This window comes from Acidovorax temperans (genome assembly GCF_028596105.1).
Classification (GTDB): Bacteria; Pseudomonadota; Gammaproteobacteria; order Burkholderiales; family Burkholderiaceae_C; genus Acidovorax; species Acidovorax temperans.
The window spans coordinates 4,065,429-4,173,914 of the sequence record NZ_CP117193.1 but is presented as its reverse complement, the minus strand read 5'-3'; the positions used below and the strand labels follow the sequence as shown (position 1 = coordinate 4,173,914).

General features: G+C 63.6%; 118 protein-coding genes and 6 pseudogenes (2 of these 124 running past the window's edge). 70 read left to right on the top strand and 54 right to left on the bottom strand.

What is annotated here, in order from left to right:
- Positions 1-58, bottom strand: a pseudogene (locus PQV96_RS19625) (integrase core domain-containing protein); its annotated part reaches 434 nt to the left of the window's first position; the annotation flags it as partial.
- A 15-nt stretch (positions 59-73) separates the two neighbouring features.
- On the opposite strand from PQV96_RS19625, the gene PQV96_RS19620 reads away from it, so the two are divergent.
- On the top strand, positions 74-1,072 hold the full coding sequence (locus PQV96_RS19620; protein WP_273623941.1) for a glycosyltransferase family 32 protein: 999 nt from the start codon (positions 74-76) through the stop codon (positions 1,070-1,072).
- On the opposite strand, the gene PQV96_RS19615 is transcribed toward PQV96_RS19620, so the two are convergent.
- Positions 1,054-2,199, bottom strand: coding sequence for an NAD(P)H-dependent flavin oxidoreductase (locus PQV96_RS19615; protein ID WP_082758678.1), 1,146 nt, complete (start codon positions 2,197-2,199; stop codon positions 1,054-1,056). The genes PQV96_RS19620 and PQV96_RS19615 overlap by 19 nt on opposite strands.
- Positions 2,200-2,228: 29 nt before the next feature.
- Complete coding sequence (locus PQV96_RS19610) at positions 2,229-3,119, bottom strand: LysR family transcriptional regulator (RefSeq protein ID WP_273623940.1); 891 nt, start codon at positions 3,117-3,119, stop codon at positions 2,229-2,231.
- 102 nt (positions 3,120-3,221) lie between these two features.
- On the opposite strand from PQV96_RS19610, the gene PQV96_RS19605 reads away from it, so the two are divergent.
- On the top strand, positions 3,222-4,466 hold the full coding sequence (locus tag PQV96_RS19605) for a YbfB/YjiJ family MFS transporter (protein WP_273623939.1): 1,245 nt from the start codon (positions 3,222-3,224) through the stop codon (positions 4,464-4,466).
- Positions 4,467-4,482: 16 nt separating this feature from the next.
- Here PQV96_RS19605 and PQV96_RS19600 read toward each other — a convergent pair whose 3' ends face one another.
- The 3 genes from PQV96_RS19600 to PQV96_RS19590 form a co-directional block, all read right to left on the bottom strand.
- Positions 4,483-5,769: an ATP-binding protein gene (locus PQV96_RS19600; RefSeq protein ID WP_273623938.1), complete on the bottom strand. Its 1,287-nt coding sequence runs from the start codon at positions 5,767-5,769 to the stop codon at positions 4,483-4,485.
- Positions 5,770-5,772: 3 nt separating this feature from the next.
- On the bottom strand, positions 5,773-6,492 hold the full coding sequence (locus PQV96_RS19595) for a response regulator transcription factor (protein ID WP_066692541.1): 720 nt from the start codon (positions 6,490-6,492) through the stop codon (positions 5,773-5,775).
- 155 nt (positions 6,493-6,647) lie between these two features.
- Positions 6,648-8,021: an AmpG family muropeptide MFS transporter gene (locus tag PQV96_RS19590; RefSeq protein ID WP_273623937.1), complete on the bottom strand. Its 1,374-nt coding sequence runs from the start codon at positions 8,019-8,021 to the stop codon at positions 6,648-6,650.
- A 32-nt stretch (positions 8,022-8,053) separates the two neighbouring features.
- On the opposite strand from PQV96_RS19590, the gene PQV96_RS19585 reads away from it, so the two are divergent.
- Positions 8,054-8,905 (top strand): M48 family metallopeptidase, encoded by an 852-nt coding sequence (locus tag PQV96_RS19585; protein WP_273623936.1) that lies wholly within the window; start codon positions 8,054-8,056, stop codon positions 8,903-8,905.
- A gap of 19 nt (positions 8,906-8,924) precedes the next feature.
- Here PQV96_RS19585 and PQV96_RS19580 read toward each other — a convergent pair whose 3' ends face one another.
- Together PQV96_RS19580 and PQV96_RS19575 are read right to left on the bottom strand one after the other, a co-directional pair.
- On the bottom strand, positions 8,925-10,019 hold the full coding sequence (locus tag PQV96_RS19580; protein ID WP_273623935.1) for a GGDEF domain-containing protein: 1,095 nt from the start codon (positions 10,017-10,019) through the stop codon (positions 8,925-8,927).
- Positions 10,020-10,296: 277 nt separating this feature from the next.
- Entirely contained in the window at positions 10,297-10,935 is a 639-nt protein-coding gene (locus tag PQV96_RS19575; RefSeq protein ID WP_066698166.1) for an MBL fold metallo-hydrolase, read from the bottom strand.
- A gap of 385 nt (positions 10,936-11,320) precedes the next feature.
- Between PQV96_RS19575 and PQV96_RS19570 the strand changes: the two genes are divergently transcribed.
- Positions 11,321-11,656, top strand: coding sequence for an SMR family transporter (locus PQV96_RS19570; RefSeq protein ID WP_067512681.1), 336 nt, complete (start codon positions 11,321-11,323; stop codon positions 11,654-11,656).
- A gap of 465 nt (positions 11,657-12,121) precedes the next feature.
- Here the strand turns inward: PQV96_RS19570 and PQV96_RS19565 are convergent, their stop codons facing one another.
- The 4 genes from PQV96_RS19565 to phnC are packed head-to-tail and all read right to left on the bottom strand — an operon-like array spanning position 12,122 to position 15,625.
- Positions 12,122-13,093, bottom strand: a complete 972-nt coding sequence (locus PQV96_RS19565) for a phosphonate dehydrogenase (protein ID WP_273623934.1) — start codon at positions 13,091-13,093, stop codon at positions 12,122-12,124.
- A gap of 17 nt (positions 13,094-13,110) precedes the next feature.
- Positions 13,111-13,911, bottom strand: a complete 801-nt coding sequence (gene phnE, locus PQV96_RS19560) for a phosphonate ABC transporter, permease protein PhnE (protein WP_066698153.1) — start codon at positions 13,909-13,911, stop codon at positions 13,111-13,113.
- Positions 13,908-14,783, bottom strand: coding sequence for a phosphate/phosphite/phosphonate ABC transporter substrate-binding protein (gene phnD / locus PQV96_RS19555; RefSeq protein WP_015913023.1), 876 nt, complete (start codon positions 14,781-14,783; stop codon positions 13,908-13,910). The genes phnE and phnD overlap by 4 nt, the downstream gene beginning before the upstream one ends.
- Positions 14,784-14,839: 56 nt before the next feature.
- Positions 14,840-15,625 carry a phosphonate ABC transporter ATP-binding protein gene (phnC, locus tag PQV96_RS19550; RefSeq protein WP_273623933.1) on the bottom strand — a complete coding sequence of 262 codons (786 nt, stop codon included), beginning with the start codon at positions 15,623-15,625 and terminating at the stop codon, positions 14,840-14,842.
- Between the two features lie 189 nt (positions 15,626-15,814).
- Between phnC and PQV96_RS19545 the strand changes: the two genes are divergently transcribed.
- Positions 15,815-16,702 (top strand): LysR substrate-binding domain-containing protein, encoded by an 888-nt coding sequence (locus tag PQV96_RS19545; protein ID WP_015913025.1) that lies wholly within the window; start codon positions 15,815-15,817, stop codon positions 16,700-16,702.
- A 51-nt stretch (positions 16,703-16,753) separates the two neighbouring features.
- Positions 16,754-17,728, top strand: a complete 975-nt coding sequence (locus tag PQV96_RS19540) for an IS5 family transposase (protein ID WP_273623932.1) — start codon at positions 16,754-16,756, stop codon at positions 17,726-17,728.
- Positions 17,729-18,012: 284 nt separating this feature from the next.
- Here the strand turns inward: PQV96_RS19540 and PQV96_RS19535 are convergent.
- Positions 18,013-18,122: pseudogene (locus PQV96_RS19535) on the bottom strand (transposase domain-containing protein); the annotation flags it as partial.
- Between the two features lie 383 nt (positions 18,123-18,505).
- Between PQV96_RS19535 and PQV96_RS19530 the strand changes: the two are divergent.
- Entirely contained in the window at positions 18,506-18,805 is a 300-nt protein-coding gene (locus PQV96_RS19530; RefSeq protein WP_066788990.1) for an antibiotic biosynthesis monooxygenase family protein, read from the top strand.
- 132 nt (positions 18,806-18,937) lie between these two features.
- On the opposite strand, the gene PQV96_RS19525 is transcribed toward PQV96_RS19530, so the two are convergent.
- From PQV96_RS19525 to lhpI, 3 genes are all read right to left on the bottom strand, one after another.
- Positions 18,938-20,062: a branched-chain amino acid ABC transporter substrate-binding protein gene (locus PQV96_RS19525; RefSeq protein WP_156445297.1), complete on the bottom strand. Its 1,125-nt coding sequence runs from the start codon at positions 20,060-20,062 to the stop codon at positions 18,938-18,940.
- Between the two features lie 88 nt (positions 20,063-20,150).
- Positions 20,151-21,158 (bottom strand): trans-3-hydroxy-L-proline dehydratase, encoded by a 1,008-nt coding sequence (lhpH, locus tag PQV96_RS19520; RefSeq protein ID WP_273623931.1) that lies wholly within the window; start codon positions 21,156-21,158, stop codon positions 20,151-20,153.
- 29 nt (positions 21,159-21,187) lie between these two features.
- Positions 21,188-22,129 (bottom strand): bifunctional Delta(1)-pyrroline-2-carboxylate/Delta(1)-piperideine-2-carboxylate reductase, encoded by a 942-nt coding sequence (gene lhpI, locus PQV96_RS19515; protein ID WP_142085384.1) that lies wholly within the window; start codon positions 22,127-22,129, stop codon positions 21,188-21,190.
- Between the two features lie 348 nt (positions 22,130-22,477).
- Here lhpI and PQV96_RS19510 point away from each other — a divergent pair, with 348 nt between their 5' ends.
- Positions 22,478-23,200, top strand: a complete 723-nt coding sequence (locus tag PQV96_RS19510) for a FadR/GntR family transcriptional regulator (protein WP_273623930.1) — start codon at positions 22,478-22,480, stop codon at positions 23,198-23,200.
- Positions 23,201-23,206: 6 nt separating this feature from the next.
- Here PQV96_RS19510 and PQV96_RS19505 read toward each other — a convergent pair whose 3' ends face one another.
- The 3 genes and pseudogenes from PQV96_RS19505 to PQV96_RS19495 form a co-directional block, all read right to left on the bottom strand.
- Complete coding sequence (locus tag PQV96_RS19505; protein ID WP_273623929.1) at positions 23,207-25,162, bottom strand: GspE/PulE family protein; 1,956 nt, start codon at positions 25,160-25,162, stop codon at positions 23,207-23,209.
- Between the two features lie 9 nt (positions 25,163-25,171).
- Positions 25,172-25,294: pseudogene (locus PQV96_RS19500) on the bottom strand (exodeoxyribonuclease III); the annotation flags it as partial.
- A 118-nt stretch (positions 25,295-25,412) separates the two neighbouring features.
- On the bottom strand, positions 25,413-26,360 hold the full coding sequence (locus tag PQV96_RS19495) for a LysR family transcriptional regulator (RefSeq protein ID WP_024813719.1): 948 nt from the start codon (positions 26,358-26,360) through the stop codon (positions 25,413-25,415).
- A 120-nt stretch (positions 26,361-26,480) separates the two neighbouring features.
- Between PQV96_RS19495 and PQV96_RS19490 the strand changes: the two genes are divergently transcribed.
- Positions 26,481-27,596 carry a YeiH family protein gene (locus PQV96_RS19490; RefSeq protein ID WP_024813720.1) on the top strand — a complete coding sequence of 372 codons (1,116 nt, stop codon included), beginning with the start codon at positions 26,481-26,483 and terminating at the stop codon, positions 27,594-27,596.
- Positions 27,597-27,662: 66 nt separating this feature from the next.
- Complete coding sequence (locus tag PQV96_RS19485) at positions 27,663-28,715, top strand: YncE family protein (RefSeq protein ID WP_024813721.1); 1,053 nt, start codon at positions 27,663-27,665, stop codon at positions 28,713-28,715.
- A gap of 104 nt (positions 28,716-28,819) precedes the next feature.
- Here PQV96_RS19485 and PQV96_RS19480 read toward each other — a convergent pair whose 3' ends face one another.
- Entirely contained in the window at positions 28,820-29,989 is a 1,170-nt protein-coding gene (locus tag PQV96_RS19480; protein WP_114657074.1) for an IS4 family transposase, read from the bottom strand.
- A 173-nt stretch (positions 29,990-30,162) separates the two neighbouring features.
- On the opposite strand from PQV96_RS19480, the gene sorA reads away from it, so the two are divergent.
- The 6 genes from sorA to PQV96_RS19450 all read left to right on the top strand — a co-directional run bounded on the left by sorA (position 30,163) and on the right by PQV96_RS19450 (position 34,935).
- Positions 30,163-31,434 carry a SorA family sulfite dehydrogenase catalytic subunit gene (sorA, locus tag PQV96_RS19475; protein WP_024813722.1) on the top strand — a complete coding sequence of 424 codons (1,272 nt, stop codon included), beginning with the start codon at positions 30,163-30,165 and terminating at the stop codon, positions 31,432-31,434.
- Positions 31,435-31,443: 9 nt separating this feature from the next.
- Positions 31,444-32,124, top strand: coding sequence for a c-type cytochrome (locus tag PQV96_RS19470; RefSeq protein ID WP_273623928.1), 681 nt, complete (start codon positions 31,444-31,446; stop codon positions 32,122-32,124).
- A gap of 64 nt (positions 32,125-32,188) precedes the next feature.
- Complete coding sequence (locus PQV96_RS19465) at positions 32,189-32,509, top strand: high-potential iron-sulfur protein (RefSeq protein WP_114655810.1); 321 nt, start codon at positions 32,189-32,191, stop codon at positions 32,507-32,509.
- Positions 32,488-32,910: a DUF305 domain-containing protein gene (locus tag PQV96_RS19460; protein WP_081739325.1), complete on the top strand. Its 423-nt coding sequence runs from the start codon at positions 32,488-32,490 to the stop codon at positions 32,908-32,910. The genes PQV96_RS19465 and PQV96_RS19460 overlap by 22 nt, the downstream gene beginning before the upstream one ends.
- Positions 32,911-32,941: 31 nt before the next feature.
- Entirely contained in the window at positions 32,942-34,336 is a 1,395-nt protein-coding gene (locus PQV96_RS19455; RefSeq protein ID WP_024813726.1) for a YncE family protein, read from the top strand.
- On the top strand, positions 34,333-34,935 hold the full coding sequence (locus PQV96_RS19450) for an Nmad2 family putative nucleotide modification protein (RefSeq protein WP_024813727.1): 603 nt from the start codon (positions 34,333-34,335) through the stop codon (positions 34,933-34,935). Before PQV96_RS19455 ends, PQV96_RS19450 begins: the two co-directional genes overlap by 4 nt.
- On the opposite strand, the gene PQV96_RS19445 is transcribed toward PQV96_RS19450, so the two are convergent.
- The 5 genes from PQV96_RS19445 to PQV96_RS19425 form a co-directional block, all read right to left on the bottom strand.
- On the bottom strand, positions 34,908-35,744 hold the full coding sequence (locus PQV96_RS19445) for an anti-sigma factor family protein (protein ID WP_024813728.1): 837 nt from the start codon (positions 35,742-35,744) through the stop codon (positions 34,908-34,910). The genes PQV96_RS19450 and PQV96_RS19445 overlap by 28 nt on opposite strands.
- A gap of 1 nt (position 35,745) precedes the next feature.
- Positions 35,746-36,270: a sigma-70 family RNA polymerase sigma factor gene (locus PQV96_RS19440; protein WP_024813729.1), complete on the bottom strand. Its 525-nt coding sequence runs from the start codon at positions 36,268-36,270 to the stop codon at positions 35,746-35,748.
- 36 nt (positions 36,271-36,306) lie between these two features.
- Positions 36,307-36,684, bottom strand: coding sequence for a COG4315 family predicted lipoprotein (locus PQV96_RS19435; protein ID WP_024813730.1), 378 nt, complete (start codon positions 36,682-36,684; stop codon positions 36,307-36,309).
- Between the two features lie 103 nt (positions 36,685-36,787).
- The gene (locus PQV96_RS19430; RefSeq protein ID WP_420482165.1) at positions 36,788-36,925 is read right to left on the bottom strand and encodes a hypothetical protein; all 138 of its coding nucleotides are present in this window, start codon (positions 36,923-36,925) and stop codon (positions 36,788-36,790) included.
- Between the two features lie 13 nt (positions 36,926-36,938).
- Complete coding sequence (locus PQV96_RS19425) at positions 36,939-37,742, bottom strand: exodeoxyribonuclease III (protein ID WP_273623927.1); 804 nt, start codon at positions 37,740-37,742, stop codon at positions 36,939-36,941.
- A 10-nt stretch (positions 37,743-37,752) separates the two neighbouring features.
- Between PQV96_RS19425 and pyrE the strand changes: the two genes are divergently transcribed.
- Both pyrE and PQV96_RS19415 read left to right on the top strand, forming a co-directional pair.
- A complete protein-coding gene (pyrE, locus tag PQV96_RS19420) occupies positions 37,753-38,451 on the top strand; it encodes an orotate phosphoribosyltransferase (protein WP_273623926.1) in 699 nt (232 codons plus the stop codon).
- Positions 38,452-38,456: 5 nt separating this feature from the next.
- Complete coding sequence (locus PQV96_RS19415) at positions 38,457-39,155, top strand: DUF4124 domain-containing protein (RefSeq protein ID WP_420482164.1); 699 nt, start codon at positions 38,457-38,459, stop codon at positions 39,153-39,155.
- A gap of 106 nt (positions 39,156-39,261) precedes the next feature.
- Here the strand turns inward: PQV96_RS19415 and gatB are convergent, their stop codons facing one another.
- From gatB to gatC, 3 genes are all read right to left on the bottom strand, one after another.
- Complete coding sequence (gene gatB, locus PQV96_RS19410) at positions 39,262-40,710, bottom strand: Asp-tRNA(Asn)/Glu-tRNA(Gln) amidotransferase subunit GatB (protein ID WP_273623925.1); 1,449 nt, start codon at positions 40,708-40,710, stop codon at positions 39,262-39,264.
- Between the two features lie 109 nt (positions 40,711-40,819).
- On the bottom strand, positions 40,820-42,313 hold the full coding sequence (gene gatA, locus PQV96_RS19405; RefSeq protein WP_273623924.1) for an Asp-tRNA(Asn)/Glu-tRNA(Gln) amidotransferase subunit GatA: 1,494 nt from the start codon (positions 42,311-42,313) through the stop codon (positions 40,820-40,822).
- Positions 42,314-42,321: 8 nt separating this feature from the next.
- Positions 42,322-42,621 carry an Asp-tRNA(Asn)/Glu-tRNA(Gln) amidotransferase subunit GatC gene (gene gatC / locus PQV96_RS19400; protein WP_044395341.1) on the bottom strand — a complete coding sequence of 100 codons (300 nt, stop codon included), beginning with the start codon at positions 42,619-42,621 and terminating at the stop codon, positions 42,322-42,324.
- Between the two features lie 216 nt (positions 42,622-42,837).
- Here gatC and PQV96_RS19395 point away from each other — a divergent pair, with 216 nt between their 5' ends.
- The 4 genes from PQV96_RS19395 to mrdA all read left to right on the top strand — a co-directional run bounded on the left by PQV96_RS19395 (position 42,838) and on the right by mrdA (position 47,546).
- The gene (locus tag PQV96_RS19395) at positions 42,838-43,881 is read left to right on the top strand and encodes a rod shape-determining protein (protein WP_066694837.1); all 1,044 of its coding nucleotides are present in this window, start codon (positions 42,838-42,840) and stop codon (positions 43,879-43,881) included.
- 129 nt (positions 43,882-44,010) lie between these two features.
- Positions 44,011-44,928, top strand: a complete 918-nt coding sequence (gene mreC, locus PQV96_RS19390; RefSeq protein ID WP_273623923.1) for a rod shape-determining protein MreC — start codon at positions 44,011-44,013, stop codon at positions 44,926-44,928.
- 55 nt (positions 44,929-44,983) lie between these two features.
- A complete protein-coding gene (gene mreD / locus PQV96_RS19385) occupies positions 44,984-45,502 on the top strand; it encodes a rod shape-determining protein MreD (protein WP_066694833.1) in 519 nt (172 codons plus the stop codon).
- A gap of 103 nt (positions 45,503-45,605) precedes the next feature.
- Positions 45,606-47,546 (top strand): penicillin-binding protein 2, encoded by a 1,941-nt coding sequence (mrdA, locus tag PQV96_RS19380; protein ID WP_273623922.1) that lies wholly within the window; start codon positions 45,606-45,608, stop codon positions 47,544-47,546.
- Between the two features lie 180 nt (positions 47,547-47,726).
- Here the strand turns inward: mrdA and PQV96_RS19375 are convergent, their stop codons facing one another.
- From PQV96_RS19375 to PQV96_RS19355, 5 genes are all read right to left on the bottom strand, one after another.
- On the bottom strand, positions 47,727-48,635 hold the full coding sequence (locus PQV96_RS19375) for a DMT family transporter (protein WP_273623921.1): 909 nt from the start codon (positions 48,633-48,635) through the stop codon (positions 47,727-47,729).
- Positions 48,636-48,717: 82 nt separating this feature from the next.
- Positions 48,718-49,470, bottom strand: a complete 753-nt coding sequence (locus PQV96_RS19370; protein WP_207373615.1) for an amino acid ABC transporter ATP-binding protein — start codon at positions 49,468-49,470, stop codon at positions 48,718-48,720.
- Positions 49,467-50,249, bottom strand: coding sequence for an amino acid ABC transporter permease (locus PQV96_RS19365; RefSeq protein ID WP_273623920.1), 783 nt, complete (start codon positions 50,247-50,249; stop codon positions 49,467-49,469). Before PQV96_RS19365 ends, PQV96_RS19370 begins: the two co-directional genes overlap by 4 nt.
- A gap of 195 nt (positions 50,250-50,444) precedes the next feature.
- Positions 50,445-51,206, bottom strand: coding sequence for an ABC transporter substrate-binding protein (locus PQV96_RS19360; RefSeq protein ID WP_273623919.1), 762 nt, complete (start codon positions 51,204-51,206; stop codon positions 50,445-50,447).
- Between the two features lie 216 nt (positions 51,207-51,422).
- Positions 51,423-52,181: a sulfite exporter TauE/SafE family protein gene (locus PQV96_RS19355; RefSeq protein WP_273623918.1), complete on the bottom strand. Its 759-nt coding sequence runs from the start codon at positions 52,179-52,181 to the stop codon at positions 51,423-51,425.
- 337 nt (positions 52,182-52,518) lie between these two features.
- On the opposite strand from PQV96_RS19355, the gene PQV96_RS19350 reads away from it, so the two are divergent.
- The gene (locus PQV96_RS19350; protein WP_207373617.1) at positions 52,519-52,863 is read left to right on the top strand and encodes a hypothetical protein; all 345 of its coding nucleotides are present in this window, start codon (positions 52,519-52,521) and stop codon (positions 52,861-52,863) included.
- A 97-nt stretch (positions 52,864-52,960) separates the two neighbouring features.
- Here PQV96_RS19350 and PQV96_RS19345 read toward each other — a convergent pair whose 3' ends face one another.
- Complete coding sequence (locus tag PQV96_RS19345) at positions 52,961-54,640, bottom strand: GMC family oxidoreductase (RefSeq protein ID WP_273623917.1); 1,680 nt, start codon at positions 54,638-54,640, stop codon at positions 52,961-52,963.
- A 251-nt stretch (positions 54,641-54,891) separates the two neighbouring features.
- On the opposite strand from PQV96_RS19345, the gene PQV96_RS19340 reads away from it, so the two are divergent.
- From PQV96_RS19340 to PQV96_RS19325, 4 genes are read left to right on the top strand one after another with little or no spacing between them, the layout of a single operon-like run.
- The gene (locus PQV96_RS19340; RefSeq protein WP_142085412.1) at positions 54,892-56,025 is read left to right on the top strand and encodes an MlaE family ABC transporter permease; all 1,134 of its coding nucleotides are present in this window, start codon (positions 54,892-54,894) and stop codon (positions 56,023-56,025) included.
- 3 nt (positions 56,026-56,028) lie between these two features.
- A complete protein-coding gene (locus PQV96_RS19335; protein ID WP_273623916.1) occupies positions 56,029-56,919 on the top strand; it encodes an ABC transporter ATP-binding protein in 891 nt (296 codons plus the stop codon).
- On the top strand, positions 56,919-57,896 hold the full coding sequence (locus PQV96_RS19330) for an MlaD family protein (protein ID WP_273623915.1): 978 nt from the start codon (positions 56,919-56,921) through the stop codon (positions 57,894-57,896). Before PQV96_RS19335 ends, PQV96_RS19330 begins: the two co-directional genes overlap by 1 nt.
- A gap of 45 nt (positions 57,897-57,941) precedes the next feature.
- Positions 57,942-58,619, top strand: a complete 678-nt coding sequence (locus tag PQV96_RS19325; protein WP_273623914.1) for an ABC-type transport auxiliary lipoprotein family protein — start codon at positions 57,942-57,944, stop codon at positions 58,617-58,619.
- Positions 58,620-58,655: 36 nt separating this feature from the next.
- Here the strand turns inward: PQV96_RS19325 and PQV96_RS19320 are convergent.
- Positions 58,656-58,988 (bottom strand): annotated as a pseudogene (locus tag PQV96_RS19320) (DUF1501 domain-containing protein); the annotation flags it as partial.
- A 523-nt stretch (positions 58,989-59,511) separates the two neighbouring features.
- Positions 59,512-60,417, bottom strand: coding sequence for a LysR family transcriptional regulator (locus tag PQV96_RS19315; RefSeq protein WP_207375717.1), 906 nt, complete (start codon positions 60,415-60,417; stop codon positions 59,512-59,514).
- Here PQV96_RS19315 and PQV96_RS19310 point away from each other — a divergent pair.
- Together PQV96_RS19310 and PQV96_RS19305 are read left to right on the top strand one after the other, a co-directional pair.
- Positions 60,388-60,618 (top strand): hypothetical protein, encoded by a 231-nt coding sequence (locus PQV96_RS19310; protein ID WP_207375718.1) that lies wholly within the window; start codon positions 60,388-60,390, stop codon positions 60,616-60,618. The two genes, PQV96_RS19315 and PQV96_RS19310, sit on opposite strands and share 30 nt — an antisense overlap.
- Positions 60,618-61,628, top strand: a complete 1,011-nt coding sequence (locus PQV96_RS19305; protein WP_207375719.1) for a zinc-binding alcohol dehydrogenase family protein — start codon at positions 60,618-60,620, stop codon at positions 61,626-61,628. Before PQV96_RS19310 ends, PQV96_RS19305 begins: the two co-directional genes overlap by 1 nt.
- A gap of 106 nt (positions 61,629-61,734) precedes the next feature.
- On the opposite strand, the gene PQV96_RS19300 is transcribed toward PQV96_RS19305, so the two are convergent.
- Positions 61,735-63,180, bottom strand: a complete 1,446-nt coding sequence (locus PQV96_RS19300; protein WP_273623913.1) for a DUF1501 domain-containing protein — start codon at positions 63,178-63,180, stop codon at positions 61,735-61,737.
- Positions 63,181-63,205: 25 nt separating this feature from the next.
- Positions 63,206-65,089, bottom strand: coding sequence for a DUF1800 domain-containing protein (locus PQV96_RS19295; protein ID WP_273623912.1), 1,884 nt, complete (start codon positions 65,087-65,089; stop codon positions 63,206-63,208).
- Positions 65,090-65,426: 337 nt separating this feature from the next.
- Here PQV96_RS19295 and PQV96_RS19290 point away from each other — a divergent pair, with 337 nt between their 5' ends.
- The 3 genes from PQV96_RS19290 to PQV96_RS19280 all read left to right on the top strand — a co-directional run bounded on the left by PQV96_RS19290 (position 65,427) and on the right by PQV96_RS19280 (position 66,974).
- The gene (locus PQV96_RS19290; RefSeq protein ID WP_044395415.1) at positions 65,427-65,645 is read left to right on the top strand and encodes a CsbD family protein; all 219 of its coding nucleotides are present in this window, start codon (positions 65,427-65,429) and stop codon (positions 65,643-65,645) included.
- A gap of 72 nt (positions 65,646-65,717) precedes the next feature.
- Entirely contained in the window at positions 65,718-66,299 is a 582-nt protein-coding gene (locus tag PQV96_RS19285) for a hypothetical protein (RefSeq protein ID WP_273623911.1), read from the top strand.
- Between the two features lie 168 nt (positions 66,300-66,467).
- The gene (locus PQV96_RS19280) at positions 66,468-66,974 is read left to right on the top strand and encodes a hemerythrin domain-containing protein (protein ID WP_066691996.1); all 507 of its coding nucleotides are present in this window, start codon (positions 66,468-66,470) and stop codon (positions 66,972-66,974) included.
- A gap of 196 nt (positions 66,975-67,170) precedes the next feature.
- Here PQV96_RS19280 and PQV96_RS19275 read toward each other — a convergent pair whose 3' ends face one another.
- Positions 67,171-67,425: a hypothetical protein gene (locus PQV96_RS19275; protein ID WP_273623910.1), complete on the bottom strand. Its 255-nt coding sequence runs from the start codon at positions 67,423-67,425 to the stop codon at positions 67,171-67,173.
- Positions 67,422-68,930: a cell envelope integrity protein CreD gene (creD, locus tag PQV96_RS19270; RefSeq protein ID WP_273623909.1), complete on the bottom strand. Its 1,509-nt coding sequence runs from the start codon at positions 68,928-68,930 to the stop codon at positions 67,422-67,424. The genes PQV96_RS19275 and creD overlap by 4 nt, the downstream gene beginning before the upstream one ends.
- 228 nt (positions 68,931-69,158) lie before the next feature.
- Here creD and PQV96_RS19265 point away from each other — a divergent pair, with 228 nt between their 5' ends.
- On the top strand, positions 69,159-69,308 hold the full coding sequence (locus PQV96_RS19265) for a hypothetical protein (RefSeq protein WP_273623908.1): 150 nt from the start codon (positions 69,159-69,161) through the stop codon (positions 69,306-69,308).
- A gap of 34 nt (positions 69,309-69,342) precedes the next feature.
- Here PQV96_RS19265 and creC read toward each other — a convergent pair whose 3' ends face one another.
- From creC to PQV96_RS19250, 3 genes are all read right to left on the bottom strand, one after another.
- The gene (creC, locus tag PQV96_RS19260; protein WP_273623907.1) at positions 69,343-70,788 is read right to left on the bottom strand and encodes a two-component system sensor histidine kinase CreC; all 1,446 of its coding nucleotides are present in this window, start codon (positions 70,786-70,788) and stop codon (positions 69,343-69,345) included.
- Positions 70,789-70,860: 72 nt separating this feature from the next.
- Entirely contained in the window at positions 70,861-71,562 is a 702-nt protein-coding gene (locus PQV96_RS19255; protein WP_273623906.1) for a winged helix-turn-helix domain-containing protein, read from the bottom strand.
- A gap of 6 nt (positions 71,563-71,568) precedes the next feature.
- Positions 71,569-72,204, bottom strand: coding sequence for a MarC family protein (locus PQV96_RS19250; RefSeq protein WP_142085426.1), 636 nt, complete (start codon positions 72,202-72,204; stop codon positions 71,569-71,571).
- Between the two features lie 168 nt (positions 72,205-72,372).
- On the opposite strand from PQV96_RS19250, the gene PQV96_RS19245 reads away from it, so the two are divergent.
- The 3 genes and pseudogenes from PQV96_RS19245 to PQV96_RS19235 all read left to right on the top strand — a co-directional run.
- Positions 72,373-73,062, top strand: a complete 690-nt coding sequence (locus PQV96_RS19245; RefSeq protein ID WP_273623905.1) for a dienelactone hydrolase family protein — start codon at positions 72,373-72,375, stop codon at positions 73,060-73,062.
- A 135-nt stretch (positions 73,063-73,197) separates the two neighbouring features.
- Positions 73,198-73,497 (top strand): annotated as a pseudogene (locus tag PQV96_RS19240) (amidohydrolase); the annotation flags it as partial.
- A 364-nt stretch (positions 73,498-73,861) separates the two neighbouring features.
- Positions 73,862-74,461 (top strand): annotated as a pseudogene (locus PQV96_RS19235) (amidohydrolase family protein); the annotation flags it as partial.
- Between the two features lie 22 nt (positions 74,462-74,483).
- Here the strand turns inward: PQV96_RS19235 and PQV96_RS19230 are convergent.
- The 3 genes from PQV96_RS19230 to hemB form a co-directional block, all read right to left on the bottom strand.
- Positions 74,484-76,085, bottom strand: a complete 1,602-nt coding sequence (locus PQV96_RS19230; protein WP_207373627.1) for a methyl-accepting chemotaxis protein — start codon at positions 76,083-76,085, stop codon at positions 74,484-74,486.
- Between the two features lie 573 nt (positions 76,086-76,658).
- Complete coding sequence (locus PQV96_RS19225) at positions 76,659-77,786, bottom strand: magnesium transporter CorA family protein (protein WP_207373648.1); 1,128 nt, start codon at positions 77,784-77,786, stop codon at positions 76,659-76,661.
- 70 nt (positions 77,787-77,856) lie between these two features.
- Complete coding sequence (gene hemB / locus PQV96_RS19220) at positions 77,857-78,864, bottom strand: porphobilinogen synthase (protein ID WP_207373628.1); 1,008 nt, start codon at positions 78,862-78,864, stop codon at positions 77,857-77,859.
- A gap of 322 nt (positions 78,865-79,186) precedes the next feature.
- On the opposite strand from hemB, the gene PQV96_RS19215 reads away from it, so the two are divergent.
- From PQV96_RS19215 to PQV96_RS19110, 22 genes are all read left to right on the top strand, one after another.
- Positions 79,187-79,618, top strand: a complete 432-nt coding sequence (locus tag PQV96_RS19215) for a CopD family protein (protein ID WP_142085430.1) — start codon at positions 79,187-79,189, stop codon at positions 79,616-79,618.
- Positions 79,619-79,639: 21 nt separating this feature from the next.
- Positions 79,640-80,737, top strand: coding sequence for a VanZ family protein (locus PQV96_RS19210; RefSeq protein ID WP_207373629.1), 1,098 nt, complete (start codon positions 79,640-79,642; stop codon positions 80,735-80,737).
- Between the two features lie 9 nt (positions 80,738-80,746).
- The gene (locus tag PQV96_RS19205; RefSeq protein ID WP_044397477.1) at positions 80,747-81,106 is read left to right on the top strand and encodes a (2Fe-2S) ferredoxin domain-containing protein; all 360 of its coding nucleotides are present in this window, start codon (positions 80,747-80,749) and stop codon (positions 81,104-81,106) included.
- A 186-nt stretch (positions 81,107-81,292) separates the two neighbouring features.
- Complete coding sequence (locus tag PQV96_RS19200) at positions 81,293-81,946, top strand: alpha/beta hydrolase (protein WP_207373630.1); 654 nt, start codon at positions 81,293-81,295, stop codon at positions 81,944-81,946.
- Between the two features lie 134 nt (positions 81,947-82,080).
- Complete coding sequence (locus PQV96_RS19195; protein WP_207373631.1) at positions 82,081-83,253, top strand: D-alanyl-D-alanine carboxypeptidase family protein; 1,173 nt, start codon at positions 82,081-82,083, stop codon at positions 83,251-83,253.
- A gap of 166 nt (positions 83,254-83,419) precedes the next feature.
- Positions 83,420-83,797, top strand: a complete 378-nt coding sequence (gene rpsL, locus PQV96_RS19190; protein WP_015012185.1) for a 30S ribosomal protein S12 — start codon at positions 83,420-83,422, stop codon at positions 83,795-83,797.
- A gap of 199 nt (positions 83,798-83,996) precedes the next feature.
- The gene (gene rpsG, locus PQV96_RS19185) at positions 83,997-84,470 is read left to right on the top strand and encodes a 30S ribosomal protein S7 (protein ID WP_005798541.1); all 474 of its coding nucleotides are present in this window, start codon (positions 83,997-83,999) and stop codon (positions 84,468-84,470) included.
- A 149-nt stretch (positions 84,471-84,619) separates the two neighbouring features.
- The gene (fusA, locus tag PQV96_RS19180) at positions 84,620-86,722 is read left to right on the top strand and encodes an elongation factor G (protein ID WP_207373632.1); all 2,103 of its coding nucleotides are present in this window, start codon (positions 84,620-84,622) and stop codon (positions 86,720-86,722) included.
- 176 nt (positions 86,723-86,898) lie between these two features.
- Positions 86,899-88,089, top strand: a complete 1,191-nt coding sequence (tuf, locus tag PQV96_RS19175) for an elongation factor Tu (RefSeq protein ID WP_207373633.1) — start codon at positions 86,899-86,901, stop codon at positions 88,087-88,089.
- Positions 88,090-88,114: 25 nt separating this feature from the next.
- The gene (gene rpsJ, locus PQV96_RS19170) at positions 88,115-88,426 is read left to right on the top strand and encodes a 30S ribosomal protein S10 (protein WP_044397456.1); all 312 of its coding nucleotides are present in this window, start codon (positions 88,115-88,117) and stop codon (positions 88,424-88,426) included.
- 201 nt (positions 88,427-88,627) lie between these two features.
- Complete coding sequence (gene rplC / locus PQV96_RS19165; protein WP_044397454.1) at positions 88,628-89,302, top strand: 50S ribosomal protein L3; 675 nt, start codon at positions 88,628-88,630, stop codon at positions 89,300-89,302.
- Positions 89,302-89,922 (top strand): 50S ribosomal protein L4, encoded by a 621-nt coding sequence (rplD, locus tag PQV96_RS19160; RefSeq protein WP_024813775.1) that lies wholly within the window; start codon positions 89,302-89,304, stop codon positions 89,920-89,922. Before rplC ends, rplD begins: the two co-directional genes overlap by 1 nt.
- Positions 89,919-90,233: a 50S ribosomal protein L23 gene (gene rplW, locus PQV96_RS19155; protein ID WP_044397448.1), complete on the top strand. Its 315-nt coding sequence runs from the start codon at positions 89,919-89,921 to the stop codon at positions 90,231-90,233. The genes rplD and rplW overlap by 4 nt, the downstream gene beginning before the upstream one ends.
- A 2-nt stretch (positions 90,234-90,235) precedes the next feature.
- Positions 90,236-91,060, top strand: coding sequence for a 50S ribosomal protein L2 (rplB, locus tag PQV96_RS19150; RefSeq protein WP_044397443.1), 825 nt, complete (start codon positions 90,236-90,238; stop codon positions 91,058-91,060).
- A 10-nt stretch (positions 91,061-91,070) separates the two neighbouring features.
- The gene (rpsS, locus tag PQV96_RS19145) at positions 91,071-91,346 is read left to right on the top strand and encodes a 30S ribosomal protein S19 (RefSeq protein WP_010467177.1); all 276 of its coding nucleotides are present in this window, start codon (positions 91,071-91,073) and stop codon (positions 91,344-91,346) included.
- A 9-nt stretch (positions 91,347-91,355) separates the two neighbouring features.
- The gene (gene rplV / locus PQV96_RS19140; protein WP_007847806.1) at positions 91,356-91,688 is read left to right on the top strand and encodes a 50S ribosomal protein L22; all 333 of its coding nucleotides are present in this window, start codon (positions 91,356-91,358) and stop codon (positions 91,686-91,688) included.
- Positions 91,689-91,702: 14 nt separating this feature from the next.
- Complete coding sequence (rpsC, locus tag PQV96_RS19135) at positions 91,703-92,584, top strand: 30S ribosomal protein S3 (RefSeq protein ID WP_207373634.1); 882 nt, start codon at positions 91,703-91,705, stop codon at positions 92,582-92,584.
- Between the two features lie 2 nt (positions 92,585-92,586).
- Positions 92,587-93,003 (top strand): 50S ribosomal protein L16, encoded by a 417-nt coding sequence (gene rplP, locus PQV96_RS19130; RefSeq protein ID WP_007847799.1) that lies wholly within the window; start codon positions 92,587-92,589, stop codon positions 93,001-93,003.
- Positions 93,004-93,019: 16 nt separating this feature from the next.
- A complete protein-coding gene (gene rpmC / locus PQV96_RS19125; protein ID WP_044397427.1) occupies positions 93,020-93,214 on the top strand; it encodes a 50S ribosomal protein L29 in 195 nt (64 codons plus the stop codon).
- Between the two features lie 9 nt (positions 93,215-93,223).
- Positions 93,224-93,493 carry a 30S ribosomal protein S17 gene (gene rpsQ, locus PQV96_RS19120; protein ID WP_066698693.1) on the top strand — a complete coding sequence of 90 codons (270 nt, stop codon included), beginning with the start codon at positions 93,224-93,226 and terminating at the stop codon, positions 93,491-93,493.
- A gap of 112 nt (positions 93,494-93,605) precedes the next feature.
- A complete protein-coding gene (locus tag PQV96_RS19115) occupies positions 93,606-94,112 on the top strand; it encodes a peroxiredoxin (protein WP_044397423.1) in 507 nt (168 codons plus the stop codon).
- A gap of 259 nt (positions 94,113-94,371) precedes the next feature.
- Positions 94,372-94,509: a hypothetical protein gene (locus tag PQV96_RS19110; protein WP_273623899.1), complete on the top strand. Its 138-nt coding sequence runs from the start codon at positions 94,372-94,374 to the stop codon at positions 94,507-94,509.
- A 33-nt stretch (positions 94,510-94,542) separates the two neighbouring features.
- On the opposite strand, the gene PQV96_RS19105 is transcribed toward PQV96_RS19110, so the two are convergent.
- Together PQV96_RS19105 and PQV96_RS19100 are read right to left on the bottom strand one after the other, a co-directional pair.
- Entirely contained in the window at positions 94,543-95,034 is a 492-nt protein-coding gene (locus PQV96_RS19105) for a GNAT family N-acetyltransferase (RefSeq protein ID WP_044397421.1), read from the bottom strand.
- 282 nt (positions 95,035-95,316) lie between these two features.
- Complete coding sequence (locus tag PQV96_RS19100; RefSeq protein WP_273623898.1) at positions 95,317-95,988, bottom strand: cytochrome b/b6 domain-containing protein; 672 nt, start codon at positions 95,986-95,988, stop codon at positions 95,317-95,319.
- Positions 95,989-96,178: 190 nt separating this feature from the next.
- Here PQV96_RS19100 and PQV96_RS19095 point away from each other — a divergent pair, with 190 nt between their 5' ends.
- A complete protein-coding gene (locus PQV96_RS19095) occupies positions 96,179-96,634 on the top strand; it encodes a c-type cytochrome (protein WP_142085448.1) in 456 nt (151 codons plus the stop codon).
- A 122-nt stretch (positions 96,635-96,756) separates the two neighbouring features.
- On the opposite strand, the gene PQV96_RS19090 is transcribed toward PQV96_RS19095, so the two are convergent.
- Positions 96,757-97,260, bottom strand: a complete 504-nt coding sequence (locus PQV96_RS19090) for a TlpA disulfide reductase family protein (protein ID WP_066698686.1) — start codon at positions 97,258-97,260, stop codon at positions 96,757-96,759.
- Positions 97,261-97,475: 215 nt separating this feature from the next.
- On the opposite strand from PQV96_RS19090, the gene PQV96_RS19085 reads away from it, so the two are divergent.
- The 4 genes from PQV96_RS19085 to ptsP all read left to right on the top strand — a co-directional run bounded on the left by PQV96_RS19085 (position 97,476) and on the right by ptsP (position 100,649).
- Positions 97,476-98,051 carry a hypothetical protein gene (locus PQV96_RS19085; RefSeq protein WP_273623897.1) on the top strand — a complete coding sequence of 192 codons (576 nt, stop codon included), beginning with the start codon at positions 97,476-97,478 and terminating at the stop codon, positions 98,049-98,051.
- Positions 98,052-98,166: 115 nt separating this feature from the next.
- Positions 98,167-98,616, top strand: a complete 450-nt coding sequence (locus PQV96_RS19080) for a PTS sugar transporter subunit IIA (RefSeq protein ID WP_273623895.1) — start codon at positions 98,167-98,169, stop codon at positions 98,614-98,616.
- Positions 98,585-98,854: an HPr family phosphocarrier protein gene (locus PQV96_RS19075; RefSeq protein ID WP_066698679.1), complete on the top strand. Its 270-nt coding sequence runs from the start codon at positions 98,585-98,587 to the stop codon at positions 98,852-98,854. The genes PQV96_RS19080 and PQV96_RS19075 overlap by 32 nt, the downstream gene beginning before the upstream one ends.
- 55 nt (positions 98,855-98,909) lie before the next feature.
- On the top strand, positions 98,910-100,649 hold the full coding sequence (gene ptsP, locus PQV96_RS19070; protein ID WP_207373638.1) for a phosphoenolpyruvate--protein phosphotransferase: 1,740 nt from the start codon (positions 98,910-98,912) through the stop codon (positions 100,647-100,649).
- 101 nt (positions 100,650-100,750) lie between these two features.
- On the opposite strand, the gene PQV96_RS19065 is transcribed toward ptsP, so the two are convergent.
- The 5 genes from PQV96_RS19065 to PQV96_RS19045 form a co-directional block, all read right to left on the bottom strand.
- The gene (locus tag PQV96_RS19065; RefSeq protein ID WP_207373649.1) at positions 100,751-101,584 is read right to left on the bottom strand and encodes a DMT family transporter; all 834 of its coding nucleotides are present in this window, start codon (positions 101,582-101,584) and stop codon (positions 100,751-100,753) included.
- A gap of 127 nt (positions 101,585-101,711) precedes the next feature.
- Positions 101,712-102,479 (bottom strand): AraC family transcriptional regulator, encoded by a 768-nt coding sequence (locus PQV96_RS19060; RefSeq protein ID WP_273623893.1) that lies wholly within the window; start codon positions 102,477-102,479, stop codon positions 101,712-101,714.
- Positions 102,480-102,506: 27 nt separating this feature from the next.
- Entirely contained in the window at positions 102,507-103,487 is a 981-nt protein-coding gene (gene lipA, locus PQV96_RS19055; RefSeq protein ID WP_207373640.1) for a lipoyl synthase, read from the bottom strand.
- Between the two features lie 25 nt (positions 103,488-103,512).
- Positions 103,513-104,208: a lipoyl(octanoyl) transferase LipB gene (lipB, locus tag PQV96_RS19050; RefSeq protein WP_207373641.1), complete on the bottom strand. Its 696-nt coding sequence runs from the start codon at positions 104,206-104,208 to the stop codon at positions 103,513-103,515.
- A gap of 3 nt (positions 104,209-104,211) precedes the next feature.
- The gene (locus tag PQV96_RS19045; protein WP_066787612.1) at positions 104,212-104,529 is read right to left on the bottom strand and encodes a YbeD family protein; all 318 of its coding nucleotides are present in this window, start codon (positions 104,527-104,529) and stop codon (positions 104,212-104,214) included.
- Between PQV96_RS19045 and PQV96_RS19040 the strand changes: the two genes are divergently transcribed.
- The 7 genes from PQV96_RS19040 to atpA form a co-directional block, all read left to right on the top strand.
- Complete coding sequence (locus PQV96_RS19040; protein ID WP_207373642.1) at positions 104,528-104,809, top strand: hypothetical protein; 282 nt, start codon at positions 104,528-104,530, stop codon at positions 104,807-104,809. The genes PQV96_RS19045 and PQV96_RS19040 overlap by 2 nt on opposite strands.
- Positions 104,806-105,279, top strand: a complete 474-nt coding sequence (locus tag PQV96_RS19035) for an ATP synthase subunit I (RefSeq protein ID WP_207373643.1) — start codon at positions 104,806-104,808, stop codon at positions 105,277-105,279. Before PQV96_RS19040 ends, PQV96_RS19035 begins: the two co-directional genes overlap by 4 nt.
- Positions 105,280-105,298: 19 nt before the next feature.
- On the top strand, positions 105,299-106,177 hold the full coding sequence (gene atpB, locus PQV96_RS19030; RefSeq protein WP_066698649.1) for a F0F1 ATP synthase subunit A: 879 nt from the start codon (positions 105,299-105,301) through the stop codon (positions 106,175-106,177).
- A gap of 61 nt (positions 106,178-106,238) precedes the next feature.
- Positions 106,239-106,508, top strand: a complete 270-nt coding sequence (atpE, locus tag PQV96_RS19025; protein WP_044397394.1) for a F0F1 ATP synthase subunit C — start codon at positions 106,239-106,241, stop codon at positions 106,506-106,508.
- Between the two features lie 35 nt (positions 106,509-106,543).
- Positions 106,544-107,014: a F0F1 ATP synthase subunit B gene (locus PQV96_RS19020; RefSeq protein WP_044397392.1), complete on the top strand. Its 471-nt coding sequence runs from the start codon at positions 106,544-106,546 to the stop codon at positions 107,012-107,014.
- A gap of 9 nt (positions 107,015-107,023) precedes the next feature.
- A complete protein-coding gene (locus PQV96_RS19015) occupies positions 107,024-107,566 on the top strand; it encodes a F0F1 ATP synthase subunit delta (protein WP_142085464.1) in 543 nt (180 codons plus the stop codon).
- A gap of 45 nt (positions 107,567-107,611) precedes the next feature.
- A protein-coding gene (atpA, locus tag PQV96_RS19010) for a F0F1 ATP synthase subunit alpha (RefSeq protein WP_044397386.1) crosses the window boundary here: on the top strand, positions 107,612-108,486 show its 5' portion. Its footprint extends 679 nt past the window's final position; only the first 875 of its 1,554 coding nucleotides appear in the window; its start codon is at positions 107,612-107,614; its stop codon lies off the right edge, out of view.

The following is a 108,486-nucleotide window of genomic DNA, read 5'->3' as shown; positions in this document are numbered from 1 at the left end:
CACTGGCTGCGGTGTTGTTGGACTTGAGCTGCACAAACACCCAACGCGTAGCCCTATCTGCCCACCGATTTGTATGAGTTCTGCAACCAGCGCTGTGCATTCCCTTTCCCTCAAGACCCGCGGCGAGCTCTGGCTCGCGCGTGGCCTACACTTGTTCTACTCCCTTTGGCCACGCCGACTCGAAGACTGCACTGCGCCCGCATTCGTGCTGTACGACATTCCTGCTGCCCAGGGCATTTCGCCACCAGCTCCCTTGGCCGAGCCCCCCGTGCCCATTCCGCCCATTGTCTGGGCCTACTGGAACGGTGCCGCGCCACCTGCGTTGATTCAACGTTGCTTCGACAACTGGCAGCGCACCAACCAGGGGTTCAGTCTTCGCATACTCAATGAAACCAGCGTGTTGGACTACATCCCAGAAATTCCGGCTGCTCTCGATAGTGCATCGCATGCGAAACGCGCCGACTGGATTCGTCTGGAATTGCTGCGCCGTTACGGAGGCATCTGGGTGGATGCCAGCAGCATCCTTACACGCTCCCTGGACTGGGTGTTGACGCAGTACATACGCACACCCGCTGAATTCATGGGCTTTTACCTGGAGCGCCATACCCGTGATGCTGCTTACCCGGTGGTGGAAAACTGGTTCATGGCAGCCCCGCCCGGCAGCAGACTGATCGTAGACTGGCAACATGAGTTCACGACCGAGGTCATCCACCGCAGCGGTCAAGAGTACATCGACCATTTGAAAGACAAGGGAGTATTTGAAACTGTGCGCCAGCACATCGACCCGCCTGACTACCTCAGCATGCACTTGGCACTGCAATACATCTTGCACAGCCGTGGTGGCTATCGGTTGGCCCTTGCTCGTGCAGAGGATGGGCCTTTTCGCCTGCATGTGCTGGGTCGCTGGGGACGCACGCCGCTTAAGTTGCGCTTGCTGTTTTCCCGAGTCACCGGCGATCTGCCCCCTCTGATCAAATTACGTGCGCCTGATCGCAAGCGCCTGGATCATTACCTGGATCGTGGTCTGTACGTTCGCGGCAGTGTCGCTGCGCGTTACTTGGTGGGCGAGTGAGCGCAAAGCAATTGCGGCACATCTGCATCAGAGCGAGAGCCAGCGAGCCCGCCTCTACAGATTGCTTTGGCTGCAACCGAGGCTGCAGCCAGCCGCCACTCTCGGGCCAGCAACGCCATCAGCCGCGCCGCTGGCACTGGCCTGGCAGCCCCCACCCCTTGCCCTGCCCACAGCGATAGGTGGCTGGTGCGCCCCTGCGCGGCCGCCGCGCGGCGCAGTGCGCCTGTCAGTGCGTTTTGCACGGGGTAGGCGGGCACGCGGTCTTCCTCGGCGGCGAGAGACTCCATCATCGCGTTGACAATGCCGCGCGCCGGGCGGCCCGAGAAAACGCGCGTGAGCCGCGTGTCGGTGTCTTGGGCCAGGGCCAGGGCCTGCCGGTACGCGGGACCGATGCCGGATTCAGGGCATGCCAGAAAGGCCGTGCCCATCTGCGCGGCCTGCGCGCCCAGCGCCTGCGCAGCAGCAATGCCCCGGCCGTCCATGATGCCGCCCGCGGCAATGACCGGGATGTCCACGGCATCCACGCACTGCGGCACCAGCGCCAGGGTGCCTACCTGGCTTGCCGTGAAATCACCCAGGAACGTGCCCCGGTGGCCCCCGGCTTCGGTGCCGCTGGCACACACTGCATCGGCCCCCACACCGGCCCAGGCGCGTGCCTCGGCCACGGTGGTGGCAGTGCCCACCACCAGGCAGCCGGCCACATGCAGGCGGGCCACCTGGGCGGCGTCCAGAATGCCGAAGGTGAAGCTTGCCACCGCCGGGCGCAGGGCCACCAGCACCTCGAACTGGGCGGCAAAGTCCTCGCACCATTGCGCGGGGCGCTGGGGCTGCAGGCCCAGCTCGGCGTACAGCGGCGCCAGGCGTTCCATCGCCGCTTGCACAGTGGCTTCGTCGGGGTTGGGCGTGGCTTGCACAAACAGGTTCATGCCAAAGGGCCGGTCGGTTTGCTGGCGCACTGCGGCAGCGGCTTCGGCCATGGCGGCGGGCGAGCGCATGCCGCAGCCCAGCATGCCCAGGCCGCCCGCTGACGAGACCGCTGCGGCCAGCGCGGGCGTGTCAGAACCTGTCATGGGGCCCTGGATGATGGGCAATGCAATGCCAAGGCGCTGGAGAAGTGAAGAATTCATGGGCAGGCTCTTTCGAAGGGCGGGCGGGGTCAGGGCGATGAAATCCAGGCGGCCGTTGGCTGCTGTGTGCCTTGCAATGAGGCCAGCAGCGCATCCAGCGCGGGCGACTGGTAGCCGCGCCGGCGCACCAGCACCGTGTCGCAGGTCTGCAGGGGTACCAGGCGCAGGGCCGGGGGTTCGCGCATCAAGTCCCATACAGCCTGGGGAACCACACCCGCGCAGCGCCCCGCCGCCACGCAGGCGATGATGGCGTGGTACGACGCCAGTTCCAGCACCAGGGGTGGCGTGCCGCGCGCGCTGAGCATCCATGCCTCGCCAATGTGGCGGTAGGTACAGCCGCGTGTGAAGGCGGCCAGTGTGTGCAGTTGCAAATCGGCGGGGCTTTGCACCGGTGGGTGGTGTGCGGGCAGGGCCAGCAGCAGCGATTCTTGAAACACCGTGGTGCGTTCCACCGGCGTATCGGTTTCCAGCCCAGGTGGTGGCCAGGCGACCAGGGCGGCATCGAGCGTGTGGGCGGCGACTTGCTCCACCAGTTGTCGGGAGGGTCCGGTGGACAAGTCCAGCACCACGTCGGGCCACCGGGCATGCAGTTGCGCCAGCGGCTGGGGCAGGCGCGCTGCGGCCGTGCTTTCCATGGCGCCCAGGCGCAGGCGCCCACCCGGCTGCTGCGGGCGCACGGCCTGGCGGGCCTCTTCGGCCAGGGCCAGCAGGCGGTCGGCGTAGCCGCGCAGGGATTCGCCAGCCGGTGTGAGCACCATGCGCCGCCCCTGGCGCAAGAACAGCGGCGTGCCCAACTGCTCTTCCAGCTGCTGAATCCGCGTGGTCACGTTGGACTGCACGCGGCCCAATTGCTCTGCCGCGCGGGTCACGCTGCCTTCGGCCGCCACGGCCTTGAAGATTTCGAGTGCGGTGAAATCCATCCAAACGTTCTTTTTAAAAGATGGTTTTCTAAAAATATATCTCTTTGGAGAATAATAAGCGAGACATCCCGCATTCCCTCTGCCTTCGTGGAGCTCTTTTTCATGCCGAACCCCTCCCCGCCTCCGGCCCCGCGCGCCCTGTCTGACCGCCCCTACGTGGTCGCCCTGGCGGGCATGGCCGCGTTGGCGGCGGCCATGGGTATTGGCCGGTTTGCCTTCACGCCGCTGCTGCCCATGATGCTGAGCGATGGCGTGATCACCTTGGTGGACGGCAGCTGGCTGGCCACGGCCAACTATGTGGGCTACCTGCTAGGGGCTCTGGCGTGCATGGCGCTGCCCTGGGTGGCGCCGAAAGCACGCCAGCGCTGGCACCCGGCACGCCTGGCCCGCTGGGGGCTGGCGGCCACGGTGCTGCTCACGCTGGCCATGGCGTTGCCCTTGCCATGGGCCTGGGCAGCATTGCGGTTCGGTGCGGGGGTGGCCAGTGCGGTGGTGCTGCTCAATATTGCCGCCTGGTGCATGTTGCGCCTGGTGGCGCTGGGACAACCCGCGCTGGGCGGGCTGATTTTCAGCGGGCCGGGCCTGGGCATTGCGCTCACGGGCTTGTCGGCCAGCGCCATGGTGGCGTGGCATTGGCCTGCTGCGGCGGGCTGGGCGGTGTTTGGCCTGCTGTGCGTGGGGTTGTGCGTGCTGGTGTGGCCGGTGGTACAGGGCCTGCCGCAGGCGGCTGCTACCGCCAGCTCCGCACCCGTAGCCAACCCCCCCGGCCTGGGGCCCGCAGCACGCGGCGCGCTCACGCTGGCCTATGGTTTGGCGGGGCTGGGCTACATCGTCACCGCCACGTTTTTGCCGGTGATTGCACGCGCAGCCTTGCCTGCTGGCTCGGTGTGGCCCGACTTGTTCTGGCCTCTGTTCGGCATGGGCGTGGCCATGGGGGCCGCCCTGTCCACGCGCGCGCCAGTGGCGTGGGACCGGCGCTGGCTGCTGCTGGTGGCTTATCTGCTGCAGGCGGCTGCGATTGGTCTGAGCCTGGTGTGGCCCGGCGTGGGCGGGTTTGCGCTGGGCAGCTGGTTGCTGGGCCTGCCGTTCACCGCCATCACGTTCTTTGGCTTGCAAGAGGCGCGCCGGGTGTGGCCTTCGGCGGGAGACAGCTTCACCGGGCTGCTCACCGCCGCTTACGGTCTGGGCCAGATCATCGGCCCGCCCATGGTGGCCTGGACGCTGCACCGCGCCGCCACGCCCAGCCAGGGCTTCACCCAGGGGCTGGTGGCGGCTGCGGCGGCCCTGGTGCTGGGCGCCGTGTTGTACGCGGTGATGGTGTGGCGCTGGCCTTTGCGGCCCCGTTGAGTTCGCGTGGCGGGCTTTATTTCGTCAGCGCCAGCGGCAGGCGCAGCACAAAACAGGCACCGCCACCGGCATGGTCTTCGCAGTGCACGCTGCCGCTGTGGCGCCCGGCGATGGACCGCACCAGCGCCAGCCCCAGGCCCACGCCGCCCGAGCGTTCGCTGGCGCCGGGCAGGCGGTAGAAGGGCTCGAAGATGCGTTCGCGCTGGTCCAGCGGCACGCCTGGGCCCCGGTCGCACACACGCACTTCGGCCAAGGTGCCGCTGCGCAGCACCTGCACGGTGATTTCGCCCGTGCTGTAGCGGCGCGCGTTTTCCAGCAGGTTGCGAATGGCGCGGCGCAGCAGTTTGGAGATGCCGCGCACTTCCAGCCCTTCTGGCACGGCGCTCACGTCCAGGTCCGCGTCCACGCGGGCGCATTCTTCGGCGGCCAGGCCGATCAGGTCCACGTCTTCCACGGTGCCCACATCGGCCTCGCGGGCGTCCAGGCGGCTGGCCAGCAGGATTTCATCCACCAGTTGGTCCAGCTCGGCAATGTTGCGCAGGATTTCAGCACGGAAGGTGGGCGAGGGCGTCTGCCCCCCCATCAGCTCCAGCCCCATGCGGATGCGGGTAAGCGGCGAACGCAGTTCGTGCGAGGCATTGGCCAGCAGGGACTTGTGTGACTTCACCAGCGTTTCGATCCGCTCGGCCGACGCGTTGAACTGGCGTGCCAGGTCGGCCACTTCGTCCTGCCCGGTGTCCGGCACGCGCACCGACAGGTCGCCTTCGCCAAACTTCTTCACGCTGCGCTGCAGGGCTTCCAGCCGCAGCGTCAGCCGCCGGATGACAGGGTACACACCCAGGGCGACCGCCACGCCCATGATGCCCAGCATCCACACAAAGCCAAAGGGCGGGCGCAGCCAGAAGGCCACTGTGCGGTCGGGCCCGCCACCGGGAGGGCCTCCGGGCGGTTGCATGCCGTGGGCCCGGCGTTCGCCACGGCGCTCTTCGCGACGGTCTTCGCGCGGGGGCTTGGGGCCCAGCTCCATGGTGTACTTTTCGCCCGTGTCGGTCTGGATGCGAAAGTTGATGCCTTCGCCCGGTGGCCCCGGTTCGCGCAGCGCATAGCCGCGCACCACTGCCTGGCCGTCGGGGCCGCGCAGCACCATCTCGCGCCCGGGCGCGGTGGGCTGGTTCAGGCTGTTTTCCTCCACCGCCACGCGCCACGCCCAGCCCACGGCCAGTGTCAGCACCGCCATGCCGACCACCACGGTCAGCCAGATGCGCAGGGACAGGCGCCGGGCGAAGGGGTTGGAGAGTTTCACGGCTCAGTCTTGCTGCTTGGCAAACACATAGCCCACACCGCGCACGGTGAGGATGCGGCGCGGGTTTTTGGCATCTGCCTCGATGGCGGCGCGAATGCGGCCCATGTGCACGTCGATGCTGCGGTCAAACGCCTCCAGCTCACGGCCGCGCACCGCCTCCATGATCTGGTCGCGCGTCAGCACGCGGCCCGCGCGCTCGGCCAGCGTGACCAGCAGGTCGAATTGGTACGAGGTGAGGTCGGCTACCTGCCCGCCCACGGTGACGGTGCGGGCGTCGCGGTCAATCTCCAGCGAGCCAAAGCGCAGCGCGGGCGTGGCGGCGGGGGTGCCGCCATCCGTGCGCCGGCGCAGGATGGCGCGGATGCGCGCCAGCAGCTCGCGCGGTTCAAACGGCTTGGGCAGGTAGTCGTCAGCGCCCAGCTCCAGGCCGATGATGCGATCCATGGGATCGCCCTTGGCGGTGAGCATCAGCACCGGCACCTGGGCGGCGGGGCCTTGCAGCGAGCGGATGCGGCGACAAACCTCCAGGCCGTCCATGTCGGGCAGCATCAGGTCCAGGATGACCAGGTCGGGCAGGGGGCCAGCCTCGGGGCCCTGCAATTGGGCCAGGCCGCTTTTGCCATCGGCCCGGTGGGTCACATGCAGACCCGACTGGCCCAGGTATTCACCCACCATCTCTGCGAGGCGGGTGTCGTCTTCGATCATCAGCAGTTGCGAGCTCATGGTGTGGTGTCTAGTGGGTGCGGTGGGGTGCCAGTTCGCCCGATCGTGCCCTGGGGGCGTGCAGTGCGCTTGTCGCTTGTGTAAAGCTGCCGTAAAAGCCGGGCTGTGTTGTTGCAGTAATTGCTATACAAAATATAGCTGCTTGCGCTTTTATATCAAGCGCTGGTGCCTGTTTTGACCTTGGATGCCAGCCACACCAGCAGCAGCACCGGCACGCCCAGCAAGGCGGTGGAGGTAAAGAACTGCGCGTAGCCAAAGGCATTCACGTAGTCGCCCGAAAAACCGGCCACAAACTTGGGCAGCAGCAGCATCATGGAGCTGAACAGCGCGTACTGCGTGGCCGAATAGCTCACGTTTGTCAGGCTGGAGAGGTAGGCAATGAACGCGGCCGACGCCACGCCCCCGGCCAGGTTGTCGGCCGACACCACGGCAATCAGCGCCGTCACGTCGTGCCCGTGCCCGGCCAGCCAGGCAAACAGCAGGTTGCTGCCCGCGCTCAGCAGCGCGCCCAGCATCAGGATGCGCATCACGCCAAAGCGCATCGACAGCACCCCGCCCACAAACGCGCCCAGCAGCGTCATCACCACGCCGTAGATCTTGGTGACGGTGGCGACTTCGGCCTTGGTGTAGCCCATGTCCACATAAAACGGGTTGGCCATGATGCCCATCACCACATCGCTGATGCGGTACACGGCAATCAGCGCCAGGATGAGTGCCGCGTGCCAGCCGTAGCGGCGCAGAAAGTCGGCAAACGGCTCCACCACCGCACCTTGCAGCCACACGGCCAGGTTTTTGGCGGGGGGCAGTTGCACGCGGGCGGGCTCGTTCGAGAACAGCACCGTCACCATGCCCACCACCATCGACACGGCCATCACCAGGTAGGCCATCATCCAGGCGGCGTTCTGGTAGGTGGCGGCCTGGCCCAGCGCGGGCAGCACTTCCGAGCGGTCGGCAATCCACAGCACCCCGGCACCCGCCCAGATCATCGCCAGCCGGTAACCCGTCTGGTACGACGCGGCCAGCGCTGCCTGGTGATTCGCGTCGGCTGATTCGATGCGAAACGCATCCAGCGCAATGTCTTGCGTGGCCGAGCCAAAGGCCACCGCCAGCGCGCACCACACGATGGGGCCCAGCGCGTCGCGCGGGTCGCTCACGGCCATGCCCACCAGCCCTGCCACCACCAGGCACTGCGACAGCAGCAGCCAGCTGCGTCTCCGCCCCAGCCAGCGCGTGAGCAGCGGAATCGGCAGCCGGTCCACCAGCGGCGCCCACACCCACTTGAAGCCATAGGCCAGGCCCACCCAGCTCAGGTAGCCAATAGTGCTGCGGTCAATACCCGCCTCGCGCAGCCGAAAGCTCAGCGTGCCCAGCACCAGCAACAGCGGCAGCCCGGCCGAGAACCCCAGCGCCAGCATGCGCAGGCTGGCAGGCTCCAGGTACACGCGCAGGGTTTGCAGCCAGCTGGGGCGGGGGGTGACAGGAGGCGGGGTGGAGGCCGAAGGGGAGGCTGGGTGGGACGCGTCTGACATGGTGAATGCGGGTTTTTGTCTATTATTCCTGCATGTGCTTTTTGTGCCCCCCTCCTTCTGTTGCGCCTTCATCGCCATGGTCCGCGCGCCGTGGCTTTTTGCTGGCGGCTGGCAGCGCCGCTGTAGCGCCCGCGCTGGCCCAGGTGGAGGTGGGTTCGGCCTCGCCCCTGCGCAAGCTGGTGCCTGCCGAGACACTGGAGCGCTCGGCCGCGCAGCAATACCAGCAGATGCTGGATCAGGCCCGCGCCAAGCGCGCCCTGGCGCCCCCCGAACACCCCCAGCTGCAGCGGCTGCACGCCATTGCCAAGCGGCTCATCCCGTTCACCGCCCCCTGGAACGAGCGCGCTGGCCAGTGGCGCTGGGAGGTGAACCTGATTGGTAGCCAGCAGATCAACGCCTTTTGCATGCCCGGCGGCAAGATCGCCTTCTACACCGGCATCCTCGACAAGCTGAAGCTCACCGACGACGAAGCCGCCATGATCATGGGCCACGAAATGGCCCACGCCCTGCGCGAGCATGCCCGCGAACGGCTGGCCAAAACGCAGGCCACCAACCTGGGTGTGCGCCTGGGCGCACAGCTGCTGGGTTTGGGCGACCTGGGCAACGCCGCAGCGGGCCTGGGCGCGCAGCTGCTCACGCTCAAGTTCAGCCGATCCGATGAAACCGATGCCGACCTGGTGGGGCTGGAACTGGCTGCACGTGCAGGCTACCTGCCCGATGCTTCGGTGAGCCTGTGGCAGAAGATGGGCAAGGCCTCGGGCAGCCAGCAGGCGGGGCTCGCGTTTTTGTCCACCCACCCCTCGGGGCCCGACCGCATCCGCGAGTTGCAGCAAAACGTGCCCAAGGTGCAGGGCCTGTACCAGGCGGCGCGCAAGGCGGGCTGAGGCGGTTTAGAACAGGTTCTTACTGGTCTTCTGCCAGCGTGACGCGGTTGCGCCCGTTGTCTTTGCTGGCGTACAGCGCCTGATCGGCACGGGCGGTGGCGGCTTGCAGGTCGTCCAGGCGCCGCACGCTGCTCACCCCGAATGACACAGTCACGCGCACCTGGGTGTTGGTGTCACTCACCCTCAGTGTGAACGCTTCTACGGCCTCGCGGATGCGCTCGGCCGCTTCCAGCGCGGCGGTGGGCGAGGTGCGCGGCAACAGTGCCAGAAACTCTTCGCCGCCCCAGCGGGCCAGCAGGTCGCCTGCGCGCATGTTCTGGGTCATGATCTTCGCCGTGGCCTGCAGCACCTGGTCGCCCACGGCGTGCCCGTGCGTGTCGTTCACCTGTTTGAAGTGGTCGATATCGCACAGCAGCAGGGCCACGGGTTCCTGGGTACGCTCGCACACTGCCAGCGCGTGCCGGGCCTGGCTCTGAAAATGGCTGCGGTTGTACAGGCCGGTCAGGCCGTCCAGCGTCGCCATCTTGAGTAGCTTGCGTTCGGCAATCACGATGGTGCGCCGGTAGTGGCCCGCCAGGGCTGCCGACAACGCAAACGCAATGCAGATGTGGATCCAGTTGACGATCTGCTGGCCCTTGCCGGTCAAGGGTTCCAGCGGGCCAAGGTGATTGCACAGCGCCCACAGCCCCAGGTAGTAGGCCAGCAGCGCCACCACAAACGGCACCGCATAGCGGCCCGCATTGGCCACCACAATGGCGGGCACAAACAACAGCAGGTAGTAGTGAAAGCCGCTTTCCCAGCCAATCAGCAGCGAACCCAGGGCCGTGTGCGCAGCCACCTCCAACCAGATCAGAGTGAGCCCCCAGGCATTTTTGCGGTGCCGGATGAGCGCGTAGGCTGTCAGATACAGCGCAATGCTGCCCACATTGACCAGCGTGAGCGGCCACGACCCCAGCCACATAAACAGCGCGATGTAGCCCACATCAATGCACGCTGCGGTGAGCACCAGCCGCCGCACCATGGCCCAGTAGGCTTTACCCGCCAGGCTGGAGCCGCGCGGCGTGGCGGGGCTGGACCATGCCAGGTCGGCAGACGGCAGTGCAGCAGAGTTCATGGGATCGGCCCTGTTAGCCCGGCGGGCGTCGGAAATCGTAATTATGCTTACAAATTGATACTTGGGGGTGCTATGCGCTCCAAAGAGTCCTGCGCGCGTTCGGTGCACATGCGGGCAACCCGCCAGGGGCTTGAGTGAACGGCGCAGGTTATTGGAGTTTTGCTATTAAAGTAATAGCTGCTGGCGCTTTTATATCAAGCGCTGGAGGCCATTTTCATTAAAACTCCCCCAGCCGCTGGCGCAACGCGGGGTTGCCCTTGAAGTGCGTCGCTACGAATCAGGTGTTGCCCACGTAGGGGTTGCTGCGGCGCTCGCGTCCGAAGGTGCTTTCGGGGCCATGGCCCGGAATGAACACGGTCTGGTCGCCCATGGGCCACAGGCGCTGGGTGATGCTGTCGATGAGCTGCTCATGGTTGCCCTGCGGGAAATCGGTGCGCCCAATGCTGCCGGCAAACAGCACATCGCCCACAAAGGCGCGGTCGATCTGCGGCGCATGGAACACCACATGGCCCGGCGTGTGGCCGGGGCAGTGGCGCACATTCAGCGTCTCGTTGCCCACTTGCACCGTGTCGCCATCGTGCAGCCAGCGCGTAGGCGTGAAGTGCTGCGCGGGCGGAAAGCCGAACATCGCGCTTTGCTGCGGCAGCCCGTCAATCCAGAACTGATCGCCCGGGTGTGGCCCCACGATGGGCAACTGCAAGCGCTGGGCCAACTCGCCCGTGCCGCCCGCATGGTCGATATGGGCGTGCGTGAGCCAGATCTGGCCCAGCGTGAGCCCCAGGCGATCCACCTCGCCCAGCAGCACATCGAGGTCGCCCCCCGGGTCAATCACGGCGGCCTGGCGCGTGGCATCGCACCACACGATGGAGGCGTTTTGCTGGAAGGGGGTAACGGGAACGGTGAGGTAGTGCAGCATGGTGGTGATTATTGGTGGTTGCCAAGCCTGTATGTCTCGTTGTCTGAGAACCTGTTCAATATCTTTTTGGAGATTGCATTGGAGTGCAATCGGGACGAGTGGATGCTTCGGGTGCGCCGCATGGGCTGGTGCCCATGCAAGCAGCCGAGGCGTCCAATCGCCCGATTTCACTCCAACCCTTCGGGCAAGTGTCTTGCCGCGCGGTCTGCGTTGTTGCACCGCTTGCCAATAGCACGGGCTATTGGCTGCGCGCTGCGCCTAGCAGCCCATCCCGGCAAGGCACTTGTGCAACTCCAAAAAGATATTGAACAGGTTCTGAAAACGAGTGCGGGCCCAAAGCCCCTATTTTTAAGCGGGAGTGGGCAGTGCTCTGGAGAATCCGACCATGTCTAAACCTTACCTTTTCCTGGCCGTGGCCATCCTCTGCGAGGTCATCGCCACCAGCGCCATGAAGTCGTCACACGGCTTCACCAGGCTGGTGCCCAGCATCTTCACCGTGCTCATGTATTGCGTGTCTTTCTATGCGCTGTCCCAAACGTTGGCTGTCATCCCCACCGGCATCGCCTACGCGATCTGGTCAGGGGTGGGCATTGTCCTGATCTCACTGGTTGGCTGGATCGTTTTTCAACAAACGCTGGATGCCCCGGCGCTGATCGGCATGGGTTTGATATGCGCGGGTGTCGTGGTCATCAATGTCTTCTCCAAGGCCACTGCGCACTGAGATTGAGGTGTGGGTTGTCGGCTTCAGGCTGATCTCCGACACTCGAACCTAACGCCTGAAAGTTCGCGTGTTGCGCAACTGGTCATTGGCCGAGCAGGGTCTCAAGCGACCGCTTTGTTGCTCAGACCGGTCACTCTATTGATGCGAGCCGGGCAAGGTAGCAGGAGCAACTGATCACACCAAGGATGAATTGGTTCTCCCGACCCGCTGCGGTCGGTGTTGATGTAGGCAACGATCCCAGAAAACCGTCCGAGAAACCGGGGGAATCCCACCCCGGATACTTGGCGGCACGGCTTATCGGAACCATTGCGAAGAGCATCCGCAGTTGGCCCGCGGGTCCGAAACACGTAGCCAAGGTCTTCTCAAAGAATTAGATCGGCCAGAACCATAGAACGTCCAAAAGCATTCTCTGGTGTGGTGACCTCATGGCTGCACCGAGCAGTGCGAAGCTGCCACATGAGCCGCTCAGTGCGATGCCTCGTAGTGTGCAAGCGGCTCATTACCATTTAACGCAACGAGCAAATTTTCAGCAGCGCGCAACTCGATAGCGAGACGGACCTTCTTCACAGCCGATCCGATGTGGGGAGTGAAGACGGTGGAGGGGTGTTGCAAGAGTTCCGGATGAATCTGGCGAGGGCGATCTGCAAGCAGCCAGTCCTCCATCTCATAGACATCGGCGGCGTATGCACCCAGGCGCTCGTCCTTGAGCGCCCGTGCCACGGCAGCCTCGTCCACAACCGAGCCTCGCCCAATGTTGACCAGGATCTGCCCCCGCCGAACACCTTCAAGCATGGTGTCATTGACGAGGTGACGCGTTACGTCCAGCAGCGGAACGGCCAGAATGACATAGTCGGATTGCGACAGGGCCTCACCCAGGCTCACCATGGTCAGGCGTTCGTCATCACCATGCGGGTCCACGCCCAGCAGTTGAGCGCACCCGAAGCCACAGAGACGGTCCACAATGGCCCGCCCAACGGCGCCAAGTCCGACGACCGCCACTATCGAGCCGTGCAACCCCATTCCGTACAGCTGGGGACGCCATCCTGCGTAGCTCTTGCGAACACTGAAGTCACCTGCCAGCACATGGCGCGCGGCGGCGATGGCCAGCCCAATGGCGAGTTCTGCCGTGGGTTCTGTGAGCAGGTCAGGAACGAAGCTCACGCTGACACCGGCTTGCGCACATGCCTTGAGGTCAAAGTTGTCATACCCCTTCAGGGCGCAAGCGATGGTCTTGAGCCTGGGAGCGTGCAACAGGGTTCGCTGATCTACCCGGTCAGGCATGAAAGCCATCATTGCGTCGGCATCCTTCAGATGACGGTGGAGCTCGGCCTCGCTCCACGGCTCAGGACCGGGATTCATCACCACTTCACCAACCTGCATAAGACGCGCCAGTACCTCTTCATGAATGGGCTGCGTCACCACAATTTTCGGCATCATTACCTTCCTCTCTCTTTCTATTTCAGATGTTTGCGAAGCGCCGACCCAATGCCGTCGACCACGAGCACGCATATGAGGATGGACAGCAAAATGGCGGAGACTTCGTCGTACTTGGTCAGGCGCAGAGCCGCCATGAGTTCAAAGCCAATGCCGCCCGCACCCACGATGCCCATCACTGCCGATGCGCGAAAGTGATATTCCCATCGGTAGATGGTGATGTCCGCCAACTGGGGCAAAACCTGCGGTAACACAGCATGGGTGATGACCTGAAACCGGCTTGCGCCCGCGGCCTTAGCGGCCTCCAGAGGTTTCGGGTCCACGTGCTCTATGGCTTCGGCGTAGAACTTGGCCACCATGCCCGTGGAATGCAGGGCCAACGCCAGCACACCAGGCAATGCCCCAAAGCCCACGGCCGCGACGAACAGAATGCCCAGGATGATTTCAGGCACAGACCGAAATGCAGCCAAGATGGTTCTGACGATTCGCCCAACCACCGCATTCGGCGCGGTGTTGGGCGCCGCCACCAGGGCCAGCGGCAACGACGCCAGAACGGTCAGCGCCGTGCCTGCGATCGACATGGCTAAGGTGTCACGCAATGGAATGACCCAGTGCTCCCAGCGCTCGAAATTCGGCGGCACCATCTCAGAGGCCAACTGCTGAATGGCAGGAGCCCCTTCGATGAAACGCTGCGCGTCAAAGAAACCGGTGACAAACAATGCCAGCGTGCAAACGAGCAGGACTACGCAGGCTGCGCCCAGCCGTCTGAGTCGCCGCTGTCCGTCAATGGCAATGATGGATTCCAAGGCTACCGATGTCATTTCATGCGTCCCAGATCAAGCTTGAGAATTTGTGCGGTGTCACGCAGAACGTCGTAGGCCTTGTCATCGGTCGCGGCAAAGGCCTGCACACGGAATAACTTGAGAATCTCGGCGTCCTTCATCTGAAGAAAGGCGGCTCGGATGGCTTCCTTGAGCTCCGGCGTGAGATTACCTTGCATCGCAATGGGATAGTTCGGAATGGGTGCCGACAGTTCAAGTTGCACAATCTTGTTGGCATCCACCATGCCCTTTGCGATGAGGTTGTCCAGAATGGTTTTTGACAGAGCGCCGGCGGGAACCTGCCCTGCCTGAACAGCTCGGGCCACGGCATCGTGCGTGCCCAGGTGAACGGGGCGGTAGTCAGTCTCGCCGTTCAGTTGGTGGTTTTTAAGCAAGTGCGCGCGCGGTACAAGGTGACCGGACGTCGAAGCCTGATCGCCAAAGCCAAAAGGCTTTCCACGAACGTCAGCCAGGGTCTTGACCGGGCCGCCCGCCGTGGCAATGAGAACCGACTGGTAGGTCGGAGAGCCGCGCTCCACGCCAACGGCAAAAGGCTCAATGTTGGGCGCCTTGGACTTGGCCAGCACGTAAGAGAACGGTCCAAAGTAGGCCACCTCGATGCGGCCAAAGCGCATGGCTTCAATCATCGACGAGTAGTCCGTAGTCACCGTAATCTCTATTTCCTTCTTCAGGGTCTGTTCCAGGTACCGCTTCAGAGGCTGTGCGTTCTGAATGATGGTGGCGGCGTTTTCGTCCGGCAACAGTGCAACGCGAAGCTTGGAAGGATTTTTGCCCTCGGCATGGGCGCCAAGTGGCAACAGGGCGGCCAAAGTGGCGGCAGCGATAAATTGGAAACGGCGGCGATTCAGCACGGTAAAAACTCCTTGGATTGAGAGGGGGAATCAAATTGACTGCCCATGTTGGCAGGTTAGGAAGAACGGGACGGTTCGACAGGTGACGACTTCGCGTACAGGGCAGACTGGGCTTCTTCCGTCAACTGCGCTGCTGTCCCGTCGAACACCACCTGGCCCTGGCGAAGGCCCACAATGCGGTCGGCGAACATGCGCGCGAGGTTGACTTGATGCAGACTCACGATGGCCGTGAGTCGGTCTTTCTTGCAGATGTCGTGAAGCAGGGTCAACACACTCTGCGCGGTCGCCGGGTCGAGGCTGGCCACCGGCTCATCGGCCAGCAGCAGGCGGGGCTTTTGCACCAAGGCACGCGCAATGCCAATGCGTTGTTGTTGCCCACCAGACAAGGTGTCTGCCCGTGCTAGGGCTTTCTCAAGCAGGCCTACGCGGTCAATGGCCGCCAGCGCCTCCAGCTTGTCAGCCTTGCTCCAAGGCCACAACGACGCCAGAGATCCGCGGGTGGCGAGCTTGCCCATCAACACATTGGCCAGCACGCTTTGCCGCCCGATCAGGTGGTGCTGCTGGAACACCATGCCGCAGTGGCGCCGATGCTCAAGAAGGTTGCGTTTTGAGACGGTGCCGCCCGGCAGATCGGCCACCGACACCTCTCCGTCTGTGGGGCTAACCAAGCCATTGATGCTGCGCAGCAGCGTTGACTTTCCCGCGCCCGACGCGCCCAGCAGCACAAGGAACCCGCCATGCTGTACCTCCAGCGAGGTGGGCGCAAGCGCTGTGTGACCATCGGCATAGGTCACCGTGATACCCCGCAAGCTCAGATGGCTCTCGCGAATTGCAGTTTTCATAGCTCGGTTTCATTTGTTGTGGTGCGCTAGACGCACACCAGGACTCAAGTGGTCAGAAGTATCTCTCGGGAAAGAGGAGGTTCTGGAAGAAACAGCTTCAGTGGAAGCACAGCTCAAGTCTGGGTGACCAAGATGTCATGAATATGAAACTTTCATCCCTAAAAATGAGGGCACCCATAGATCACATCAATGTCTGGACTCAGCCTCCTCGCAGCCTTGAAGGCCTTTGACGCAACGGCCCGAGCCGGCAGCATGACCGCTGCCGCGAGAGTGCTCGCTATTCAACAACCGACTGTTTCTTCACACATACAGCGCCTGGAGGTCGACTTCGGCGTGGAGCTTTTTCATCGGCGCGGGCGGCGGCTTGAACTCACGTCCTTTGGACGCACTCTGTTGGACTACACCCGGCGTACCTTCAGTGGCGAGGAAGATGCGCACGCACTGCTCGCTGCTGCGAAAAATCAATACGTAGGGCGACTGGTCATCCATGCCATCGGGCCGCACAACGTGCTGCCCGTGTTGAAGCTGTTCATGAAACAGTTCCCCCAGGTCAACGTGGCTGTTGGCGTAGGCGACTCGCGAACCATCACTGAAAAGATTCTTGACTACCAGGGAGACGTGGGCATGGTGCTCAATCACGTCGCTCACCCAGATCTATTTGGCGCGGCTTACCGTACCCAGCGATTGGTGATATTCGGCAACACCCAACACCCACTCGCGCAACGGGCCACTCTCAAACTGCGTGATCTGCAGGGTCAGAGGTTCGTCATCCGAGAGGAAGGATCGACGACCAGACGCGTGTTTGAACAAGAACTAAAGGAGCGAGGCGTCGAGGTGCAGGTGGCTCTGGAGATGGGCAGCCGCGAGTCCGTTCGAGAGGCGGTGGCGGAGGGGCTGGGCCTAGGCGTCGTGGCGGAAACAGCCTACAGGCCGGATCCTCGCCTTGTTAAGTTAACTATTTCAGACACCAGCATGGCGACACAGGTGCACTTCATCTGTAGAAAGGAGCGGCATCAAGCTCCTCTGATCTCGACCTTCCTGGGTTTGGCGCATAGCGTAAGTCAGAAAATTGCCTAGGGCAACGCTGATTAAGGTCCACCGTTGAGGGGGGTCAAACGTTATCCGCAGATGAAGCAGCAGACCCTGGCAATGGCCGCAGATCAAGACAACGGATTCGAGCATTCGCGCAAACCCACCCGACGCGAAGAGTTCTTGCGGACCATGCAGACAATAGTGCCTTGGGCCGCCCTGTGCCAGGTGATAGAGCCGCACTACCCCAAGGCCGGCAACGGCCGCCCGCCCATTGGCCTTGAGCGCATGCTGCGCATCCATTTTCTTCAGCACTGGTTCAACCTGGCCGATCTGGCGTGCGAGGAGGCTCTGTATGACAGTGCCAGTCTGCGCCGCTTTGTGGGCATTGACCTGGGCCGCGAGCGCGTGCCCGATGCCACCACGCTGCTGAAGTTTCGCAAACTGCTCCATGAGCACAAACTGGGCGAAGCCCTGTTTGCCAAGGTAGGCCAGCAATTGCAGGAGCGCGGCTTGAAGGTCAACACCGGCACCATCGTGGATGCCACGATCATCGCAGCGCCCAGCTCCACCAAGAACGCCGACAAGGCGCGCGACCCCGATATGCACCAGACACGCAAAGGCCAGCAATGGTATTTCGGCATGAAGCTGCACATTGGCGTGGACAGCCAAAGCGGGCTGGCGCACAGCGCCGTGGTGACGGCGGCCAACGTGCATGACAAACACCCTCTGCCCGATCTGCTGCATGGCAATGAGCGGCGCGTGTACGGCGACTCGGCCTATGCCAGCCAGAAAGCACTGATAGCGAGCAAGGCCCCCAAGGCCAAGGACTTCACCAACCAGCGCACCCGCCGTGCAGGCGAGGTGGACGAAGTTCAGCGGGCCAAGAACCGCAACAAATCGCGGGTGCGCGCTCGGGTCGAGCATGTCTTTGCGGTGGTAAAGCGCCTGTGGGGATTCACCAAGGTGCGCTATCGCGGGCTGCAAAAGAACGCCACGCGTGCGTTCACGGCCTTGGCGCTGGCCAACATCTACCTTGCCCGAGGGCGCCTGCAGGGACAGGTGCGCCCGTAAGGGTCCGAAGGGGGCTCAAAGGCTCCCGAAACAGGCCCTGTGGGGCAAAGCACAGTATCTTTGCGGGCCATTTGGCATTCAAATGGCTGTGCGATGGATATGACGTTACTTGTTCAGCATTGCCCTAGGTATGGAACTTGGATTCCATGCAGCCGTGGGGCATGGGACCGAGGGGCAACTGTTCGCCTGTAGGCCGACTTAAGTTAAGGGTTGTAGGACGCCCGTAATCGCGCGGCGATCCCATCTTGACTGCGGGGCGCGGTCGTGTATCTGAATATGCGCTGTCAGGCTGACTGCCAGCGGTATGGCAGCAGCTCGCCGATCTGGGTGGCGGGCTGCATGGGCAGGCGTGCCATGACATCGCGCAGGTAGGCGTAGGGTCGTGCCCGTTCATGGGGAGACGTGTGCTAGACCATGACTGCAGCTCCCTCGATACCGGTCATCGATGCTGCCGCGCTGCTGGGTGAGCCAATGACAGCTTTGTGCCAGGCACCGTGAACTCAGGTCACGGCCGCGACCGACAGCAACCGCTGCATGAGCGACCTTCAAGCTGCTTTAACCAATATCGTCTCCCGACCCATCGGGGTCACCCGCCAAATACCACGCCTTTTTGAGAGAGCTGCAACAGGCTGACGCGACCTGGTCGCAGTTGTGACGGCTCTCTTGTCAAATCGCACCGCCATGTCGCGTTGGCGCAGTGGATGTTTTGAATCTGTATTCCTGCAGAGCCGCTGCGTTGGAGCAAAATCACCCGCGATAACCAACCGAGCATGACCCATGATCACAGAAATCGCTGAATTCAAGATCCGCCCCGAGGACCGCACGGCTTTCCTGGAGGCCATCAACCGGGCTGCTGTGGCCTATCTGGCCAAGTCAGAGGGCTACCTGGGCCACTCGATCTACGCCAGCCAGGAAAGCCCCGGGCGCGTGGTGCTGCAGGTGCAATGGGCATCTTTGGAAGCCCACACGGTGGGCTTTCGCCAGTCGCCCGCGTTTGCCCAGTGGCGCGAAGTCATTGGCCCGTTTTTCCAGTCGCCGCCCAATGTTGAGCACTTCGACGACGTGACAGCTCCGTAAGCTGGCCTGTCAATCGTCGTTGTGTGAGTTCTGCCAGCCGCTGGCTTCAGGCTGCAGGGCATGCATGAAAAAAGCCCCTGCCGGTGCACACCGGCAGGGGCTTTGACGTTTGGGCCTTGAGCGCGTGGGCGATCAGAGGCTCTTGAGCGGCACGACGTCCTTGCCCTTGAAGGTGTAGACCGTGACCGCCGACGACTTCAGGTCGTGCTTGGCGTCGTACGAGAACTCGCCTGTCACGCCAGCGTACTTGCCGTTGGCGATGGCCTGCACAACCTTCTTGGTGTCGGTCGATTGGGTGGACTCGATGGCGGCAGCCAGCATGTGCATGCCGTCGTAGAAAGCGGCGGCGTAGGTCAGTGGGTCGCGCTTGTACTCGGCGCGGTAGCGCTGTGCAAACTTCTGGCCCTTGTCGCTGCGGTCCAGCATCGAGCCACCCTGCGTGCAGAAGGTGTTCAGGTCACCAGAGATTTGCGACAGGTTGGCTGTTTCGGAAGAGCAGATACCGTCACCGCCCAGCAGTGGGCCGGAGATGCCCAGTGCGCGCATTTGCTTGAGCAGCGGGCCGCCCTGGGGCGAGTAGCCACCGTAGAACACGGCATCGGCCTTCGATGCGCGGATGTTGGTCAGGATGGAGCTGAAGTCTGTGGCCTTGTCGGTGGTGAATTCAGAGGCCACCACTTTCACGCCCAGGCGCTTGGCTTGTTCGGTGAACTCGCGCGCCACGCCCTGGCCGTAGGCGGTGCGGTCATCGATCACGGCCACGGTCTTGATCTTCAGGTCCTGGGCGGCGTAGGTCGCCATCTTGGTGCCCAGCTGGTTGTCGCTGGCGCCGATGCGGAACAGGTTGTTGTAGCCCATCTCGGTGATCTTGGGGTTCGAGGCCACGGTCAGCACCACGATGTCCGAGTCGTTCAGCACGCGGGCTGCGGGCATGGTCACGCCCGAGTTGTAGGGGCCCATGACGAACTTGATCTTCTTGTCGGACAGAGACTGGGCAATCTGCACGCCTTGCTTGGGGTCTGCGCCGTCGTCGTTGATGTCCAGTTCAAACACCACGGGCTTGCCGTCAATCTTCACGCCCTTGGCGTTGATTTCCTTGATGGCCAGCAGAACGCCGTCGCGGTTGTCCACGCCGTTGGCGGCCTGGGGGCCGGTCACGGGGCTCATGAAGCCCACGCGGATACGTTCTTGTGCCTGGGCCGTCATGGCGGCCAGACCCAATGCCAGTGCGGTCAAGCTGAATGCAATTTTTTTCATGGTGATGTCCTAAAGAATGAGTAGAGATGGGGCGCGAAGATCACATGCACCTGGTGCCCCGTCAGGCGCTGGAGTTGGATGGCTGGCGTTAGCGCACAAGAAAACCGTTTCTCAGCGGGTCTCGGGCGTCCAGTACCCAGTTGCAAAACCCTGCAATGTAGGCGGTGCCAGAGATTTCAGGGATGACCGCATCAAAGTCGCCCACTTGGGTTTCGTGCATCACGCGGCCTTGGAACACGGTTCCGATCACGGATTCATTGACCAGCACATCGTCCTTACCCAGCAGGCCGCGCAGGTAAAGCTGTGCCACGCGCCCGCCCGTGCCCGAGCCGGTGGGGGAACGGTCTACCTCCCGGTCTGCAAACACGCAGCAGTTGGCCTGTGTGGAGCCTGGATGGCGCGGGGCTCCATCAATGATGGTGCCGTAGATGTGGTTGATTTCCGGGATGTGCGGGTGCACCACCGGGAAGGCGGCGTTGGCGGCGGCTTTCACCTCAGCGCCAAACTGCTTCAGGGTGTCGATGGAAGACTCGCGGATTTCGAGGCCGTGGGGCTGGGCGCTGGTGTAGAAGTAGAAGGCGCCACCGTAGGCAATGTCACCCGTCACCTCTCCAAAACTGGGCGTGGTGACTGTGACGTCGCGCCGGTAAATGAACGAGGGCACGTTGACGAAGCGCACGCCGTTGGCATGGGCTCCATCCCACTGCACAAAGGCTTCGATGAAGCCGCAGGGCGCATCGATGCCCACCCGTGTCTCGGGCTCGGTGCGTTGCACCCAGCCCAGCTCGACCGCCGCGGTGGCCAGGGCGATCACGCCATGCCCGCAGTGGTCGCTGTATCCCTCGTTGTGCAAAAAGATGACGCCAAAGTCTGCTGTGGGGGAGACGGGTGGCGTGAGGTAACCGCCGTACATGTCGGCGTGCCCACGGGGCTCGAACATCAGCGCCTGGCGGATGTCATCGGCATGCTCCAGCAGCCACGCGCGGCGTTCCACGATGGAGTGGCCGGGCAGCTTGGGCAGGCCCGAGGTGACGATGCGAAACGGCTCTCCGCCGGTGTGCACTTCCACAGTGCTGATGGTGCGTGTGATCTGCATGGTGAGTGTGGGGTAGTGCCGCAGTGATGTCAGGCGATGCCCAGCGACGCCAGGGCCGCGCGCGCGGCTGCCAAGTCCCATGCCGCGGTGCCTACGCTCTTGAAGACAAACGCCTGCGAGCGGTCGGGATCTTCGCGCACGAGCTGCGCCAGAGCGTGCACGCGGCTCCACTCCACGCCAGCGCGCAGCAAGTCGCCAGCCTCGTGGCGTGCGCCAGCCGGGTCGTCGGCGTACAGCACGCTACCGTCCAGCGTGGTTTTGCCGATCTCGGCCATTTCGGGTTTGAAAGCACCTACGCCCACCACGACCCGGCCGGCCTGTGGCGGCTCGTCGTACACCGGTTCAGTGGCTGTGGTCAGGGTGATGACGGCATCAACGCCTTCAGGGATTCCTGCAGGGCAAGCCCGTACCGTGGCGGACCCTGCAAACCCGGCGCACAGCGCCTGGGCGGTGGCGACCTGGCGGCTACGGACCCACACGGTGCAGTCGGGGTACAGGTCTTGCAGAGCTTGAATGTGGTGCCTGGCTTGCACGCCAGTGCCGATGAGCAGAACCTGCCGGGGTGCGTGGCCCAGCAGCCGATGGATGGCGACCATCGATACGGCCGCAGTGCGCCGCCCGGTGACCACGGGGCCGTCTAGCTGGCACAGCGGTTGGCCGGTGGCGGCTGCGCACACGGTCACGATGCCGTGGATGGTGGGCAGCTTCAATGCAGCGTTACCAGGGTGCACATTGACCAGCTTGTGGATGCCAATGTCGTGCGAGGTGGCTGGCATGCTCAGCATCACGCCGCCTTGGCCCATGGGCACCACCATGCGCTCGGGGCTCAGGATCTTGCCCTCGCGGTATTCCACGGCAGCTGCTTCAATCGCCTTCGCCAGCGCAGCAAAAGGCAGTGCCTGTGCGGTGGCCTTGGCATCGCACACGGGCAAACGGTGGGTGGGCGAAGCCGTGGAAGTCGAGGCGGTCATGGGTGGATCCGATCTTGGAGGGCGGCGGCAGCTTGAAGTCGTGCCGCGGTGAAGCGTCACAGGGGCGCTTCAGTGAATCAATGGCAAATTGGTTTTTTAGCACCCACTTGGGTCAGGTCAGCGTTTTACGGCTTGCTGCGCGTCAAAGTGGGTCAATTGCGGCAGGTTGTGGCGAAGTTCGCTTGAATTTTGGGCAAATTGTCATGATTCGGTGACGAAGCAATCCCTAGGGTTAGTCCCTAAATTAGCGGATGTTTCGCCACAGTGATGGCGCTACTGCAGAAAATACATTGGTCTGAATGGTGACTTCTTTCTACAATTTTTCAAAGCAGATCGGAAAAATTGGTAATGAGTATTGACCATTCAGCGGATGAATTTCGACCCAGGCAGATTTACGAGCAGGTGGCCGAGCGCATACGCAGTTCGATCCTGAGCGGGGCTTTCCCGGCAGGATCGCGGCTTCCGTCCGAGCGGGAACTGGCACAACGGCTGGGTGTGAGCCGCCCTGCGGTGCGGGAAGCCATTGGGGCGCTGCAAAACCTGGGTTTGGTGGTCACTCGCCATGGCTCGGGCACCTATGTCACGGCCCAGGGTGGGGATGCGGGAGACACGCAGACGCCAGGCGGGCCGTCAGACTTCAGCCCGCTGAGCATTCTGGACGTGCGTTTGCTGTTCGAACCGGCCTTGGCCCGACGTGCAGCCCGCGGCGGCAAGCGGGATGCAGCCGCCGAGGAATATCTGCGGCGCATGTCAGAGGTGCGGGACCTGAGCGACCCGCAGCAGCAAGCTTTGTGGTCGGAGTGCGACCGGCTGTTTCACCGGCAGATTGCCCTGATGGGTGGTGACGCCCTGTGGGTCAAAATGGCCGACGAAATCGCCCGCAGCATGGACCAGTCCCTGTGGCGCAGGCTGTGCGGCGACGGCATTTGCGACCCCGAGCGCATCCCTCTGTATGTGGCCGAGCACCGGCTGATCTATGAAGCCATCGTCACCGGCGACGAGGACGCCGCCGCTTTTCTGGTGGAGCGCCATCTGCAGCGCGTGCGCAAGGACATCTCCACGCGCGAATAGGTCGCGTCAGAGGTTGCTGGCTGCCAGCACCTCGGACATGTCGGTCAAGCCCTGCAGCACTTTTTCAATACCGTCCTGGCGCAGCGTAAGCATGCCGGCCGCCAAGGCGGTCTGGCGAATTTCTGCGGCCGAGGCGCGGCGGCGTATGTGCTGGCGGATGGCTTCGTCACTGAGCATCAATTCATGGATGCCCATGCGCCCGCGGTAGCCGTGGCCCTCGCACTCCTGGCAACCCACGCGGCGCCAGAGCTGCAATTCGCCAGAACCCGCACCGTAGTTCTTGCGCCAGCGCTGAACCAGCGCCGCACGGCCTTCGGGGCTGTTGCCCGAGCCGCTGGGCAGGTACTGCGATGCCATGTCCAGCAGCGTTTCGTCGTCTGCCACCACGGGTTCGCGGCAAGCCTTGCACAGGCGCCGCACCAGGCGCTGCGCAAGGATGGCGAGCAGCGAATCCGAGAAGTTGAACGGGTCCAGGCCGATCTCCAGCAGCCGCGCAATGCTCTCGGGTGCCGAATTGGTGTGCAGGGTAGAGAGCACCAGATGCCCTGTGAGCGATGCTTCAATCGCGATGCGCGAGGTCTCCTCGTCGCGCATTTCGCCGATCATGATGACGTCTGGGTCCGCGCGTAAAAACGTGCGCATGGCGGCCGCGAAGGTCCAGCCGATGCGCGGGTTGACCTGCACCTGGCGCAGACCACTCTGGGTGATTTCGATCGGGTCCTCGGCCGTCCAGATCTTGCGGCCAGCGGTGTTGATGTCGCTGATGACCGAGTGCAGCGTGGTGGTCTTGCCGCAGCCCGTAGGCCCCACCACCAGCACCAGGCCGTAAGGTTTGCGCACCATGTCACGCATGGCCTTCAGGTTGGCAGGTGTGAGCCCGATGGCATCCAGCGGCAAGGGCTTGGCGCCTGCCAGCAGCCGCAGCACCACATCCTCCAGACCGCGCGAAGTGGGCACCGTGACGACTCGCAGCTCTACTGGTGGGCCACCGAAGCGAGAGAAATCGATCTTGCCATCCTGGGGCTTGCGGTGCTCCGAGATGTCCATGTTGGCCATGATCTTGATGCGTGCCACCAAGGCATAGCGAAAGCGCGCGGGCAATTCCAGGTGGGGCACCAAATCGCCATCAATGCGCAAGCGAATGCGCACATTCAGGGGCGCGGGCTCGGTTTCGATATGGATGTCGGAGGCACGGTGGGCAATGGCTTCGTTGATGACCGAGTTGATCAGCCGCACCAGCGTGTTGTCCGATTCACTCACCACATCGGTATCGGCCGTCTGGCTGTCTGGGGCCGAGTCGTTCAGGTCCTGTGCCAGTTCTTGCGATGTGGCGCGTGCAGTGGGCGGTGGGCGCACGCCGTCTTTGGCTCCGCCAGCGACGATTTTTCCCCGTGGTGCATCAGAGGCATCGCCTGGGTGAACGCTGTAGGCTTTGGCGATGGCAGGAGCCAAGGTACCCGGCGCAGCTTTGATGGGAATCAGCCGCCGTTGGGTCAGAAAGCGCAGCTCGCTGAGCAGCATCCGGTCGTACGGGTCGGCCATGATTAGCGCCAAGGATTCATCGCGCACCAGCAGGGGCAGCACCGATTCGCGCTCAGCCACGGTGCGGGGCACCAAGGCCAGGGCGTCAGGCTCTGGCTGCAGGTGGGTGGGGTCGACCATGTACTCGCCCAGCCAGGTGGAAATCACTTGCCGCAATTGGTCCTGGCTCAGGTCATGCTGCTCCACCAGGATCTGGCCAATCGGGCGTGCGTTCCCTTTGTCCCGTTCCTCTTGCTGGGTCTGCAAGCTGCTGGCCAGCGCGGCCGGCGTGATCAGCCCGGCGTGCAGCAGCGCCTCCCCCAAATGGCGGGCCTTGCCGATAGCCGGGTGCGGCGTAGAAAGCAGCATCCACAAGGCATCGGTGCTTGGTGGCTGGATGCATTGGGGCAGTGAGTCCTCAGTGTCTTTGGGGTAGGGCATGGCAGAGGGTCAGAGCGCGAACTCGTATTCCACAGTGATGGGCGCGTGGTCTGAAAACTTCTCGCCCTTGTAAATGGACTCTGTGCGCGCCAGTGCCGCCATGGCGGGTGTGGCCAAGTGGTAGTCAGTGCGACATAAAACCTGCATTTCTGATTGTCTCGCTGCGACATCTGAATGCCGGCGCGACCCATGTTTTCGTTCCCGGTACGCGGTCGTTCAGCTCGACCTCAAGGCCGCACGGAGTACCGATTCAGTCGATGGGTGATTTGTCTGGGGCCATGGTGATTCCTTCCAGTCGCTCGCAGTGCGCCACGAAGCGTTGCAGGTTGCCCGAAAGGCGCTTTTTCTGATGGTGCACCAGATAGAAGCGGCGAGTCAGGCGAGGCAACGTGGTTCGCAGAACGACCAGTCTGCCGAGTGTCACCAGGTCCTGCACCGCGCACAGCGACAGGCAAGCCAGCCCGAGGCCTTCGGCGGCCGCCTGCTTGATGGCTTCGGTGCTGCCCGGCTGCATGTCGCCGTTCAGGTGGTGAAGGTGCGGCAGCAACACGTGCTCCACGGCCTCGCGCGTGCCGGAACCCGGCTCACGGAGCAACCAGCGTGCCTGCCGCAAGGCCTTCAACGGAACGCGTGCCTGCACGCCCTCCTGCACCAGCGCATGCGTCGGTGCAGCCACGATGACCAACTCGTCCTGAAGCCATGGCGTCACTCGAAGCTCAGCCTCGTGGCAGGGCCCTTCGATCAGACCGATGTCGACCTCCAGGCGGGTCACGGCCGCAGCGATGTCGCGCGTGTTGCCGATGACGACATCCACTGCGGCACCGGGCCACGTCCTGCTGTAGCCGGCGATCAGCGCCGGCAGCACGTAATTGCCGATCGTCGTGCTGGCACCAACGCGAAGGCGCGTGACCAGCGGCGCGGTTGCAGCTCCCGTGCTGCCGAGCCCGAACTGGCTTTCGATTTCCTGCGCGCCGTCGAGCAATGACCTGGCTTGCGGCAGCAGCGCACGGCCGTTGTCGTTCAGAAGCAAGCGTTTGCCAATGCGGTCGAACAGTTGGGCACCGAGAAGGTTCTCCAGTTCGTTCAGCGCGCCGCTGGTCGCCGACTGCGAGAGCGCGACGCGCTCACCGGCGGCGGTGGTGCTGCCGGTGTCGGCCACGGCCGTGAAGATCAGAAGTTGACGCAATGTCAGGCGCATCCAAACGCTTTCGTTACCTGTTCGATGGCTAGGTTATAGCGGAAGTATCCGTTTGCCGGATAGATCGAATCGGTTCAAAGTTCGTCTATGCCTTCAGAAAACGACGCGATGGAGAAAACGATGCACACCGCCACTTCCGCAGCCCACCTGACGCACACCCCTGCAGCGATGCACCGTGTACGCCTGTTGGTTCCTGGCCTCGCACTCACGGGCGCCCTGGCTTTCGCGTCGATCCAACTGGGCAGGATCGGCTGGCTGCAGTCCAACGGCATCAGCGCGCTGACCCTGGCCATCGTGCTGGGCATGGTGGTCGGCAATACCGTCTACCCCCGCATAGGCGCCGCGGCCGGCGCTGGCGTGACCTTTTCCAAGGCCAACCTGCTGCGCCTGGGCATCATCCTGTACGGCCTGCGCCTGACCTTCCAGGACATCGGCAACGTCGGCTGGACCGGTGTCGCGATCGACGCCACGGTGCTGTGCAGCACCTTCGGGCTCGCCTGCTTCCTCGGCACCCGGGTCTTCGGGCTTGATCGCAAGACGGCCATGCTGATCGGCGCCGGCAGTTCGATCTGCGGTGCGGCGGCGGTGATGGCGGCCGAACCCGTCGTGCGCGGTCGCGCCGAGCAGGTGATGGTCGCGGTGGCCACGGTGGTGGTGTTCGGCACGCTGGCGATCTTCCTGTATCCGGTGCTGTATCACCTGGTCGCGCAATTCCGGCTGTTCGACCTGTCGCCCACCGCTTACGGCGTGTTCGCCGGATCGACGATCCATGAGGTGGCACAGGTGGTCGCCGCCGGTCGCGCCGTCAGCGAGCAGGCTGCGAACACCGCCGTCATCGCCAAGATGGTCCGCGTGATGATGCTGGCGCCGTTCCTGATCATCCTGTCCGCCTACCTCTCCCGCTCCAGTGCCAAGGACGCCGATGCTGCCGATGGCACCGACGAAGCCAATGCCTCGCCACGCGGCGGCATCGTGATTCCCTGGTTCGCCCTCGGTTTCGTGGCGGTCGCCGGACTCAACTCGCTCGCATTGCTGCCCCATGCGGTGGTGACGCAGGTGATCGACATCGACACCGTGCTGCTGGCCATGGCCATGGCAGGTCTTGGCCTGACGACGCACGTGTCGGCCATCCGCAAGGCCGGCATCAAGCCGCTGGCGCTGGCGGCCGTGCTCTTCGTCTGGCTGGTGTGCGGCGGCTTCGCCATCAACGCGGGCATCACTGCACTCCTCAACTGACAGGGCGGACCTGGAATAAATCGCCCCCGCCATTCGTCCATCCATTCAGACAACCGAAAGAATCTCATGAAACTCCGTCCTCTCGCACTTTCGCTGTGCCTCGCCCTCTCGACACTCGCCTCGATTCCTTCGACGGTCACGGCACAACCTGCGCCTGTCGCAGCGTCCGCAAGTGCGACGCAGCGCTGGACCTTCGACGGTGCCATCCACAACAACTCGCTGGCGCTCAGCCCGGACGAGGGCACGGCCGTGGTGTCGTACAGCGAACGCCCGGACGTCGTCGTCTACAACCTGAAGACCGGCAAGGTGCGCAAGGTGCTGAATGGCTTCGTGACGCCACGCAACATCGTGTTCGCGCCGTCTGGCGAGTTCTTCTATGTTTCGGACAGCAGCCTGGGCACCGTGGCGAAGATCGCCACGTCCAGCCTGAAGACGGTCAGCAGCCTGCCGGCAGGCCCCGGTGCCTTCGGCACCGTGCTGAGCAAGGACGGCGCCACGATGTACGTGAACAACCAGGCCGCCAGCACGGTCACGCGTTTCGATCTCGCAAGCGGCGCACCGCGCGCCGTCATCACCGGCTTCGCGCAGCCGCGCCAGGGTGTGCGCCTGAGTCCCGACGGATCGGCCCTGTACGTCACCAACTTCATGGGCGACAAGATCACCATCGTGAACACGGCGACGAACAAGATCGACGGCGAGATCACCGGGTTCAACAAGCTGCGCGCGATCTCAGTCACCGCCGACGGCAAGACGCTCTTCGCGGCGAACAGCGGCAGCAACACCATCGCGGTCGTCGACCTGGACAAGCGCGCCATCGAGTCGACGATCGCTGTCGGCAAGGACCCGTACGGTGCCGCGCTGTCGCCCGACGGCAGGCGCGTCTACGCCGGCAACCTGGGCGACAACTCGCTGTCCGTCATCGATGTCGCGAGCAAGAGCGTGGTCGCCACCATCACCGGATTCAAGGAGCCGCGGCAAGCCATCGTCTTCACGCGCGACGGCAAGACGGCCTATGTGCTGAACGAAGACTTGGGAATCGCCAAAGTGGACTTGGCGAGCAACCTTGTGGAGGCGACGCTGGCTGCGCCTGCGGCAAAGATGCAGAAGGCCGCGCCGTGAAGAAGCGCTCGCGGACTACCTGAAATCGCCTGCAGGACAAGCAATCTTCGCCAAGTGGGGTTGGCAGACACCCTGAATAGCCACTGTATTTCAGTAGTGTCCGGTTAAAAGTTGAACAAATTCAACTGGTTAGCGATGGGTGTCTCAATGGATTGGGATCGGTCGGCCTGCAAGGCGCATGAAATCTGGGTTTTCTCAAAAACTGACACTGACAAGATCTGTAGACATGTGTAGAGCGAAGCATCGAGATGAAGCTCCTTCTTGACGATGGCAATGAGCACGTAGGTGGACACGGCGCACCAGATCTGTGTCTTGACGGCGTTCTCGCTAGTACCCAGGAACCGCTTGATACGCAGGTGCTGCTTGATCCATTTGAAGAACAGCTCGACCTGCCAGCGACTTTTGTAGAGCGCGGCAATCGACAAGGCTGGCAGCGTCGTGTTGTTGCTCAGAAAGACCAGCGTCTTCCCCGATTCGGGGTCTTTGAATCGGATGCGCCGCAGGTGCTCAGGGTACTTCTTGGCCGAGTAATGGCCGTTGAGCATTACGCGCTGGTCGCAGATGATGCCTGTGCTGCGATTGACGGGATCGGAGTACACGCGCCGAGCATCCATGCCCGCTTTGGCTCGGGTGACGAAGAATGCGCCAGCCTGATGCATGGCATACAGGCGAGCAAAGTCGACGTATCCACGATCCATCACGTAAAAAGCGCCCGCCTCGACAGGCAGGATGTCGAGTACGTTGACGTCGTGGAGTTTGCCGTCGCTGATGTGAATGAACGCGGGAATGGCACCGCGCAGGTCCAGCAGCGTGTGCAGCTTGATGGCGGCCTTGGTCGAACGAAACGGCGCCCAGTCGAACAAGCTCAGGCACAGGTCGATGGTGGTGGCGTCCAAGGCGTACACACTGGCATCGAGATCGAGCACCGTTGGCTCTTGGGCATACAGGGCTCTGGCCCGCACGATCAGCCGCTGCGCCAGCGCATGGTAAATCCGCCAGTCGCGCGAGTTCAGCGCATCGGCCAACGTCGAGCGTGCTGGGGGTGCCTTCAAACCCATGTGAAACAGCTTGCCACGATTGGCGGCCAGGCAGGCTTCGATGTCGCGCAGCGATTCGCGCCATGTGAGCTGGGAAAACGCCATGACGCGAAACAGGTCCGCGCATCCCAGGGTGCGAACACCTGCATCGCCATCGTGGCGGTCGATGATGCGCGAGAAGGTCTTCCAAGGCACGAACTCCATTACCTGTGCGAACAGCGTCTTGCCCACATTCATGCGCCACTCCGGGTTGTTGAAACCCGCGAGCATCGCAAATGAGCTAAACGAAATTCAAATCGTGGACACCCATGAATCCTCTGAAACCCGCTTCAATACTGGCGTTGCCGCCCTTCAGCATCAAATAAGCCGGACACTACTGACTGTATTTATCTAACAAACGGAGACAAACCATGAGATCAGGTCGCGAAGCCACACCCACCGCGCAGCACGACGCCAAGCGCGCTCCATCCCGTCGGCGCTTCGTCCAGGGCGCCGGTCTTCTCGCGCTGGGTGCGTCGCCGCTCGCCGCGCTGGCGGCTGGTCGCGATACTGGCGAAGGCGTGACCTTTGCCGACGGACCGCGCCCCATGGTGACGTACCCGCAAAAACGGCCGCTGATTCGCGTTCACACCCGGCCGCCGCATCTGGAAACGCCATTCTCAGTCTTCAACGAAGGGCCGATCACCGCCAACGACGCTTTCTTCGTGCGTTACCACCTGGCCAACATCCCGCTGGCGGTCGACCCTGCTACCTACCGGCTCACCGTCAAGGGAAAGGTCAACACGCCGTTGAACCTGTCGCTGGCCGAACTGAAGGCACTGGCCGAGCCGGTGGAGGTGGTGGCGGTCAACCAGTGCTCCGGCAACAGCCGCGGGTACTCGTCGCCGCGCGTCTTCGGCGCACAGCTCGCCAATGGCGCGATGGGCAATGCCCGATGGGTCGGCGTGCCGCTGCGCAAGGTGCTCGAGAAGGCGGGTGTGGCTGCAAGTGCCCGCCAGGTAACCTTCAACGGCCTCGACACGCCGGTGCTGCCCGCGACCTCGGACTTTCGCAAGGCGCTGGACATCGAACACGCGCTGCAGGACGAACCGATGCTCGCTTGGGGCATGAACGGCAAGGACCTTCCGTTCCTCAACGGCTACCCGGTCAAGCTCATCGTGCCGGGCTACTTCGGCACCTACTGGGTCAAGCACCTCTCGGAAATCGAGGTCATCGACCATGTGTTCGACGGCCACGACGCGCTGTTCATGACGACCGCCTACCGCGTGCCCGACAACGACTGCCAGTGCGTGGCACCGGGTTCCGCAGCGGCGAAGACGCGGCCCATCTCCACGCTGCCCGTGCGCAGCTTCATCACCAGCGTCCAAGCCGGTGGCATCCTGCCCGCCGCCCGCTCGATCGAACTCAAGGGAATCGCCTTCGATGCCGGTGCCGGCATCAAGACGGTGGAAGTCTCCATCGACGGCGGCCGGAGCTGGAAGGCGGCGACGCTCGGCAAGGATCTGGGGCGCTTCTCGTTTCGCGAATGGCGGGCGCCGGTGAGCTTCGCGAAGATGGGCCGAGCCGTGCTCATGGTCCGTGCGACCAACCAGAAGGGCGAAGGCCAGCCCGCCACGGTGGACTGGAATCCGGCGGGTTACCGCCGCCATGTGGTCGAGTCCACGCCGGTCACCATCGCCTGAGGACACGCCATGAAAACCCCCACTTTTTTGGTCCGTGCCGTTCTTGGCTGCTGCGTGTTGATCGCGTTCAACGCGTTGGCCGCGCCGCCCGACATCAAGCTGCAGCCCGACACGTCGAAGCTGCGCCCCTCGAAGCTGCCGGGCTACGCCATCGCGATGCAGAAATGCGCGATCTGCCATTCGGCGGACTACGTCAACTACCAGCCACCCGGCATGACGCAGACGCAGTGGACCGCCGAGATGGCCAAGATGCAGCACACCTACGGTGCGCCGATCAGTGACGACGAAGTCAAGCAGGTGGGTGCCTACCTGGCGGTCGCCTACGGGTCCGCGAAGGCCACAGACGCCAATGTGATCGCCGCCTCCACACCCGCGCCAGCGTCGCCCGCTCCGCCAACGTCACCGGGTGCTGCGGCCACGCCACCAGCCGGTGGCGCGAGTGTCAACGTCCAAGCGCTTCTTGCGAGCAACGCCTGCCTGAGTTGCCACGGCCTGACCCAGAAGATCGTCGGTCCGGGCTATCACGACGTCGCCGAGAAGTACAAGGCCGATCCGCAGGCGCAGTCAAAGCTGGAGGCCAGCATCCGTGGCGGCAGCGTCGGCAAATGGGGCAGCGTGCCGATGCCGCCTTTCGCCGCACTGAAACCCGAAGAGGTGAAAGCGCTGGCTGCGTTCGTCTTGAAGCAATAAGCACGCCCCCGATCGCTGCAGCGAAGACTCCGGCAACGACCAAAACCCCCACGAGATTAAAAAAATGACCCCCACGAATCGCCGCTTTTTCATCTTCCAAGTTGCCGGCGCGGCAACCGCGCTGTCCGTCTCCGCCGCCCACGCACAGTCCGGCGGCCCGAAGCTGGCCGAGACCGATCCTCAGGCCGTGGCGCTCGGCTACAAGGAAGACACCACCAAGGTCGACGCCAAGAAATTCCCCAATCACGCGGCCAGCCAGAACTGCGCGAACTGTCAGCTGTTTCAAGGCAAGCCCAAGGAAGCGACGGGCGGCTGCCCGCTGTTCGCCGGCAAGCAGGTCGCTGCCGCGGGCTGGTGCAGCGCATGGAACAAGAAAGCGGCATGAGCAGCGGCTTCGTTCGTGCGGGCATCCTCGGGTTGCTGGTCGCAGGGAGCACGTTGACGCAGGCGGCCGACATGCACGCGCACGGTATGAAAGCCGAGGGCGTCGTGCCTCCCAGCTTCATGGCCAGCACGGCCAAGCCCTTCGATGCGCTGATGGGTGATGCCATGGCCGTAATGGACCACGACATGCGCACCGCACCCATGAACGGCCAGCCCGCGCACGACTTCATGACCATGATGATTCCCCATCACCAGGGCGCCATCGACATGGCCAAGTCGATCCTGCTCAACACGCAAGACCCGGAAGTGCGCAACCTCGCGCAGGGAATCATCACCGAGCAGGCCAACGAGATCCGGCTGATGCAGGCTTGGCTCGCACGCCACGCATCACCCGCCAAGTAGTCGCTCCAGACACGTCGAAGAAGGACCTTTCATGAATTCACTCAAACCCCTTGTCCTTGCCACGGCGCTGGCCGTTGCATCTTTCGCGGCGTCGGCAGCTTCCAATCCCGGCGACCGCGTCTACACCGCAGACCAGAACACCAACACGGTGTCGGTGATCGACCCGAACACCAACGCATTGCTCGGCCAGATCAAGCTGGGCAACCAGCGCCCCGACGTGCTGTCGCCGATCTACAAGGGCGAGATCAACGTTCACGGCCTCGGTTTCTCGCCCGACCACCGCACGCTGGTCGTCATTGCCAACGGCTCGAACTCGGTGACCTTCATCGACACGGCGACCAACAAGGTCAAGGGCGTGACTTACGTCGGCCGCTCGCCGCACGAGGCCTTCTTCACGCGCGACGGCAGGGAGGTCTGGGCCGTGGTGCGCGGAGAGAACTACATCTCGGTGATCGACGCGAAGACCTTCAAGGAAAAACGCCGGATCGAGACCGCGCCGGGCCCCGGCATGGTGCTGTTCACGCCGGACGGTGGGCGCGCCTTTGTGGTGTCGAGCTTCACGGCCGAAGTGGCCGTGGTCGACACGCGCGCGTACAAGATCGTGAAGCGTATTCCGGTCGTGAGCCCGTTCTCGCCGTTCCTGCAGTTCACGCCGGACGGCAAGGAAGTCTGGATGGGTCACAAGGACGTCGGCAAGGTCACGCGCATCGACGTGAAGTCGATGGCGGTGACCGGCGTGATCGACACCGGCTTCATCACCAACCATCTTGGCTTCGCCAAAACCGCGCGCGGCACGCTGGCGTACGTCGCCGTGGGTGGCGAGAACGTCGTGAAGGTCTACACGACCGATGGCGAGGCGAAGCTGCTCAACACGATCGCGACCGGCGCGCTGCCGCATGGCGTCTGGCCATCGGACGACGGCACGCGCATGTACGTCGGACTGGAGAACGGCGATGCGGTCCAGGTGATCGACACCGCCAGCGACAAAGTCATCGCGGCGGTGCCGATTGGACAGGCTCCGCAGGCGTTGGTCTACGTTTCGAACGCCGTACCGTCGGGCGCCGGCACGGACAACCTGAAGCCGCTGGCGAACGCGGCGCCGGTCAACATTCCGCTCATGCCCGATTCCGGCGACGCCAAGGGCTTCGTGGTGGCACGCAATTTCGGTGTGGTCGATGCGCTGGAACTGTTCCTCTACAAGCTCAAGCCGGAGACGGTCTACAGCATCTATGTGGGCGATCAGAAAGTGCCCGTCGCCAGCTTCAAGACCAATCCGATGGGAATGGCCGACGGCACGGCGATCGGCGAAATCCGCGAGGTCACTCGTCTGCAGTCGGAAGCCAATCCAAAAACCGCATCGATCGTGGTCATCGAAGGCGATGGGCCGATGGATCCAGCCAAGGTGGTTCTGCGCAGCCCGATGTGATCGAAGGCCCTCGCATCTTTCGTTATGTCGTGCGGCAAGACCGCGGCGGGTCGCCGAATCCTTTTCACGGCTGGTGCTCCCTCGCGGTGTGCAAGCCGCAGATTCGTCGCTCGGCACGTGTCGGCGACTGGATCGTCGGCCTGCGCAGCCGCCACAACGACCAGCTCATCTACGCGATGCGCATCGATGAAGTCATGGCGCTGGGCGACTACTGGGCGGACCCGCGCTTTGTCGCCAAGCGACCTGGCGGCGACGGCCCCCCGGACAACTTCTATCGGGCGATGGCGAACGGCTCGATGAAGCAGGTGGCCAACACGTTGCATGACGACAGCGAGGCCGCGCGAGACATTGCGGGCCTCAACGCACTGGTGTCATGGCATTTCTGGTACTTCGGCGACCAGAGCCCACCGCTGTCGACCGAACTGGTGCACTTGGTGCATTCGGGCCAGGGGTACGCGCTGCACCGGCGGCGTCGAGCGGATGACGTCGCCGTGCTGCAGCACTGGCTGGACCACTGGCCGATGGGCCGCAACGGAAATCCCGTCGATGCCTGGCCCCTCGGGCGCCAAGACTACTTGCGCACTTCGAGCTGGCTGTAGACCGCCTCCGCGACCCGCAGCATTTCGGACTTGCTGTCGCCTGAAGAGATGGCGTAGCCGAATTCCTTGTCGACCCAGTAGAAGACATTCACCGGGCCATCCTGGCCGAACTTGAAGGCCGTCTCGCGTCCGGCGTCCTCGCGAGTGACGTACAGCGTCAGACGCTCGCCCTTTGCGCCGCCGAACATGAACTGCGCCACCGGCCCCTTGTCGCCCGGCAGCAGCCGCCCGCCGATGAGCTCGTAGCCCAGGGCGCGCAGGTCGGGCGGCTTCACTTCGGTGCCCATGCGCTTGGTCAGCCAGGTGACGAGCGCCTGCTCCTGGTCGGCGCCGACCTCCACCGGACGACGCACGTCCGGGCTGTAGACCACGTGGGCCACGGCCGCGCGGTGGGCAAAACCATTGAGCGTGCCCGCCCGCGCCGCGGCCAGCGTGGCACTGCGCTGCAGTTGCCCGTCGTAGGCGCCACGGCCCCACCAGGCCGACCCGGTGCTGACGACCGCGATCGCCACGCCGGCTGCCAGGGAGCGCCACGGCCATTCCTGCCAGCCCGCCCCCGGCGCCGGCTTCAGCGGCAGGCGCAATGGCAAGGGCTCGGACAGGACCGGGTCGAGCATCTGCTTGAGCGCCAGGTTCTGGGCGCGCCAGTCGTCCACGCGCTGGCGTTCGGCCGGGTGGGCATCCAGGAAGGCATCGATCTCTACATGCCGCGCAGGGTCCAGAAGCTGATCCGCAAAAGCGTGCAGATCGGCTTCGGTCACCGGCTTGATGCCGTCGGTGGAAATGGGTTTGAGTGGGGGAGAGTCCATGTCACTTGATCCTGCGCAGGGGCGCGGCAACTTGGGCTGATGGCGCGCGGCCTTGCAGTTCCTGTCGCAGCTTGTCACGGCCGCGCGCCAGGCGGGACATCACCGTGCCGATGGGCACGCCGAGCACTGCGGCGGCTTCTGCGTAGCTTAGTTCTTCGACTGCGATGAGCAGCATCACCTCGCGTTGCTCCACAGGCAACCGCTGCAGGACACGGTCCAGATCGCGGACCTCGATGCCGTCGGACTGGCTGGCTCGTTGTGGGATTTCGGGCAGGTCGTCGCCCGCGCTGTCCTCGGGTCGGCTGCTCCTGGCGCGTACACCGTCGATGAAGTGGTTGTGCATGATGCCGAACATCCAGGCGCGGATGTCGCCGCGTTTCTGCCAAAGCGAGAACCGGCTCCACGCTCGCTCCAGCGTGTCCTGCACTAGGTCGTCGGCCCGAGCGGTATCTGCCACCAGCCCTCGCGCGTAACGGCGCAGGCTGGGAATGCAGGCGACGATCGAGGCTTCGTCCTGTGTGCGCATGGGATGAAGCGTCGTGCTCTCTGCGGTTCTGGTCGATCAGGGCTTGATGACGTGCCAGACGTTCTTGAAGTTGTCGCCGGTCATGTCGCCGGCCTTCATGTCGGACTTGTACAGGTACACCGGCTTGCCCTTGTAGGCCCATTGCTTGGTGCCGTCGTCGCGCGCGACGATGGTCATGTCGCCTTCAGGCTTCGCGTCCGCTTCTGCCATCAACGGCGGCCACAGTCCGGCGCACGGGCCGTTGCAGGCACTCTTGCCGCTGCCCGCCGTGTCGTTGTCGAAGGTGTAGAGCGTCATTCCGCTGGTGTTGACCAGCATGCCGCCGGCCGTCTTCACGGGAGCGGCCGCCTGGGCGAGGCCGGCGGATGCGGCGGCGATGGCGAGAACGAGGGTCGAGACGAGGTGCTTGTTCATGGGAGTCCTTTGAAGGAAGAGTGGAGAAGACACTGCATAGACGCACGGCGGTGGCTGTCTATTCCACTGAGTTTCAAAGTTTTTCGGTGAGTCGAGCGACCTGTCAGAGATCGAAGTCGTAGTCCACCGTGATCGGCGCGTGATCCGAAAACCTCACCGTCTTGTAGATGGAGACTTCGCGCGCCAGCGCCGCCATGCCGGCTGTCGCCAAGTGATAGATGCTGGTGCAAAAAACCCACATCCTTTGATTCATCTTACAGGGCGAAGTCGTACTCAACGGTCAAAGGCGCATGATCTGAAAACTTTTGGTCCTTGTAGATGGCGGCAGTCCGAGCTAGTGCTGCGATTCGCTCCGTCGCCAAGTGATAATCCAGCCGCCAACCCACGTTGTTGGCATACGCCTGGCCCCGGTTGCTCCACCATGTGTAGGCCGTGTCGGTTGTTGCAGGTTGTAACTGACGGTAAACGTCCACCAACCCGCCGCCTTCGCCACTTGTGTCTAACAGTTTTGTCATCCAGGCACGCTCTTCCGGCAGGAAACCGCTGTTTTTCTGGTTGCTGCGCCAGTTCTTCAGGTCGATGTTCTGGTGGGCAATGTTCACGTCGCCGCACAAGATGAACTCTCGCTGTGCCTTCAGTTGTAACAGATGGGGGTAGAACTCGGCCAGGAAGCGGAACTTGGCCTGCTGGCGTTCCTCGCCGGAGGAGCCGCTGGGGAAATAGGCGCTCACGATCGACATCTTTCTCGATGGCGTGTCAAAGCGCAGCTCTACATACCGGCCTTCGGCGTCAAATTCGGGCGAGTTGTAGCCCACCACCACTTCCGAAGGTTCGTGGCGCGTGTAGATACCCACGCCTGAATAACCCTTCTTCTGCGCAAAATGAAAGTGGCCTTTCAGCCCCGCCAGCACTTCGAAACGGGTGGCAATATCTGCAGCCTGGGCTTTGACCTCCTGCACACAAATACAATCCGGCCGCGTGGTGGCGATCCAGCTCTCCACGCCTTTGCTGGTGGCGGACCGAATGCCATTGAGGTTGAGGCTGGTTAATTTGAACAAGGAATTTCCCATGGTGGATGTTGGCGTGCAGGCCCCGAACGACGGCGTTTTGGCGCAGGATTTCGTACGTTTCGCCGTTGAATCGGGCGTTTTGCGGTTCGGGGAGTTCAAGACCAAGGCAGGTCGGATGAGCCCGTATTTCTTCAATGCGGGCCTGTTTGACGACGGAGCCAAGCTGGGCCGTCTCGCAGAATTCTATGCAAAAGCCCTGTTGGCCAGCGGTATCGAATTCGACATGATTTTTGGCCCCGCCTACAAGGGGATTCCGCTGGCCGCCACGGTGGCTGTGGAGCTGGCCCGCCTGGGGCGCAATGTGCCCTTTGCCTACAACCGCAAGGAAGCCAAGGACCACGGCGAAGGCGGCACGCTGGTGGGCGCGCCCCTCAAGGGCCGGGTGTTGATCGTGGACGATGTGATGTCGGCAGGCACTGCTGCGCGGGAGTCCATCGCCCTGATCAAGGCGGCCGGGGCCACACCGCACGCCGTGGCCATTGCGCTGGATCGCCAGGAGAAAGCCACCGAGAATGGCGTGGACGTGGAGCACAGCGCGGTGCAGTATGTGCGCAACCAGCTGGGTATGCAGGTGTGTGCCATTGCCAAGCTGGCAGATTTATTGCTTTATCTCTCCAAAAACGGGGGGGCGGAGATGCGCATCCATCACGAGCGGGTCTTTGCATATCGCCAAAAATATGGCGTGACTGAAGGATAAGGAACTTGAAACAATGGGCTGCAAGTGCAGGGGGCGTAGCGCTGTGGGCAGGGCTCACTGCGTTCGCCTATGCACAGGCGCCTGCCGCAGGGCAGGGTATCTACACCTGCGTTGACAAGCATGGGCGCCGCATCACGGCGGACCGTCCCATTCCAGAGTGTCTCGACCGCGAGCAGCGGGAGTTGAGTCCTTCGGGTATCACTCGCCGGCAGATTGGCCCTTCACTGTCCGACACCGAGCGTGCGGCCCTTGAAGCCCAGCAGCGCAAAGAGGCTGAAGAGCGCGTGCGGGCCATCGAAGAAAAGCGCCGCGAGCGTGCGCTGGTGGCTCGTTATCCCGACAAAGCCACCCACGACATTGAGCGCAATGCTGCCCTGCTGATCGTGGACGAAGTGACCGCCACCGCAGAGAAGCGCATTGTGGAACTGCGGGAGCAGCGCAAGAAGCTGGACGTGGAGATGGAGTTCTACAAAAAGGACCCCAACAAGGCGCCCATGCCCTTGCGTCGCCAGATCGGTGAGAACGAAGACGGCGTTGCCGAGCTGCAGCGCTTCATCGCCGGCCAGGAGCAGGAAAAGCGCAAGGTGCACCAGAAGTTCGATACCGAACTGGCCAAACTCAAAGTGCTGTGGGAAATCCACAAACCCGTGGTTCTGCCCGCAGCCTCTGGCGTGCAATCTGGCGCGGCTTCCACCGTTCGCTGATTGCGCACAGCCCAGCAAAAAGCCCCTCTGGGATGAGACCCGAGGGGCTTTTTCAATGGTGCGGCGAGGCTGGGGCTCAGGTGCGCCCCAGCCCTATGCACGGCACTCAGGCCGACAGCTTGGCCCGCAGCAAATCATTGACCTGCTGAGGGTTCGCCTTGCCCTTGCTGGCCTTCATGATCTGGCCCACCAGTGCGTTGAATGCCTTGTCCTTGCCTGCGCGGAACTGGGCCACGTTGTCGGCGTTGGCGGCAATCACCTCGTCGATGATCTTCTCCAGCGCGCCGGAGTCGTTCATCTGCTTGAGGCCCTTGGCTTCGATGATGGCGTCCACATCGGCCGACTCGCCCGTCCACAGCGCGTCAAACACCTGCTTGGCGGCGTTGTTGGAGATGGTGCCGTCGGCAATGCGCGCAATCATGGCGGCGAGTTGAGCGGCAGTCACCGGCGCAGACTCAATGCCGGCTTCGCCCGCATTCAGGCGGCGAGACAGCTCACCCATGATCCAGTTGCTGGCCAGCTTGGCCTGGCCGCAGGCCTTGGCTGTGGCTTCAAAGTAGGCGGCCATGGCCTTGCTCTGCGTGAGTGTGGTCGCGTCGTACTCGGGCAGGCCGTAGTCGGCCACAAAGCGGGCTGCCATGGTGCGGGGCAGCTCGGCCATCTGGGCACGCTGCTCGTCAATCCAGGCTTGCGAGATCTGCAGTGGTGGCAGGTCTGGGTCGGGGAAGTAGCGGTAATCGGCCGCGTCTTCCTTGGTGCGCATGGCGCGGGTCTCGCCCGTGTCGGGGTCGAACAGCACGGTGGCCTGCTGGATGGCGTGGCCGTCTTCGATCTGCTCGATCTGCCAGCGGATTTCGTAGTCAATCGCCTGCTGCATGAACTTGAACGAGTTCAGGTTCTTGATCTCGCGGCGCGTGCCCAGCGGCTGGCCGGGTTTGCGCACCGACACGTTGGCGTCGCAGCGGAAGCTGCCCTCCTGCATGTTGCCGTCGCAGATGCCGATCCAGGTCACGATCTTGTGCAGCTCTTTGGCGTACGCCACGGCTTCTTCGCTGCTGCGGATGTCGGGCTCGGTCACGATCTCCAGCAGCGGCGTGCCCGCGCGGTTCAGGTCGATGCCGCTTTGGCCAATGAAGTCTTCGTGCAGCGATTTGCCCGCGTCTTCTTCCAAGTGGGCGCGCACCAGGCGCACGGTCTTCTTTTCGTCACCCAGAAAGAACGACACCTCGCCGCCTTGCACCACCGGGATTTCAAACTGGCTGATCTGGTAGCCCTTGGGCAGGTCGGGGTAGAAGTAATTTTTGCGCGCAAAAATGCTCTCTGGCGCAATGTGGGAGCCGAGGGCCAGTCCTAATTTGATAGCGCACTCGACGGCCTTGCGGTTCATCACTGGCAGGGTGCCGGGCAACGCCAGGTCCACTGGGCTGGCCTGGGTGTTGGGCTCGGCACCGAAGGCAGTGGGCGAGCGGCTGAAAATCTTGCTCTGCGTGGCCAGTTGGGCGTGGGTTTCAAAGCCGATGACGACTTCGTAACCGTGGATCAGTTTGGCAGACATGGATCTGTCCTTGCTATTAATAAGAGAGCTGTCTGCGCTTATCGTTTGCCGGGTTGAAGGATATTTGTCCCTGAAACCTATTGAAACCAAGCGCAGGCAGCTATGAATTTCAGAGTGGCCTGCGCAGGTGGAAATCGGTGGCCTGCTGCAGGCGGTGCGCGGCGTTCAGCAGCTGCGCCTCCTGGAAGTAGTTGCCGATCAGTTGCAGGCCCACGGGCATACCGCCCTCGCCAAAGCCTGCGGGCACGCTCATGCCGGGCAAACCGGCCAGCGATGCGGGCAGGGTGAAGATGTCGGCCAGGTAGTCGGCCAGCGGGTCGCTGCCGTGTTCGCCCAGCTTCCAGGCCACCGTGGGGGCCACGGGGCCAGCGATCACGTCGCATTCCTTGAAAGCGTTCTGGAAGTCGTCGGCGATCATGCGGCGGATCTTCTGCGCCTGCAGGTAGTACGCGTCGTAGTAGCCGTGGCTCAGCACATAGGCGCCGATCATGATGCGGCGCTTGACCTCGTCACCAAAGCCTTCGGCGCGGGTCTTCTTGTACATGTCCACCAGGTCGGTGTAGTCCTTGGCGCGATGGCCGAACTTTACGCCGTCAAAGCGGGAGAGGTTGGACGACGCCTCGGCGGGCGCGATGATGTAGTACACCGGGATGGACAGCTCGGTGCGCGGCAGGCTGATGGGCACGAGCTTGGCGCCGAGCTTTTCGTATTCCTTCAGGGCGCCGTCTACTGCGGCGCGCACATCGGGCGCCAGACCTTCACCAAAGAACTCAGCGGGGATGCCGATGCGCAGACCGTCGATGCTGTCGTTGAGCTTGGCACTGAAGTTTTCGGCGGGCACGTCCAGACTGGTGGAGTCGCGGTCCGGGTCGGGGCCGCACATGGCGGACAGCAGCAGCGCGCAGTCTTCGGCGCTGCGGGCCATGGGGCCGGCCTGGTCCAGGCTGGAGGCAAAAGCGATCATGCCGTAGCGACTGGCGCGGCCATAGGTGGGCTTGATGCCGGTGATGCCGCAGAACGATGCGGGCTGGCGGATGGAGCCGCCGGTATCGGTGCCGGTGACGGCCGGGGCCAGGCGTGCGGCCACGGCCACGGCGCTGCCGCCAGAGGAGCCGCCAGGGATGCGGTCGGTGGCCCAGGGGTTGCGCACGGGGGCAGGGGCATCAAAGCCCGCGGGGGCGACGGCCGAGTTTTCGTTGGCCGAGCCCATGGCGAACTCGTCGCAGTTGAGCTTGCCTAAAGTGACGGCGCCGGCTTCTGCCAGCTTGGTGACCACGGTGGCGTCAAACGGCGACTGGTAGCCCGCCAGCATCTTGGAGCCGGCGGTGCTGGGGAAGGCCTGGGTGACGAAGATGTCCTTGTGCGCAATCGGCACACCTTCGAGCGCGCCCGCCGTGCCAGCGGCAATGCGGGCGTCGGCTGCCTGGGCCTGGGCCAGGGTGGCGTCTTCGTTCAGGGCCACGTAGGCGCCCAGGTTCTGGTGGGCCTTGGCCCGGGCCAGGAAATGCTGTGCGGCTTCGACGGCAGAGAATTGCTTGCCGCGCAGGCCCGCAGCCAGTTCGACCACGCTCAGGTCGTGCAATGCGGTGGTGTTCAGGGTCATGGCGGGGCTCACTCGATCACTTTGGGCACCAGGAACAGGCCGCGCTCTACAGCGGGGGCGCTCTTCTGGTTGGCTTCGCGGTTGTTGGGCTCGCTGGCGATGTCATCACGCAGGCGCAAGGCCACCGGCTGGATGGCTGCCACGGGGTGGGCCAACGGCTCAATCCCTTGGGTATCCACAGCCCGCATTTGCTCCACCACGTCGAAAAAACCGTTCAATTGCGTGAGCATGCGCTCACTTTCTTGAGGGGTAAGCTCCAGTCGCGCCAAATTGGCGATGCGACCAATGTCCTGAGGGGTCAGTGCCATAAGGAAAGTATTTGTCGGGATACCAGATGTAAAGCTGTGATCCGGGTCATGCCGGAGGGAGTTATTCACAGGGGATGGGGTATTATCCCGGCTTTGCCGCATTACCCTTTTTTCAGCCGGTCATTGCGCGAAAAAAGCTATATTTGCCCCCCCCACTCCCTGACACACCCGGCGACGGCAGGCCGACGCGCATGCCGTGCCTGAGAGGATTTTTGAATGTTCGGAGCTTTCCGTCGGTATTTCTCCACCGACCTTGCCATTGACCTTGGCACGGCCAACACCCTCATCTTCGCACGCGACAAAGGCATCGTTCTGGACGAGCCCTCCGTGGTTGCCATTCGCCACGAAGGCGGCCCCCATGGCAAGAAGGTGATCCAGGCCGTGGGCCGCGAAGCCAAGGCCATGCTGGGCAAGGTGCCCGGCAACATCGAAGCCATCCGCCCGATGAAAGACGGCGTGATCGCCGACTTCGTGATCACCGAACAGATGATCAAGCAGTTCATCAAGATGGTGCATCCCCGCTCGGTGCTGACGCCCAGCCCCCGCATCATCATCTGCGTGCCCTGCGGTTCGACCCAGGTCGAACGCCGCGCCATCAAGGACGCGGCCGAGGCAGCTGGCGCCACAGCGGTGTACCTGATCGAAGAACCCATGGCCGCCGGCATTGGCGCTGGTCTGCCCGTGTCGGAGGCTTCGGGCTCCATGGTGGTGGACATTGGCGGCGGCACCACCGAGGTGGGCGTGATCTCGCTGGGCGGCATGGTCTACAAGGGCAGCGTGCGCGTAGGTGGCGACAAGTTCGACGAAGCCATCATCAACTACATCCGTCGCAACTACGGCATGCTGATCGGTGAACCCACGGCCGAAGCCATCAAGAAGAACATCGGCTCTGCCTTCCCAGGCTCGGAAGTCAAGGAGATGGAAGTCAAGGGCCGTAACCTTTCCGAAGGCGTGCCACGCAGTTTCACCATCTCGTCCAACGAGGTGCTGGAAGCCCTGACCGAGCCGCTCAATCAGATCGTTTCTGCCGTGAAGAACGCGCTGGAGCAAACCCCGCCCGAACTGGGCGCCGACATTTCTGACCGCGGCATGATGCTTACGGGCGGCGGTGCACTGCTGCGCGATCTGGACCGTCTGCTGTCCGAAGAAACCGGCCTGCCCGTGCTGGTGGCCGAAGACCCGCTGACCTGCGTGGTGCGCGGCTGCGGCATTGCGCTGGAGCGCATGGACCGTCTGGGCAGCATCTTCACCAGCGAGTAATTTCTCAGTGCCAGGGCCGCCCCGGTGGGGCGCTCTGGTCAATGCGGCATGATCGCTGATGCTTCAATGCTTTGTGAATCCACTGCAGTGATTCAACCCCTACGCGGCCATTCCTGAGCACTGCCCTCTATGCCCCTGGGAACCTTAGAGCGCAGTGCGCCCCCGTTGTTCAAGCAAGGCCCTTCGGCCTTGTCGCGTTTGGCCGCCTTCAGCGCCCTGGCCTTGTTCCTCATGGTGGCCGACACCCGTTTCCAGATCACAGGACCGGTGCGCCAGGCGATTGGCACGGTGCTGTACCCCGTGCAATGGCTCATGCTGCAGCCAGTGGAATGGTCTCGGCATGGCTCTGCTTACTTCCAGTCGCTGCAGTCGGCCCAGGCCGCGGCCGATGCTGCCGCCCAGAAACTTGTCGTGGTGTCGCAGCAAGCCCACCAGGCGGAGCAACTGGCCCAGGAAAACATACGACTGCGCAAACTGCTGGAGCTGCGTGACCGCCTGGACACGCCAGCGCAGGCCGCCCAGGTGATTTACGACACTGCAGACGCGTTCACCCGCCGCGTGGTCATCGACCAGGGGCAGGTGCATGGTGTGGAGCAGGGGGTGCCCGTCATGGACGAAGGCGGTGTGCTTGGGCAGGTCACGCGCGTCTTTCCGCTGGTGAGCGAAGTGACGCTGCTGGTAGACCGTGACCAGGCCATTCCCGTCCTCAACCTGCGCACGGGCGCGCGTGCAGTGGCCTACGGCGACCCTACGGCTGAGCATGGCGGCGGGATCGAGTTGCGGTTCATCCAGGCCAATGCCGACGTGCGCGAAGGCGACTTGCTCACCACCAGTGGTGTGGACGGAGTCTACCCACCGGGCCTGCCCGTGGCGCGGGTGGCCCATGTGGAGCGGCGTGCCGACTCTGCATTCGCCCGCATCTATTGCCAGCCCCTGGCCCAGGTGCAGGGGGTTCGCCATGTGGTGGTGCTCAAGCCGCTGACCGACCACCTGCCACCGCGCCCCCAGCCCGCCCAGGCAGAGCACGGCAAGAGGGCGCGCAAATGATGCAGCGCCGCCAGCCATTGCGTTGCGTACGCCCAGCCTGCACAGGGGAGTCCGCATGATCATGCCGCGTGGGCAGCAACTGCTGCTGCCAGTCAACCCCGCGTTCATTGCCGTCAGCCTGCTGATCGGCCTGGCCATCAATCTCGTGCCACTGGGGCGCTGGGTGTGGCTGCCAGATTTTTTGATGGTGCTGATCGTCTTCTGGGGCGTGCACCAGCCCCTGCGCACGGGCATGGGCGTGGCGTTTGCCTTGGGGCTTTGCATGGACGTAGGGCAGTCGGCCCTGCTGGGGCAGCATGCCCTGGTGTACACCGTGCTTTCGTACAGCGCGATTGCCATGCACCGCCGCCTGCTGTGGTTCAGCGGGCCAGCGCAGGCGCTGCAGTTGTTTCCGCTGTTTGCCTTGGCGCATGGCATCGAAGTGGTGCTGCGCTTGCTGGCCGGTGGCACATTTCCGGGGTTCTGGGTGTTGCTCGCGCCGGTGCTGGAAGTGGCCCTGTGGCCGCTGGTCAGTTGGGTGCTGCTGGCGCCCCAGCGCCGCCCCCCGGACCGCGACGAGAACCGCCCCCTGTGACCATGGCGAGTGCAGGCCAGCCACGACTGCCGTGCCCCGGACTGTGCACCGGTGCGGCCCCTGTTGCGCCCGTGCGGCGTGACCACGCCGGAGCGCGCCAGCCATGACCGAAATTCGCAATGTGGCGGCCGATGCCTCGCGCCTGCGCCTGCGGGTGCTGGCGGTGGGGCTGGTGGTGTTCCTGGCGTTCTGCCTGATCGTGGCGCGCCTGGTGTTTTTGCAGGTGGTGCGCCACGAAGACCTGGCGGCGCAGGCTGAGAGCAACCGCACGGCCGTGGTGCCCATCGTGCCCAACCGCGGGCTGATCCTGGACCGCAACGGCGTGGTGCTGGCCACCAACTACGCGGCCTACACGCTGGAGATCACCCCTTCGCGCGCCGCACCGCTCGAAGAAACCATTGACCAGCTCTCCAAGGTGGTGGACATCCACCAGCGCGACCGCCGCCGCTTCAAGCGGCTGCTGGAAGAGTCGCGCAACTTTGAATCGCTGCCCATCCGCACCCGGCTGACCGATGAGGAAGTGGCGCGCTTTGCCGCGCAGCAGTACCGCTTCCCTGGCGTGGAGATCAAGGCCCGGCTGTTCCGCAACTACCCCCTGGGCGAAATCGGCAGCCACGCGATTGGCTACATCGGCCGCATCAACCAGAACGAGAAGCAGCGCATTCAGGATGCAGACGACGAAGCCAACTACCGGGGAACCGAGTACATCGGCAAGCTGGGCGTGGAGCAAAGCTTTGAAACCGCCCTGCACGGCATCACCGGCGTGGAGCAGATGGAGACATCGGCGGGCGGGCGCGCCGTGCGCAAGCTGGCCAGCCGCCCTGCCACACCCGGCAAGAGCGTGATGATCTCGCTGGACATCAAGCTGCAGAAAATGGTGGAAGACCTGTTTGGCGACCGCCGAGGCGCTCTGGTAGCCATTGATCCGCGCAACGGCGAAGTGCTGGCGCTGGTGAGCAAGCCCACGTTCGACCCCAATCTGTTTGTCGAAGGCATTGACGTGGAGAACTGGACTGCGCTCAACGAGTCCATCGACAAGCCCCTGCTCAACCGCGCCCTGCGGGGGCTGTACCCACCCGGCTCCACCTACAAGCCCTTCATGGCGCTGGCCGCGCTGGAGCTGAACAAACGCTCGCCCAGCATGATCGTGAACGACCCCGGTTTCTACACCTTCGGTGGCCGCACCTTCCGCAGCCACGAAGGCGGCCTGGGCGCGCTCGACATGCACCGCGCCATCCAGTTCTCCAGCAACACCTACTTTTACTCGCTGGCCGTGGAGATGGGCGTGGACGCCATCCACGATTTCATGAAGCCCCTGACCTTTGGGCAGACCACGGGCATTGATCTCAACGGCGAGGTGCGCGGCACCTTGCCCAGCACCGAATGGAAGCGCAACACCTACAAGCGGCCTGAGATGAAGCGCTGGTTTCCTGGCGAAACCGTCTCGCTGGGCATTGGCCAGGGTTACAACAATTTCACCATGCTGCAATTGGCCGTGGCCCAGGCCACCCTGGCCAACGGTGGCACGCGCTACACGCCCCACCTCATCAAGGCTGTGAAAGACACAGTGACGGGCGAGCTGAGCCCAGTGCCCCAGCCACCTGGCCAGAACCTGGGCTACAAGCCCAAGAACGTGGAGATTGTGCGCAACGCCCTGATTGCGGTGAACAAGGGCGGCACGGGCACCCGGGTGTTTGCGGGCGCGCCATATTCTTCTGCCGGTAAAACGGGCACAGCACAGGCCGTGAGCCTGGGCCAGAACGTGAAGTACAACGCCAAGCTGCTGGAAGAACACCAGCGCGACCACTCGCTCTATGCCGCTTTCGCCCCGGCCGAGGCGCCCGAAATTGCAGTGGCGGTGATTGTGGAAAACGCGGGCTTTGGTGCCGCCCACGCCGCCCCTATCGCGCGGCGCGTGTTCGACTACTGGCTGCTGGGCGATTACCCCAGCGAGGAAGACATCGCGGCCGTGCGCAAAGGCCAGGCGTCTGCCCCCCTGGGCAAGCCGCGCAAGGCGGCAGACATTGTGCTGCCCACTCCCTGAGTTTTGCTATCAAATCAAGAGCTGATTGCGCTTGTGGAATAAGCGCTAGGGCCACTTTTTGCATAAATTCTGGGGCAGTGCCTGTGGCTGTGCAGGGCTCTGTGGCAGAGCCCGCTCCCCGCATCTCCCAGCCTGCGCCACAGCATGGGCGCGCTGTGGCGCAGTAGCCAGCGCTCTCGCTCAGGGCTTCTCTGGCTGGGCTGCCGGGGTAGCTGCCGCACTGGCAGGTTGCAACTGGCTCACCACCAGCGCGGTCACGATCAGGGCCGCCCCTCCCACGCCTGCCCAGCCCAGGCTTTCACCCAGCAGGAACCAGGCCGTCAGCGAGGCAAACACGGGCTCCAGACCAAACACGATGGCGCTGCGCATGGCGTCCACGCGCTGCTGGCCCCAGGCCTGCAGGCTTACCACCACCACGCTGGCCAGCAGGCCCAGGTACAGCAGCGCCAGCCAGGCGGTGCTCTCCAGCCGGGTGAGGCCGGGCAGCCAGTCCATGTGACCATCGCGCCCCCACAGCAGCGCGGTGGATGCCACGCACATCACCAGCGCCTGCGCGGCTGCCATGCGGGTGGCGCGTAGCGGTGCGGCGCTGGTGCGGCGCGAGCATTCTTCCAGCGCCAGGATGTACAGCGCGTAGAACACCGTGCTGGCCAGGGTGAGCGTATCGCCCAGGTTCCACGGTTCGTTTTCATGGAACATCAGTGCCATGCCCGCAAACGCCATGGCGCACGCAGCCCACAGTTGCCAGCCGTAGCGGCGGCCCAGCGCCAGCATGGCAATCAAGGGCACCACCAGCACATTCAGCCCGGTCACAAACGCGTTGCGGTTGCTGCTGGTGCGCGCCAGCCCTTCGATCTGCAGCCAAAACGCGAGGAACAGCAACAGACCCAGCGCCGTGCCCCAGCGCCGTTCATGGCGGTGCATGCCCAGCCACAGGGGCAGCAACACCACCAGCGCAATCGCAAAGCGCAGCCAAATGATCTGCAGCGCATCGAGCTGCGCCGACAGCAGCTTCATGGCGGGGAAGGTGGTTCCCCACACCACGGTGACGATGAGCAGGGCGATCAGGCCCGAGCGTTCAGTGCGCATGGCTAACGACTCCAGAACAAAACCAAAAAGAAAAAGGCCCCCGGTTGCCCGGCGGCCTTGTGGCTGGTGCACGGGCTAAGGGCTAGTGGCTGACCTGGCCCAGGAACGCGCGGATGCGGTCGTTGGCCGGGTTGCTGAAGAACTCCTTGGGGGGTGCGTCGTGCGCGATGCGGCCCTGGTCGAAGAACATCACGCGATCGGCCACCTCGCGGGCAAAGCCCATTTCGTGGGTCACGACGATCATCGTCATGCCACCGCGCGCCAGGCTGCGCATCACGTCCAGCACTTCCTTGACCATTTCGGGGTCGAGTGCCGAGGTGGGCTCGTCAAACAGCATCACCTTGGGCTGCATGGCCAGAGCGCGGGCAATGGCCACCCGCTGCTGCTGTCCGCCCGACAGTTGCCAGGGGTACTTGTGGGCGTGGTCTTGCATGCCCACGCGGCGCAGCAGCTGCATGGCCTCTTCGTTGGCCTGCGCGCGCGGCGTGTGGCGAATGCGGCGGGGCGCCAGCGTCACATTGTCCAGCACGCTCATGTGGCCGAACAGGTTGAACTGCTGGAACACCATGCCCACTTCACAGCGCTGGCGTTGCAGCGCGGCCAGGTCGTCGCACACATCGACACCGTCAATGGTGATGCGCCCGCTGTCGTGGGGCTCCAGCCGGTTGATCGCGCGCAGCAGTGTGCTCTTGCCGGAACCGGAGGCACCGATGATGACCGTGACCTCGCCCGTGTGGAACACGGTGGACACGTCCTTGAGCACCTGGTGCGTGCCAAACGACTTGCACACGCGCTCGGCCACGATGTAGGGCTTGGGTTGGGCGTTGGGGTTCATTGGTTGCGGCCCTCCACGTCAAAGCGGTACTCGACCGCGTTCGAGATCTGCGTGACCAGCGTGGTGAGCAGCAGGTATGTGACGGCCACCGTGGTCAGCGTGGCAATCGGCTGGAAGGTGGCCGACTGGATGCGGTTGCCCACATTGGTCAGCTCCACCACGCCGATGGCGTAGGCCAGCGAAGAATCCTTGAGCAGCGCCACAAAGTTGCTCACCAGCGGCGGCAGCGAGATCTTGAACGCCTGGGGAAACACCACGTCCAGGAACACATGCGTGCGGCCCAGGCCCAGGGCCTTGGCGGCCTCGGTCTGGCCGCGTGGCACGGCCAGCAGGCCAGCGCGCAGGGCTTCGGCGTTGTAGGCGCCTACGTTCAGACCCAGGGCCACCACGGCGGCGGCGAAGTCGGGCAGGTTCAGGCCCGGCACCAGCACCGGCAGGGCAAAGTACACGAACAGGATTTGCACCAGCAGCGGCGTGCCGCGGATGGCCCAGATGTAGAAGCTGGCAACCCAGCGCACAGCCACCCAGCGGGCAGTGCGGGCCAGAGCCGCCACGGTGCCCAGCACCAGGCCGACTGCGCCACTGACGAGCGTGAGCCACAGGGTGGTGCGGGCGCCATCAGAGAAGGCTTGGGCGTTGGAGCCAATGGGCTCGGGAAGGAACGAGAGCACTTGGCCCAGGAGCGACAGGGCCAGCACCATGAGCACCAGCGCGGCGATAAGGGTGGCATTGCTGCGTTGCTGGCGGGACCAGGTTTGCGGCCAGAGGGCGATAAGCATGAATGAAATGACCGTTCGGTCTCAGTTCTGGATCAGTTCAGCGGCAGACTCTGCGCACCGAAGGTGCCGAGTGTGCCAGCAAAAACAAAAGGTGCGCAGGGGGCAAGCCCCCTGCGCACCTCGGGGTGTCTGCCAGTGAAGGGCGGCATGTGCAGCACGCCAATCCCTCATCTGGCAGCCCCTTGTGCTTGCAGATCAGTTGCAGCGCACGTCTTCGTTGAAGTACTTCTTGGACACGGCGGCGTAGCTGCCATCGGCCAGCACTTCGGCGAAGGCCTTGTTCCAGGCTTCGGTCAGGCTGGTGTTGCCCAGGGCCATGGCGGGGGCAATGCGCTCGATGAACAGCATGTCGCCCAGCTTGAAGCCGGCCTTGGCGTTCTTGGCAGCGGCTTCCTTGGCCACGAACTTGTCGCTCACCCAGGCGTCCACGCGCTTGGAGATCAGGGCGCGCTGGGCATCGGTGTCTTGGGGGAAGTTCTTCACTTCCTTCACGCCCGCGAGCTTTTGCACGTTCGTGAGGTAGCTGGTGCCGGTTTGCACGGCCACCACCTTGCCAGTCAGGTCCGCAGCGGTGCGGATCTTGGCGTCCATCGCCACGATTATGCCGCCCGAGCAGTAGTGGGGGGTGGCAAAGGTCACGGCCTTGGCGCGCTCTTCGGTCACGCCGTGCGAGGCGATCACGACATCCCAGCGGTTTTGGGCCAGGCCGGTCAGCAGGGCGTCAAAGCCCAGGGTCTTCCACTCCAGCTTCAGGCCCATCTTCTTGACGACCAGTTCCGCCACTTCGACTTCAAAGCCCGTCAGCTGGGTGCCCTTGAAGTAGTTGAAGGGGGCGAACTGGCCTTCGGTGGCGATGATGATCTTGCCGTCTTTCTTGACTTCGTCGAGCGTGCGGGCTTGGGCGACGAAGGCGGCGCACAGCGCCACAGCGGTAACAACGGTCTTCAACAGTTTCATGGCAAGGTCCTGCAGGGGTAGTTTCAGGTACAAAAAAATCCGACATGCAGGTGGGCAAGCCGGAAGCGGAAAACACAACCATCGCGAGGGGCGATGGGCCTGTTCATTAAATAGAAATAATTATAGGACGCCCGTTCTTTTGAAGAACACGCAGGACAACCCTAGTGTTGCGCGGGCGTCCAGCGGGTTTTTGAGCGGCGTCAGCCCACCGCTTGTTCAGCGCAGGAACGCGTCGTACCCCGTCTTCAGGATCAGGCTGCTCACCACCACGATGAAAATGCCGCGCACAAAGCCGGTGCCATGCTTGACAGCCATGTGCGTGCCGGCCATGCTGCCCACCACATTGGCGATGGCCAGCGTCACCGCGTAATGCCACCAGACATGGCCCTTGAAGGCAAACAGCGAGATGGCCGCGATGTTGGTGGCGCAGTTGAGCAGCTTGGCCGAGGCCGAAGCGTTCAGGAAGTCATAGCCCAGCAGGCGCACGAACAGGAAGACGAAGAAACTGCCGGTGCCCGGGCCAAAGAAGCCGTCGTAAAAACCAATGCCCAGGCCCACCAGGCTGGCCACCCACACCTCGGCATTGCCGCTGAAGCGGGGCGCGTGGTGGCGGCCCAGGTCTTTCTTGGCCAGGGTGTAGGCCAGCACCGCCAGCAGCACCAGCGGCAGCACCTTGCGCAGGAAGTCGGGCGACAGGGCCGTGACCGTCCAGGCGCCTGCAAAGGCCCCGGCAAAACCCGCTGCCGCTGCGGGCAGCAGGGCGGCCCAGCGCATTTCCACACGGCGGCTGTATTGCCAGGTGGCCATGGCGGTGCCCCACACCGACCCGGCCTTGTTGGTGCCAAACAGCGTGGCTGGTGCTGCCCCTGGGAAGGCAGCAAACAGGGCTGGGGTCAGGATCAACCCGCCGCCGCCCACAATCGCATCAATGAAGCCTGCCAGGAGCGAGGCGAGGGTGATAAAAAACCATTCCATCGCCCGATTTTCGCACCCCTGCTGCTATGACCTTGGTAGCAACGCGCTGGAACTGGCGACAGCGCTGCGCAGGTGCAGACAAAAAAAAGCGCTGGGATCGCCAGCGCTTCGAAAACTTTGCGTACCTCGTTGGGTGCTTATCTTGGTAGTTGGTTTAAGGGTTGTCTCCTCGATCCCCTCATCTGGGACGCCTTGGAGCCCCGTGAGTGGTTGCACTGTAACCCCTGCACTTCCGTGGTGCATTGGGAGTTTCCCGAGGAATGGAGCAGTGCACCAAACGGGGCGCAGCGCTGGCACGCCTTGTGCAAACCCCCGAAAGCAACGGAGGTAGCAACAGATGAACCACAGCGAGAAACTTGCCATCGCCGCGCACCTGCATGTGCTGCTGCGGCGCAAGACGGGCCGCGTGACAGACACCGAATGGATGGCCAGCAACGGCACCTATGCCCGCGAGATCGCCCGCTTCGCCCGCGAACGCGCCGTGTTGGACCAGGCCCCCGAGCTGATCGAGTGGGCCGACCGCCTGGATCACTGCATGCAAGACACCTTGGCGGCTGAGGTCCGCCGCAGTGCCCGCGAGGCCGAGGCCGCCCGTGCAGCAGAGCGGGCTGCCGCACCGTCGGCGCACACTGCGGCCACGGGGCATTCGCAGGCGCGGCGTTATGTGGGTGGCATTCGCTGATCTGGCGCGGGGCTGAACAGCCCGGCTGTGGCAGCCGGCCCAGCAATTGAGTATCGCCCTGTGTATGCGTTTGGACTGACGAGTGCGCGAGGCTGTGTCAGCCGCCCGCACGTTGCGCCTCCACCATCCACTGCGCGGCCCGCTCGGCCATCATCAGCGTGGGCGAGTTGGTGTTGCCGCTGGTGATGGTGGGCATGCCCCCTGCGTCCACCACGCGCAGGCCTTGGATGCCGCGCACACGCATCTGGCTGTCCAGCACCGCCATGGGGTCCTGGTCGTGCCCCATTTTGGTGGTGCCCACGGGGTGGAAGATGGTGGTGGCAATGTCGCCCGCCAGCCGCGCCAGGTCTTCGTCCGTCTGGTACTGGGTGCCGGGCTTCCATTCTTCAGGCTGGTACTTGGCCAGCGCGGGCTGGGCCACGATGCGGCGCGTGACGCGCAGGCTGTCGGCGGCCACTTTGCGGTCTTCGGGGGTGCTCAGGTAGTTGGGGGCAATGGCGGGCGCGGTACGGAAGTCGGCGTTCTTGATCTGCACCGTGCCCCGGCTGGTGGGGTTGAGGTTGCACACGCTGGCCGTGAAGGCCGGGAAGCTGTGCAGCGGCTCGCCAAAGGCATCCAGCGACAAGGGCTGCACGTGGTACTGGATATTGGGGTGCACATGCTCGTCGCTGCTGCGGGTGAAGGCGCCCAGTTGCGACGGCGCCATGCTCATGGGGCCGCTGCGCTTGAGCACGTATTCGAGCCCGATCTTGGCCTTGCCCACCAGCGAGTTGGCCATGGTGTTGAGTGTGGGCACGTTCTGCACCTTGTAGACCGAGCGGATCTGCAAATGGTCTTGCAAATTGGCACCCACGCCGGGCAAATCGAGCACTACGTCAATGCCGTGCTGGCGCAGCAGCGCTGCGGGCCCGATGCCCGAGAGCTGCAGCAGCTGCGGCGAGTTCACGGCGCCCGCGCTCAGCACCACCTCGCGGGCGGCGTGGGCGGTCACCATCTCGTGGCCGTCCCACACCTTCACGCCGGTGCAGCGGCGGCTGCCATCGGCCTGGGTTTCGATGATGAGCTGCGCCGCCTGTGCGCTGGTCCACATTTCAAAGTTGGGCCGCCCATAGCAGGTCGGGCGCAGAAAGGCCTTGGCCGTGTTCCAGCGCCAGCCGCTTTTCTGGTTCACCTCAAAGTAACCCACGCCCTCGTTGCTGCCGCGGTTGAAGTCGTCGGTGGCGGCAATGCCGGCTTCCTGGGCGGCTTGGGCAAAGGCGTCCAGCACATCCCAGCGCAGGCGCTGCTTTTCCACGCGCCATTCGCCGGTGCTGCCGGTGGCTTTGTTGCCGTGCAGGCGTTTGAAGTTTTCATTGACGCCCTCGGGTTGATCCAGCCGCCAGTGGTCTTCGTGGCGACGGAAGTGGGGCAGCACGTTGTCCCAGCGCCAGCTGTCATCGCCCGTCAGCTGGGCCCACTGGTCGTAGTCGCGCGACTGGCCGCGCATGTAGATCATGCCGTTGATGCTGCTGCAGCCGCCCAGCGTCTTGCCGCGCGGGTAGCGCAGGGTGCGGCCGTTCAGGCCTGCGTCGGGCTCGGTGTGGTAAAGCCAGTCGGTGCGGGGGTTGCCAATGCAGTACAGGTAGCCCACAGGGATGTGGATCCAGTGGTAGTCGTCTTTTCGCCCCGCTTCCAACAGCAGCACGCGGTAGCGGCCACTGGCGCTCAGGCGGTTGCAGAGCAACGCGCCTGCAGTGCCGCCGCCAATGATGATGTAGTCAAACTGGGTGTCGCTCATGGATGGGTCGAAAACGGATTGGTAACCCGCCCCATTGTGCTGAGCGCCCACCGTCTGTCGATGGGGTAAATGCTTGTTGCTATCAAATAAATAGCTGATTGCGCTTGTTTAATAAGCGCTGGAGGGCGTTTTGATAAAAATTACATCTGCTCGCTGGAAGAATGTGCGAAGGGCAGCACGCGGCTCCGCTACCATGCTTGACTCTGTCGTTCACCCTCATTGCCCGCCCGGCGGCCCGCACCGCCCTCACCATGACCATTGACAGCGTTGCCCCCCGCATCGTCCGCACCGACACGCCCGATGGGCCGTGCGCGCAGCCGCAAGGGCGCTGGGGCGCGGCCGAACTGGGCACGCGGGCGCAGTGGAAGCTGCTGCGCCGCCAGCTGCAAGACAACGCCCCCGCCGCCACTTTGGGGTGGGATTTGCGCAGCCTGCAGTGGCTGGACCATGTGGGCGCCCAGCTGCTGTGGAACCACTGGGGCCACGCCTGGCCCGCGCGCCTTGAGTTGACGGACGTGCAGCGCACCCTGCTGGAGCGCGTGGCAGAGCTCACCATCACCAATCCGCCCGCACCTGCGCCCTGGCGCCTGTTTGACGAGGTGGACCGCCTGGGTGCGCTGGTGCTGCACGGGCTGGACCACGCCCGCCATATCGTGCAGATGGTGGGCCAGCTGGTGCTGGATTTGCTGCGCCTGGCGCGCAACCCCCGGCGCGGCCCGTGGCGCGATGTGTCGGGCCACCTCTACCGCATGGGTGCCACGGCCCTGCCCATCACCGCGCTGGTGGGCTTTTTGATTGGCGTGGTGCTGGCCTATCTGATGAGCCTGCAGCTGCGCCAGTTCGGGGCCGAATCATTCATCGTCAACATCCTGGGCATCTCGCTCATTCGCGAGTTGGGGCCCATGCTGGCGGCCATTTTGGTGGCGGGGCGCTCGGGCTCGTCCATCACTGCGCAGATTGGTGTGATGCGCGTGACCGAAGAGCTGGACGCCATGCGCGTCATGGGCATTCCGCACGGTTTTCGGCTGGTGATGCCGCGCACGCTGGCGCTGGCGCTGGCCATGCCGCTCATCAGCGTGTGGACCACGCTGGCCGCGCTGGCCGGGGGCATGCTGGCGGCCGACATCACACTGGGCATCTCGCCTTCCTACTTTGTGCAGGCCCTGCCCGCCGCAGTGAAGGTGGGCAACCTCGGGCTGGCGGTGGCCAAGTCGGTGGTGTTTGGGGCGTTCATTGCCCTCATCGGCTGCCACTGGGGCCTGCGCGTCAAGCCCAACACCCAGAGCCTGGGCGAGGGCACCACGGCCTCGGTGGTCACGTCCATCACCATGGTCATCATCGTGGATGCGGTCTTTGCCGTGGCCTTCCGCAACGTGGGGATCTGAGCCATGGCCACCACGCACCCGCCCCTGTTTGCCACCCCCGACGCCATTGCCGTGGCGGCGCACACACCTGTCCACGAACCGCCCATCGTCGAAGCCAAGGGGCTGTGGACGGTGTTTGGCAAAGGCACCGAAGCCTTTGCCGTGCACCAGGACCTGGAGTTCGTCGTTCAGCGCGGCGAAATGCTCTCACTCGTCGGCGGCTCAGGCACCGGCAAAACCGTGCTGCTGCGGCAGATTCTGGGGCTGGCCCAGCCCACGCGCGGTACCGTCACCGTGCTGGGCCGCCCGGCGTCTGAAATGGGGCGCGAAGGCGCTGCCAGCCGCGTGGGCATGCTGTTCCAGCACGGCGCGCTGTTCTCTGCCTTCAACGTGCTTGACAACGTGGCCTTTGCCCTGCGCGAGCAAGGCACCCTGCCTGAAGAGCTGGTGCGCTCCGCCGCCCTGGTCAAGCTGCAGATGGTGGGCCTCAAGCCCGAGCACGCCACCCGCATGCCCGCCGATCTGTCGGGCGGCATGGTCAAGCGCGTGGCCCTGGCCCGCGCGCTCATCATGGACCCACCCCTGCTGCTGCTCGACGAGCCCACGGCGGGGCTGGACCCCAGCAGCTCCGACGACTTCTGTGCCCTGGTGCGCGAGTTGCGCGCTGCCCTGGGGCTCACCGTCATCATGGTCACGCACGACCTGGACACCCTGTTTGCCCTCAGCACCCGCGTGGCGGTGCTGGCCGATAAAAAAGTCATCGTCACCGGCCCACCGCACGAGGTGGCGCATTTCAAGCACCCGTTCATCGAACACTTCTTCATGGGCGAACGCGGCCAGCGCGCCATGGCGCCGTTGCAGCAGCCTGCACCGGCAGCCACGCCAAATGCCGCCGCGCCCTCCAAGGAAACCTGATGGAAAACAAATCACATGCCCTTGCCGCAGGCATCTTTGTCATTGTCGTGACGGCGTTGCTGGCGGGCCTGGCCATCTGGCTCACCCGCGACAACGCCAACTACGACCTGTACGAACTCACCACCCGCGAAGGCGTCAGCGGCCTGCAGCCGCAAGCCACCGTGCGCTACAAAGGCGTGGCCGTGGGCAAGGTGCAGCGCATCGGGTTCGATCCGCAGGTCAGCGGCAACGTGCTCATCCGTATCGCCGTGAACCATGACGCCCCCGTCAGCCCCACCACCTTTGCCACCCTGGGCTACCAGGGCGTCACCGGCCTGGCCCACGTGCTGCTGGACGACGCCGCCCAGCCCTTGCCCCAGTTGCCCCCCGGCCCCAGCGGCCTGCCGCGCCTCACGCTCAAACCCTCGCCCTTTGGCCGCATTGCCGAGCAAGCTCCCAACATCCTGGCCCAGGTCGAAGAAGCCACCCGCCGCATCAACCAGCTGCTGGGCGATGAGAACCAGCAGCGCATCACCCAGGCGCTGGGCAACATCGGCCAGGCGGCGGGCAGCGTCAATACCCTCACCCAGCGGCTCGATGCCACCTTGCAAAACCGGCTGGACCCCGCACTGGCCGCGCTGCCGCCATTGGCCGAGGATGCGCGCCACACGCTGAAATCGCTGCAGCAGGCGGGCACCAGCGTGACGGCCATGGCCAACGACATCCGCACCACCACCCAGCGCCTGAGCGCCGAAGGCGGCGCCATCGACCAGCTCACCCACGGCGCGCAGGTGATGGCGGCAGCGGCCGACAACTTCAGCCGCTCCACGCTGCCCAGCATCAACCGCGCCGCCGACGAAACCGGCCGCGCCGTGCGCCAGATGGGCCTGGCCGCCAGCGCCGTCAGCGACAACCCGCAACTCTTCATCTACGGCAGCGGCCGCCTGCCCCCCGGCCCCGGCGAGCCCGGCTTTGCCCCGCCCCTGGCCCACCCCTGACCGACAAAGGCACGCGCCATGCACACACCCTTCGCACGTTCTGTCATGAATGCTATTGAAAACATAGCTGCTAGCGCTTGCTACAAAAGCGCTGCAGCCACTTTTTGCCTGGTATTGCTGGTGGGCTGCAGCGCCTTGCCAACGCCGCCCAATCGCCCTGTCTCGTACGACTTTGGCCCGGGGCTGACCGGCCTGCCGGCCGCCGACCGCCGCGCCAGCCTGCCGCCCATTGCGCTGGCCGACGTGGAGGCGACGGGCCTGTCAGAAAGCAGCACCGCCGTGCTGTACCGCCTGAACTACGCCGACGCCCAACAGCTGCGCCCCTACACCCTGGCCCGCTGGACCCAGCCGCCCGTGCAACTGGTGCAGCAAGCCCTGCGCGCCCAGCTGGGCCTGCGCCGCCCCGTGCTGCAAGACGCCGATGCCGCCGCCCAGGCGCGCGACACCGCACGCGGCGGCAAACTGCCGGCCGTGCTGCGCATTGAACTGGAAGAATTCAGCCACCTCTTCACCAGCCCTGCCGAAAGCACCGGCCTGCTGCGCCTGCGCGCCACCCTGGTAGACCCCACCCCCGCAGGCGAAACCCTGCTGGGCCAGCGCGTGTTCATCGTGCAAAAGCCCGCGCCTACCCCTGACGCCGCGGGCGGCACCCGCGCCCTGGCGGCTGCTGCGCGGCAGGTGGCGGTGGAGATTGATGAATGGGTGGCGCAGGGCGTGAAGTAAGCGGCGCCCTTTGCCTGCGCTGGGCGCGCCCCGCGTTCAGGCGGCCATGAAGCCCAGGTCGGTGGGGTAGTCTGCCCCGCCAAAGTGGCTCAGGTTGGGCAGCACGCCCGCCAGTTCGGTGTTGCTCACACCAAACCATTTGGCCAAGGTGGCCGCGTACTGGTCTACCGACGTGCTGGGCAGCAGGCGGCCCTGGCCCACGTGCCATTGGTCTGCGGCATCAGCGGTGTTGGTGACACTGACCGGCGGAGCCTTGCCATAGAAGGCCTTGCCTTTGACTGCGCCACCCACCATCAGGTGGTGGCTGCCCCAGCCGTGGTCAGAGCCGTCGCCGTTGGAGGTGAGGGTGCGGCCAAAGTCCGATAGGTCACATGGAGTCAAGTCTTGTCTTTTGCCTGACTCGAGCAAAACCTGGCACCTCTCAACGGCAGATTGAAAGGTGAAGTCCCGCACAGGCCAGCTTGCAGCTATCAAAAACTCCTAGATTGATAGCTGCCAGCGCTTATCCCTCAAGCGCTAGCAGCCCATTTGATTCAACCCCCACCAAGGCCAGCAGGCTCCACCCCCTGCTGGCCTTTGTCTTTGCCGGGCTCGCATCCACGCTGGCCACCAGCACCCAGGCCCACCACACCATTCAAACCCTGGCAGGCACCGCCACAGAGCAGCGCACAGAGCAAACCGCCAGCGGCACCAACCGCCTGCAAAGCCACTGCCACACGCCCCCGGCGCCCAACCCCCGCGCAAGTGCAGTGGTGTGGCAACGACTCATCACCGGGGCGGGGAAGCAACCCTTCTTGCAAACTCAGTTTGCTCTCAAATTGGTAGCTGCTGGCGCATGCTGAAAGAGCGCTGGAGCCACTTTTGATTCAAAGTCTGCGCGGGTTTGCCTGTCTCACTCTTGCGGCAGCCCATCAAACTTCGCCACCAAAAAATCCACCAACGCCCGCACGCGCGCAGGCACGAAGCGGCCGCTGGGTAGCAGGGCTTGCAGGGGGTAGGGCGGGGTGTCCCATTCGGGCAGCAGGCGCACCAGGGGGCTGTGCTGCAGTTCGTGGTGCAGGTAGGGCACGGATTTGTAGATGATGCCGTGGCCTGCGATGGCCCAGTCGCGGGCCAGGGCGGCGTCGTCGGCGGTGCGGTTGCCTTTGACGCGCACTTCGGTCCATTGCCCGTCGCGGCCAAAGCGCCAGGTGCGGGCGGGGCGGCCTGCGATGTGGAAGGCGATGCAGTTGTGCTGCAGCAGGTCTTGCGGGGCGGTGGGCGTGCCGTGGCGCGCCAGGTAGGTGGGGGCGGCCCACAACATGGGGCGGGTGGTGGTAAGGGGGCGGGCGATGAGGCGCGAGTCGGCCAGGGGGCCGTAGCGCAGGGCGACGTCGACTTCGTCGCGGGTCACGTCCAGGGGCGTGTCGCTCACGCTCAGGGCCAGCTCCACACCGGGGTGTGCGGCCAGAAATTCGTCAAACCAGGGCAGCAGCATGTTGCGTGCCAGGTCGGACGGGGCGGCCACGCGCAATGCACCCACCAGGGTGCCGTGGTGGGCGGTGGCCATGCTTTCGCCTTCGGCCAGCAGGTCGAATGCGCGCTGGGCGTAGTCGAGCAGGATCTGCCCCTGGGCGGTGAGGCGCATGGCGCGGGTGGAGCGTTCGAACAGGCGCGAGCCCAGCTGCCCTTCCAGCCGCTTGAGGGCGGCGCTGGCGGCGGCGGGTGTCATGCCCAGGGCACGGGCAGCAGCGCTGAGGGTGCCGGTGCGTGCGGTGTGGATGAGCACATGCAGGTCGGCCAGGTTTTCGATTTTCATAAGCGCTGGATGGATGAGGTTTGGGATGCAAGCGGGCGGCGTTATTTTCAATTCAAATTTGAAATTGAACACATTCAAGGCAACCTTATCAATGGAGGGTTGCTTGTCTACAGTGCCTGCATGGCTTGGGAGGGGCCCAGGCTGATGATGAATATGCAAGCGCCCGGTGCGCGTGCTTGTGATGCAACGAAAGGACTGTGATGAAAGCCGTTGGATACCGTGCAAACTGGCCTGTGGACCATGCCGAGGCGTTGTTGGATGTGGAGCTGCCTGCGCCGGTGCCGGGCGCGCGCGATGTGCTGGTGCGGGTGAAGGCCGTGTCGGTGAACCCGGTGGACACCAAGGTGCGCAAGGGCTCGCAGCCGCCCGAGGGTCAGGTCAAGGTGTTGGGCTGGGATGCCGTGGGCACGGTGGAGGCGGTGGGCGCGCAGGTGTCTCGCTTCAAGGTGGGTGACCGGGTGTACTACGCGGGCTCCATCACCCGCCCTGGGGCCAACAGTGAGTTGCATGCGGTGGACGAGCGTATCGTGGCGCTGGCTCCCCAGTCGCTTTCTGATGAGCAGGCTGCGGCCCTGCCGCTGACCACCATCACGGCCTATGAGTTGCTGTTTGACCGCCTGGGCGTGGCCAAGGGCGGTGCCGCGGGGCAGACGCTGCTGGTGGTGGGCGGCGCAGGCGGGGTGGGCTCCATCCTGATCCAGCTGGCGCGGCAACTGACGCAGCTGCGTGTGGTGGCCACGGCCTCGCGCCCCGAAACGCGGCAGTGGTGCCTGGACCTGGGGGCTCATGTGGTGATTGACCATTCGCGCCCCCTGGCTGCGGAGCTGAAGGCAGCGGGGGTGGAGGGTGTTGAGCTGGTGGCCAGCCTGACGCAGACACTGCAGCACTATCCACAGATCATCGAAGCCTTGAAGCCCCAGGGACGCCTGGGTGTGATTGATGACATGCAGGGGCTGGACGCGATGCCACTCAAGAGCAAGGCCTTGTCGTTGCACTGGGAGCTGATGTTTACCCGCCCCATGTACGAAACCCCCGACATGGCTGAGCAGGGCGCTTTGCTGGCCGAGGTGGCTGCTCTGGTGGATACGGGGCGTATCCGCTCAACCGCAAGTACCAGCTTTGGCACCATCAACGCGCAGAACTTGCGCAAGGCGCATGCGTTGATTGAGTCCGGTAAAGCCCATGGCAAGGTGGTGCTGGCGGGGTTCTGATGCCGCAGGGGCATGTCGCACTGCGGCCACCAGGTTGAAAAAACGCCCGGAGCACTGGCGTGGTCCGGGCGTTCGCATGGCCGATGCGTGCAAGCACGGCGCCGCGTCAGGTGCCCATGAACCCCAGGTCAATGGGGTAGTCAGCCCCGCCAAAGTGGCTCAGGTTGGGCAGCACGCCCGCCAGTTCGGTGTTGCTCACACCAAACCATTTGGCCAAGGTGGCCGCGTACTGGTCTACCGACGTGCTGGGCAGCAGGCGGCCCTGGCCCACGTGCCATTGGTCTGCGGCATCAGCGGTGTTGGTGACACTGACCGGCGGAGCCTTGCCATAGAAGGCCTTGCCTTTGACTGCGCCACCCACCATCAGGTGGTGGCTGCCCCAGCCGTGGTCAGAGCCGTCGCCGTTGGAGCTGAGGGTGCGGCCAAAGTCGGATGCGGTGAACGCGGTCACCTTGTCGGCCACGCCCAGCTCCACTGTGGCGTCATAGAAGGCGCTCATGGCATCGCTGACGCGCTTCATCAGGGTGGGTTGCTGTGAGATGAGGTTGTCATGCAGGTCAAACCCGCCCAGCGACACCATGAACACCTGCCGCTTAGTGCCCAGCGTGCTGCGCGCGCCAATCAGGCGGGCCACCATCTTGAGCTGGTCGGCCAGCGAGTTGTTGGTGGGGAAGGCTGTGGCCAGTGTCACGCCCGCCAGCCCGGCGGTGATTTGCGATTCAGCCGTGACGGCGCGGGTGGTGACGCGGTTGTATTCGTTCTCCAGCACCTGCGGGCTGGTCTGCTGGATGAGCGCGGTGAGCGCCCCGCGCACGGCCGAAGAGCCGTAGACGTTGCCCTTGACGCCGTTGATGGCGATGGCCCCGCCCGTGCTGACCTGGTAGGACAGGGCCGAGTCGCCCGAGAGGAACACCGCGTTGCCGGTGACCGAGATGCAGGTGAACAGCGAGTTGCCGTTGGACGACAAAGCCAGGTCGCCCAGGTTGCCGCCCCAGCCCACGGTGGAACCTTCGGGCGACGACGACTGCCACACCGATTGCTGGTCGTTGTGCGAGAACAGCTTAGGCGGCAAGGGGTACAGCGCGCGGTTGCTGCCGCTGTACTGCACTCGCGTGAGCGGCACCACCAGCGGCCCCACGTTGAGCTGCACGGCCGCCTTGCCCGTGTTGAACAACTGGGCCATGCCCGGCATGGCCGGGTGCAGCGCGTATTGGCGGCCACCGGCCAGGGGCACGGCGGGGGTGAGCACGGTGTTGGCCAGGGCCGCCTTGGCTATAGCAATGCCGCCGCCTGCCTGGCCGGCGCCACCGCGAATGGCTGCGTACCGGTTGTAGCTGTCGTCGTCGTACGTGACAACGGTGTTGGCGTAGTCGTTGCCGCCGTACAGAAACACGCACACCAGGGCCTTGTAATCGGTGGCGGTGAAGGCGGCGGCCTCGCTCATGGCGGCAAGGTTCAGGGCAAAGGGCAGGGCGGTGCCTGCCAGCCCCAGTTGGGTGGAGCGGCGCAGAAAAGCGCGGCGCGTGTGCAGGTCGGGTTGGATCAAGTGCATGGGCCTTCTCGCTGGGGCTGCGCCGTTATTTCTGGATGAGGTACTCGGCCGAAGCCATGACCAGGAGGATGGCCGCAGCAATGCGGTTGAGCTTCACGGCCTCGGTGCTGGCGGCGGTGACGGGCGTGGCCTTGAGGGCATCGGCAATGAGCTTGACGGTGGCGGCCGACAGCTGCCCGGCGCACATCAGCAGGTTGATGCGCGCGACCAGCGCATCGGCGTCGGTCACAATGGCCATCTCGTTGGGGTAGGTGGTCCTGATGTCGTAGCCGTTGTTGGTATTGCTCGCGTTCTGGGGCACGTCAGGGGCGTTGGCGTAAATGCCGTTGCGGATTACGCCCTGCATGTAGTTGAGGTAGCCGCCCACGCTGCTTTCGTTGACCAGCTGAAATTCCGGCGCCACTTGCCGGGCCGCGGCCAGGGCGGTGGACGGCGGCACATAGCCTGGGCGGAAGAAGTTGAACACCGAGGGCGAGCGCAGCGGGCTTTGTGACAGCCGCGTGCCGGGGTTGCTGGTGTCGCCAATCTTCCAGTAGCCGTATTGAGAGGTGGCGCCAAAGGTGCGCGCCCACTGCACCAGCCGCAGCATGGGCTCGCGCAGCTTGCCAAAGCCGGGCTGGGTCAGGCCTGCGGGGCTGCGGGCTTCTTCGTCCATGAGGATGGCCATGACCACCGTCTTCATGTCGCCCCGCACGCCCGCACCGTTGTTGTTGAACGCTGCGGCCACACGCCCCACGTAGGCGCTGGATGGGTTGCTGGTGACCAGCCGCTGGATGAGCTGCTTGCCGATGAAGGGGCCCACGTTGGGGTGGTTGAACAGGGTGTCGAGCGCCGTCTTCAGGGCCGCTGCGCCCGGCGTGTTGGCCGCGATAGTCGTGCCCAGGAAGGTTGCGGGCAGGGTGGAGTGCAGTGACTCCTTGAGCGCCATGGGCAGGCGCGTGAAGTGCGTACTGGGCACCACCCGCGTGCCGCCGGGCACGGTGGTGGGCTGGTTCTGCGACTGGTCGTAGTCGTACCCGGTGAACACGCGCGCCAGGTTGGTCACATCGGCCTGCGTGTAGCTCTCCAGCGGCTTGCCGGTGCCGTCGGTTTTGGGCGTGCCGTCCTGGTTGAGCTCGACGAGGCCAATCGTCATGAGCTGCAATATCTCGCGTGCGTAGTTCTCGTCGGGCTGGCGGCCGGTGGCTGCGTTTTCCTTCTGGTTGCCCCGCGTGTTCAAGTAGTACCCCATGGCGGGGTTGAGCGTCACGTCCTGCAGCACCTGCCGGTAGTTGCCAAACGCATTGGCCACCAGCTGGTCCCAGTAGTGGGCCATGGCGTGGCTGCGCCAGTTCAGGTCCAGCCCGTTCAGCGACACCACGCAGATCTCTGACAGCGCCAGGGCCACGCGTTTGCGCAGCCCGTCGGTCGAGGTCATGAGCTGGCTCCAGATCATGTGGTCGGCCGGGTAGGACTGGTCGTAGAAGTTGCTGGTGTCAGACACCGTGGCGTAGCCCCGCTCGTTGAGCCAGTCCCACCCCCGGGTGCCCAGCGGTGCAGCGAACTGGGCATTGATCCACGCGGCGTAGCCAACGCTGCGCACCGTGGCAATTTCGCTGGGCGAGGCGCTGAACTGGGCCTGCAATAAAAAACGCGCCGCTTCCTGGTCGGAGGCAGCGCTGCTGTACGGGCTGGGGGGTGCGGGTATCGGGGCTGGCAGTGGCGTGGGGTCGCTGGGGTCCGCCGCGCCCGAGCCGCCTCCGCAGGCCGCCAATGCGGTGCTGGCCAACGTGGCTGCCAGGGGGGCCAGCGGTGGGGTGGGTTGCGTGCCGGATGCAGTGCCCACGGCAGCGCTCGCTGCCGTGGGTCCGCTCCCCTCCTCTTCCTTTGCCGCCAGTGCGCGCAAAGGCTCCTCGTGGGTATTTGTCATGTTGTGAGCAACCGTGGAAATGCGCTCGAAAGTGTAAGAAGCACCTTCGTCTTCTCTTGGCGCAATTTGTGAGCAATCGATACGGTCGTTACAGGGTCGCGCCCATTCCCCTGCGCTGCCTGGGCCCCTGTGTTGCAAAGAGGTGCCTCACTGTCGCGCTGCGCCTACAGCCGGGGGGGCGCGTCCTGCACCGCCGTAGGCCAGAGCCGACGGGGCCTGCCTTGCGCGGACTACGCCGGCCACGCGGCTTGTTTTCTACAGTGACTCCATCGCCGCAGCATGTATCTCACGCATTTCGGGTGGGTGGCTGGGGTGAGTTGAACTGAGGATGCGAACCATGAATGAAGACACCATCAAGGGCAACTGGAAGCAATTCAAGGGCAACCTGAAAGAGCAGTGGGGCAAGCTCACTGACGACGACTTCGACGTGATCGACGGCCGCCGCGAACAGCTGCTGGGCAAGCTGCAAGAACGCCAGGGCCTGGCCCGCGAAGCGGCTGAAAAGCAGATCAGCGACTGGCAAGCCCGCCACCCAGCCTTCCGTTTCAACGACTGACCTGTTCAGTCCTTCGGGCGGCGCGTCTGCCGACCTTGTCCACCACACCTATTGCACATTGAGGAGAAGACCATGAAATTCACACGCACACTGATCGCCCTGTCCGCTGCAACGTTGATGGCCACCTCGGCCATGGCCATGGAGCCCGCTGAATACAAGGCAGCCAAGGACCAGATTTCTGCCGACTACAAGGCCAACAAGCAAAAATGTGACGCCCTGCAGGGCAACGCGAAGGATGTCTGCCAGAAGGAAGCCAAGGGCGCTGAAAACGTGGCCAAGGCCGAGCTGGACGCCCGCTACAAGCCCAGCGACAAGGCTGCTTACAAGGCCCGCGTAGCCAAGGCCGATGCCGACTATGAAGTCGCCAAGGAGAAGTGCGACGACCTGAGCGGCAACGCCAAGGACGTGTGCGTGAAGGATGCCAAGGCCGCGCATGTGAGCGCCAAGGAAAACGCCAAGGTGGCCCGCGCCGTTGCCAAGCCCGCCGACAACACTGCAGCCAAGCAGGCTGACGTGGCAGAGGCCCGCAAGGACGCTGCCGCCGAAAAGAACGAAGCCAACTACAAGGCCGCCAAGGAACGCTGCGATGCCCTGAGCGGTGACGTCAAGTCCAAGTGCGTGGACGACGCCAAGCGCGTGCACGGCCAAAACTGAACGCGCCACTGACCGTGGGGCAGGTGGCCGCAGCGGTGCCTGCCCGCCCCAGCCACCGGGGTGAAATGGTTACGGGGGCCTGCCAATGGCAGGCCCCCTGATGTGCGTCAAAACCCCAGCCCGTGTTCTGCCTAAGCTGCCGCCTTTTGTCACCAACGAGGAAGAACAATGGCTGCACTGGAATGGTCTGACGCGCTGGCGCTGGATTTGCCCCTGATGGACGACACCCACCGCGAATTCGTGGATTTGCTGGCCCAGGTGGAGCAGGCCGACGACGCGACCGTGGTGCAACGCTGGCAGGAACTGGTGGACCACACCGAGCACCACTTCGGCCAGGAAGACGCCTGGATGGTGGCCACCCGATTTGCTTCCGGCAACTGCCACACCACGCAGCACAAGGTGGTGCTGCAGGTGATGCGCGAAGGCATCGTGCGGGCCGAGCAGGGCGACCTGCAGCCGATCCGCATCATGACGGGCGAGCTGGCCCAGTGGTTCCCCCAGCATGCGCAGATGATGGACGCCTCGCTGGCCCTGCACCTGCGCCGCGTGGGTTTTGACCCGGCCACCGGCGTGGTGCATGCCCCTGATGCATTGCCCGCCGAACTCATCCAGGGCTGCGGCAGCACCCACAGCTGCGTGGATCACCCCGAAAAAGAGCCCGCCGAGGCCGCCTGAGTTTCTTTGGATGCTATTTAAGGTATAGCTGCTGGCGCTTATTACACAAGCGCTGTAGCCCTAAGAGCGGCTAACAAAACTCAGCGAAACGGTTCTGGCTAGGCGCCGCGTCGCAGGCAGTACGCGTAGTACGACAAGACGCGGCAACGACGCCAGAAGAGTTTTGTTAGCCGCTCTAAAACACCTCTAAACGCTTTCAGCGCCTTAGCGGCAGCAGCATGGCCGCCATCCACCACGACAGATCGCGCAGCGCCCGCCGCAAGGGGGCCGTGGCCGGGCGGCGATAGGCGCTGCGCAGCAAGGCCTGTTTGGCGGTGTTCAGCGCCCGCCGGTCTTGGGCTTGCAGCGCGTGCAGCAGCCGCTGGCGGTGGCGCTCCAGCCGCTGCGCCTCGGTTTCCGTCAGGCCCGCGCTGGCTGGCGTGGGCGGGGCCAGGCTAGCGGCTTCGTTCATGGCGCTTCTTTGGGTGCAGCAGCGGGTATGGCCGGGGGCGTGCTGCGCTGTGCAGGCGTCAGCCCATACCAGTTCACCTTGCGGGTCAGCACCATCACCGCAGTCAGCACCAGGAACAGCGCCACCGAGCCCACGGCCAGCGCCGTTTGCTCCAGTTGCAGCAGCACGTACAGCAGGCCATACAGCAGGCCAATGCCCAGGCCCAGCGGCAGCCCCCGCGCCAGCCCGCCCAGCATGTGGCTGGCGTAGTAGCCCAGCAGCAGCACACAGGCGGTGGCCGCAGCCAGGTACGACCAGCCAAAGGGCAGGTGCTCGGACAAGCTCACCAGCAGCAGGAAAAAGCTGCACAGCGCCGCGCCCACCAGCAGGTACTGCACCGGGTGCACGCGCAGCCTTTTCGTCGCCGCGCCGTCCCAAGACGAAAAAGCGGCCCCCTCGGGGGGCAGCGACCCGCGCAGCGGTGGAGCGTGGGGGCCATTTCCCATCAGCTCAAACAGGCCCACGGCCACAAAGGTCAGGGCGATGAACAGCAGGCCGTATTTGGTGGCGCGGTCTGCCAGGGTGTAGGGGTTCACCGGGTCCACAAAGGCCACGCCAAAGCTGTCGGCGCAGTCGCGCGGTGTGGTGCCTGCGGGGGCGTACTCGGTGGGGGCATCGTCGTAGCTGCCTGCGCAAATGCGGCGGCCGGCCTGCACATCCTGCTGCGCCGTGGTGGCCAGCGATGACAGGCGCCACTGGGCCGTGAAGCCCTCGGGCCCCAAGGTGCGCTCTGATGGCAAAAAGCGCCCGTTGAACGAGGGGTGGGGCCAGCTGCCTGTCATCTTCACATCGGTGTTGCCGCCCAGGGGCACGATGGACAGGCGCTCGGTGCCCACCAGTTCCAGGTCCAGCGCCAGCGTCAGGGGCTCGGCCTGGCCGCGCACGCCTTCGGGCAGCACCGCGTGCAGGCCGCGGCTGTAGGTGGGGTGGAAGGTGCCGGGCTTGAGGGCCAGGGCCTGCTCGCCCAGCGACACCTGCGCCGTGCGAATGCCCCGCGCATCGCCCACGGCCACCATCACGATGGGGGCGCCGCACTGCAGGCGCGAGCCCTTGACCGTGCTGTGCGCCTGCAGGCTGGCCAGCCCCGCCCACTGCGCGGTGAGGTGCGTCTTGAGGTTGAAGGTGTTGACCTTGTGCAGGCCCCGGGCGCGCTCTTCCATGCCCACGCTGGATCGCACGTGCAGCTGCTCGGGCATGGCGGTGAGCAGAAATTCGCGCCGCTGCTCGGTGGTGCGGTGCTCCTCGCCCTTGCCGGTCTCTGCGTCCCAGCTTTCCACGCAGGCGCTGTGGATCATCGGGCCCATCAGCGTTTGCGGGCCGGCCAGGCTGTCGGCCACGCTCTGGGCTGTGAGTGTGCGGTAGCGCTGGCGGTCGCGCACCACGTCTTCAATCTGTGCCAGGCCGATGAGCAGCAGCACGAACACGGCGCCCAGCGCGGCCAGTTTGGTGATCAGTGGGTGTTTCAAAAGACTCCTCCTTGGGTTGAATGTGGAGCGAGTTTTTGGCCCGTGCGTGAGGTGCCCATGAAGTTTGTGAAGCGGGCGTGAAGTGGTGAACGCACGTGGCTCAGCCACGGCAGCACGCGCTGTGTGCAGCGGTGTTGGCCTACCGCCCGCCGTGGCGGTGGCTGACGCCAAACCGTCATACAGCCGCGATAGCCTTCGCTGGCAACCAACCACCGCCAAAGGTGCCCCATGTTTTCCAAACTGTTCGGCTGGACCCATTTGTTTGACGCTCTGCTGGATGACCTGTTCGACGAGCGTCGATGGGGGCTCGATCTGCCCCGGCAAGATTGCCTGGGCACCGAGGAATGCTTGGCCCTGGCCGCGCAAGACGGCGTTTGAGCCCAGCGCCTGAGTGGGCGCGCAGCGGCGGCGCTCAGCGCCCCAGGTTCAGCGTGACGCGCAGGCCCGGCGCCGTGTTGCGCACCTGCATTTGCCCGCCGTGCAGCACCATCACCCGCTGCACAATCGCCAGCCCCAGGCCCGAGCCACTGCGCTCGCCACCCGGCCGCGCAGTGGTGAAGAAGCGCTCGCCCAGGCGCGGCAGCGCGTAGTCGGGCACGCCGGGGCCGGTGTCCTGCACGGCCACCGTGGCCCCGTCCAGCTCCACCCGCACCGTGCCGCCTGCGGGTGCAAAGTCAATTGCGTTGTCCAGCAGGTTGCCAATCGCCAGGGTGATGAGCTCTGCCTCCCACGGCCCGCTGTGGCCCTGGCCGGTGAGCTCTAGCGTCACGCCGCGCTGTGCTGCGCGGCCCTGCGTGTGGGCGATGGCGGCGGCGGCGCAATCGTGCAGGGCCACGGGGGCGTTGCCCTCGGCGTGCTGGCGCTGCTCCAGCTTGCTCAGCTCAAGCAGCCGGTCAATCAGCCGCTGCAGGCGTTCGCTTTGCTGCACCACCTGCGTCGCAAATTCAGCGCGGTCTGCGGCGGGCAAGTCGTCCTGCAGCAACTCGCCCGCGCCGCGAATGGCAGCCACGGGGCTTTTAAGTTCGTGCGTGAGGGCGCGCACGTAGCCTTCGATGTAGTCGCGCCCTTCCAGCCGCACGCGCATGCGGTCCATGGCGCGGGCCAGGTCGCCCAGCTCGCCGGGCACCTGGGGCACGGCCAAGGGCTGGGCAGGCAGGGCACCGTGTTCGCTGTCGGCCGGGCCTTGCACGCTCAGGGCGTAGTCGCGCAGGCGGCGCACGTTCCACACCATCCACAGCGTCACGCCCACACCCACGGCGGCTGACAAGGCCAGCAGCAGCAAGCCGCCCATGAATACCTTGCGCTCGGCCCGGTCGATAAAGCGCTGCACCGTGCGCGTGGGCTTGGCCACCGTCAGCACCCCGGCAATGCGCTCGTCCACGTAGATGGGCGCAGCCACATGCATCACGCCGCTGGTGTCGTCGCCCGCCACCTCGCGGGTGGACCGGGCCCCGTACTCGCCGCGCAGCGTGCGTGCCACGTCGCGCCACTGTGAATAGTCGGCGCCCACCGCCTGGTTTTCTGAATCGAACAGCACGCGGCCCTGGTGGTCCGTCACGTACACGCGAAAGTCGAGCGACTGTTTGGAAAACCCCCAGATGCCCGCATCAATGGGCCGCGTGGCGTAGTGCCGCACCCGCTGGGCAAAGCGGCTTTGGCTGGCGTCACGCGCCAGCTGCCCGCTGGCCAGATCGTCGCTGGCCACCTCGGCCAGCAGGTTGGCCGTGTCCACCATCATGTCTTCCATCACCTCGCGCACGCTGGGCTTGATCTCGGCCATGAACACGCGCAGCACGAAGAACGCGGCAATGCCGTTGATGAGGAAGAAGGCGAACAGCAGGCGGATGCCCAGGCGCATGGGTGTACAGCCATTCAATCAAAAATGATAGCTGCTGGCGCTTGCTGAATAGGCGCTGGCGGCTGATTTGGATTAAACATCAAGGCAGTAGCCCATGCCCCGGTGCGTGCTGATGTACTCGCGCCCGGCATCCACCTCGCGCAGCTTGGCGCGCAGGGTTTTGATGTGCGTGTCCACCGTGCGGTCGGTGCTTTCACTGTCGTCGCCCCAAGCGGCGGCCAGCAGGGCGTCGCGCGCGTGGATGCGGCCTGCGCCGCGCAGCAGGTGCGACAGCAGACGGTATTCGCGGCGCGTGAGCGGCAGGGCCTGGCCGTGCAGGGTGATGCGCTGGCCGGTTTCGTCGTCTACAAAAGGCGTGGCGGCCACGGCGGCGGGCGCAGGCATGGCGGCGCGGCGCAGCAGGGCCTTGATGCGGGCGGCCAGCTCGCGCGGGCTGAAGGGCTTGGCCAGGTAGTCGTCGGCGCCCAGCTCCAGGCCCAGCACGCGGTCCAGCTCCTCGCCCCGGGCGCTGAGCATCAGCACCGGCGTGGCCTGGCGCAGCCGCAGGGCCGCAGCGGCTTGCCCGTGGCGCACGTCGCGCAGCAGGTCCAGTCCATTGCCATCGGGCAGGCCCACGTCCAGCACCAGCAAGTCAAACGGGTGGCGCTGCATTTGCTGGCGTGCGTCCTGCACCAGCAGGCAGTGCGTCACCTGCAGGCCGTCGCGCTCCAGCGCATAGGCCACGGTGCGGGCGATGGCGGGGTCGTCTTCGAGCAGCAGCAGGCGGGTGGACATGGGCGGTCAGCGCGCAATGAGGACCGGGAAAATCTTGCCCAGCCCGTCCGTCATCACCTCCACCGCCAGTGCGGCCAGGATCAGGCCCATCAGCCGCGTCATCACGTTGATGCCGGTCTTGCCCAGCACGCGGGCGATGGGGTCGGCCAGCGAGAAGCACACGGCCGTGGCCAGGGCAATGACCACGCCGTAGCCCACCAGCGCGGCGTGCTGCCAGAAGGTCTGGGCGCGGTCGGCATAAATCACCACGGTGGACATGCTGGCCGGGCCGGTGAGCAGCGGAATGGTGAGCGGCACCACCGCAATGCTGCTGCCTGCGGCGGCTTTTTCGGCGCCTTCTTCGTATTCATTGGTGCTGGGCTTAGCCTCGGCGGGCTGGGCGTTGAGCATGTTCATCGCGCTGATGAGCAGCAGCATGCCGCCGCCCACCTGAAAGCTCTGCAGCGAGATGTTGAAGAACTCCAGAATCTGCAACCCCAGCAGCGCACAGGCCGCAATCACGCAGAACGACGCAAACGCCGCCGTGCGGATGGTGCTGCGCCGCTGCGCCGCCGAAAAGCCCTGCGTGTAGTGGATGAAGAACGGAACGATGGCCAGCGGGTTGACGATGGCCAGCAGGGTGATGAGCGGTTTGAGATCCATCAGCGGTCTCCGAAAACAAAAAAGGATGAAAGCAAAGGGCGGCAGCGCAGGGCGACAGCATGCACCGTGCCAAGGTCGAGCCCGGTGCTGGTGTTTACGCCAAGGCGGCCCATGAAACGCCGTCTGCTGCAAGAATGGCGCATTGGAACAGTTTTCAGGAGCAAACACATGGGTCAATTTGTCGATTTGAAATCTGCCGACGGTTTTGTGCTGCCCGCCTGGGTGGCGGAGCCCGACACCAAGCCCCGGGGCGCGGTGGTGGTGCTGCAAGAGATTTTCGGGGTGAACTCCCACATCCGCGCGGTGGCCGACCGCTTTGCCGCGCGCGGCTACCTGGCCGTGGCGCCCGCCACGTTCCACCGCGTCAAGCCCGGTGTGGAGCTGGGCTACACCGCCGACGACATGCAGGCTGGCATGGAGCTGAAAGCCGCGGTGGAGACACTGCCCGCCCCCGGCGTGATGCCCGACATCCAGGCCGCCATTGACTACGCCGCCCAGCGCAGCGGCCGCAAGGTGGGCATTGTTGGGTTTTGCTGGGGCGGGCTGCTGACATGGCGCGCCGCGTGCACGCTCACCGGCCTGTCGGCGGCCGTGCCTTACTACGGCGGCGGTATGACAACCCCTGAGGAAGCCGCCCGCCAGCCCAAGGTGCCCGTGCTGGCCCACTTTGGTGAGCGCGACCACTGGATTCCGCTGGATAGCGTGCAGGCCTTTGACCGCGCCCAGCCCGGCGTGGAGGTGCATGTGTACCAGGCTGACCACGGCTTCAACTGCGACCAGCGCGGCAGCTACGACGAGGCTGCCGCCCTCACGGCCCGCGACCGTACGCTGGCGTTTTTCGACAAGCACCTGGGCTGAGCGCCCCAGGCATGGCCCGCAGCCTCCGCGCTGCGTGGCTGTGCGCGTCAAAGCACGGTGGGGCATTGCATTCAACCGGGGGGCGCTATGGCCAGCTGCATTGCAAAATTCAAGCCTTTTAGGCCTCTAGCGCTTTTGCAGAAAGCGCTGGCAGCTATTTATTTGATAGCGTTTGCCAGCGCAGCCCAGGCGGCCGACTACACCGGCCCCCTGTTCGACGCCCACCTGCACTACAACGAAGAGGCCTGGAACGGCACGGCAGGCCCCCACCCGCCCGCCGATGTGCTGGCGCGCATGCAGTCCAGCGGGGTGCGGGCCATCGTCGCCAATTCGCGGCCCAATGCGGGCTCGCTGGCGCTGGCGGCCCTGCCGCAGATGCGCGAGGCAGGCATTGGGGTGGTGCCCTTTGTGCGCCTGTACCGCAATCGGGCTGAGGGCCTGTTCACCCTATTTTTGCCAGATGCGTTGCGATCCCCAAGGGCCAGGCGCTAGGCGCCAAGTGCAGCTGGGGCGCCGCCCCAGCGAGACTTGGCAACGCCGCGAATGGCCCTTGGGGGCGCAACCCGAAGGGAACGAGGCCAAAGCCACGCCACTCGTCGTTGCACTCCTAGGCCGCCCCAGCGAGACTTGGCAACGCCGCGAATGGCCCTTGGGGGCGCAACCCGAAGGGAACGAGGCCAAAGCCACGCCACTCGTCGTTGCACTCCTAGCCAAGGCCCCGGCCTTGGCGTCGTCACGCGCCTAGATTGGCGTGGCTTTGGCCTCGTTCGCACTGGCAAAAATAGGGTGAACAGGCCCTTACACCGGCTGGCCCCGCGACGAATCCATTTACGACATGGTGCTGGCCGAACTGGAGCGCGGCACCGCAGCGGGCCCGTACCGCGGCATTGGCGAATTCCACCTGTACGACAGTGCCGACGCCAACGGCCCCGTGGCCCGCAAGCTGATGCAACTGGCCGAGCAGCGCCGCCTGGTGGTGCTGGCGCATGTGGACGATGTGGCGATTGACCTGCTGATGGCGCACACCGCCAGCCAGGGCCAGTCGGTGCGCCTCATCTGGGCCCACACGGGCATTGGCGGCGTGCCGGTTGCGCGGGTCGATGCGCTGCTGGCCCGCTACCCCGGCCTGGTGGGCGAGCTGTCGTACCGCCCCGGACTGGTGTGCGATGGTGGGCAACTGTGCCCCGAGTGGCGCGACCTGCTGCTCAAGCACCCCACCCGTTTTGTGATTGGCTCAGACACCTGGGGCAACCAGCGCTGGCAACACTACGAGGCGCAGATGCGGGACTACCGCACCTGGCTGGGTGGCTTGCCTGCCAATGTGGCCCAGCGCGTGGCCTGGGGCAATGCAGCGGCGTTGCTGGGGGTGTCTGTCGTCAGCCCAGACCGCAAGAACTGAGTGCAGCGGCCGCAGCGTCCGCTCAGGCTGCTGCAAGCCGTGGCTGATCGTGCCCCATCGCAGGGCGGTGCAGCGGCGCTGCGGTGTCAGCCACCTTGAAGGTGGACGCAGCTTGCGCCAGCCGATAGGCCTGCTCCCGCAGGCTTTGCGCGGCAGCGGCAGACTCTTCCACCAGCGCGGCGTTTTGCTGGGTGGCCTGGTCGAGCTGGGCGATGGCGTCGTTCACCAGGGCAATGCCGTCAGATTGCTCGCGGGCGCTGGCGGCGATGTGCGCTATCACCTCCGTCACCCTTTGCACCGAACTCACGATGTTCTGCATGGCGGCCCCGGCGTTGTGCACAAGCTGCGTGCCTTGGCCCACCTTCTCCACGCTGCTGGAGATCAGACCCTTGATTTCCTTGGCCGCCTCGGCGCTGCGTTGGGCCAAGCTGCGCACTTCGCCAGCCACCACGGCAAAGCCACGGCCCTGTTCACCGGCGCGGGCGGCTTCCACGGCAGCGTTCAGCGCCAGGATATTGGTCTGGAAGGCGATGCCATCGATAGTGCCGATGATGTCCGCAATGCGGCGCGAGCTGGTGTGGATGTCTTCCATCGTCTCCACCACCTGGGCCACGATGCTGCCACCTTGCGATGCCACTTCAGCCGCAGAGGAAGCCAGCGTGCTGGCGGTGCGGGCGGCCTCTGCCGACTGTTGCACGGTGGCGGTGAACTGCTCCATGGACGACGCTGTCTGCTGCAGGTTGGCGGCCGTGTGTTCGGTGCGCGACGACAAGTCTTGCGTGCCCCCGGCAATCTGGTCGCTGGCGCTGGCAATCTGGTCGCCCGCACTGCGGATCTGTCCGATCACCGAGGCCAGCGAGTGCTGCATGTCTGCCAGGGCGCGCAGCAACTGACCGGCTTCGTCGCTGCGGGTGCTGACCACCTCGGTGGTCAGGTCGCCATGGGCAATGGTGTCGGCTACAGCCACTGAATCGCTCAGCGGCAGGGTGATGCTGCGCGTGATGGTGACGGCCAGCACCATGCCCAAGCCAATGGTAATGGCGCCCAACGCGATCAGCCAGTAGCGGGCCTTGTCGTTCGCGGCCTTGATGGGCGCGGCAGATTCGTCCAGTGCCTTGCGCTGCATTTCCATCAGCGCTTCCACGCGGGTCATGTACTGCTTGGCTGAAGGCACGAAGCGCGATTCCAGCAGTGCATCGGCCTGTTCACTGTGCCCGTCGCGGCGCAGGCGGATCACTTCGTCGCGGGCTTCGGTGTAGTTGCGGCGCAGCGCGCTGATGTCGCTGAACAGAGCGCGCTCTGCGTCGGTCTGCATCAAGCCTTCGACCTTTTTCTGAATGTCGGTGGTGGTGCTGGCCGAGAGCTTCTGCTCTTCTGCAAAATAGGTCGACAAGGACGCATCGCTGCTTTTGGCAATGGCCGTGGTGCGGCGTACGGCCGTGTGGATCAGGCGGTACCAGTCGCTGATGAGGCGTTCCTTGGCCAGCGGTTGTTCGATCACGGCTTGGGTGGACACGGAGGCGGTGTGCAATTGCCACACTCCCAGCAAGGTGCCCAGCAGCGACAGGGCCAACAGCAAGCCAAAGCCCAGGCAGAGGCGTTTTCCAATGGCGATTTGATTCATGAGGAGGGATTGATTGAAGTGCGCGGTCGAGATTACCCAGCCCCCGGGGTGCGGCTTGACGAGCGTCAAACGTTGTTGCGTTTGTTAACCTTTTGGCACAACGCTGACAATACGGGACGCGTTTGTGTGGGTTGCTGCCACACAAAATTCGGACACCGTGCGGGTAATGCATCGCGTGCCAAATCGCTGGGATTTGTGATCTGGCGGCGGCCCAGCGCTCTCACATGCTGCGCTGGTGAGGGCGGGAGAGCGGCGAGTTGATTTCCACAGCGGGCAGCTGCCTTGCGTGCCGCGTGAGGTGTGGTTGCGCTGGTTCTGTGGTCGCAAAACGGTCGTGGCTTGCGCGTCACAGGTTCCAGCCTGGAGTGTCGATCTACATCGACGCATATGTGTGTCTGTGGCGTCGGGGCTTTACAGGCGAGGGCTTCTAATGGCGCACTTCTTCGGGGGACGCGCTGAAGCTTGCCCGGAGGGCCCTGCAGCCCAAGCAGGACCAGGAGCGGCGAACAATACTCCTCTGGCGTCGTTGTTACGCCTGTCGTACGACTTGCACGCCGCTCTTCGAACAGACGCTTATTGCCGGGTGCGCGAGAGGTATTGCTTGCGCCAGAACAGCGCCACCAACGCCACAGCGATGGCCAGCATGGACGCCACCGCCCACCAGAAGCCATCGGCCTTATGGATGAGCGGAACGAACTCGAAATTCATGCCGAAGATGCCCGCGATCAGGTTCAGTGGCAGGAAGACGGCGGTGAGCGCCGTGAGGGTGCGCATGATGTCGTTGGTGCGATTGCTTTGCACCGAGAAATGCATCTGCACCGCCGTTTCGGTGCTTTGCTCCAGCCGGCGCACGTGGTGCACCACGCGTTCGATGTGCTCCAGCACGTCGCGGCTGCGCACCTTCAGCAGGTCCAGCTCCCGCGCACCGGCGGGTGTATCGGGCGGGGCCCAGGTTTCCAGCGTGTCGATCCAGTCCTGAATGGCACTGCGCTGGTCTTCGCAGATTTCGTCCAGGTTGTGCAGCGCCATGCGGGCATCGAGCAGCGAACTCCAGTTCACAAACCGGGCGCGCGGCTTGAGCAGCTCGGTCTGCCAGTGGTCGAGCTGCCGGGTCAGGTCCCGCCGCAAGTCCAGGTAGCCGTCCACCATGGTGTTCACCAGCCGCAGCATCAGGTCGGCCGGGCTGGCAGGCAAGCGCGCGCCCGGCGTGGGCATGCGGCCTTCGCGCGGGTCTGCGGGCGCAGCGGCCAGCAGCCGCGCCGCATAGGCTTCCCGCACGGCGCAGTCGGCCGGGTGCACGGTCAGCAGCACTTGGTCCAGCAGCGCAAAGCCAACGGGGTTGGTGTCGATGCGGCGCAGCACCAGCGGGCCAGACCGCTTGGCCGGGTGGGCGGCGTCGGTGGGCGATGGCTCGTCAGGGGGGGCTGCGTGCGGGGTGGTGGCCAGGCGCCTGAACACCAGCAGGTCGTACTGCGAGGTGTAGTCGTAGCGCGAGGGCAGCTGTGCGTTGAGCAGGTCCGACACATGCAGATCCACCAGCTGCATGCCGGCGAGCTGTTGCAAGGCGGCCTGCAGGGTGGGCAGCTGTTCCTGGAAGGCGGCACGCGCGCAGGCCAGCCACAGAAAGCCGCTGGCGGGCGGCGCCTCGGGAAGCTCCGACAGTTCGGCCACCCCCGTGGGCTGGATGTGGAAGATGCGCAGCGGCCGTGCGCCCGCTGCGCTGCTGGGTGAAACGGGCGGTTGCCGCTGTTCCTGCTTCACAGAACTGCTATTACTTTTGTAGCAATCGCGCCACGTCGCGGGCAAAGTAGGTCAGCACGCCATCAGCGCCCGCGCGCTTGAAGGCCAGCAGGCTTTCCATCATCACGGCGTCGTGATCCAGCCAGCCGTTGGCGGCGGCGGCCTTGATCATGGCGTACTCGCCGCTGACCTGGTAGGCAAAGGTGGGCACGCGGAATTCGTCCTTCACGCGGCGCACGATGTCCAGGTACGGCATGCCGGGTTTGACCATCACCATGTCCGCACCTTCGGCGATGTCGAGGGCCACTTCGCGCAGGGCTTCGTCGCTGTTGCCGGGGTCCATCTGGTACACGTTCTTGTCAGCCTTGCCCAGGGCGCCACGGGTTCCCACCGCGTCGCGGAAGGGGCCGTAGAAGGCACTGGCGTACTTGGCGCTGTAGGCCATGATGCGGGTGTGGATGTGGCCTTGCACTTCCAGCGCCTCGCGGATGGCGCCAATGCGGCCGTCCATCATGTCGCTGGGGGCCACGATGTCCACGCCCGCTTCAGCATGCGTCAGGGCCTGGGCGGTGAGGATTTCCACCGTCTGGTCATTGATGATGTAGCCGGTCTCGTCCAGCACGCCATCCTGGCCGTGGCTGGTGTAGGGGTCCAGCGCCACATCGGTCATCACGCCCAGGTCGGGGAATTCTTTCTTCAGGGCCCGCACCACGCGCGGAATCAGGCCATCGGGGTTGCGCGCTTCCTGGCCGTCGGGCGTCTTGAGCGCGGGGTCAATGGCCGGGAACAGCGCCATCAGCGGAATACCTAGCTTCACGCAGTCTTCTGCCACGGGCAGCAGCAAGTCCAGGCTCAGGCGCTCCACGCCGGGCATGGAGCTCACGGCTTCGCTGCGCTGCGTTCCCTCATGCACAAACACGGGGTAGATCAGGTCGTTGACCGACACCGCATGCTCACGCACCAGGCGGCGCGTGAAGGCGTCACGGCGCAGGCGGCGGGGGCGGTTCTGGGGGAAGGGGGCAGAAGTAGGGAGGTGCATGGCGAAAATTGTGCCCTATCTGCCGGGCAAGGGCCTGATCTGCATCTGCAAGCGCGGAATAGGCACGCAGAAAGCCCCTTGGATTGGAGCAACTAATTGCGAGGGCTTGTAACTTTCTGTACTTAATGCTAAATTTGATTCCGGGCAGCCCTCTGCCTCCCGCTTTTTCCTCCCTGAGCGGGGCTCACTGGATGCTCCACGCATTCAGGGGCTTCTCAGCCCGGCCTTTGTGCCGGGCTTTTTTTTGCCCCGGCGGCTTTGAAAAGAGGGGCAAAACGCCACCCTGCCGCCGGGCGGCGGGCGGGGCGCTTAAACTGCCCGCATGCTCTGGGTAAAAGCCTTTCACATCGTCTTCGTGGCCAGCTGGTTTGCCGGTCTGTTCTATCTGCCACGCATCTTTGTCAATTTAGCCATGGTGGCACCCGATTCGGGGGCAGAGCGTGAGCGCTTGCTCCTGATGGCGCGCAAGCTGCTGCGGTTCACCACCATTCTGGCGGTGCCCGCCTTGGCGCTGGGGCTGTGGCTGTGGCTGGGGTATGGCATTGGCCTGCAAGGCCCGGGCAATGGGTGGATGCACGCCAAACTCACCATCGTTTTGCTGGTTGTGGGCTACCACCACGCCTGCGGCGTGCTGCTGCGCAAGCTGGCCAACGGCCAAAGCCAGCGCAGCCATGTGTGGTTTCGCTGGTTCAACGAAGCGCCTGTGGTGCTGCTGCTGATTGCGGTGGTGCTGGTGGTCGTCAAACCCTTCTGACAGGGACGGAGGCCTGCGCCGTTGCACAAGACCTCAGCCTGGCCTTTGGCGGCTATTTATGCCGTTTTGATCGTTTTTGCCAGTCTGTTCCCTTTTTCAGGCTGGCGCGCCCAGGGGCTGGAGCCCTGGATGTTTCTGGCGGCGCCGCTGCCTCCGCCTTATTGGACGGGCTTTGACGTCACGTCCAACCTGATCGGATACGCCCCTCTGGGCTTCTTGCTGGCCCTGGCCTTGCTGCGCACGGGCTGGACGCGCGGCGCCGTGTGCTGGGCCGCGCTGGCGGGTTCGCTGCTGTCGCTGGCCATGGAGTTCCTACAGATCTACCTGCCGCGGCGTGTCCCTTCCAATCTCGATCTGGTGCTGAATGCTGCGGGCACATGGCTGGGCGCCTTGCTGGCGGCGCTGTTGGAGCGCTGGGGGGCCATCGACCGTTGGAGTCTGTTCCGGGGCCGCTGGTTTGTGCCGGATGCGCGCGGGGCGCTGGTGCTGATGGCCTTGTGGCCTGCTGCGTTGTTGTTCCCCGCTGCCGTGCCGTTTGGCCTTGGGCAGGTGCTGGAGCGGCTGGAGGCGGCGATTGAGCAGGCGCTGGAAGACACTCCCTTCATTGACTGGATGCCCATGCGGGAAACCGTGCTGGAGCCGCTGTCGCCCGGCGGTGAAGCGCTGTGCGTGATGCTGGGCTTGCTGGTGCCCAGCCTGCTGGGCTATTGCGTCATCCGCCATGTGGGGCGGCGGGCGGTGTTTGCCACGGGGGTGCTGGTGATCGGGGTGGCGGTGACGGCACTGTCTGCGGCGCTGAGCTGGGGCCCCGCGCACGCCTGGGGCTGGCTGGACGAGCCCGTGCGCGTGGGTGTGTGGGCGGCCGCGGGCATGGCGGTGCTGTTGCTCATGCTGCCGCGCCGGGCCAGCGCGGCCGTGCTGCTGGTGGCACTGGTGTGGCACCTGGCCTTGCTGAACCAGGCGCCCACCAGTGTCTATTTTGCGCAGACCCTGATGCAATGGGAGCAGGGGCGCTTCATCCGTTTTTATGGCCTGGGCCAGTGGCTGGGCTGGCTCTGGCCTTATGTGGCGCTGCTGTATGTGCTGGTGCGCGTCTCGCGCAAAGACGCCCATCCCTAAAATACCCCCATGAGCGAACCCACCCAACCCACTTCCGCCGCGCCGGGCTATTACCAGCGCCACATCTTCTTCTGCCTGAACGAGCGCACCAATGGCGAAGACAGCTGTGCCCACCACAACGCCCAGGCTGGGTTTGACCACTGCAAGGCGCAGGTGAAAGCCGCTGGTCTGGCGGGCACCGGCAAAGTGCGTGTGAACAAGGCGGGTTGCCTGGACCGCTGCGCCGCGGGCCCCGTGGCTGTGGTCTACCCTGAAGGCACCTGGTACACCTTTGTGGACACCAGCGACATCGACGAGATCGTGGAGTCGCACCTGAAAAACGGTCAGGTGGTGGAGCGCCTGCTGGTGCCGCCTGAGCTGGGTCGGTGATTGGTTTTTTGATAAAAATGGGCTCTTCTAGCGAATGCTAGTGATGCACTCGATAAATGTCGTACGTCGAAATCGTCGTTTACAGACGTGCGGCGATTTCCATCACTACTATTCGCTAGAAGAGCCTAAAAATGGCCTCTGGCGCTTGATGAATAAGCGCGAGCAGCTATTAAAAACATAGCAAACGTGAATTCACAGACAGAACGACTGACGCTGCAAGGCCCTGCCGGTGCCATTGAAGTGACCCGCGACGCAGCCAGCGTGCCCGACGGCGGCGCACCTCGGGGAGTGGCGGTGATTGCCCACCCCCACCCCCTGTTCGGCGGCACCATGGACAACAAGGTGGTGCAAACCTTGGCCCGTGCCTTTGTGCAATGCGGCTGGACGGCGGTGCGCTTCAACTTTCGCGGCGTGGGCGCCACCCAGGGCGTGCACGATGAAGGCCGGGGCGAGCTGCAAGACCTGCTGGCCGTGGTGGAGCAGGTGGCCCCTGCGGGTGACGGCGCGCAACCGCTGGCGCTGGCGGGCTTCTCGTTTGGCGCATTCGTCACCAGCCACGCGCTGGCCACACTGTGGCCCCAGCGGCACATCGACCGCGCCGTGCTGGTGGGCACGGCCGCCAGCCGCTTCACGGTGGCGCCCGTGCCGCCCGAAGCCCATCTGCGCACGCTGGTGGTGCATGGCGAGCAAGACGACACCGTGGCCTTGTCCGCGGTGATGGACTGGGCGCGCCCCCAGACACTCCCTGTGACAGTCGTGCCCGGAGGCGGGCATTTCTTTCACGGACAATTGCCGCTGCTGAAAAATCTTGTGGTCAGGCACCTGCAGTCGGCCCTCTGAAAAGAGATCGGCCGCGCTGGCGGAACCTCTGTGCGCCGGCTGACTCTGCCCAAAGCCTTTTGCAGCAGCGCGTGCTGCTGCATCGATCCTACTTCTCCATCCTCTCAGCCGTTGGCTGCATCTCTGAACGCTCCATGAAACGAATCCTGCCCGCCCTGCGATCCCTGGCCCTTTTTGCTGCTGTTGCCCCCGCCGCTTTTGGCGCCCTGGCGCAGCAGGTGCCCCAACCCCCGGAAATCGCAGCCCGTACTTACATGCTGGTGGATGTGACCGCCAACCAGGTGCTGGCGGCCAAGGACATCGACGCGCCGGTGGAGCAGGCATCGCTGACCAAGCTGATGACGGGCTACCTGGTGTTTGACGCGCTGCGTGCCAAGAAAGTGACGCTGGACCAGAAGCTGCCCGTGAGTGTGCGCGCCTGGAAGATGCCCGGCTCGCGCATGTTCATCGACCCCAAGATGCAGGTGTCGGTGGACGACCTGCTCAAGGGCATGATCATCCAGTCGGGCAACGACGCCACCGTGGCGCTGGCCGAAGGCGTGGGCGGCACGTATGAAAACTTCGTCAAGCTGATGAACGACCAGGCCAAGGCCCTGGGCATGAATGGCACCAGCTACAAAAACCCCGAAGGCCTGACCGAGCCCGGCCACGTCACCACCGCGCGCGACCTGAGCGTGCTGGCCAGCCGGTTGATGAAAGACTTCCCGGAGTACATGCACTACTACTCCACCAAGCAGTACAGCTACCCCGGCACGCCTCCCTCGAACGGCACCAACCGCAACATGCTGCTCTTCCGTGATCCGACGGTGGACGGCCTCAAGACGGGTCACACCGCAGCGGCTGGCTACTGCCTGGTCGCCACCGCCAAGCGCGATTTCCCCAACGTGGGCCAGCGCCGCCTGCTGTCCATCGTTCTGGGCACGGCCAGCGAGAATGCGCGCGCCAACGAAAGCCAGAAGCTGTTGAACTGGGGCTACACCGCCTTCGATGCCGTCAAACTCTTTGAAGCCAACACCCCCGTGGCCACGCCAGCCCTCTGGAAGGGCGCTGAGAACGTTCTGAAGATCGGCCGTCCCGAAGCCATCGTGGTGACGGTGCCCTCGGGCAGTGCTGGCAAGATCAAGACAGAAATCTCGCGCCCAGACCCCCTGGTGGCTCCATACACCAAGGGCCAGGCTGTTGGCTCTTTGAAGGTGGCGCTGGGTGAGCAGACCTTGGCCGAAGTGCCTCTGGTTGCGCTGGAGGGGGTCGAGCAGGCAGGCTTCCTGGGCCGCGCCTGGGACGCCATCCGTCTGTGGATCAAGTGACCCCACAGTCGCATTGGCCAAGGAGCAAGCGCATGGCGCAGCGCCCAAACTGCGCCGCACTTGCCTCTTGTGCGCTAGCCTGATACATTAGAAGGCTTTTCGGAATTTCCGAAGGGATTCACGTTTTCGCTTTCACGAAGCAAATTCACGTTTAGGGACGTATTTCATGCCAACCATTAATCAATTGGTCCGTCAGGGGCGCGAGGTCGAAAAGACCAAGTCCAAGAGCCCTGCGATGGAAAACTCTCCACAGCGCCGTGGCGTGTGCACTCGCGTGTACACCACGACGCCTAAGAAGCCTAACTCCGCTCTGCGTAAGGTCGCCAAGGTGCGCCTGACCAACGGTTTTGAGGTGATCTCCTACATCGGCGGTGAAGGCCACAACCTGCAAGAACACAGCGTGGTGCTGGTTCGCGGCGGTCGTGTCAAGGACTTGCCAGGTGTGCGTTACCACATCGTGCGTGGTTCGCTGGACTTGCAAGGCGTGAAAGACCGCAAGCAAGCCCGCTCCAAGTACGGCGCTAAAAAGCCAAAGGCTAAATAATTAGCCAGAGCCAAAGGCCAAGTAAGCCCTGGCCCTTTCGGTCTGAAGAATTTTCGGTGCTGTTTTTCCGCGTGGCGCGGAGGTGCAGCGTAGTGACCCCAAACGCAGGTGTTCTGCGCGGGTCGAGTAAGTGGGAGTCCTTCATTGGCTCTCGCGGTGTCTGAAAAGATGCCAACTGAAGCAAAGATAGAGGTAAAAAATGCCACGTCGTCGCGAAGTCCCCAAACGTGAAATCCTGCCGGATCCAAAGTTCGGTAATGTTGAGCTGTCCAAATTCATGAACGTGATCATGGAAGGCGGCAAAAAGGCGGTTGCAGAACGCATCATTTACGGTGCCCTGGAACTGATCGAGAAGAAGCACCCCGATAAGGACCCTCTGGAAGCCTTCACCGTTGCCATCAACAACGTGAAGCCCATGGTGGAAGTGAAGTCCCGCCGCGTCGGTGGTGCCAACTACCAAGTGCCTGTGGAAGTGCGTCCTGTCCGCCGTCTGGCCCTGTCGATGCGCTGGATTAAGGAAGCCGCCCGCAAGCGTGGTGAAAAGTCGATGGCCCAACGTCTGGCCAACGAGCTGCTCGAAGCCACCGAAGGCCGTGGCGGCGCCATGAAGAAGCGTGACGAAGTGCACCGCATGGCCGAAGCCAACAAGGCATTCAGCCACTTCCGCTTCTAAAAAGCGGATTTGTCCTGATATCGGCCCAAGGCTGCTGGCGTATTTGCCTGCAGCCTTGTGTCGATTTCAGGCAGTCACAAAATTGACGGGCTTTCTTGCCAGTATGGCAGCCCGACACCCTCCCCAATACGACCCATCAAGGATCCACCATGGCTCGCAATACCCCCATCGAGCGCTACCGCAATATCGGTATCTCGGCCCACATTGACGCTGGCAAGACCACGACCACCGAACGTATTCTGTTTTACACGGGCGTGAGCCACAAGATTGGCGAAGTGCACGATGGCGCTGCCACCATGGACTGGATGGAGCAAGAGCAAGAGCGTGGTATCACGATCACCTCGGCTGCCACGACCTGCTTCTGGAAGGGTATGGACAACACCTACCCCGAGCACCGTTTCAACATCATCGATACCCCCGGTCACGTGGACTTCACGATTGAAGTGGAGCGCTCCATGCGCGTTCTGGACGGCGCTTGCATGGTGTACTGCGCAGTGGGTGGCGTGCAGCCTCAGTCCGAAACCGTTTGGCGCCAGGCCAACAAGTACAAGGTGCCACGTCTGGCCTTTGTGAACAAGATGGACCGTACCGGTGCCAACTTCTTCAAGGTCTACGAGCAAATGAAGTTGCGCCTGAAGGCCAACCCCGTGCCCGTGGTGATCCCAATCGGCGCTGAAGACACCTTCACCGGCGTGGTGGACCTGCTGAAGATGAAGGCCATCATCTGGGACGAAGCCTCGCAAGGCATGAAGTTCACCTACCAGGACATCCCTGCTGATCTGGTGGAGTCCGCCAAAGAGTGGCGCGAAAAGATGGTTGAAGCTGCTGCTGAAGCCTCTGAAGACTTGATGAACAAGTACCTGGAAGAAGGTGACTTGAGCGAAGCTGAAATCAAGCAGGGCCTGCGCACCCGTACCATCGCTACGGAAATCCACCCCATGCTGTGCGGCACCGCGTTCAAGAACAAGGGCGTGCAACGCATGCTGGACGCCGTGATCGACTACCTGCCAGCACCTACGGACATCCCTGATGTAGCTGGTACCGATGAAGACGAAAAGCCTGTGACGCGCAAGGCCGACGACAACGAGAAGTTCTCTGCGCTGGCGTTCAAGCTGATGACCGACCCCTTCGTTGGTCAGTTGACTTTCGTGCGCGTGTACTCTGGCGTGCTGACCAAGGGCGATACCGTCTACAACCCTATCAAGGGCAAGAAGGAACGTATCGGCCGTATCGTGCAGATGCATGCTAACGAGCGCCAGGAGGTGGAAGAAATCCGCGCCGGTGACATCGCTGCCTGCGTGGGTCTGAAGGAAGTGACCACCGGCGAAACGCTGTGTGATGTGAATTCGCAGATCATCCTGGAGCGTATGGTGTTCCCTGAGCCTGTGATTTCGCAGGCCGTGGAGCCCAAGACCAAGGCTGACCAAGAAAAGATGGGTATCGCTCTGGGTCGTCTGGCCGCAGAAGATCCATCGTTCCGCGTGCGCACCGACGAAGAATCGGGCCAGACCATCATTTCCGGCATGGGCGAGTTGCACCTGGAAATTATTGTGGACCGCATGAAGCGCGAGTTCGGCGTGGAAGCCAACGTGGGCAAGCCTCAGGTGGCCTACCGCGAAACCATCCGCAAGACGGTGGAAGAAGCCGAAGGCAAGTTCGTGCGCCAGTCCGGTGGTAAGGGCCAGTACGGTCACGTCGTGCTCAAGATCGAACCCAACGAAGCCGGCAAGGGCATCGAGTTCGTCGACGCGATCAAGGGCGGTGTGGTGCCTCGCGAGTTCATCCCAGCGGTGGAAAAGGGTATCCACGAAGCCGTGACGCAAGGCGTGCTGGCTGGCTATCCCGTGGTGGACGTCAAGGTTACTCTGCACTTCGGTTCGTACCACGATGTGGACTCGAACGAGTTGGCGTTCAAGATGGCTGCTATCTTCGGCTTCAAGGAAGGCTGCAAGAAGGCCGGTCCCGTCATCCTGGAACCCATGATGGCTGTGGAAGTGGAAACGCCTGAAGACTACGCTGGTACGGTGATGGGTGACCTGTCGAGCCGCCGCGGTATGGTGCAAGGCATGGACGACATCCCAGGCGGTGGCAAGGCCATCCGCGCTGAAGTGCCGCTGTCGGAAATGTTCGGCTACTCGACTGCGCTGCGCTCGGCCACACAAGGTCGTGCTACTTACACGATGGAGTTCAAGCACTACTCTGAAGCTCCTCGCAATGTGTCGGAAGCCATCATGGCTTCCCGCGCCAAGTAATGGCGTCTTTGGTCTAACAGCCAAACTGGCTGCTAGCGCTTGTGCTGCAAGCGCTAGCAGCTATCAAATTCATAGTATGTCTGCGATGCGGTGCCGCCCTGTGGCCGGTGCGGGTCGAATCAGCAACCGCATGCAGACGTTAAACCCGGCACCGGCATAGCTCTTTGGAGAAAAAAATGGCAAAAGGTAAGTTTGAACGCACCAAGCCCCACGTCAACGTGGGCACGATCGGTCACGTGGACCATGGCAAGACGACCCTGACGGCTGCTATCGCAACCGTGCTGTCTGCCAAGTTCGGCGGCGAAGCCAAGAAGTACGATGAAATCGACGCAGCGCCCGAAGAAAAGGCACGCGGCATTACCATCAACACTGCCCACGTTGAATACGAAACCGCTAACCGCCACTACGCTCACGTGGACTGCCCCGGCCACGCTGACTATGTGAAGAACATGATCACTGGCGCCGCTCAAATGGACGGCGCCATCCTGGTGTGCTCCGCCGCTGACGGCCCAATGCCCCAGACCCGTGAACACATCCTGCTGGCTCGCCAAGTGGGCGTGCCCTACATCATCGTGTTCCTGAACAAGTGCGACATGGTGGACGACGAAGAGCTGCTCGAACTCGTCGAAATGGAAGTGCGCGAACTCCTGGACAAGTATGACTTCCCAGGCGACGACACCCCCATCGTGCGCGGCTCCGCCAAGCTGGCTCTGGAAGGCGACAAGGGTCCTCTGGGCGAACAAGCCATCGACAAGCTGGCCGAAGCTCTGGACACGTACATCCCCACGCCTGAGCGTGCAGTGGACGGCGCTTTCCTGATGCCCGTGGAAGACGTGTTCTCCATCTCCGGTCGCGGTACCGTGGTGACCGGTCGCGTTGAGCGCGGCATCATCAAGGTCGGCGAAGAAATCGAAATCGTGGGTATCCGCGAAACGCAAAAGACCACCTGCACTGGCGTGGAAATGTTCCGCAAGCTGCTGGACCAAGGTCAAGCTGGCGACAACGTGGGCCTGCTGCTGCGCGGCACCAAGCGCGAAGACGTGGAACGCGGCCAAGTGCTGTGCAAGCCCGGCTCGATCAAGCCCCACACCCACTTCACCGCTGAAGTGTATGTGTTGAGCAAGGACGAAGGCGGCCGCCACACTCCCTTCTTCAACAACTACCGTCCTCAGTTCTACTTCCGTACGACTGACGTGACTGGCGCCATCGAGCTGCCAGCCGACAAGGAAATGGTGATGCCTGGTGACAACGTGTCGATCACTGTGAAGCTGATCAACCCCATCGCCATGGAAGAAGGTCTGCGCTTCGCTATCCGCGAAGGCGGCCGTACCGTGGGCGCTGGCGTGGTTGCCAAGATCATTGCTTAATTTTTAAGCAAATCAAGGAGACACCATGTCCAAGCAAAAAATCCGCATCCGCCTGAAGGCGTTCGATTACAAGCTGATTGACCAGTCCGCTGCCGAGATCGTTGACACTGCCAAGCGCACCGGCGCCATTGTCAAGGGCCCCGTGCCCCTGCCAACACGCATGAAGCGTTTCGACATTCTGCGTTCGCCTCACGTCAACAAGAGCAGCCGCGACCAGCTCGAAATCCGTACGCACCAGCGTCTGATGGACATCGTGGACCCCACAGACAAGACTGTGGATGCCCTGATGAAGCTCGATTTGCCTGCCGGCGTCGACGTCGAAATCAAGCTGCAGTAATCCCCTGAAGGTGGGCTCGCCAGGGCTCGCCTGATGGTTTGTAACGCGGACTTGCTTGAAAAAGCAGTCCGCGTTATACTTTAGGGCTTCGCCTTCTTTGCGCATGCAGAGGGGCGAGGTTTTATTAACCTTCTTTCACGCGCTGGCGCGCAAACGCTGAGGCCAATTGAAGTCACAGCGGTGAGAGTTTTGGAGAAACAAATGAGTCTGAGCAACTCCCTGGGGTTGCTGGGTCGCAAGGTGGGCATGATGCGTCTGTTCACTGATGATGGGGACGCAGTGCCTGTCACAGTGGTGGATGTTTCTAACAACCGCGTTACCCAGGTCAAAACCCAAGAGAACGATGGCTACGTGGCCCTGCAGGTCACGTTCGGTTCGCGCAAAGCTTCGCGTGTGACCAAGCCAGAAGCCGGCCACCTTGCCAAGGCAGGTGTGGAAGCCGGTGAAATCATCCAAGAATTCCGCGTGACTGCTGAAACTGCTGGCAAGTACGCCGCAGGTGCTGCTGTGCCCGTGGCGGACGTGTTTGCCGTGGGCCAAAAGGTCGACGTGCAAGGCACTTCGATTGGTAAAGGCTACGCCGGTACCATCAAGCGCCACAACATGGCTTCGCAACGTGCGTCGCACGGTAACAGCCGTTCGCACAACGTGCCAGGCTCGATCGGTATGGCACAAGACCCAGGTCGCGTGTTCCCTGGCAAGCGCATGACAGGTCACCTCGGTGATGTCACCAAGACCACGCAAAACCTCGATGTCATTCGCATCGACGAAGCGCGTCAACTGCTCTTGATCAAGGGCGCTATTCCTGGTTCCAAGGGTGGGTTCGTGACTGTGCGTCCCGCTGTCAAGGCCAAACCTGCCAAAGGAGCGAACTAATGCAGCTCGAACTCCTGAATGACCAAGGTCAGGCTGCTTCGAAGTTCGAAGCACCAGAAACCGTGTTCGGTCGTGAATACAACGAAGATCTGGTGCACCAGATCGTGGTGGCCTACCAGGCCAACGCCCGTCAAGGCACTCGCGCTCAGAAAGACCGCGAACAAGTTCGTCACTCTACCAAGAAGCCTTTCAAGCAAAAGGGTACGGGTAACGCACGTGCTGGTATGACTTCCTCGCCTCTGTGGCGCGGGGGTGGTCGGATTTTCCCGAACATGCCTGACGAAAACTTCACACAGAAGATCAACAAGAAGATGTACCGCGCTGGCATGTCTGCGATTTTGTCGCAGCTGGCCCGTGAAGGCCGTCTGGCGGTGGTCGATTCGCTGAAGCTTGATTCCCCCAAGACCAAGGTCCTGGCCGACAAGTTCAAAGCGATGAACCTGCAATCGGTGATGGTGATTGCCGATGAAGTGGACGAAAACCTGTACCTGGCCTCGCGCAATCTGGTGAACGTGCTCGTCGTTGAGCCGCGTTATGCAGACCCCGTGTCGCTGGTGCGTTTCAAGAAAGTGCTCGTCACCAAGGGTGCAATCGACAAACTCAAGGAGATGTTCGCATGAGCACACTCAAGTTTGACGAAGGTCGTCTGATGCAAGTGTTGGTCGCTCCCATCGTGTCCGAAAAGGCCACCATGGTTGCTGAAAAGTCCAACGCTGTGACATTCAAGGTGCTGCAGAACGCTACCAAGCCTGAGATCAAGGCAGCTGTTGAACTGCTGTTCAAGGTCGAGGTGAAGGGCGTTTCCGTGGTGAACACCAAGGGCAAGACCAAGCGCTTTGGCAAGACTGTGGGCCGTCGCGACAACGTGCGCAAGGCTTACGTTCGGCTGAAGGAAGGTCAAGAGCTGAACCTGTCCGGGGAGGCTGCGTAATCATGGCCGTTATCAAGATGAAACCTACCTCGCCCGGCCAACGTGCTGTGGTGAAGGTTACCCGTGACCACCTGTACAAGGGTGAAGCTTACGCGCCTCTGCTGGAGCCTCAGTTCCAGAAGGCTGGCCGCAACAACAACGGTCACATCACGACACGCCACAAGGGCGGTGGTCACAAGCACCACTACCGCGTCGTGGACTTCAAGCGCAACAAGGACGGCATCGCCGCCAAGGTTGAGCGCATTGAATACGATCCAAACCGTACGGCCCACATCGCTCTGGTGTGCTACGCCGACGGCGAGCGTCGTTACATCATCGCTCCCCGTGGCCTGGAAGTCGGCGCAACCCTGCACTCTGGTTCGGAAGCCCCGATCCGCGCAGGCAACACGCTGCCTATCCGCAACATCCCTGTGGGTTCGACCATCCACTGCATCGAGCTCAAGCCCGGTGCTGGTGCTCAGATCGCTCGCTCGGCAGGTGCTTCGGCTACGCTGCTGGCCCGTGAAGGCATCTACGCCCAAGTGCGTATGCGTTCCGGCGAAGTGCGCAAGATCCACATCGAATGCCGCGCCACCATTGGCGAAGTAGCCAACGAAGAACACAGCCTGCGCCAACTGGGCAAGGCCGGTGTGAAGCGCTGGATGGGTATTCGTCCTACGGTTCGTGGCGTGGCCATGAACCCTGTGGATCACCCTCACGGTGGTGGCGAAGGCCGCACCGGCGAAGGCCGCCATGCAGTCGATCCTTGGGGCAATCTGACCAAGGGTTATCGCACCCGTAACAACAAGCGCACACAAGTCATGATTGTGTCGCGTCGCAAGAAGTAAGGGGTAACAGATGACTCGCTCTCTCAAAAAGGGTCCATTTGTTGACCATCACTTGCTGGCCAAGGTCGAAAAGGCCGTCGCCACCAAGGATAAGAAGCCAGTGAAGACCTGGTCGCGTCGCTCCATGGTTCTGCCCGAGTTCATCGGTCTGACCATTGCCGTGCACAACGGCAAGCAGCACGTGCCTGTCTACGTCACCGACCAGATGGTGGGCCACAAGCTGGGCGAATTCGCCCTGACGCGCACCTTCAAGGGTCACCCCGCTGACAAAAAAGCGAAGAAGTAAGGAACGACCATGTCTGAAACACGTGCAGTCCTCCGGGGCGTCCGTCTGTCGGTCGACAAGGGCCGTCTGGTTGCGGACCTGATCCGCGGCAAAAAAGTGGACCAGGCTCTGAACATCCTGAACTTCACGCAGAAAAAAGCTGCGGGAATCGTCAAGAAGGTTCTGGAGTCGGCAATCGCCAATGCAGAACACAACGATGGCGCTGACATCGACGAATTGAAGGTCAAGACCATCTACGTCGAACAAGGCACCACGCTCAAGCGCTTCACCGCGCGCGCCAAAGGCCGCGGCAATCGCATCAGCAAGCCCACGTGCCATGTGTACGTGACGGTTGGTAACTGAGGCCAAGGAAGACTATGGGACAGAAAATCCATCCTACCGGCTTCCGCCTTGCGGTTAGCCGTAACTGGGCCAGCCGCTGGTACGCAAGCAACCGTGACTTCGCCGGCATGCTGGCTGAAGACATCAAGGTGCGTGAGTACCTGAAGGCCAAGCTGAAGAACGCGGCCGTCTCGCGCATCCTGATCGAGCGTCCTGCCAAGAACGCCCGCATCACCATTTACTCGGCACGTCCTGGTGTGGTGATCGGCAAGAAGGGCGAAGACATCGAGAACCTGAAGAAGGAACTCGCGTCGCGTCTGGGCGTGCCCGTCGCAGTGAACATCGAAGAAGTGCGCAAGCCTGAAATCGATGCCAAGCTGATCGCCGACAGCATCACCCAGCAGCTCGAAAAGCGGATCATGTTCCGCCGTGCCATGAAGCGCGCCATGCAAAACGCCATGCGTCTGGGTGCCCAAGGCATCAAGATCATGTCGTCCGGTCGTCTGAACGGTATCGAAATCGCTCGTACCGAGTGGTACCGCGAAGGCCGTGTGCCACTGCACACCCTGCGCGCTGACATCGACTACGGCACCTCTGAAGCCAAGACCACCTACGGTGTGATCGGCGTCAAGGTCTGGGTCTACAAGGGTGACACTCTGGGCCGCAACGATCTGCCAGCCGTGGAAACTCCACGTCCGGAAGAAGAGCGTCGCCCACGTGGCCCACGCCGTGATGGCCGCCCAGGTGGCGACCGTGCCGGTGCAGGCCGTGGTCCCCGTCGTCCAGTAGGCGCCAATGTGGCTCCCGCTGACGGTAGCGACAAGCCCGCCGGTGCCGGTGGCGCTGATGCAACCGCCGTTAAGCGCGTTCGCAAGACTGACGCGCCCGCTACAGCAGCGGACGGCAAAGGAGAATAAAGATGCTGCAACCTGCTCGCCGCAAATACCGCAAGGAGCAAAAAGGCCGTAACACCGGCGTCGCAACACGAGGTGCCTCGGTTGCGTTCGGTGATTTCGGTCTGAAGTGCACCGATCGTGGCCGTCTGACGGCCCGCCAGATCGAAGCTGCACGCCGTGCGATTTCTCGTCACGTCAAGCGTGGCGGCCGTATCTGGATCCGCGTGTTCCCGGACAAGCCAATCTCTACCAAGCCCGCAGAAGTGCGTATGGGTAACGGTAAGGGCAACCCCGAGTACTACGTGGCCGAAATCCAGCCCGGCAAGATCGTGTTCGAAATCGTTGGTGTGCCTGAAGAACTGGCCCGCGAAGCGTTCCGCCTGGCTGCTGCCAAGCTGCCGCTGCGCACCACGTTCGTCAGCCGTCACATTGGCTCGTAATTCAGGAGAACAAGCAATGAAGACTACTGAACTGCGCCAAAAAGACGTTGCCGGTATCGAAGCCGAAATCAAGTCCTTGCAAAAGGCCCATTTCGGTCTGCGTATGCAAAAGGCTACCCAGCAGTTGGCTAACACCAACACGCTGCGTACCACTCGCCGCGCCATCGCCCGTGCAAAGACCATTCTTGCTGAAAAGCAAGCCGCCAAGTAAGGAGCCGACATGACGGAAGCTAAAAAATCCCTCAAGCGCACCTTGATTGGCAAGGTGGTCAGCGACAAGCGTCAAAAGACTGTGACTGTGCTGGTCGAGCGTCGTGTGAAGCACGAGCTCTACGGCAAGATCGTTGCGAAGTCGAGCAAGTACCACGCCCATGATGAAAATGGCGAGTACAAGCTGGGCGACGTGATCGAAATTACCGAAAGCCGTCCTCTGTCCAAGACCAAGAACTGGGTTGCTACCCGCTTGGTGCAAAAGGCCAGCCTGGTTTAAGCCTTAATGGCTTGAGGCAGCTAAGCCCTTTCAAAACGGCCCACAATGTGGGCCGTTTTGCTTTGTGGGGCCGCTTTCGATGCCCCGGCGATTCGCTCAAGGAGAAGATGCAATGATCAAGATTGGTGACAGCCTGCCCGCAACCACGCTGATGGAGTATTCGGAAGTCGAAGGCGAAGGCTGCAGCATTGGCCCGAACCCCGTGCCGGTAGACAAAGCCACTGCTGGCAAGACCATTGCCCTGTTTGCTCTCCCTGGAGCGTTTACGCCGACCTGCTCGGCCAAGCATGTCCCCGGCTATCTGGAGAAGGCCGCCGAGTTCAAGGCTGCGGGCGTGGATGAAATCTGGTGTGTCAGCGTGAACGACGCCTTCGTGATGGGTGCCTGGGCGCGTGACCAGAAGACCGAAGGCAAGGTGCGCATGCTCGCCGACGGCGATGCAGCATTTGCCAAGGCGACGGGCCTGACCCTGGATCTGACTGGCAAGGGCCTGGGCCTGCGCAGCAACCGCTATTCGATGCTGGTGCGCGACGGCAAAGTGGTGACGCTGAACGTCGAAGCGCCCGGCAAGTTCGAGGTGAGCGACGCTGCTACCTTGCTGGCCCAAGCCAAGGCTTGAGCGTTGAGCAAAGGCGCCTCACGATGCGTGGGGCGCTGGAGAGGAAAAAGGTGGCTCAGGCCACCTTTTTTTATGGGCGGCTGCCGGGGCGCATGAATGCTCGCCTAATATGCTATGAAAAACAGAGCTGTCTGCGCTTGCTGCAACTGCCTTTCATGCTCATTTGGCCAGTCGAATAGTGGTGCAAGTTGGGTGCCTGACACGCCGGGCTGCGCAAGCCGCAGCCATCAACCCCAAGTGGTGGCGTGCTGGCACACGCATGGGATTGTTTCTTGATGAAGTCCGCACGATCATGTGCTGTGCCACAGAGCTTGCCAAGCCAGACTTCTTTCCCAAGCCCCAGACCAGCGTGGGCGCCATGGCACTGGCTGTGCCTTTGAGCGGATCGGCGGTGTGATCTCGATTGGTAGATCAACCCAACTCCACCACCTCAGTCGATTTCCACTTTGAGGTAGTGCGCGCCTGCAATGGGGCTTTGGTAATAGGGGGGGATTTCCTCAAACCCCAGGTCGGCATACAGCGCGCGGGCGGATTCCATGTCGTCCAGTGTGTCCAGCAGCACGCAGGCGTAGCCGGCCTGGCGGGCGCAGTCGAGCATGGCCTCGGCCAGTTCGCGCCCCAGACCAAAGCCCCGGAAGGCCTTGCGCACGTACAGGCGCTTCATCTCTGCGGCGTTGGGGTAGTCGGACGTGTCCAGGGGGCGCAGCGCACAGCAGCCGGCAATCGCGCCTTCCACCTCGGCCAGCAGCAGTGCGCCGCGTGGTGGGGCATAGTCGCCGGGCAGGGCGGCCAGCTCTTCGTCAAAGCCTTGAAAACACAGGTCGATGGCAAGGCTTTGGGCGTATTCGCGAAAGATGTCGCGCACCAGCTCCATGTCGCGGGGCGTGCTGGGCTGGCGCAGGAGAACGGCGGGCTTTTCCAAGGTACGAAGCGGGCAGGGAAAAACTGCAGTTTAGCGAAGCTCTCCGGGCTGTCGAAGACCGGTGAGTAAATGCTCTTAAAAGCATAGCTGCTAGCGCTTTCCATATGAGCGCTAGAGCCACTTTTGATCAATTTTCATCTGCCGCGATGAGGATGCAGCTTCGGGCGCGCCAGGAAACGTTGCAAGGTTTTGCGATAGCAGGTGGGCGTGCAAAGGCGATGCTGATCCCCTCGCCCTGCTTCTGGCCAGAACCCCGGGTGCCACCAGTCGAACGGTGCCGCTTCACACCGCGCCCAGCCCCGCCACCCACCACGCCAGCGCTGCGCAGGCCGCCAGCACCAGTGCAGCAGCCACGCGGGTGAGTGCGTTGTCGCGCGATGCAGGCACGCTAGTGGACAAGTCTTTGTCGCCATGCAGCATGGGGCGCACCAGGATTTTGCGGCGCACCAGCGTGTAGTAGGCGATGGCCAGCAGGTGCAGCACCACCAGGCCGATCACGAGATATTGCCCCACGTCGGCATGGAACCAGGTGGCACGGCCCACCCATTCGCCCGACACGAAGCGGGTGAGCGGCCCGGAAAAGGCAATTTCGTCGTCGCTGAGCAGCCCGCTGACCACCTGCGCTATCAGCACCCCCAGCAGTGCCAGCACCGACAGCGCCCCCAGTGGCGAGTGGCCTGCGCTATCGGCCTCGGCACTGCTGCCTCGCAGGTAGCGCCACAGGCGGCCGGGCGTGGGCACAAAGCAGGCAAAGCGCGACCAGCGCCCGCCCACCAGGCCCCACACCAGGCGGAACGCCAGCAGCGCCAGCACCACATACCCCAGCCGGAAGTGCCACACCATGGCGTTGCCGCCCACCTTGGCAGTCACCACCAATGCCACCACGCTGGCGGCCAGCAGCCAGTGGAACAGACGGGTGGGCAGGTCCCAGATGCGAATGGTGTGGGTGGGCATGAAGACTCCGTGGCCGGGTTGAGAAGCCCGATTGTGCGGCAGGACGGTGACTACGGGGCTAGCGCGAAGCCGGGGCGCCGAGGCTGCCGCTCAGGCACTGTGGCGGGCCCTGCAAATGTCAACCGCAGCAGGCATACTGCGCACGGGACGGCCACGGCCTCCCGCCCACAACAACCAAGGAAGTCCCACCATGAAAAAACTTGCCGCGTTCATCGTTACCGCCGCCGCAGCCGTTTTGTCGGCCCCGGCCTCTGCCCAGTTCGCCAAAGCCGAAGACGCCATCAAATACCGCCAAAGCGCGTTCTTCGTGATGGGCCAGCACTTCAGCCGCATCGGTGCCATGGCCAACGGCAAGGCACCGTTCGATGCCAAGGCTGCGCAGGAAAGCGCTGACATCGTGGCGGTGATGTCCAAGCTGCCATGGGAAGCCTTTGGTGCGGGCACCGACAAGGGCGCGCCCACCAAGGCATTGCCTGCGATCTGGTCTGAGCAAGCCAAGTACAAGGAGCATGCTGACAAGCTGCAGGCCGAAGCCACCAAGCTCGCCGCCGCCGCCAAGACCGGCAACCTCGACAATCTGAAGGCCTCGTTCGGCGCGACTGCAGGCACCTGCAAGGCGTGCCACGACGCGTTCCGCTCCAAGTAATTGGCTGGTGGCTCGTTGGTGCTATTGAAAAGATAGCTGCTGGCGCTTGCCCAGAAGGCGCAAAAGGCCCATTTCGTATGAAATGGGCCTTTTGCTTTTTGGTGCGGGGAAGTGCTGGGCTATCAGCTTTCAGCCAGCAGCTTTTCAATCAGCTGGTGCAGGGCGGGGAAGTCCGGGGCGCCCACGTAGCTTTTCACGATCTCGCCGCGCTTGTTGACGATGTAGGTGGTAGGCGTCAGGCGCACATCGCCCCAGGCCTTGGCCACCGCGCCGGTGTTGTCAATAGCGACCTTGAAGGGCAGCTTGCGCGTTTCGGCAAAGTTCACCACGTAACTGGGCGGGTCGTAGCTCATGGCGACCGCAATGGTGTCAAACCCGCGGCTGTTGAACTTCTGGTGGGTTGCGATGATTTCGGGCATCTCTGCCACGCAGGTGGTGCAGCTGGTAGCCCAGAAGTTCACCAGCGTGACCTTGCCGCGCAGGTCGGCCGTGGTCTGGCTGGAGCCGTCGAGCAGCACAAAGGTGCTCTCGGGCGCGGCGGTGCGGCCGGTGTCCAGGTACACGTAGGCGCCCACTGCCGCAAACGCCGCAACGGCCACGCCGGCCAACCAATGCTTCATACCCATGATGTCCTCTTGTTCACAAAGGCCGGCGGCTCCTGCGCAGGGGCCCCGGCGTTCAGTGCTGGGGTGTGCGTGTCGCGCCCCAGGGAATGCTGTCGATTGTCCGTGATGTTGGTGAGTCCACCCACCCCATGAGGTCAACATCCAGCGAATGGGTGGAGTCGTGTCGGGGGCAGAAAGTTCAGCCTGGCCCCCGGGCTGCTGCCGATAATGGCTGCATGAAAACACGATGGATGGTTGTTGCCAGCGCAGCGCTGGCCGTGGCCCTGGCCGCTTGCAGCCCGGCGCTGAATTGGCGCAGTGTGGCGGTGCCCGAGGCGGCCCTGCAGGTCATGCTGCCCTGCAAGCCCGACAACGCTGTGCGCACCGTCGAACTGGCGGGCGCGCCGCTGGCACTCTCGCTGCTGAGCTGTGATGCCGATGGCGCGACGTTTGCCGTGTCGTACGCCACGCTGACCGACCCTGCGCGCGCCGGGGTGGCACTGGAGCATTGGCGTGCCGCCACGCTGGCGCGCATTGGCGTGGCGGTGCCTGCCGCCAACGCGCCCGCTTCCGGCGCTGCTGCGCCTGCGCAGATGCAGCCCTTTGTGCCCGCAGGCGCTATGGCGTTGCCCCAGGCCGTGCGCACCACGGTGCAGGGCCAGCGGCCCGATGGCACTCCCGTCACCGCCCATGCGGCGTGGTTTGCGCGCGCGCTGGGCAGCGAGGTGCGCGTGTACCACGCGGTGGTGTTTGCCGACAAAGCGCGGCCCGCCGTGGCAGACACTTTTTTCGCCGGGCTGGAACTGCGTTGAACCTGCCAACGGCCCTGGCGGTTGACCTGGGTGGCTGGCTCAGCGTGCAACGGGGCGCTTTTCACCTGGGGCGTACAGCAGCCGCGCGCCATAATGCTTGGCAAACCGCCCACCCATGAGCACCAGCATCCTTCTCATTGCCCACGCCCCCCTGGCCCATGCGCTGCGCGAGTGCGCGCTGCATGTGTTTGCCGACTGTGGCGACGCCGTAGCCGCACTGGACGTGCCGCCCCATGAACCGCCAGAACAGACGCTGGCGAATGCGCGCGCCTTGCTTGCAGGCCTGGCCACCGAGTCCACCCTGGTGCTGACCGACGTGTTTGGTGCCACGCCCTGCAACGTGGCCCAGCGCCTGGTGGACGGCGTGAACTCCCGCCTGGTCACCGGGGTCAACCTTCCCATGTTGCTGCGCGCGGTCAGCTACCGTGCCGAAACCCTGGATTCCCTCGTCTCCCGCGCTGTCGTGGGTGGCACCCAGGGGGTCATGCAGGTGGCCATCGCCGCACCACAAAACCAGATCCGACGCCCTATCCATGATCAAGACCCGTACGACCATCAGCAATAAGCTGGGCCTGCATGCCCGCGCCTCCGCCAAGCTCACCAAGCTGGCGGGCAGTTTCCCTTGTGACGTGTTCATGAGCCGTGGCGACCGCCGCATCAACGCCAAAAGCATCATGGGCGTGATGATGCTGGCCGCCGGCATGGGCACCGAAGTGGAAGTGGAGACCAGTGGCGAGCGCGAGCAGGAAGCCATGGACGCGCTGCTGGCGCTGATTGCCGACAAGTTTGGCGAGGGGGAGTGACCCCCGCCCAGGCCCGCCAGCGCCGCAGGGTGGGCCGCACACAGGAGACCTCTGAATGACTTTTTCCATCCATGGCTTGGCCGTTGCCCGGGGCATTGCCATTGGCCGCGCCGTGCTGGTGGCGTCCAGCCGGGTGGATGTGGCGCATTACTTCATCCAGCCCGAGCAGGTGGCTGCCGAGATCGAACGCGTGCGCCAGGGCCGCAACACGGTGGTGGACGAGCTGCAGCGCCTGCAGGCCGACATGCCTGCCGACGCCCCGCACGAGTTGGGCGCGCTGCTGGATGTGCACCTGATGCTGCTGCAGGACGAGGCCCTGGAAGAGGGCGTCAAGCACTGGATTACCGAGCGCCTGTACAACGGCGAATGGGCGCTGACCACCCAGCTGGAGGTGATTGCGCGCCAGTTCGACGAGATGGAGGACGAGTACCTGCGCGAACGCAAGGCCGACCTGGAGCAGGTGGTCGAGCGCATCCTGCGCTACATGAAGGGCGTGGCCAGCCCTGTGGCGCCCCCCGTGAGCCAGCGGCGCAAGACGCAGCAAGACCTGCTGCTGGACGACACGGTGGACGTGCCCCTGGTGCTGGTGGCGCACGACCTGTCGCCCGCCGACATGCTGCAGTTCAAGCAAAGCGTATTTGCCGGCTTTGTGACGGATGTGGGTGGCAAGACCTCGCACACCGCCATCGTGGCGCGCAGCATGGACATTCCGGCCGTGGTGGGCGCACGCGCAGCCAGCCAGCTGGTGCGGCAGGACGACTGGGTCATCATCGACGGCGATGCCGGCGTGATGATCGTGGACCCTTCGCCCATCATCCTGGCCGAGTATGGTTTTCGCCAGCGTCAAGGCGAACTGGAGCGTGAGCGCCTGGCCCGCCTGCGCCACACCCCGGCCGTCACCATCGACGGCCAGAAGATCGAACTGCTGGCCAACATCGAGCAACCCGACGATGCCCCCGCCGCGGTGAAGGCTGGTGCGGTGGGCGTGGGCCTGTTCCGCAGTGAATTTCTTTTCATGGGCAAAACTGGCAACCTGCCGGGCGAGGAAGCCCAGTACCAAGCCTACCGCCAGGCGCTGGATGGCATGCAGGGCCTGCCCGTCACCATCCGCACCATCGACGTGGGCGCGGACAAGCCGCTGGACAAGGGCCACAAGGACAGCTACCTGAACCCTGCTCTGGGGCTGCGCGCCATCCGCTGGAGCCTGGCCGACCCGGCCATGTTCCGCACCCAGCTGCGTGCGGTGCTGCGCGCGGCGGCGCATGGCAAGGTTGAGCTGCTGTTTCCCATGCTGGCGCATGTGTCGGAAATCACCCAGACGCTGGCCCAGGTGGACTTGGCCCGAGCCGAGCTGGATGCGCGTGGCGTGGCCTACGGCCCTGTGCAACTGGGGGCGATGATCGAAATCCCCGCCGCAGCGCTCATGGTGCGCACCTTCTTCAAGTATTTCGACTTCCTGTCCATCGGCACCAACGATCTGATCCAGTACACGCTGGCAATTGACCGTGCTGACGAGTCCGTGGCCCACCTGTACGACCCGCTGCATCCCGCTGTGCTGCGGCTGGTGGCCGACGTGATTGCCGAAGGCCACGCGCAGGGCAAGGTGGTGTCGGTGTGTGGCGAAACGGCAGGTGATGTAAGCATGACGCGCCTGCTGCTGGGCCTTGGGCTGCGCAGCTTCTCCATGCACCCCGCGCAGATTTTGGCCGTGAAGCAAGAGGTGTTGCGGGCCGACACCCGCAAGCTGGCCCCTTGGGCGCAGCAAGTGCTGCAGGGCGAAGTGCCAGCCGCGTGATGGCTGGCGACGCCCAAAGCACTTGAACTGCTATATTTTTAATAGCTGCTTGCGCTTGATTTGAAAGCGCTAGAGCCACTTTTGGTTCATAGTGAACCGCGCTAGCGCGCCCGCATGCCCATCACCGCAGCGCTGATGATCATGGCCGTGGCCAGGCCAATGCTCCAGCTGAAGCTGCGGCCACTGACCACGATCAGCAGCGCGGTGGACGCCAGCGGTGTGATGTAGCTCAGGATGCCGATGTGCCGCGCATCGCCCAGCTTCAAGGCCTTGTCCCACAGGTAAAACGCGCCGCCCAGCGGGCCCAGGCCCAGCACGGCCAGCAGGCCCCAGTCGCGCACCTGCAGCGCCACGCTGGGCTCCAGTAGTACATGGCATAGCAGCGACAAGGCGCCAGAAACCAGTCCGAACAAGCCAATCGCCGTGGTGGGGAAGGCTTTGACGCGCTTGGTCATCAGCGAATAGGTGGCCCAGATGAACGCCGCCGCTGCTGCGGGAATGTAGCCCCAGGCCAGGGTGCCACTCAGTTCACGGCCGCCCACGATGGCAATCGCCGCGCCGCCAAACCCCAGCAGGGCCGCTACGACATGCGGCACCCGCAGCGCCACGCCGGGCAACACCACCGGGGCCAGCACCACGATGAACAGGGGCCACAGGTAGTTGACGAGGTTGGCCTCCACCGGCGGCGCATGCCGCAGCGCGATGAACAGCAGGAAGTGGTACGCAAACAGGCCATAAACGCCCAGTGCCAGCGTGCGCATGGGAATGCGCCACTGCGACGGATCGCGCAGCACAAAGGGCCAGGCCGGCACGCTGCCGATGATGAGCGTGATGCCGGTGAGCAAGAAGGGCGGAATGTGCGTGAGCGACACGCCCAGCGAGGCGAGAGAGGCCCACAGGGCAATGGCGCCCAGGGCGTAGAGATTGGCTTGCAAGGGAGAAGAAGACATGCGCTGACTGTATGCGCTTTGCATGGCACTCCATCGTCGTGCAGCACCGGAATATCGTCGCGCTGCGATGGTTGCGGCGGCCGTGGCGGGCGCGCTCAGCCGTGCTTCGGGGTCATTTGGCTTTTGGTGCCTGCTCGGCCAGCGCGTCGCGGCGCAAGGCGGCCGTCAATGCCGAAGGGGACCGGTATCCCGTGGCGCTTGCCACCGCTGCCACCGGCATACCGCTGGCCCGCAGCAGCCGCGCGTGGGCCAGGCGCTGTTGGCGCAGCCACTCGATGGCGCCCAGGCCCAGCTCATCGCGGCAGCGCGCGGTGAACTGGCTGGGGCTGAGGTGCACACGCCGGGCCAGGTCGGCCACGGTGATTTCCTGGTGCCATTCGCGCGCTGCCCATTGCTGCAGCCGCTGCCAGTCAATGGCACGCCGGCGGGAGTTGCCAGAAGCGGAGGGCGCGCCAGTGGGCAGGCTGTGCGCGGGCGAAGGTGGTGTGCCGGAGCCACCTGCCAGCCAGGCCTCCAACAGCAGCGCCGGTCCATGGGCCTGCGCCAGGGGGCGCCGCAGCTGCAGTGCATGGGCCAGGTATTGCGCGAGCGGATGTGTGTGAGAGGGTGGAGTAGCTGCGCGCTGCAGGCACTGCGCCCAGCCGGGTTGGGTGCTGTCCAGCACTAGGCACAAGCTGCCTCGTTGGGCTTCAAAGTCGTGTCGCGCACCGGGCCCGATCACGCAGCCTTCGCCCTGGGCTACGCGCTGCCCTCGGCCTTCAATCTCCAGCTCCAGTGCGCCCTCCAGGCCGAAGAGCACCTGGAAGTGATCGTGGCTGTGGCTGCCGGGCGAAGGCCCGTAGCGCCGCAGTGACAGGGCATCTGCGGCGGCGGGTTGCATGGCGGTTGGGTCGTGCTGCGGCCGGGCTTACACGCCAGCGGCGTGGGCCTGCTGGTCGGCGTGGTAGCTGCTGCGCACCATGGCGCCCACGGCGGCGTGGCTGAAGCCCATCTTGTAGGCCTCTTCCTCGAACATCTTGAAGGTGTCGGGGTGTACGTAGCGGCGCACGGGCAGGTGGCTGTTGCTGGGGGCGAGGTACTGGCCAATCGTCAGCATGTCGATGTTGTGTGCGCGCATGTCGCGCATCACCTGCAGGATCTCTTCGTCCGTCTCGCCCAGGCCCACCATGATGCCGCTCTTGGTGGGCACGTTGGGGTGAAGTTCCTTGAACTTCTTGAGCAGGTTCAGGCTGAACTGGTAGTCGGAGCCGGGGCGCGCTTCCTTGTACAGGCGCGGCGCGGTCTCCAGGTTGTGGTTCATCACGTCGGGCGGCGCGGCCTTGAGGATTTCAAGGGCGCGGTCATCGCGGCCGCGGAAGTCGGGCGTGAGGATCTCGATCTGCGTGCTGGGCGAGAGTTCGCGAATGCGCTGGATGCACTCCACAAAGTGGCTGCTGCCGCCATCGCGCAGGTCGTCGCGGTCCACGCTGGTGATCACCACATACTTGAGCTTGAGCGCGGCAATGGTGCGTGCCAGGTTCAGCGGCTCGTCCTTGTCCAGCGGATCGGGGCGGCCATGGCCCACGTCGCAGAACGGGCAGCGGCGCGTGCACTTGTCACCCATGATCATGAAGGTGGCCGTGCCCTTGCCAAAGCATTCGCCAATGTTGGGGCAGGAGGCTTCTTCGCACACCGTGTGCAGCTTGTGTTCGCGCAGGATTTCCTTGATCTCGTAGAAGCGCGTGGTGGGGCTGCCCGCCTTCACGCGAATCCAGTCGGGTTTCTTCAGCACTTCGCCTTGTTCGACCTTGATCGGAATGCGCGACAGCTTGGCCGCAGCCTTCTGTTTGGCCAAGGGGTTGTAGGCTTCGGTGGATTGCGCTTCGCGGACGACTTCAGGAGTGCTCATGGCGTGTGGGGCGGCGTGGGGGGAATCAGGGTGCCAGACGGATGCTGAGCTGTTGGCCCAGCACCTGCGCGGCTTCTTCCCAGGTGGTCGAGACCCCGATTGTAGAAAGGTCCACGGTTTGCAAACCTGCGTAACCGCAAGGGTTGATCCGGCGGTAGGGCTCCAGCTCCATGTCCACGTTGAGCGCCACGCCGTGGTAGGTGCAGTGGCGGCTCACCTTGATGCCCAACGCGGCGATCTTGCCCAGGCCGGTGAAGTCGGGCTCTGGCACAGCGGTGCCTTCGCGTTTTTGCGGGCGCTGCGGCAGCAGGGCGTGGCTGTGGGGATCGTCCAGCCGCACGTAGATGCCGGGCGCACCCGCGACGCGGTGACCGGTGACGCCGAAATGGTCCAGCGTGCGGATCACGGCTTCTTCCACGCGGTAGACGTACTCTTTGACGTAATACCCGGCGCGTTGCAGGTCGATGAGCGGGTAGGCCACCACCTGCCCCGGCCCGTGGAAGGTGACCTGCCCGCCGCGATTGGTGGCAATCACCGGAATATCACCTGGGTTCAGGATATGATCTGTTTTGCCTGCCAGGCCTTGTGTGTAAAGCGGTGAGTGCTCACAAATAAGTAGCAAATCAGGGCTGTCTGGCGTGCGTGTGGCGGTGTAGTCCTGCATGGACTGCACGGTGGCCGCATAGTCCACGCGGCCCAGAATGCGCGTCTCGATGGCCATGGCTTACAGGGCGTACTTCACCAGAGGGTGTGAGGTGAGCGCGCGGTAGAAGTTGTCCAGATGCTCGCGGCTGGTGGCCGTGATGGTGATCGTCAGGCTGATGTATTTGCCGCTCGAGCTGTCGCGCTGAGCGATGCTGGCAGGGTCCAGAAACGGGTCGTGGCGCTGCGCCAACGCTGCCATCTGCAGAAAAAAGTCATCCGTCTTGAGCCCCATGACCTTGACCGGGAACAAGCAGGGGTATTCGATCAGCGAATCTTTGCGATGGTCTGGGGTGGCGCCATCCTGGCCGTTGGTAGAAGGGGGCACGGAAGATGTCATGGTCAGTAGTGCTTCGTTTTTGGTAGCGGGCAAGGCTTTTAGCTTCAGCCTTTGCGCTCTGGTCGATAGCGCCGCATTGTGCGCCAAGGTGCCCGTTTCGCTGCTTATTTCAGGCGCTGGAAGCGATGGTTTCTCGTTGGTGCATCACCACAAGGGGGAGGGGCAACGCACCGCATTTGTGCCCGCCATGTGGAATTTTGCATGCACCAACGGGTTTTTACTTATAATTAGAGGCTTTGTAAAAGTTGCGGTCTTTAACGCGGACGTCATTCACCGATGAAAACAATCGCGCCAGAGACCGAAACTGAGGCTGAAGATTCTGATTTCAAGCCCCTGACAGCGCAAGAGGCTGAGCAGTGGCGGCGTCGCAATCCGCCGGTATCGCCATGGAAGGTGGTGCTGGGGCAGTCGCTGGTTGGAGTGGTGGTGGCGTTGATCGCCTGGATGTGGACTCAAGATGTCCGCGCGGGTTGGTCGGCTGCCTATGGTTCCTTGGCGGTAGTGGTTCCTGCGGCGCTGTTTGCGTATGGCGTTTTGCGCCAGAAATCAGCACCTCGCCCGGGCCTTGTCATGCTGGGATTCGCTGGGTGGGAAGCAGCCAAGATCGTGCTCACAATTGCACTGCTGGCTGCTGCGCCCCGGGTGGTACCAGGTCTGAACTGGCTCGCTCTGGTGGCGGGGTTGGTGATCACAATGAAAACGTACTGGGTTGCGCTGATGGTGCGGCCCGGTGTTCGAAAAACCGATTGATATAGAGAAGAGTAGTCCGATGGCCGCAGAAGCGCATGCCCCGACCGCAAGTGAATATATCGTTCACCATTTGCAGCATTTGCAGAACATTCCGCAAAAAGCCATTGTTGACTTTTCGGTGGTCAACATCGATTCTTTGATCACCGCTCTGGTGGTTGGTTTCATTGGCTTGTTCATTTTGTGGCTGGGTGCGCGCAAGGCCACTTCCGGTGTTCCTGGTCGTTTCCAGGCTGCTGTGGAAATCCTGGTGGAAATGGTGGACACCCAGACCAAGGCCAACATCAAGAATGCCAACAGCCGCAAGTTCATTGCTCCGATGGCGCTTACTGTGTTCGTCTGGATTTTCATGATGAACGCCATGGACATGCTGCCCGTGGATCTGCTGCCCGCCATCTGGACCAAGATCTATGCTGCGATGGGCCACGATCCGCACCACGCCTACCTGCGTGTCGTGCCCACGGCTGACTTGTCCACCACGCTGGGCTTGGCCGTTTCCATTCTGTTGCTGAGCCTGTACTACAGCGTCAAGATCAAGGGCGCCGGTGGCTGGGGCCATGAGCTGGTGAGCGCGCCGTTCGGCTCTAGCAAGAACCCTCTTTTTGCCGTGATCCTGGGTCTCATCAACGTGACCATGCAGATCATTGAATACGTGGCCAAGGCGGTTTCGCATGGCATGCGGTTGTTTGGCAACATGTACGCTGGTGAGTTGGTGTTCCTGCTGATCGCCCTGATGGGTGGCGCTGCTGCAATGTCGCTTCCTGGTGTGCTGCTCCCTGTGGGGCACGTCATTGCGGGTTCGCTCTGGGCAATTTTCCACATCTTGGTGATTACCTTGCAGGCGTTCATTTTCATGATGCTGGCGCTGATTTACCTCGGCCAGGCACATGAGGCCCACTGACCCTTTGTTTCGTTTTCGTTTCCTTTCTCTTTAACCTTTCTTTTTTCACTCAGGAGTAATCATGGAAAACATTCTCGGCTTCGTCGCTCTGGCTTGCGGTCTGATTGTGAGCCTCGGCGCTATCGGCGCTTCGATCGGTATCGCTCTGATGGGTGGCAAGTTCCTGGAGTCTTCTGCTCGCCAGCCTGAACTGATCAACGAACTGCAAACCAAGATGTTCATCTTGGCCGGTCTGATCGACGCTGCGTTCCTGATCGGTGTTGCTATCGCTCTGCTGTTTGCTTTTGCAAACCCCTTTGCCGCTACGTTCCTGGCCAGCGTTCCAAAGTAATTCCCGTCAACGCCATCTCTTAGAAAGGTGTTGCCGTGAGTATCAACGCGACCCTGTTCTTTCAGATCATCGTCTTTTTCGTGCTGGTGTGGTTCACGATGAAATTCGTGTGGCCGCCCATCACCAAGGCGTTGGATGAACGAGCCCAGAAAATCGCCGATGGCCTCTCTGCTGCCGAACGTGCCAAGACCGAACTCGCCGCTGCTGACCAGTTGGTGAAGAAGGAATTGGCTCAAGCCAGCAATGAGACGGCCTCGCGTCTTGCGGACGCCGACCGCCGTGCCCAAGCCATCATCGAAGAAGCCAAAGCCCGCGCTACGGAAGAAGCCAACAAGATTGTGGCTGCTGCCCAGGCCGAGGCTGAGCAACAGACGGTGCGAGCACGTGAAGCCCTGCGCGAGCAGGTGGCCGCGTTGGCTGTCAAGGGTGCCGAGCAGATTCTCCGCAAGGAAGTCAATGCCGGTGTCCATGCAGACTTGCTTAACCGCCTGAAGACCGAGCTGTAAGGGGACAACATGGCTGAACTCGCCACCATTGCTCGCCCTTACGCAGAGGCCTTGTTCAAGGCTGCCACTGCCAGCGCGGGTGTTGATCTGGACAGCACGGCTGTCTGGCTCGACGAGCTGGCGGCGATTGCCGCCACCCCCGAGCTTCGCCAGCTGGCGGACAACCCCAAGGTAACGGCAGACCAAGTGTTTGCCGTTTTTACGGGCGTTGCGCGTTCTGCGCTGCCCGACATGGCCAAAAACTTCCTGCGCACCATCATCGACAACGGGCGTATCAACACGCTTGGTGAGGTGGCTGCTCAGTATCGTGCCCTCGTGAATCGCCGCAGCGGCTCCTCGGATGCTGTCGTGTACAGCGCATTTCCTCTGGACAGTGCGGCATTGGCAGATGTGGGTGGAGTGCTGGAAAAGCGCTTCGGCCGCAAGCTCAATCTCACCGTGAAGCAGGACGAGTCCCTCATCGGTGGCATTCGCGTAGTGGTGGGTGACGAAGTGCTGGACACTTCGGTCAAGGCCCGTCTTGAACAAATGAAAGCGGCCCTCGTCGCGTAATAGCGCTGCGAGGACTTAGCGAAACAAAGAAAGAAGGAAAGAGTCATGCAACTCAATCCCGCAGAAATTTCTGAACTCATCAAGAGCCGCATCGAAGGGCTGGCCGCCAGCAGCGATATCCGCAACCAGGGCACCGTGGTGTCTGTGTCTGACGGTATCGTGCGCGTTCACGGCCTGTCGGACGTGATGCAAGGCGAAATGCTGGAGTTCCCTGCCACCAAGGACGGCCAAGCCTCCTACGGTCTGGCTCTGAACCTCGAGCGCGACTCCGTCGGCGCCGTGATTTTGGGTGAGTACGAACACATCTCCGAAGGCGACACCGTCAAGTGCACGGGCCGCATTCTGGAAGTGCCCGTGGGCCCCGAGCTGGTGGGCCGCGTGGTGAACGCGCTGGGTCAGCCTATCGACGGCAAGGGCCCCATCAACGCCAAACTGACCGACGTGATCGAGAAGGTTGCTCCTGGCGTGATCGCACGTAAGTCTGTGGACCAGCCTCTGCAAACCGGTCTGAAGTCCATCGACTCCATGGTTCCTGTGGGCCGTGGTCAGCGCGAACTGATCATTGGTGACCGTCAGACCGGCAAGACCGCTGTGGCCATCGACGCGATCATTTCGCAAAAGGGCCAGGGCGTTACCTGTATCTACGTGGCGATCGGCCAAAAGGCTTCCTCGATCAAGAACGTGGTGCGTGCTCTGGAGCAAGCTGGCGCGATGGAATACACCATCGTCGTGGCTGCTTCCGCTTCTGAATCCGCAGCGATGCAATACGTGTCGGCCTACTCTGGCTGCACGATGGGTGAGTACTTCCGCGACCGCGGCGAAGACGCCCTGATCGTGTACGACGACCTGTCCAAGCAAGCTGTGGCCTACCGCCAAGTTTCTCTGCTGCTGCGTCGTCCACCAGGCCGCGAAGCCTATCC

Bases quoted from the DNA above. Each gene is read 5' to 3' on its own strand.
- PQV96_RS19585 (WP_273623936.1), top strand. From the start codon at position 8,054: ATGTGCTTTTTGTGCCCCCCTCCTTCTGTTGCGCCTTCATCGCCATGG.
- sorA (WP_024813722.1), top strand. From the start codon at position 30,163: ATGAGATCAGGTCGCGAAGCCACACCCACCGCGCAGCACGACGCCAAG.
- tuf (WP_207373633.1), top strand. From the start codon at position 86,899: ATGGCAAAAGGTAAGTTTGAACGCACCAAGCCCCACGTCAACGTGGGC.
- PQV96_RS19540 (WP_273623932.1), top strand. From the start codon at position 16,754: ATGAAGCAGCAGACCCTGGCAATGGCCGCAGATCAAGACAACGGATTC.
- PQV96_RS19340 (WP_142085412.1), top strand. From the start codon at position 54,892: ATGACCATTGACAGCGTTGCCCCCCGCATCGTCCGCACCGACACGCCC.
- rplV (WP_007847806.1), top strand. From the start codon at position 91,356: ATGTCTGAAACACGTGCAGTCCTCCGGGGCGTCCGTCTGTCGGTCGAC.
- PQV96_RS19085 (WP_273623897.1), top strand. From the start codon at position 97,476: ATGAAAACACGATGGATGGTTGTTGCCAGCGCAGCGCTGGCCGTGGCC.
- hemB (WP_207373628.1), bottom strand. From the start codon at position 78,864: ATGCACCTCCCTACTTCTGCCCCCTTCCCCCAGAACCGCCCCCGCCGC.
- PQV96_RS19525 (WP_156445297.1), bottom strand. From the start codon at position 20,062: ATGAAAAAAATTGCATTCAGCTTGACCGCACTGGCATTGGGTCTGGCC.
- PQV96_RS19315 (WP_207375717.1), bottom strand. From the start codon at position 60,417: ATGAAAATCGAAAACCTGGCCGACCTGCATGTGCTCATCCACACCGCA.
- PQV96_RS19110 (WP_273623899.1), top strand. From the start codon at position 94,372: ATGGGATTGTTTCTTGATGAAGTCCGCACGATCATGTGCTGTGCCACA.
- PQV96_RS19595 (WP_066692541.1), bottom strand. From the start codon at position 6,492: ATGAGCTCGCAACTGCTGATGATCGAAGACGACACCCGCCTCGCAGAG.
- PQV96_RS19080 (WP_273623895.1), top strand. From the start codon at position 98,167: ATGAGCACCAGCATCCTTCTCATTGCCCACGCCCCCCTGGCCCATGCG.
- PQV96_RS19040 (WP_207373642.1), top strand. From the start codon at position 104,528: ATGGTCAGTAGTGCTTCGTTTTTGGTAGCGGGCAAGGCTTTTAGCTTC.
- mreD (WP_066694833.1), top strand. From the start codon at position 44,984: ATGATCATGCCGCGTGGGCAGCAACTGCTGCTGCCAGTCAACCCCGCG.
- PQV96_RS19370 (WP_207373615.1), bottom strand. From the start codon at position 49,470: ATGAACCCCAACGCCCAACCCAAGCCCTACATCGTGGCCGAGCGCGTG.
- PQV96_RS19375 (WP_273623921.1), bottom strand. From the start codon at position 48,635: ATGCGCACTGAACGCTCGGGCCTGATCGCCCTGCTCATCGTCACCGTG.
- PQV96_RS19575 (WP_066698166.1), bottom strand. From the start codon at position 10,935: ATGCTGCACTACCTCACCGTTCCCGTTACCCCCTTCCAGCAAAACGCC.
- PQV96_RS19250 (WP_142085426.1), bottom strand. From the start codon at position 72,204: ATGGATCTCAAACCGCTCATCACCCTGCTGGCCATCGTCAACCCGCTG.
- PQV96_RS19455 (WP_024813726.1), top strand. From the start codon at position 32,942: ATGAATTCACTCAAACCCCTTGTCCTTGCCACGGCGCTGGCCGTTGCA.
- rplB (WP_044397443.1), top strand. From the start codon at position 90,236: ATGGCCGTTATCAAGATGAAACCTACCTCGCCCGGCCAACGTGCTGTG.
- PQV96_RS19255 (WP_273623906.1), bottom strand. From the start codon at position 71,562: ATGTCCACCCGCCTGCTGCTGCTCGAAGACGACCCCGCCATCGCCCGC.
- PQV96_RS19090 (WP_066698686.1), bottom strand. From the start codon at position 97,260: ATGGGTATGAAGCATTGGTTGGCCGGCGTGGCCGTTGCGGCGTTTGCG.
- PQV96_RS19445 (WP_024813728.1), bottom strand. From the start codon at position 35,744: ATGGACTCTCCCCCACTCAAACCCATTTCCACCGACGGCATCAAGCCG.
- rpsG (WP_005798541.1), top strand. From the start codon at position 83,997: ATGCCACGTCGTCGCGAAGTCCCCAAACGTGAAATCCTGCCGGATCCA.
- PQV96_RS19300 (WP_273623913.1), bottom strand. From the start codon at position 63,180: ATGCACTTGATCCAACCCGACCTGCACACGCGCCGCGCTTTTCTGCGC.
- PQV96_RS19015 (WP_142085464.1), top strand. From the start codon at position 107,024: ATGGCTGAACTCGCCACCATTGCTCGCCCTTACGCAGAGGCCTTGTTC.
- PQV96_RS19365 (WP_273623920.1), bottom strand. From the start codon at position 50,249: ATGCTTATCGCCCTCTGGCCGCAAACCTGGTCCCGCCAGCAACGCAGC.
- rpsC (WP_207373634.1), top strand. From the start codon at position 91,703: ATGGGACAGAAAATCCATCCTACCGGCTTCCGCCTTGCGGTTAGCCGT.
- PQV96_RS19435 (WP_024813730.1), bottom strand. From the start codon at position 36,684: ATGAACAAGCACCTCGTCTCGACCCTCGTTCTCGCCATCGCCGCCGCA.
- lhpH (WP_273623931.1), bottom strand. From the start codon at position 21,158: ATGCAGATCACACGCACCATCAGCACTGTGGAAGTGCACACCGGCGGA.
- PQV96_RS19610 (WP_273623940.1), bottom strand. From the start codon at position 3,119: ATGGATTTCACCGCACTCGAAATCTTCAAGGCCGTGGCGGCCGAAGGC.
- PQV96_RS19440 (WP_024813729.1), bottom strand. From the start codon at position 36,270: ATGCGCACACAGGACGAAGCCTCGATCGTCGCCTGCATTCCCAGCCTG.
- PQV96_RS19510 (WP_273623930.1), top strand. From the start codon at position 22,478: ATGAGTATTGACCATTCAGCGGATGAATTTCGACCCAGGCAGATTTAC.
- mrdA (WP_273623922.1), top strand. From the start codon at position 45,606: ATGACCGAAATTCGCAATGTGGCGGCCGATGCCTCGCGCCTGCGCCTG.
- PQV96_RS19530 (WP_066788990.1), top strand. From the start codon at position 18,506: ATGATCACAGAAATCGCTGAATTCAAGATCCGCCCCGAGGACCGCACG.
- PQV96_RS19495 (WP_024813719.1), bottom strand. From the start codon at position 26,360: ATGCGCCTGACATTGCGTCAACTTCTGATCTTCACGGCCGTGGCCGAC.
- PQV96_RS19045 (WP_066787612.1), bottom strand. From the start codon at position 104,529: ATGACATCTTCCGTGCCCCCTTCTACCAACGGCCAGGATGGCGCCACC.
- PQV96_RS19545 (WP_015913025.1), top strand. From the start codon at position 15,815: ATGTCTGGACTCAGCCTCCTCGCAGCCTTGAAGGCCTTTGACGCAACG.
- atpE (WP_044397394.1), top strand. From the start codon at position 106,239: ATGGAAAACATTCTCGGCTTCGTCGCTCTGGCTTGCGGTCTGATTGTG.
- PQV96_RS19335 (WP_273623916.1), top strand. From the start codon at position 56,029: ATGGCCACCACGCACCCGCCCCTGTTTGCCACCCCCGACGCCATTGCC.
- rpsQ (WP_066698693.1), top strand. From the start codon at position 93,224: ATGACGGAAGCTAAAAAATCCCTCAAGCGCACCTTGATTGGCAAGGTG.
- gatC (WP_044395341.1), bottom strand. From the start codon at position 42,621: ATGGCACTGACCCCTCAGGACATTGGTCGCATCGCCAATTTGGCGCGA.
- PQV96_RS19570 (WP_067512681.1), top strand. From the start codon at position 11,321: ATGTCTAAACCTTACCTTTTCCTGGCCGTGGCCATCCTCTGCGAGGTC.
- rplP (WP_007847799.1), top strand. From the start codon at position 92,587: ATGCTGCAACCTGCTCGCCGCAAATACCGCAAGGAGCAAAAAGGCCGT.
- PQV96_RS19075 (WP_066698679.1), top strand. From the start codon at position 98,585: ATGATCAAGACCCGTACGACCATCAGCAATAAGCTGGGCCTGCATGCC.
- PQV96_RS19430 (WP_420482165.1), bottom strand. From the start codon at position 36,925: ATGTGGGTTTTTTGCACCAGCATCTATCACTTGGCGACAGCCGGCATG.
- PQV96_RS19230 (WP_207373627.1), bottom strand. From the start codon at position 76,085: ATGAATCAAATCGCCATTGGAAAACGCCTCTGCCTGGGCTTTGGCTTG.
- creC (WP_273623907.1), bottom strand. From the start codon at position 70,788: ATGCGCCTGGGCATCCGCCTGCTGTTCGCCTTCTTCCTCATCAACGGC.
- PQV96_RS19470 (WP_273623928.1), top strand. From the start codon at position 31,444: ATGAAAACCCCCACTTTTTTGGTCCGTGCCGTTCTTGGCTGCTGCGTG.
- rplD (WP_024813775.1), top strand. From the start codon at position 89,302: ATGCAGCTCGAACTCCTGAATGACCAAGGTCAGGCTGCTTCGAAGTTC.
- PQV96_RS19060 (WP_273623893.1), bottom strand. From the start codon at position 102,479: ATGCAACCCGCCGCCGCAGATGCCCTGTCACTGCGGCGCTACGGGCCT.
- PQV96_RS19580 (WP_273623935.1), bottom strand. From the start codon at position 10,019: ATGAACTCTGCTGCACTGCCGTCTGCCGACCTGGCATGGTCCAGCCCC.
- rpsS (WP_010467177.1), top strand. From the start codon at position 91,071: ATGACTCGCTCTCTCAAAAAGGGTCCATTTGTTGACCATCACTTGCTG.
- PQV96_RS19505 (WP_273623929.1), bottom strand. From the start codon at position 25,162: ATGCCCTACCCCAAAGACACTGAGGACTCACTGCCCCAATGCATCCAG.
- PQV96_RS19480 (WP_114657074.1), bottom strand. From the start codon at position 29,989: ATGAATGTGGGCAAGACGCTGTTCGCACAGGTAATGGAGTTCGTGCCT.
- PQV96_RS19330 (WP_273623915.1), top strand. From the start codon at position 56,919: ATGGAAAACAAATCACATGCCCTTGCCGCAGGCATCTTTGTCATTGTC.
- PQV96_RS19615 (WP_082758678.1), bottom strand. From the start codon at position 2,199: ATGAATTCTTCACTTCTCCAGCGCCTTGGCATTGCATTGCCCATCATC.
- PQV96_RS19205 (WP_044397477.1), top strand. From the start codon at position 80,747: ATGAGCGAACCCACCCAACCCACTTCCGCCGCGCCGGGCTATTACCAG.
- PQV96_RS19605 (WP_273623939.1), top strand. From the start codon at position 3,222: ATGCCGAACCCCTCCCCGCCTCCGGCCCCGCGCGCCCTGTCTGACCGC.
- PQV96_RS19295 (WP_273623912.1), bottom strand. From the start codon at position 65,089: ATGACAAATACCCACGAGGAGCCTTTGCGCGCACTGGCGGCAAAGGAA.
- PQV96_RS19100 (WP_273623898.1), bottom strand. From the start codon at position 95,988: ATGCCCACCCACACCATTCGCATCTGGGACCTGCCCACCCGTCTGTTC.
- PQV96_RS19395 (WP_066694837.1), top strand. From the start codon at position 42,838: ATGTTCGGAGCTTTCCGTCGGTATTTCTCCACCGACCTTGCCATTGAC.
- PQV96_RS19305 (WP_207375719.1), top strand. From the start codon at position 60,618: ATGAAAGCCGTTGGATACCGTGCAAACTGGCCTGTGGACCATGCCGAG.
- phnC (WP_273623933.1), bottom strand. From the start codon at position 15,625: ATGAAAACTGCAATTCGCGAGAGCCATCTGAGCTTGCGGGGTATCACG.
- PQV96_RS19565 (WP_273623934.1), bottom strand. From the start codon at position 13,093: ATGATGCCGAAAATTGTGGTGACGCAGCCCATTCATGAAGAGGTACTG.
- PQV96_RS19290 (WP_044395415.1), top strand. From the start codon at position 65,427: ATGAATGAAGACACCATCAAGGGCAACTGGAAGCAATTCAAGGGCAAC.
- PQV96_RS19195 (WP_207373631.1), top strand. From the start codon at position 82,081: ATGAAACGAATCCTGCCCGCCCTGCGATCCCTGGCCCTTTTTGCTGCT.
- PQV96_RS19325 (WP_273623914.1), top strand. From the start codon at position 57,942: ATGAATGCTATTGAAAACATAGCTGCTAGCGCTTGCTACAAAAGCGCT.
- PQV96_RS19095 (WP_142085448.1), top strand. From the start codon at position 96,179: ATGAAAAAACTTGCCGCGTTCATCGTTACCGCCGCCGCAGCCGTTTTG.
- PQV96_RS19460 (WP_081739325.1), top strand. From the start codon at position 32,488: ATGGAACAAGAAAGCGGCATGAGCAGCGGCTTCGTTCGTGCGGGCATC.
- PQV96_RS19275 (WP_273623910.1), bottom strand. From the start codon at position 67,425: ATGAACGAAGCCGCTAGCCTGGCCCCGCCCACGCCAGCCAGCGCGGGC.
- PQV96_RS19465 (WP_114655810.1), top strand. From the start codon at position 32,189: ATGACCCCCACGAATCGCCGCTTTTTCATCTTCCAAGTTGCCGGCGCG.
- PQV96_RS19035 (WP_207373643.1), top strand. From the start codon at position 104,806: ATGAAAACAATCGCGCCAGAGACCGAAACTGAGGCTGAAGATTCTGAT.
- rpsL (WP_015012185.1), top strand. From the start codon at position 83,420: ATGCCAACCATTAATCAATTGGTCCGTCAGGGGCGCGAGGTCGAAAAG.
- gatB (WP_273623925.1), bottom strand. From the start codon at position 40,710: ATGTCTGCCAAACTGATCCACGGTTACGAAGTCGTCATCGGCTTTGAA.
- PQV96_RS19280 (WP_066691996.1), top strand. From the start codon at position 66,468: ATGGCTGCACTGGAATGGTCTGACGCGCTGGCGCTGGATTTGCCCCTG.
- PQV96_RS19265 (WP_273623908.1), top strand. From the start codon at position 69,159: ATGTTTTCCAAACTGTTCGGCTGGACCCATTTGTTTGACGCTCTGCTG.
- rplC (WP_044397454.1), top strand. From the start codon at position 88,628: ATGAGTCTGAGCAACTCCCTGGGGTTGCTGGGTCGCAAGGTGGGCATG.
- rpmC (WP_044397427.1), top strand. From the start codon at position 93,020: ATGAAGACTACTGAACTGCGCCAAAAAGACGTTGCCGGTATCGAAGCC.
- lipA (WP_207373640.1), bottom strand. From the start codon at position 103,487: ATGAGCACTCCTGAAGTCGTCCGCGAAGCGCAATCCACCGAAGCCTAC.
- PQV96_RS19485 (WP_024813721.1), top strand. From the start codon at position 27,663: ATGAAACTCCGTCCTCTCGCACTTTCGCTGTGCCTCGCCCTCTCGACA.
- PQV96_RS19215 (WP_142085430.1), top strand. From the start codon at position 79,187: ATGCTCTGGGTAAAAGCCTTTCACATCGTCTTCGTGGCCAGCTGGTTT.
- phnE (WP_066698153.1), bottom strand. From the start codon at position 13,911: ATGACATCGGTAGCCTTGGAATCCATCATTGCCATTGACGGACAGCGG.
- atpB (WP_066698649.1), top strand. From the start codon at position 105,299: ATGGCCGCAGAAGCGCATGCCCCGACCGCAAGTGAATATATCGTTCAC.
- PQV96_RS19620 (WP_273623941.1), top strand. From the start codon at position 74: ATGAGTTCTGCAACCAGCGCTGTGCATTCCCTTTCCCTCAAGACCCGC.
- PQV96_RS19310 (WP_207375718.1), top strand. From the start codon at position 60,388: ATGCAGGTCGGCCAGGTTTTCGATTTTCATAAGCGCTGGATGGATGAG.
- ptsP (WP_207373638.1), top strand. From the start codon at position 98,910: ATGACTTTTTCCATCCATGGCTTGGCCGTTGCCCGGGGCATTGCCATT.
- rplW (WP_044397448.1), top strand. From the start codon at position 89,919: ATGAGCACACTCAAGTTTGACGAAGGTCGTCTGATGCAAGTGTTGGTC.
- fusA (WP_207373632.1), top strand. From the start codon at position 84,620: ATGGCTCGCAATACCCCCATCGAGCGCTACCGCAATATCGGTATCTCG.
- lhpI (WP_142085384.1), bottom strand. From the start codon at position 22,129: ATGACCGCCTCGACTTCCACGGCTTCGCCCACCCACCGTTTGCCCGTG.
- PQV96_RS19355 (WP_273623918.1), bottom strand. From the start codon at position 52,181: ATGGAATGGTTTTTTATCACCCTCGCCTCGCTCCTGGCAGGCTTCATT.
- PQV96_RS19115 (WP_044397423.1), top strand. From the start codon at position 93,606: ATGATCAAGATTGGTGACAGCCTGCCCGCAACCACGCTGATGGAGTAT.
- pyrE (WP_273623926.1), top strand. From the start codon at position 37,753: ATGGTGGATGTTGGCGTGCAGGCCCCGAACGACGGCGTTTTGGCGCAG.
- PQV96_RS19360 (WP_273623919.1), bottom strand. From the start codon at position 51,206: ATGAAACTGTTGAAGACCGTTGTTACCGCTGTGGCGCTGTGCGCCGCC.
- lipB (WP_207373641.1), bottom strand. From the start codon at position 104,208: ATGGCCATCGAGACGCGCATTCTGGGCCGCGTGGACTATGCGGCCACC.
- PQV96_RS19350 (WP_207373617.1), top strand. From the start codon at position 52,519: ATGAACCACAGCGAGAAACTTGCCATCGCCGCGCACCTGCATGTGCTG.
- mreC (WP_273623923.1), top strand. From the start codon at position 44,011: ATGCCCCTGGGAACCTTAGAGCGCAGTGCGCCCCCGTTGTTCAAGCAA.
- gatA (WP_273623924.1), bottom strand. From the start codon at position 42,313: ATGACCCTGAACACCACCGCATTGCACGACCTGAGCGTGGTCGAACTG.
- PQV96_RS19490 (WP_024813720.1), top strand. From the start codon at position 26,481: ATGCACACCGCCACTTCCGCAGCCCACCTGACGCACACCCCTGCAGCG.
- PQV96_RS19285 (WP_273623911.1), top strand. From the start codon at position 65,718: ATGAAATTCACACGCACACTGATCGCCCTGTCCGCTGCAACGTTGATG.
- PQV96_RS19345 (WP_273623917.1), bottom strand. From the start codon at position 54,640: ATGAGCGACACCCAGTTTGACTACATCATCATTGGCGGCGGCACTGCA.
- PQV96_RS19245 (WP_273623905.1), top strand. From the start codon at position 72,373: ATGGGTCAATTTGTCGATTTGAAATCTGCCGACGGTTTTGTGCTGCCC.
- rpsJ (WP_044397456.1), top strand. From the start codon at position 88,115: ATGTCCAAGCAAAAAATCCGCATCCGCCTGAAGGCGTTCGATTACAAG.
- PQV96_RS19590 (WP_273623937.1), bottom strand. From the start codon at position 8,021: ATGTCAGACGCGTCCCACCCAGCCTCCCCTTCGGCCTCCACCCCGCCT.